We start from the raw sequence: 115,343 nt of genomic DNA, 5'->3' as shown, positions 1-115,343 counted from the left end.
CAAGGTTCGTAGGGGCCGCGGCTTGTCCCGGCCCGTCCATAAGCACCGCGGTATCATTAGACGGGAGAGGACAAGCCTCTCCCCTACAGTGAATTACAGTGCAGCTAATGCCTGATTAAAGGTATCGCTTGGACGCATAGCTTTTGATGCTAAAACGTCGTCTGGTTTGTAGTAACCACCGATATCTACTGCTTTACCCTGGACAGAGTTTAATTCCTGCACAATTTTGGCTTCGTTTTCAGTTAAAGCTTTAGCCAGTGGAGCAAATTGTGCAGCTAAAGCTGCGTCTTTGCTTTGTGCGGCCAGAGCTTCTGCCCAGTAGAATGCCAGATAGAAGTGGCTACCACGGTTATCCAACTGACCCAGTTTACGGGTTGGCGACTTGTCGTTATCCAGGAACTTGGCAGTTGCCTGATCCAAAGCATCGGCCAGCACCTGAGCTTTTGCATTGCCAGTCACCTGACTTAAATGCTCCAGAGATGCAGCCAAAGCCAGGAATTCACCTAACGAATCCCAACGTAAGTGGTTTTCTTCAACAAACTGTTCAACGTGCTTAGGAGCAGAACCACCAGCGCCCGTTTCGAATAAACCACCGCCATTCATCAGAGGTACAATAGACAGCATCTTCGCGCTGGTACCTAATTCCAGAATTGGGAATAAGTCCGTTAAGTAGTCACGTAATACGTTGCCTGTCACAGAAATGGTATCCAGACCTTCTTTGATACGCTTTAAGGTATGACGGGTGGCATCTTCCGGCGACATGATCTGAATATCTAAACCAGTGGTGTCGTGATCTTTTAAGTAACGTTCTACTTTAGCAATCAGCTGAGCATCGTGAGCACGGTTTTTGTCTAACCAGAATACCGCAGGAGTTTTGCTTAAACGGGCACGGTTGACCGCCAGTTTCACCCAATCCTGGATTGGTGCGTCTTTGGCCTGACACATACGCCAGATATCACCTTGCTCCACGTTATGCTGAATCAGCACAGTACCAGCAGCATCTACGACACGAACCTGACCCGCAGCTTTAATTTCGAAAGTCTTATCGTGTGAGCCGTATTCTTCCGCTTTTTGCGCCATTAAACCAACGTTTGGCACTGAGCCCATGGTACGAGGGTCAAAAGCACCGTGTTCACGGCAGAAATTGATGGTTTCCTGATACACACCTGCGTAGCAACGGTCAGGAATAATAGCTTTGGTGTCTTTTAACTTGCCATCCGGGCCCCACATCTGGCCAGAAGAGCGGATAGCAGCAGGCATAGAAGCATCGATAATCACATCGCTTGGAACATGCAGGTTCGTGATGCCTTTATCAGAGTTCACCATCGCCAGAGCGGGCTGTTTTGCATAGACAGCTTTGATGTCGGCTTCAATTTCAGCTTTTTTATCGGCTGGCAGCTTAGCGATTTTTGCGTACACATCACCTAAACCGTTGTTGGCATCGACACCTAATTCAGCAAAAGTTGCGGCGTGTTTTTCAAAGACTTCTTTGAAGAACACAGTGACCACATGACCAAACATAATAGGGTCAGACACTTTCATCATGGTGGCTTTTAAATGCACTGACAGCAATACATCTTTGGCTTTCGCATCAGCAATTTCTGCAGCGATAAAATCACGTAACGCTTTTTTGCTCATGGCTGAAGCATCAATGATTTCGCCGGCTTTCACAGCAGTTTTTTCTTTCAGTACAGTCACGCTGCCATCTGCTGCCACATGTTCAATACGCACCTGACCAGCGTCTTTGATCGTGACAGACTTTTCGCTGCCGTAGAAATCACCTGCGCTCATATGAGCCACATGAGATTTCGACTCCTTGCTCCAGGCCCCCATAGAATGCGGGTTTTTGCGGGCATATTGTTTAACAGAAGCAGGAGCACGACGGTCTGAGTTACCTTCACGCAGCACAGGGTTTACCGCGCTGCCTTTAACTTTGTCGTAACGGCTGCGGGCTTCTTTTTCTTCCGCTGTTTTTGGATCTTCCGAGTAATCAGGCAGTTTGTAGCCTTTGGCTTGCAGTTCTTTAATAGCAGCAACTAACTGTGGAATAGAAGCACTGATATTTGGCAGCTTGATGATGTTGGCTTCTGGCGTATTCGCCAGCTCGCCTAAACCCGTTAAAGCATCTGGCTGACGTTGTGCTTCGGTCAGAAATTCAGGGAACAAGGCAAGAATACGGCCAGCCAGAGAAATATCCTGAGTTTCAATTTCGATATCCGCAGTTTTGGCAAAAGCCTCAACTACAGGTAAAAAAGAATAAGTGGCCAGTGCCGGGGCTTCGTCCGTAATAGTGTAGATAATTTTTGAGGTGGTCATATCGTTTCCTGGATTTACAGCAAAATTGAGTCGTTAGCCAGACGCGTCTCACTTGATGCGGCCTGGGCTGTTTAAAACGTTACAGTTACTCGTGTACTCGTGGTGCCCGAGTATAACAGCGCTCATTCTAAGAGCCTAGTCAAGCACATGCGCTTTACGACAGAAGTAGTAGCTGCTCAAACTCTGTCGCGCTTTATATTACTGAAATGTCAGACGGAAAACAGAGTTCTGCGGCCCGACCACTTGAGCAACATTAGCGATTTATGGGCGTTTTGCGCCAATTACAACAAAAGATCGGTTTTTTTGTTCATATATGGCATAAATAGAGTGCCTTGTTGTTTTTCCGTCGCCTTCTTTTTATTCGAAGCCCTCATTTAAGGAGCCTTTTGTTTATGTCCCGTCCTTTATTGCATTTAACTGTCGCCGCAGTGTTGTATTTTCAGGGTCGTTATTTATTGGTGGAGGAAAAAGATAAAAGCTCCGGCCGCCTGGTGCTGAATCAGCCGGCAGGTCATGTTGAGGAAAATGAAGATGTCATCAGTGCGGTAAAACGCGAATTGCAGGAAGAAACAGGCCTGAGCTTAGAACCTGATGCCTGGCTGGGTATTTCCCAGCTCAAAGCCGCCAATGGTCATTTTTATGTGCGGGTGAATTTTGTCTTTACCCCTACCGAATTACCGCTACAGTATCAGCCACAAGATGACGATATTCGGGCCTTGCACTGGTTGAGTTTGGATGAATTACGCACTCATGCCCTGCCCGTACGCAGTCAATTAGTGCTGGATGCCATCACACAGTTTGAACAAAACCAACTATTGTCGTTGTCTCAGATCAGAAATGCCGTCGCACATTCGCTTTGATTAACATTTTTTGGCAAAGAATTTGGTGCTATAATCCGCGCCCGTTCCCATCCAGCCAGTAAAAAGTGCGGTGTAATGTCAGATAACAGCAGCAAAAAAGTCATTGTCGGTATGTCCGGTGGTGTTGATTCCTCAGTGTCCGCCTACTTGCTGATGCAGCAAGGGTATCAGGTCGAAGGCCTGTTTATGAAGAACTGGGAAGAAGATGACGACAGCGAATATTGCGCTGCTGCTGACGACTTAAGAGATGCTCAGGCGGTCTGTGACAAGCTGGGTATCAAGCTGCACAAAGTCAACTTTGCCGCTGAGTACTGGGACAATGTGTTTGAATATTTCCTCGAGGAATACAAAGCTGGCCGTACGCCGAACCCGGATATTATGTGCAACAAGGAAATTAAGTTTAAAGCTTTCCTTGAATTTGCCGCCGAAGCTTTAGGTGCCGACTTTATCGCCACAGGCCATTATGTACAGCGCCGTGAAGTAGAAGGCCATTGGCAGTTATTGCGGGGTCTGGATACCAATAAAGATCAAAGTTATTTCCTCTATACCATAGGTGAAGAACATGTGGCGCAAACCCTGTTCCCTGTGGGTCATCTGGAAAAACCTCTGGTACGGGCTATTGCTGAAGAACAAGGTTTAATTACGCACGATAAAAAAGACAGCACAGGCATTTGTTTTATCGGCGAGCGTAAATTTAAAGATTTCCTGCAAAAGTATCTGCCAGCCCAGCCTGGTGATATTTACACAGTAGACGGCGACAAAATTGGCCAGCACGATGGTCTGATGTATCACACTTTAGGCCAGCGTAAAGGTCTACGTATTGGTGGTTTAAAAGACGGTGATGATCAGCCATGGTATGTGGTGTCGAAAGACTTGATCAATAACCGTCTTATTGTCGCTCAGGGCCACGACCATCCAAGTATGTTCTCCAAAGGTTTAGTGGCAAATCAACTGCACTGGGTCGATCGCACTGGCCCACAGCAAGCGCTTCGCTGCACTGTCAAAACCCGTTATCGTCAGACCGATATTCCATGCACCCTGACCCCAATGCCGGATGGCACTGTGGTTGTGGTATTTGATCAGCCTCAAAAAGCCGTTACCCCAGGTCAGTCTGCTGTGTTTTACAGCGACGAGATTTGTTTGGGTGGTGGCATTATTAATTCGGCCATACAGTAACTTATGCAACACAGTATTCAGACTCAAACCCTTGCTCTGGCAGGTATGTGCCAGGCTCTTAAGCTATTACAGCAAGTCACCCGTACCAACGATGTAGCACTGGCTGATTTGCAGTTGTGTTTAGCCAGTATCGCTAATTTATCTCCGGCAGAACCTTTGGATATTTATGGCAAAGATGTGGCGAACCTGCGCGCTGGTTATCAGTGTCTGGTGGATCAGTTAGGTGACAATCAACGCAAAGATGTGGAACTGACCCGTTATGTGGTGTCCGTGATTGCACTGGAGCGTAAGCTGACAAAAAACCGCGATAATCTGGATAACCTGGGTAAAAGGTTATCCCGCTTAGAGCAGCAACTGCAGCATTTTGCTATTACCGATGAAAACATCATTGCTAATCTGGCCGATATTTATGTCGAATGCATCAGCTCTTTAGGCACCCGAATTCAGGTCGCTGGTCAGCCAGAACTGCTGAAACAGCAACTGGTACAGCATAAAGTTCGCGCTTTGTTATTGGCAGCTATCCGCGCCGTGGTGTTATGGCGCCAGTCCGGTGGCAGTCGTCTGCATTTTGTATTCAAACGCAAAGCACTGCTGAATGAAGCCAAATCCGTTTTACACACTATTGCCCCAACCCATTCATAGGAGCACCTAATGGAATTATCAGCATTAACCGCCATCTCCCCTGTAGATGGCCGCTATGGCTCAAAAGCCAGCGAGCTGCGTGAGTTTTTTAGTGAATATGGTTTAATCAAATTCCGGGTGACTGTGGAAGTACGTTGGTTGCAAAAATTAGCAGCCACTGCAGCTATCACTGAAGTTCCGGCTTTATCCGACAGTGCCAACGCGCTGTTAAACGGAATTGTCGACAATTTCAGCCTTGCTGATGCGCAGCGTGTCAAAGACATTGAGCGCACCACCAACCATGACGTGAAAGCGGTTGAATATTTACTCAAAGAAAAAGTAGCTGGTCATGCTGAATTAGCAGCGGTCAGTGAATTTATTCACTTTGCCTGTACCTCTGAAGATATCAATAACCTGTCGCACGGTTTGATGTTAGGTGCAGCACGTGATGAAGTGCTGTTGCCACTCTGCGATCAGTTATTAAACGAAATCAAAGCTTTAGCCCATAAATACAAAGCTATTCCTATGATGGCCCGTACTCACGGTCAGCCAGCCTCTCCGACCACTTTAGGTAAAGAGATGGCGAATGTGTACATGCGTTTAAAGCGTCAGCGTGAGCAAATCGCTAAGGTTGAACTGCTGGGTAAAATCAACGGTGCTGTAGGTAACTACAATGCGCATTTATCCGCTTACCCGAACCTGAATTGGCATCAGTTTGCAGAAGAGTTTGTCACTAGCTTAGGCTTAAGCTGGAACCCGTACACCACTCAGATTGAACCACACGATTATATCGCAGAGCTGTTTGACGCCATCGCACGTTTCAACACCATCCTGCTCGACTTCGACCGTGATGTCTGGGGTTATATAGCTTTAGGTCACTTTAAGCAGCGCACTATTGCCGGTGAAATTGGCTCGTCCACTATGCCGCATAAAGTGAACCCAATCGATTTTGAAAACTCTGAAGGTAACCTGGGTCTGGCTAACGCCATATTCCAGCATTTATCCTCCAAGTTACCTGTATCACGTTGGCAGCGTGACTTAACAGACTCTACTGTGCTGCGTAACTTAGGTGTAGGTTTTGCGTACACTGTCATTGCATACCATGCAAGCCTCAAAGGCATCAGCAAACTGGAAGTGAACGAAGCCAACCTGATGAGCGAGCTGGATCAGAACTGGGAATTACTGGCAGAGCCGGTACAGACAGTAATGCGTAAATATGGCATTGAACAGCCGTATGAAAAGCTGAAAGAACTGACCCGCGGCAAACGTATCACGCCAGCAGACTTGGCAGTCTTTATCGATAAATTAGAGCTGCCTGCAGAAGTGAAAGCAGAATTAAAAGCACTGCGTCCTGATAACTACTTAGGCGCAGCAATCGAACTTGTTGATTTGTTAAACTAAACTAATCAGCACTTCAGAACCTTCAACAGGGCGATTTTATCGCCCTGTTTTTATGGTGAAACAGAACTATGTACCAATTATTTTTAAATGAATTAACTCCTGCACAGTTTTTAGCAGAGTACTGGCAGAAAAAGCCTTTGCTTATCAAAGCGGGCTTTAGAAACTTTATCGACCCTATCAGCCCGGACGAACTGGCAGGCCTGGCCGGTGAAGAAGAAATCGAATCCCGTATTGTTAGCAATAAAAATGCGGTATGGGATATGGAGACCGGCCCTTTTGAGGATTTCAGCCATTTAGGCGAAGAAGGCTGGACATTGTTAGTCCAGGCCGTGGATCACTGGCATCCGCACTCTGCTGCTTTGATTGAGCCGTTCCGCTTTATTCCAAACTGGCGTATTGATGATTTGATGGTGAGCTTTTCTACTGCTGGTGGAGGTGTAGGCCCGCATCTGGATCAATATGATGTCTTTATTATCCAGGGCCAGGGTAAACGCCACTGGCGCGTGGGCATGCCGGACAGCAGTTTAAAACAGCACTGCCCTCACCCTCGTTTATTGCAGGTGACTCCTTTTATCGACTGCATTGATGTGATCACTGAACCTGGCGATATTTTATATATTCCACCGGGTTGCCCACACGATGGCATTTCTTTGGACCCGTCACTGAATTATTCAGTCGGTTTTCGTGCTCCAGCGCAAAAAGATTTACTGACAGGCCTGGCTGATCATCTGATCGATCAGGACATTACTGGTCGTCGTTTTACGGATCCAGAGCGTCAGGTACCGGATTCAGTCGGTGCGATAAGCGACGGTGATTTAACCCAAGTGCAAGGTTTATTGCGCCAGTTAGTCGACGATAAACACTTTGCCGCTCAGTGGTTTGGCAGTTATATCAGCCATGCCAAACATGAATTGGATGCAACAGGACCTGATCCACATTATGAAGCCGATGAAATTGGTGAGTATCTGGAAGAAGGATCAGTGCTGGCCAAATTAGGTGGCCTACGCACTTTGTATTATCAGGCCACTGCTGCTGAAGATATCCAGTTGTTTATCAATGGTGACCGCTTTTTAGTGCCGGCTATTGAGCTTGAAACGGTAAAAAAACTGACAGACCAAATCAGCCTGAGTGCAGAAGACTGCCAACATTTCGCGGCAGACCATGGCCGTTTACAGTTGATCACTTTGCTGATCAATAAAGGGTACTGGTACTTTACGGAGTAACCTGAACCTTAAGTTCAAGCATAAAAAAAACCGCCAATGGCGGTTTTTTTTATGCTTCTAAGCTTTATTGAACAACTCAAAAAAACGACTCGAAGCCTTGTAAAGATTTATATACTAAAAACCAGCTTAGCTCTGCTTAGCCCACAGCTCTTCTTTATTAAATAAATCATACAAACCATGAGCTCTGTGCACCAATAAGTTAGCGAAATCTGCTTTCGTTTTATCGATAGAACCTGAGTTCATTACCTGCTCAGCCTTTAACTGCCAGCTTAACGAAAAAGCCCGCACCGCTTCTCTTGCATCTTGTGCTGCCGACAAAGGCATGTGATCTGTAGGTAAATCACCACTTATCACCCAGTATTGTTTACGATCCTGTGCTGTAATCTTCCACACCGCCATTAATGGTGTTAAATAACGAGATTCAGACACTGCCACATTGTCTGGCAATATGCCCTTTTCGGCCAAATACTGGTTTGCTTTCTGGAACTGGATGCGAACCCACTCACTGTTCGCTTCCGCTTGTTGTTCCTCGGTTAATTGTTCTGCCATTACTGTTTTCCTTTCTCCAAGTGGCGTTACTTTATGTGACTCAATCCACACAATCAAGAGCTGGCTTCAATTGTCGACAATCACCTGGTCTTACCAGATTTTGTTTTTACAGATCGATGGCGAAAGCTGCAGTGAAGTGGTACATTCCGCGGCGCAAAAAGCCCTTAGGCCCTGCCCTCTGTGGCATGGTGAGTTATATCAACGGAGAACAAGTCGTGGCTGTATTTAACCATCCTGAATTTGATAACCATGAGCAAGTCGTATTCTGCAGTGATGAAAGCACTGGTTTAAAAGCTATTATTGCAATTCACAGCACAGCTTTAGGTCCGGCAACTGGCGGCTGCCGTATGTGGGACTATGTCGCTGATGAAGATGCCTTAGTCGACGTATTACGTTTATCCCGCGGCATGACTTACAAAAATGCTATGGCTGGTTTGCCATTAGGCGGCGGTAAGGCAGTGATTATTGGTGATGCGAAAAAAATCAAATCTGAAGCTCTGTTCCGTAAGTTCGGCAAGTTTGTGCATTCATTAAGCGGCCGTTATGTCAGCGCAGAAGATGTGAATATCACAACGGGCGACATTATGATCGTCAATAAAGAAACTCCTTACGTAGCAGGTTTAGAAGGCTTAAGTGGTAACCCTGGTCCTTTTACCGCATTAGGGACTTACCGTGGTATTAAAGCCGCCGCTAAGCACAAGTTCGGCACAGATGATTTGAATGGTTTGACCGTTGCGGTGCAAGGTTTAGGCAGCGTTGGTTTTTATCTGTGCGAATACCTGCACAAAGAAGGCGCCAAACTGATTGTTACTGATATCAATCAGGATGCGGTCAGCCGCGCCGTAGCACAGTTTAACGCGACAGCTGTAGGCTTAGATGAAATCTATGCTATTGACGCTGACATCTACGCTCCTTGCGCTTTAGGTGCCACCATTAACGACATCACTATTCCTCAGCTGAAATGCAAAATCATTGCAGGTTGTGCCAATAACCAGCTCAAAGAAAGCCGCCATGGTGAACTGTTACGCCAAAAAGGAATTCTGTACGCACCGGATTACGTGATCAATGCGGGTGGCATTATCAACGTGGCAATGGAAATGCGTGCAGTGGGCTACAACGCAGAAGAATCTACGGCTAAAGTGAACCAGATTTACCATACGCTGATCAATATCTTCGAACGTGCTGATGCACAGCAAAAACCAACCAACGAAGTGGCAGATTTAATGGCGCAGGAAATTATCCGTAACGCCCGTTAACTGTATGACCCATAGATACCCAAAGTAATTGGAGTTGCAGCGCGACGACAAGTGAGCGAGACCCCAGGAGCATAGTTGTCCTATGTGACTGGGGCGAGTAGCGCAGTCAACAAAGCTGCAGCTTCAAGAACGCGGGGTATACCACTCAGTCCAGTCTTTAGTCAGCCAATAGACTTGCAGACTGGCGGTTTCTGCCGCCAGCTTTGAGAACAAATCATAGTTCGATAAATTCACCGTCAATAAGCAATTCCAACCACAATTCACCGGCCTGAAGGTCGCACTGGAGGCGGCATACACCTGTGCATTGAGCTGATGCATCTGCGCTAACTTTTTCACTCGAAGCGCATGGTAATCGCTGCTGATAAACAGATAGTTTTTGGTTTTATCCAGCTTTTGCTCCAAAGAGGCAAACTCGTGATAGGTCGTTGGTCCGCCATCAAAACACTGGATTGCAGCATATTCGGTTTTTTGCTTTAGTAAGGTTTCATAAGGCGCACAGTGCAAAGTGGTCATATAAACCTGCACAGGCCGCTGCTGGGCATTAATCATCAGAGCCAACTGGTTAATTCGGTTACTGGCGCAATCTGGCAAGCTGTGTTCATTACCGCCACAGCCTAAAAGCACATAGTCACCGTTAAAATTAGCCGGCAATTCTGCCGTACTGATTTGCGTGTTGTACCAGTCCCGCACCTGATTGGCGACTAATGTATTGCCGCTTAGATAAAACCAAATCAGCAACAGCCATAAGCCTTTACGGCGATAATACAGACAGGCGAAAAAAAACAACCAGAGGAATATATTCTGCGGATATAAAAAGGGTTCTAAAAAATCTTTCACTGCATAATCCTTGTGACTAGTGTGAGCAGTTCATAGCAGCAAGATACCACAGAGTCGCTAAGCAGCCATTCAGCTAACACTGTTATTTTATTAAAAATTTTCTTCAACAGCAGCTATCTGTCATCTAAGCTTTCTGGCGTGCTGTGATAAGATGTCAACAAAGAAAGAGCCAACAAGGTTAATGGAGTTCGTTATGTTTAAAACGGTATCAGTGATTGGTTTAGGGTATATCGGCTTGCCAACGGCAGCCATGTTGGCATCACGCAAGCTGCGTGTGATTGGTATAGACGTGAATCAACACGCTGTAGACACCATCAATCAGGGTAAAATTCACATTGTAGAACCTGAACTGGACATGCTGGTGCATGCCGCAGTGACAGGTGGTTACTTATCAGCTCAAACCAGCCCTGCTCCAGCTGATGCGTTTATGATAGCCGTGCCTACTCCATTTTTTGATGATCTGTCACCAGATTTAACTTATGTTGAAGCTGCGGTGAAATCTATTGCGCCAGTATTGACCAAGGGAAACTTAGTGGTGCTTGAATCAACCAGCCCGGTCGGCACCACAGAAAAAATCTGTCAGTGGATACGTGAAGCCCGTCCTGATTTAACAGTACCCACCGACTCTTCACAGCCTGATATTCATGTCGCCTATTGCCCTGAGCGGGTGTTACCTGGCCGCGTAGTCTATGAGCTGATTGCCAATGACCGTATTGTGGGTGGTTTAACTCCTGCCTGTTCTGAAAAAGCCAAAACGCTGTATCAAACCTTCGTTACAGGCGAATGTTTGATTTCTGATGCCCGCACCGCTGAAATGTCGAAACTGACTGAAAACGCCTTCCGTGACGTCAATATCGCTTTTGCCAACGAGTTATCCTTAATCTGTGATGAGTTGAACATTAACGTCTGGGAACTGATTAAAATGGCGAACCGCCACCCTCGCGTAAATATTCTGACGCCAGGTGCTGGTGTAGGTGGTCACTGTATTGCGGTGGATCCTTGGTTTATTGTGCACTCAGCACCAGAGCAAGCAAAACTTATTCGTACAGCCCGCGAAGTAAACGACTTTAAACCTCAATGGGTACTGCAAAAAGTATTATCCACTGTGGCCAATCACGCTTTACATAAGCCTTCTATCGCCTGTTTTGGTTTAGCCTTTAAACCGGATATTGACGATTTGCGTGAAAGCCCGGCGCTGCACATAGTCAACGATTTAGCCGCTGCGTATCAAGGCAAAATCTATGCGGTTGAGCCAAACGTGGAAAAAACCAATAAACTCGCTTCCAACGTGGAATTGGTGTCTGTTGAACAAGGTTTAAAAGCAGACATTATTGTGATTCTGGTGAACCACAAAGGTTTTGGTGATTTGGATTTCAGCAAACACAGCCTGATCAACGTGGTTGGCCCACTGCGCTCTGCACATTAAGATAAAACTTTCTTAAATCAACACCAGGCCGGTTCATCAAAACCGGCCTTTTTATTGCTTCACAAGTTCAGAGCTACCCAATACCTGTTGCTGTACTTCTGTATAAGCACTTTCCAATCTGGACTTAGTCTCTTCATCCACCCAGTGAAACATAGCGGTCTTGTAGTGGTCCTGTTGCCACAACATGTCCAGCACCTTATTAATTTGAGCAATAACTTGCTCTCCTTGCGGGCTTTTGTTGCAGGTAATGTAGGACACTGCATAAGGAGAGGCATCTGAGATCGCCCGACTCTGAAGCTTTATACCTTGCTGATGTTGTTGATTTTGCTTCAGGTAAAACGCCATACGCTCAGGATACTCAACGACATAATCCACCCGTTTGGATAACAGCAAAGCGGCGGCATTAATTTGACTGGTAAACTCTTGTGGAATAAAGTTGGCGTGCTGCGCAGCATCCATCACTGAGGACGGATAAAAGCGATTCGGCTGATACACTCCGGTCAGTTTTTTGTCCTGCGCCAACTGACGTACATCAACGCTACCATTCGTCTGCACGGCTTGATGCTGTTTTAGATCGGAATTTTGTCTGAAATGCACTGCTAAACCCGGAAGTACGGCAACAGCTTTAGAATACCAACGCGTTTTGGCTCTTTCTTCAGTAAAAAGCGAACCAAAGCTACACACACCCTGGCTGTTTTGCAAAAATGCCTGTTCCAGTCTCTGCAGGTTAACGACTTTTATCTGGTGCGTCAGATGCGGTAAACCTGCCACCACCAGTTTTTGCAATACATCAAATGTCCCCTGCTCCTGATACACACCTGTAGTGATTTGATGAGGAGGCCAATCCGTTTTCAGCCAGGTGACCTCTGCAGCCATACTGTTTTGACAGCAGAAAAAACCTGTAAGCAAAACAGCTTTACGCACAGTACCCCCTGTATCAGCGTCACCAGAACTACTTTTAACCATAGCATAGCCTGACGACTATTTATTATTGTGTTGCTGCTTCCTGATTTGCCACAAGCAGGCAGCAACCAACATTGAAGTGATCAACAGATTACCGCTTAAAAATAACCAGGCTGTCAGCTCTACAGTTAAATCATAATTAAACCAGCAATAAGCCAAAGCAGTTAACACCACCGCCAGGCTCACTAACATGGCTTTGTAATGGTTCGCACCTAATGACGTCAGCAATACTTCAAAGTAGGTTTTCAGCAAGGTGATCCACAAAGTCGCCAGCACCAGATGCAACATCAACAGATGGCCAGGGTCCAAAGCTTCATTAAAGGAGATCTTATACAACCAGTCGCCCAGCGGCCACATCAGCAGGTAAGGCAGCGACAACACAGGCAGTGTGAACAGAAACACCTTACGGAAAAACTGCAGTTTGGCACCAAGCTCCGTCAGTCGGCTTAACCGACTTAAAAACACCTGCGAAAAAATGACCGGTAACAAGGTGATCGGCATAAACAGAATAAACAGTTTTCTGAACTGCCCCAGCGCCAGCAAGGTGCTGAACAACGCCAGAAAGATAAAAGGAATATTGGTCATGATAATGGCAAACACATCATGCAGCGCAAAATGCAACCGATGCCGGATGTCCTGCCAGCCAAAGTAGCTGAAGAAATTGCGGAAATAAGGTCCCACGCCAGCTTTTAGCTCAGGCCAAAGCACATTCAGTCCCATCACCACAGGCAACAAACTCGCAACCAGCACAGCTTCGAGCATCGCATCCAGCTCTGTAATCACACCGGCAAAAAGTAAAGCGACCACCACCAGCAAACTTAAAGCGCCAACAAACTGTGATTTTACTTCGACAAAAAACTGCTGCCGGCCTTTGAGGTAACAGAATATGGCCTGACTGACAGCCCAGACCAAGCCTATCAACAAACTCAGCAGATACAGATAATAAGGTACGCTGTCGTTGATCCAATAATCAATACCGACTACACCAAGACACAACAGCAAAAACACAATAAAGCTCAGCACCAGACTGTTGAACAACAAACTGATTTGCTGCTGTTTGGCTGAATAGTGGATCAGGTAAAAACTGACACCAAAGGCGATGGTGGGAAAAAACAGGTTCGCCAGCATATAAACATAACTGAAGACGCCAAAATCACTCGCCAGCAGTTGCCGCGCAACCACCAGATTGAGTAACCAGCGCGAACCAAAGTTCAAACCATGAGCCAGACTGTTATTGAGAAGCTTACGGGCAAAATCACTGCGTAACATGCGCAAGCTCCGTCTCTGTTGGCTTGGCCTGTGACTGGCAATGGATCAGAGCCGCCGCATTGATAAATCCCCAGACCGGCCACAACATTCCGGAGCTAATGACATGACCAGCAATACAGGACACCATCAGCAACAACAGATTTAACAGCACTAAGGTCGCCGCCAGATCGGAAGAAAACAGCCTGCATAGCCTTAAATTCTGAGCGATAAAACCTATAAAAATCCAGCTGAAAAACATCAAACCCGCTACACCATAAAAAATATACAAATCAAAAGGATCAGACTCAGCCCAGAACTTCCACAGATGCTCCGATACCCCAATTAAACCTACACCAAACAGACGATGTGCATCGCTGTAATAAAAACTGACCACCTGCCAGATTTCGGCTGCATATTTGTCGCGTGACGATAACAAGACGCCCAATAAACCTTGTTGTTGATAAATATGCTGTAATTTCTCAGCCAGGCCTAGCTGACTTAACAGCAGCGGAGCCTGCCAAATGACGAGTGCGGCAGAAGCGAACAGCAACACCATCGCCAATGCCAGACGGCTCCAGTTCAGACGAATTAACCAGGGCATCAGGGGGATCAACAGCACTAAAATAAGACTTCCTAATAACCCTGTTTTGGTTAGCATTAAACTGGCGCACCAGACAGATGTTGCAGCCACAGTCAGGAAAATCAGCTTTTGCTGTTGCCAGTAGTACTGCAATAGCCAGGCGGATAACACCAGAAGCACCACTGAAAGCTCGTTGGCTGCATTAAAAAAACCTTTGCTGCCTAAATCCACTTGGGTCAGATGCTGCTGAGGCAAATAAGAGGTATAGCCATAGCCTAAGGCGCCGAGAATAAAATTCACCAGCACAATCAGGTAGTTCAGCACAAAAATCCGATGCAGGGACTTCAGCGCAAAGTCTTTGTCCAGTTGCGCCAGACTCAGCAAATAATAAAACGCAATCAGCGGCGAAATCAGTTTCAGGATCAGGCCAAGATCTGCGGCTAAAGAACCACCAAGCTGCAGCCAGCTGTAAAAAGCACCGGGTAATAACAAGACAAAAAGTGCTGGAAAGAGTAAAAATGCTTTGCCGGTGCGCAGACTTAATGACAGCAACATCAACATCAACATCACTACTTTATACAGAGCAGACAAACCAAAACTGCGGCCAAACTGATTTAATAAAAAACCATTACAGGCATCCACCAGCAGGTAACAGCTGCAAAGCAACAGGATCAGTTTATCCAGCGCTTGTACCTGCTGGAAATAAGTCGAAAGCCGCATTAAAGCCGCCATAACATCAACAGGATAAAAGCGCAGCTAAAACCAAAAAAGGCGCCAAAAAGTAACATCAGCCATAAAGCCGGACTTTCACTTTGTTCAGGTGCTTCAGGGCTTTGTAACTGGTGCAGCGCAAAAGGTTGAGCCTGTTTTGCATAATCCAGTTCAAACTGCAGTCGGTTTTGCTGTTGTTGCACCAGCTCATGAGTCTGAAGCTGCTGCAAAGTCTGCAACTCTTGCTGTTTTTGCTGGATAAATTGCTGACGCCAGCGCTGATCCCATTGCTTGATGACTAAAGCTAATTCTTTTTCAGCGCTTTTTTCCGAGTTACTGCTCCACTTCAACGTCACCAGATTACCACGTCTTTTGTGTTCAACACTCAATTGTTCAGCATTGGCTGAACGCGCCAGAGACTGAAAAAAATCAGGATCTTTTAACCACAATAAGGCTCTGGAGACGGCATCAGCGGAGGCTCCACCTACATTGGCCGGGTTTTTATCATTCGGATCATCACGCCGGGTTAAACGTTCGGTTTGCCAGTCCGTTAAGGTCACCACAGCAATGGCCTGATAACGCACAGCTGCACTGAGCTGAAATATATACAATGCTGCCGCGCCCAATACAGCGGCAGCTAATAACAACAGCCAAAAACGTTTAAGCAATACAGCACTCAGGCTGACAAAATTGGCGTGGGCTAACAAATTCTGACTCATTTTTTCGAAAACAATCCTTTAATGCCTTTGCTCAACAGCTGCTGGCGGAACTTAATCGCCCACTGTAATTTTTGTTTCAGGTAGTAACGGATTTTAGTTGCCCATAAGCCGTAACGACAGAAAAACAACAAACGGCCAAAAGAGAGTTGCTGTTGTTCCATCACCAGACGATAAAACTGCTGGTTCTGCTTATTACGCTCATTCATCAAAAGCAGATGTTTTTCAACAAAATAACTTTGTGCTGCCAGACGTTTAGGTGAGGTGGTAATACGGCCGAGTTCGTGCCCTACATGCACCACATAAGTGGCTTCTGCCAGACGCAAGGCTTTACCATAAGCTGCCACCAGGCGGATCCACATGTCATAATCCTGAAATGCAGCAAGGCCAATATCAAAACCACCCTGAGCCAGCATACGGCTGCGTTTCACTAATACCTGATTGGATAGACAATGCACATCCAACAGTTCGTTCAAACCCACTATGGCTGCTTCCGGATACAGCTGTTTACGTATAGTGCCGTAATCCCAGAAATAGCTTGAGCAGACAAAGGCATATTGATCATCATAAGCCTGATACAAAGAACTCAGACGATTCGGTAAAAATTCATCGTCATCATCCAAACCTGTGACAAACTCACCTTTGGCTTCAGCAATCGCCAGATTACGCGCCGCACAAGCGCCCTGCCCCTTGTCCTGTCGGAACAAACGAACGCGAGGCTCATCTGCATAGATCCGGTTTAAGGTATCCCAGGTGGTATCGGTAGATGCATCATCGACCACCAAAAGCTCAAGATGAGGATAATCCTGCGCCAATACGGAGCGAATCGCACGTTGCACCATATCCACTCTGTTAAAAGTGGGCATATAGACGCTGATCAAAGGTAAATCGGACTGTTGCTGCACTATAGTTCTCTCTGTTTTTAATCGTTTTTATCAGAGCTTGTTGGTCAAATATAACCAGGCATACGTCAGTAAATTAGACTGACGACCAATACGGGATGGCTGTGATAACAACCTGTAGGCCCACTCTAAATGTAATTTACACCACAAAGCCGGAGCACGTTGTACATGGCCTGTGAATACATCATAAGTACCACCAACACCCATGTAATAAGCATCTGGCAATTGCTGCTGACATTTACCAATAAACAACTCCTGCTTTGGAGATCCCATAGCGACTGTCACAATACGGGCACCACTTTGAGCAATACGGCTGATCAGTTCATTTTCATCTTTAAAATAACCGTCCTGGGAGTCAACCACATTCACACCCATGGCCGTCAGCTTTTCCACTGTTTCCGCCATGACCTGCGGTTTAGCGCCCACTAAAAACACCGGCGTTTTCGTGATCGCAGCCTTTGCCATCAAAGCCTGCCACAACTCACAACCTGGAATACGTTCCACTTTACGGCCTAATTTACGCCGCATCACTTTCACCACACCCATGCCATCGGCATAACGGATGTCGGCTTTGTTCAAAATAGTCATCAGTTCCGGATTTTTACTGGCGGCAATCACTTTCTCCGGGTTCATCGCTATAGCAGAACCAGAAAAGACAGTACCATCATCCTGAATCACATAATTAACCAGCGCAGCCATGTTGCTGAACGCCATTACCCCAATGCCACCTACTGGTACCACTTCAGGTTGTATTGCCATACTTGTATTTACCTTTTCTCTATCATCGTTGTTCAGGCGTCAGAGCCTGATACAGTGTTTGTATTTTTGCCGCTACATCGTCTACCAGACAGTCTTTTGCATGCTGATGCCCCAAGTGCTGCAATGCCGTGTAGTCTGAGTCTGACAAACTTAATAGCTGCTGAATTTTTTTCAGTAACTGCTGCTGTAAAAGCTGTTCATCTGTCTGCTCAATCACCCAAAATGAATCGGCCCCCAACTGCTCTGCCGAGCCATCTGTTAAGGTTGCAATCACAGGGGTGTAACAGGCCATAGCTTCGGTCATCACCAAACCAAAAGATTCATTACGCGACAAGCTCAAAAAACATTTACTGCGCTGATAAAACGCCTTTAACTGCTCTGCAGTTTGACCAGCTTCAAGCTGTAAATTCGGATAGTCTTGAGTTAATTGTTCAAATTGGCTCTGATAAGGGCCAGTGCCAATGACACAGATTTTTTTGTCTTGAACTTGAGGCAACAGCGCTATCAATCTGTCCATGCCTTTGTTTTTATCCAATGCCCCTACATAAAGCAGATCGATATCTTTATCCGCTCTGCTTAATTGTGTTGCATCTGCATAGACCTGAGCTATACCAGCGGACAACACCACAGCTTTGGGAGCAAGGGTAAAGGCTTTGCTTTGAAGTCTTTCACTGGTAAAAATCCACTGGTCCACAGCACCACAACACCAACGATACAACGTATTAAAAGGCTGATAGTGATAAATATCACTGCCATGGCAGGTGACCACAATGTTGACCGAAGGCTTGCGCAGGTATTTGTAGGCCAAAGCCAGCCAAATCGTCGGATAAAAGAAGTGCACATGAATCACATCAAAGCTTTTAAAGCTCAGAATATAAGACCAGAAAAATTGTAAGAACAGCACAGGGTATTTCAGCAAGCGGTTTAACAGACTGTCGTTATGCCAGCTCATATAGAAATAAGCCAAAGCCTGACGCTTTTTCAGCGCCAGCATCTGATTTTTAACAAACTGTCCCTGAAAAGGTGCAGAGGGCTTAGGCCCCATATTGGTGATAATCAATACTGCTTTGGTCACAGCGGGTATCCTGCATCAACAGCTGAAGTTCTGGTGTGTAAAAACCCAAAACCGCAGCGGCGCTTCAATAAATAGGTAATGCCAACGTCTTGATTCACAGCGTAAAAACAAGTCAAAACCCAGCACTGCCACAACAAGTGTGACAGAAATAACAATTAGAGCATTATTTTCAAACAAAGTCGTTATTCCTTTCAATTTTATCTCTGACACGCCATAGTCAGCCCTGATTTCTTCACCTATAATCAGGCCAATTTCGTTTGAGCCAATTCGCATTATTTCAGGCCAAAAACCTGATGGAAATCACATGACAGAACATCTGCAGCTGTTTATTACCACCTTTGTACTTACCTTAACCGCCATTTTTATTCTGATCCCTTTGTCTGTCAAAGTGGGGCTGGTGGATAAACCTGCGGGCCGCAAGCAGCACACAGGTTCAGTGCCGTTAATAGGTGGTATCTCGATATTCACCGGCGTGGGTCTGACTCTGGCCTGGTTTGGCTTGCCAGATGATATTCACTACTACTACCTGCTGTGCGGTGGCACTATTGTGATTCTGGGTGTATTTGATGACTTTATGGATTTAAGCGTCAAATTACGGCTTTGTGTCCAACTGCTGATAGGCTCTGCCATGGTGTACGGCCTGCAACTGCATTTGGGTAATTTAGGTAATTTATTTTCGCTGGGCGATGTTACTTTAGGTTATATAGGCATTCCTGTGACCTTGATTGCCGTTATCGCCGCTATTAACGCTTTTAATATGATTGACGGCATAGACGGTCTGGCCGGCATGCTCAGTGGTGTGACTTTTGTCTCCGTCACCTTAATGATGGGCATGGGTGGACAACTGGAACATGCGGTCTTGCCTATGGTGCTGGTATTCGCGCTTATTCCTTATCTGTTGTTTAACCTCGACGTGGTAGGGAAAGGCAAAGGCAAAATCTTTATGGGTGATGCCGGCAGCATGCTGATTGGTTTAACCGTCATTTGGTTATTGATCATCGGCACTCAAAGCGATACCGCCAGTTTTCGCCCTGTCACCGCATTATGGGTCATTGCAGTACCACTGATGGATATGGTGGCTATTATGCTGCGCCGTATTCGTAAAGGTCAGTCGCCCTTTTTGGCAGACCGTGAACATTTACATCATATCTTCTTGCGTCTTGGTTTAAATTCCCGTCAGGCACTGGTCGTGATCAGCAGCTTCTCCTGCATGTTGGCCACAGTAGGCGTCATTGGCGAATACCTGATGGTGCCAGATTTGATTATGTTATTGTTATTCCTGATAGTGTTCAGTGTTTATTCATACACTTTGCAGCATATTTGGCGTATTACCCGTGCTATAAAACGTTACAAAGCGAAACGACGTGGTTAAGTTTTTAGTAAAAGTCGCTAAAGCTAAAGCAGTTGCTTTATTAGGTGAGCGTTTAGTCAAGCTGGCGGCTGGTGCGTTAATCACTATTATAGTGGCACGGATTCTGGGCCCTGAAGCCACAGGTTATTACTCTATTGTGATGACCTGGAGTGCATTTTTAGCCCCCTTAGCCAATTTAGGTTTAAATAATCTGGTGCAAAAGTCTGTGCAATCTGCACCTGACCTGCGCACAGGCCAGCAAATCTTATTTACCGCAACCTGGCTTCGATTAATTGCAGGCTTTGTGTTTGCGGCTCTGATGTTTATCGGTTTCAGTTGGTATTTACCGTCAGAGTTTGAACCTTATCAGCTGGGTGCTGCAGTGCTTTTTGTAGGCCAGCTGTTTAACGCTTTTATTTTATTTGAGTATCACCAGAATTATTTAGGCCATTTCCGTACCCTCGCTTACAGCAAGCTGGCGTTGGGTATTTTAGGCCTTATCGCCAAACTCGCTGTGCTTTGGTATGGCATGGGCATTGGCGCTTTGTTCTGGATAGTAGGTCTGGAGTTTGCGGCCGTAGGTGTGTTGCAGTATCAGATTTATAAAGGCCATAACAAAAGTCCGACTAATTCGACAGAACAGCATGGTCGTCTGACCCCAGCCTGGTTTAACTGGCAGCATGGTAAAGAGTTGTTGCGCCGCTCCAGCTGGTTATGGGTTTCAGGTATTTTATCTGTAGTATATCTGCGTATCGATCTGATTATGATCGAACGCCTGATTGATATTGAAGCTGCTGGTGTCTATGCCGCTGTCAGTCGTATTTCTGAATTGTGGTATGTCATACCAGCGACTTTAGCAGTGCGGTATTATCCTGAATTGCTGAAAAGCCATCAGAGTAGTTGGTCAGGTTATCTGTTGTTGCTGCGAAAATATTGTGGTTACTTTTTTGCGATGGCTTTAACTATCGCCGTAGTTATTTTCATCGTCGCACCACCTTTAGTACCACTGATTTTTGGTGACAAATTTAATGCAGGTATTTCGGTGCTGCAAATCCATATCTGGGCCGGTGTATTTATTTTTATCCGTTACCTGATTGGACAGCATTTAATTATTACCGATCAGGAGCCATTATCTTTAGCCAGCCATGGCATAGGTGCTGTGCTGAATGTGCTGCTGAACTGGTGGCTGATTCCCATTATGGGCATTGATGGTGCAGCCTGGGCAACATTAATTTCTTATGCCTACGCTTCATTTTTCTTTATATTTTTTTCCAGAAGAACCCGTCATCAGTTATGGCAATTGATGAAGGTAAAAGCCTCCGGTGTGGTGGTAGAGAAAGAGACGGTATGAAAAAACAACTCCAACAAATCAGGCAAAAGCTCGACAAGGTCTTGTTACCTTACGCAGCAAAAAGCCGTCTGGCAGCAACGCTGTATTACGCATTTTTTAACCCGCATTTTCGCCGTGAGCAACATGCCACAGCGGCGGGCCGGCATCATTATCACCTGCATGAAGAAAGCAGCAGCATAGCGACAGTTATTTTACGCCGGAATATTCACCGGCTGGAAAAAGGTTTAAGCATGGTGCCGCGCAAGTCTTTGTTTGCGCTGGATTATATTGACGAAACTCTGACTGCATTACAAAACCTGCTGGCTGATCATCAGGCCCTGGATTTAGTGCTGCTGAAATACTGCCACGATGTGATGGATAGCTATTTTTCTGTTACACAATGGCCTGAAGGTGCCAGTCAACCTGTTACTTTTGCCGCCTTAAAAGCCCAGATCACCCCACGTTTAGAACAAAGCCGTCCTTCTGCACCAGCACCTTACGCACAAAGACCCAGAGCTGACATCAGCTACGAGCAGTTTTTAATCTTGTGCCAACAGCGTTGTTCAGTCCGTACTTTTTTACCTCAGAGCGTACCTAAAGCCGTTCTGGAACAAGCGGTTGCCGCTGCAGCTCAGGCACCAAGTGCCTGTAACCGTCAACCGTTTCGTTATATAGCAGCGACAGAAGGCGAAATGCTGACGAAGCTGGCGAATTTACCTATGGGCACTGTGGGTTATGCCAATGGCATTCCTGCCCTGCTTGCTGTGGTCGGTGATTTAAGTGCTTATCCATTTGAGCGCGACCGTCACGTGATTTATATCGACGCCAGCTTATCCAATATGCAACTGATGCTGGCGTTGGAAACCATGGGCCTGGCCTCTTGTTCTATTAACTGGCCTGACATCGAAAACTACGAAGCCAAAATTGGCCGCTTACTGAAATTACAACCTTTCGAACGAGTCGTGATGCTGATTGCTGTGGGTTACCCTGATCCGCAGGCGTTGATCCCTCACTCCGAGAAGAAAACCGCTACGGAGTTATTAACTTATGTCTGAATCAAAAGCCTTATTAGTCGAAATCAAAGGGGTGCAGTTCCGCAATAAAGGCGCCTACCTGATGCTGCTGGCCTGTTTACAGGGTTTAAAAACCTTAAACAACACAGAGCTGGTGTTATCACCTGGCCCTAACCTGCCCTACCGTGAGCGTGCTTTATTAGGCGCATGGCAAAAAGTATCGTTCCGCCGCAAAGCCCTGGATTTAACGCCATGGTTTGGCAAATTACCAGGCTCATTACGTAACCTGATGAAACGTTACGGCATGGTGACAGAACGTGATGTTGACGTCATTTTAGAAGCCAGCGGTTTTGCTTATGGCGACCAGTGGCCTTTGAAGTTTCTGCAAAATACTGCCCGTGAAGTAAAACGTTTTAAAGAAGCAGGCAAGCCTTTTGTCTTTATGCCTCAAGCTTTTGGTCCTTTTAGCAGCGACGAAAGCAAAGCAGCGATGCGCGATATTATTCATAGTGCTGCACTGATTTACGTGCGCGACCCGGTGTCATTCAGCCATTTACAAAGCTGTGAAGCCAATCTGCCGGATACTGTGAAGTTAACGCCTGATTTTACCGTGGGTTTAAAAGGCCACAGCACTACAGCTTTGCCTGAAATTGAAGGCAAATTTGCGGCACTTATTCCAAACAGCAAAGTGGTGTCGAAGTTTAACCACGCCAATGCTGAAGCGGAGCGCACTAACTATGTCGAAGCTTTTGCTGCTGCGGCCAATCAGCTGGTGGAATTAGGCTACGCTGTGGTCCTGGTCAATCATGAAGGCAAAGAAGATCAGCTGTTGTGTCAGGAAATTGCTCGCTTAGCCCCTTGTGAAATTATTCAGATTGAAGACCCATTGGCCGTTAAAGCCTTTATAGGCCAAAGCTCTGTTGCCATCAGCTCGCGTTTCCACGGTGCTATTAATGCACTGAGTCAGGGTGTGCCTTGTATTGCGACCAGTTGGAGCCACAAGTACCATGCGATGATGTCTGATTTTGGTATGGCGGATTATTGCCTGGAAAAACTCTCTGCGGTCAGCCTGACGCAAAAAGTCAGTCAGTTACTGGCTGAACAGGAAGAAATCGCGCCTCGTCTGGCAGAAAACGCCGCCAAACTGAAACAGAAAAACCAAACCATGTGGCAGGGTTTATATAAAACTCTGGATAAATACTTAGGCCGTTAAGTTCATCCGAAACGAATGGGCAGACAGCAAAAAGGGCACTTAAAGTGCCCTTTTTATTATGTACAGTGCCACAACTGCCGACAGCCTTGTTGCGGCATACCTTAACAGAGCTTGTTAAGACCAGCTTACCCAACCAAAGTACCAGGTCGCGAGGATCACCAAACCAAAGGCGATACGGTACCAGGCAAAAATTTCATAGCTGTGGTTTGATACAAAACGTACAAAAGTTCTTACCGCTAACAAAGCGCTGAAGAAGGCTGTGACAAAACCTACGATAAACATTGGCGCCTGATCAAAGGCCAGTACATCACGGTGTTTAAACAAGTCGTAGAAGGTCGCAGCAAACATGGTTGGCACAGCTAAAAAGAACGAAAACTCTGCCGCTACTTTACGATCAAAACCAAAAAACAAACCTCCAATAATGGTTGAGCCTGAACGCGAAGTACCGGGGATCATCGAGATGATCTGCGCACAACCGACCTTTAGCGCATCTTTCCAGGTAATGTCGTCTACATCATGAATTTTCACCTGATGAGTACGGCGCTCCGCATACAAAATCACCAAACCACCCAGCACCAGCATAGTCGCGACAGTAATAGGGTTAAACAGATACAACTTAATGTATTTAATAAACAACAAGCCAATGATGGCGGCTGGAAGGAAAGCGACAAACAAATTCAGTACAAAATTCTGAGCCTTTTTATCGTGAGTAATGCCGGTCGCCACATTGATAAAACGCTGACGGTATTCAAATACCACGGCCAGAATTGCACCTAACTGAATGGCAATTTCAAACACTTTGCCTTCGTTATAAAACCCAATCAAATCACCAACTACAATCAAATGACCTGTACTGGATACGGGTAAAAATTCAGTTAAACCCTCAACTATACCCAGAATAAAAGCTTTAAATAACAACCAAAAATCCATGACAACTCCCTTATTGTGTTCGGCCAGCATAGCGACCCTTGCTGAAGCGCGTTATTATCGATGTCCGTGCTAAAGATGCAACTCTAATTATTATGGATATAACACTAGCATTACAGATTTACAGCCTGACAGCGCCGTGACGTTGCACCTTTTGCTCAATAGCTAAGGCCAACAAGTCCGGTTTGGCACACACAAAACTAAAAAGTTTCGCCGCTCTGGTAATTCCGGTGTAAATCAGCTCGCGGGTCAGTACCGGGCTGAAGTGATCCGGTAATACCAGCACCGCATGACGAAACTCCGACCCCTGAGATTTATGCACAGTAATGGCATAGGCGGTTTCGACTTGCTGCAACCTACTAGGCAAAACCCAACGCACAGCTTTACTGCTATCCTCTGATGCAAAAGCCACAGCCAGCATCAATTTGCCCTGGTATGGCCGCAATAAACAGATGCCCACATCGCCATTCATCAGTCCCAGCGCATAATCGTTTTGCGTCACCATCACTGGACGACCAGCATACCATTGACTGCTCTGCTGAATCAGTCCGGCTTGATGCAACATCTTCTCTACGCTTAGATTGACTTGCTCAACACCCAACGGGCCCTGACGTACAGCACATAATAGCTGAAAGGCAGAAAAATCCGCCAGCACCTGTTGCGCCCATTGATCAATCAGGTGATCTGACGCATCCAAAGCAGGGCTTTGTGCTACGGTCTGCAGATAAAAACTAAAACCAGCTGCATCTGGTATTTGCTTTTTCGCCTGTCCCGTCAACACAAATTGCTTAAGCTGCCTGAACTCTGCCGCCTCAAGATACTGCAGATCGGCATAGTCAGCATGGCAAATAGCAGTCACTTCTGCGCTCTGACCGCTATTGACCGCATTGGCTAATTTGGCGATGCCACTTTGTGGATCAAAACGGTGGCTGACTCTGAGCATCCCTATTTGTTGCTCCAGCGCTTTGCCTTGTTGGCTGATTAATGACTCTGGTATAGCAGCTGCAGATAGTTGATTTAACCAGGCTACGGTTTCAGGCAAATAATGCCCCTGCTCTGCCCATTGGCAAAGTTCGGCCATTAAAGCTCCCGCTTCCACTGAAGCCAGCTGATCTTTATCGCCTAATAAAATCAACCTCGCATGAGCTGGTAAGGCTGACAATAAAGCCGCCATCAACTCCACATCCAGCATCGATGCTTCATCCACCACTAATAAATCCAGCGCCAAAGGCTCCAGTGCATTTTGCTTAAATTGCCGGCTTTGTGCACGCGCGCCTAGCAGCTTATGCAAAGTAGATACGTCAGTAGGCACCTGGCTTTTGATCTCTGCCGATGCTGGCAGTCTGTCCAGCGTAGTACGAATGGAGCTTCGAAGCCGCACCGCTGCTTTGCCTGTAGGAGCGGCCAACTGAATAGTCAAAGGCGCTGCACCTTGTTGTTGCTGTAATTGCTGCAACACCAAAAGCAACTTAACGACAGTGGTGGTTTTGCCTGTACCAGGCCCACCTGTGATCACACTAAAACTGCTGCTGGCCGCTATAGCGCAGGACAAACGTTGCCAGTCAGGTTCAGCTTGTATTGCTGCGGTTGCAGGAAATAACGGATCCAACAACTGATTCAGCAATGCCGGATTGATAGCCTGTCGCAACTGTTGGCTACGCTGGCTGCTTTGCTGCAGATAAAACGCTATATGCTGCTGATAACTAAAATAACGGCGCATATACAAAGCGTTATTGGCATAAACAAAAGGCTGATTACCAGCGCCATTCAGCTGAATCAAATCCGGATAAAGCGCCATCAAAGCCTGCCATTCTTGTTCAGAATACTGTGGCATACGTTTAAGCGGTAAACACAAATGGCCTTGAGCGAGCGCAAAGCTGCACTGGCCAATCAATAGCGCAAGCGCAGTCGGTAGTTTTTGTTGCTCACGAAAAAAGGTCACCAGAGCTTTATCCAAAGCACGCCAGTCTTTGCCCTGCATCTGCAGTTCCAATAATTCTGAATCAGACATGGGCCAGCTCCTTAGCAACCAGTTGACCTTGCAGCAGAGCGTCAAGCTTGTTCACCAACTCCAACGGAATATCCACAGCAAGCACACCTTTGTTTGTCGCCTCACCACCACGCAGGAACCAATACAAAGCGCCGCCTAAATGTTCTTTTGGCTTATAGTCAGTCAAACGGCTTTGCAATAAGCGATGGATGGCCACTGCATATAAAGCCGCCTGCACGTCGTAGCGGTGCTCCAGCATCTGTTGTATTAAGGCAGGGCTGTCGTATTGCCCATCGGCTATATAGTTCGATTTATAATCCAGCACCCAATAACGTCCATCCTGCTCTAAAGTTAAGTCGATAAAACCTTTCAGCATGCCCTGCAACTGGGTGGTGCGAAGCGCTGACCGTGACACTTCAGGCCACAGATACTGCTGCACTAAGGCGTCAAGCTGTGCACTGCTGCAGTGCTGTACTGCAAGCCAGAATTCCAGTTCAGCCCTGTAACTCCCTTCGGTAAGACTGCTTAAGCTGACGTTATTGTTCTGCCAGAGTGGTGTTTGAATCAACTCCGTCAGCCACTGCTGTAATGGCGCTAAGGCTTCGGCTACATGGTCAGTTTCAGGATAAGGTGCTTGTTGCTCAGCCCAATACCGGATTTGCCATCTATGCTCTGGCAGTTGCTGCAATAAGCCATATTTCTGCATTAAAGGAGTGAGGCCTTGTTGCCATAAATCCGGCTGCTGTGCCAATAGATCAAAGCCCTGAACCGCCCCCCACTCCAACGCATCATGTAAAAAAGTACCGGCCTGACTGCCACGAACAAAACCCTGAGCCAGAGTCACAGCCTTTGCTTCTGCTGCTTCAATATCATCCTGCAATTGCTCTGGCGCCAGTTCCTGCTGCAGTTCCTGAAACAACTCTGCTGCTTTACTGTCATGCTGATGTTGCTCCAGCAAAGCGCTGTAACTGGCTATCCACCACAGCTCTTTGACTGAGCGGTTCATTTGGGCATAAGGCAACAACTCGACCTGCTGATCCAGTGCTGCGACTTGAGTTCGCTGCTCTGATAAGTTGTCGGCAAGGCGAATATCAGGCTTTGTCAGTAAAGGCGATAACTGTTCCTGCAAAGCCACAGGCGATACCAGCGCATCATCAGATAACAAGTAACCTATAGCACTTTGCTCTTTGACTGGCATCAGCCCAACCCAGCAATAATGTCGGGCGCGGGTTAAGGCCACATAAAGCTTGCGCATATCTTCGGCCAAACGTTCCCGCTCTGCTTGTTGGGCTTGCTGCTCGTTCGCTTGTAACACCACCGTTAGTTCACCGTCCTGATGGTAAGTCACAGGGCCTTTGTCGGCATCGACAGCGCGGGCTAAAGCGATAAAAGGCAAAAATACCAGCGGGTATTCCAGGCCTTTGGATTTGTGAATGGTGACAATTTTAATCAGGGCTTCGTCGCTTTCTAACCGCAGTTTTTGCTGCTCAGCCGCCAAATCACCTTGCCCTGCCAAATGCTCAGCCAGATAACGAATAAGCGCAGCCGGACCTTCCAGCTCCATAGAGCGTTGTTGCAAAAGCTCTGCCAAATGCAGAATATCGGTGAGGAGCCTTTCGCCTGATAGCTGCTGCTGTAAAAACTCAGCCACCGCAAAATCACGCATCAGCTGCCATAACATAACCAGCACACCTTGCTGTTGCCAGAGTTGCTGATAAGTGGCAAAACGCGCCAGTTGTTGCTCCCACAACAGTTCATCCTGCAGCAGCTGTTCAAGTTCAGAATAATTTAACGATAAGCTCCAGCTCGATAAAGCCGAGCGCACTAAAGCTTCACGTTGCGGCTCAGCGCATGCTCTAAGCCATAGCAATAAATCCAGCGCCACCGGGCTTTCAAATACAGCGCCTTTATCGGATAAATACACCGAAGCCAGCGCCCGCTCTGCCAGAGCTTTTTTAATGGCATTGGCTTCCTGCTGGTTATTCACCAGCACCGCTATATCGCTGGTTTTAAGGGCAATGAACTGCTCCTCTTTCACAAAACCTGTACTGCCTGTAGCACTGCCGGTTAAAAACACCGCGATTTGCTCAGCACAGGCCTGCGCCATTTCTGCTAAACAGGCTGCTTTACTAAAAGGCTTGCCATCGGGGGATTCTTTAATACAAAACTCCAGCGCTGTGGCCGGGTTTTGCTCCACCACAAAGCTCTCTTTCCGCCCTTCAGCCTCTACCGGATAAAAACTTAATAAATCTGGCCGGCCTAATACAAAAGCCCCTAAAGCACGCTGCTCGGCATAACCAAATAAGCTGTTGACCGCGCTGACCATGGCGTGAGTTGAACGGAAGTTTTTTGGCAGTTGAAAATGCCTGCCTGCTGTGGCTTGTTTGGCGGCTAAATAACTATAAATATCCGCACCACGAAACGCGTAAATCGCTTGTTTTGGGTCGCCTATCAGTAAAATACCGCAATCTGTTCTGTTTTGATTCAGCTGATAAATGGCATCAAATAACTGATACTGCACAGGATCGGTATCCTGGAATTCATCGATAAGCGCCAACGGGAATTTACGCCGTAAACGTTCGGCCAATAAGCCTCCCTGGTCTTTTTGCAGCGCCAGCTGCAAGCGGCTTAGTAGCTCATCAAACCCCAGTTCAGAGCGTTCTAACTGCAACTGATGGAAACGCCGCGCAAACCAAAAGGCGGCATGCAGCACTAAATCCTGCTCCGGATCCGGCAAAGCCGTCAGTTCAGCCGCAAGTTTTGCCATAGCCTCAAAAGCCGGATGATTGGGTGCAGGCTTGTCTTTAAATACTTCAGCTAAACCTTGGGGCGTTAAGCGGCTTTGGCCTGTTTGTAAATCCGGATCAACCATTTCGGCATCGCTGATCCAGGCCACTAATTTTGCTAACCAGCTATCGAGATAACGCGCCTGCAATTTGCGGCCATCCACCTCTTTTCGCTCAATAGCACCATGCAGCAAAATCCGGATTTCGCTCACCCAGTTATTCCATGGTGCTTTAAGCTCTGCCAACTTTTGCTTACGCTGTGTTTTCACTTCAGGCAATAACACAGCAGGTGTCGCAGGTTCTGTAAATAACGACAAATGGCTGATTAGCGGCAGAATTTTTTTGCGCAAAGTTTCTGGGTTTTGCAGCTGTTGCCAGACTGTGGCTATATGCTCTTGTGGCAAAGGGTAATAAAAATTACGCCAGTAATCCCGCATCACATCCAGTTGCAACTGCTCGACGTCTGTCACCAGATTTTGTTCAAACAAATAACCGCTGGAGAGCGCAAATTCGGCCAGCACTTTATTACACCAGCCGTGAATAGTAGAAATGGCCGCTTCATCCAGATACTGCACAGCCAGTTCCAGCTGATAGGCACAATGTGGCCACTGCTCTGGGGTAAATTCACTGCGCAGACTTTGTAAAAACGGATCCGCCTGATCTGTTTTTAAAGAGCCTGTTTGCTCACGAAAATAACGGGCGGCGTCGGCTAAACGCTGGCCTATACGTTCGGTCAGCTCTTGGGTTGCAGCTTCGGTAAAAGTAACTACCAAAATATCAGGCGGTAATAAGGCTTTACTGGTGCCATGGCCCAATACCAAACGTAAATACAAGGCCGCTATGGTAAAGGTTTTGCCCGTACCTGCGCTCGCTTCAATCAGCTGACTGCCGGATAACGGGAAGGACAATAAATCCAGATTGGCTATAGCAGTGCTCATGCCGACACCTCGCAGCTATTTGTATAGCTCACGGCGAGTAATGGCCCATATAAAGCGCTGGCGTTATCTGCTAGTTGGCCCTCTTGCCAAAGCGCATAAAACTGCGCAAAAGCGCGCTGCAAATAAGGGCTACGCTGTAATGCTCCTGCATTGAAGTCATCGCCCACGTACACACGCTCCAGCTTAGATAGCAACTTGTCATCCAAAGCTGCACCTTTTTCCAGCTGTTTCACTAATTCAATACCGACATTAAATTCCAGAGCCAAAGGTGCTGATAAGCCTTGTTGCATCAGCTGTAGGATCTGAGTGAGCTGCGTTTGCGCCTGTTGTTTTTCAATAGGTTGCAGCACCAATTGACCCACTCTGGAGAGCACATAAAGCGTAAGCGGCAAACCGCTGGCACAGCATAAAAGCAGCTTCAAATAAGGCGCAACTAAATGCCGCCAGTTGATGCTTCGGTCTTTGATCAGGGCAACAGGCAATAGCTCGGCATAAGCCAAAGCCGAGTTGTCGCTACTGCGCCTAAAACCTGTTAAATGCTCAACCAGCTCACCCTGCTGACAAACAAAACGCAGCGGATAAAAACCTGTGTCCGCTGTTGGAAAAGCACTTAAAAAATCCTGATACCCAGCGGCCAGTTCTTCAAGCCCTGCCACCAAGTCCTGTTGCATTAACGCAGCGCCAGAACCCACAGCCAATCGGCCTTGCAGGCGGAATAACTCCAGCTGCTGTTCCGTCTGTTGTTGCCAGTTTTGTTGTCCGTATTGGCTTTGTTCAACACTACGTTTGAGCTCCGCTACCAACTGCTGCTGCATTTGCCAGCGTTCCAGCGGATCCAAAGCAAAGACTTCATCGTTAATACTGGCCAGTTCCGGCAATTCCAGTCGTACTTTTAAGCGTTCATTAAAAAAGAACCGCACTGGCTCACGCATAAAATCGCTGGCTTGTTTTAAAGTCCAGTGTAAATCGGTAAGCTTTTCAAGTGCCTCGCCCTGCTCTGCAGCTGCGGCTTTTTGATGCAAGCTGGCCCATTCCTGCTGATAGCTGACAAGGCCAGATCCTGCTTCACGGTAACGACAGCTAAAAGGCTGCAACGGATGCTCAAAGGTGATTTGCTCTAAAAGATCAGAACCATCCTGCATAGCCCAGCCTGTAGACAAATGATCACGCAGCTGACTGACCAGCACTGAAGGCGCGCGGGCGCTGTTATCAAAGACGCTAAAACCTACCCAGCTGATATAAAACTGCTGGCGGGCCGACAATAAAGCTTCGAGCAATAAATAGCGGTCATCGTCACGGCGCGAACGGTCGCCACTGCGATAATCCAGCGCCATTAAATCAAAGTCCTGCCGCTGCTGCGCTCGTGGATAAGCGCCATCGTTCATGCCGAGCAAACAAATCACCGCAAAAGGAATAGAGCGCATCGGCAGCAAAGTGGCGAAATTAACACGACCACTAAAAAACTTCTGCTGCAAACCACCGGCCTGCATAGGTTCTAACAAAGTCTGACGGGCGATTTGTAAACTTAACTCTTCTTTAAGTTCAGCGCCTGTGGTGTTGTCGAGCCAGCTTTGCAGTTGCTGTTGTAACTGCTGCACCAGCTGCTGACTTTCCAGCTCGTCGGGCGCAAAAAAGTCCTGCAACAGCTGGGTAAAAAGCAAATGCCAATCGGCTGGGCTACGTTTTACTGCAAGTTGTTGCCATAGCTCGTTAATCTTTTGCAGTAGCACCAGCACAGGACCAAGTTCGGCTGCTTCTAATCCTGCCACATCGGCATAAGGCGCAATGCCTTGCCATGGCGCTGTGTCGCCCGCCACATAACCCAGCAGCATACGGCGGATACCAAAGAGCCAGCTGTTTTGCTCAAAACCATGCTGTAAACCCAGTTGCTGACGATGCTGCTGATCCAGCCCCCAGCGAATACCAGCCCCTTCAATCCACTGTTTAATTTTGGGTAAAGCCGCTGCTTTTAAACCAAAACGCTGCTGCAAGGCGCTGATATCCAGCATATCGAAGACAGTACTGGCGTTTAAGCGTTGTTGCTCGGGGCTTAACAGCACTTCTAAAGCCTGTAATAACGGCTGCTGCTTTTTGCTGTTTTGATCGGAAATACTGTAAGGGATATACCGCAAATCGCCCATTGGCACTTTGCCAAAAACAGCTTCAATTAAAGGCGCGTACAAATTAATGTCCGGCACCATCACCATCACATCTTTGGCGCCAAGCTCCGGGTTTTGCACAAAGAGCCTCAGCAGATGATCATGCAGAATTTCCACTTCGCGAAGTGGGCTATGGGCTTTTTGAAAGCTGATGCTGCGCGCCGCTTCAGCTGTTAAAGCTGGCCATTGGCTTTGGGTTTCAGTGATGGATCGCAGCTGCAAAATATCGTCCTGCAACTGACCTAATAAATGACTGGTGTTGGGGCTTTCAAATAAATCGACTTTTTGATGAGCAAACAGCTCTTTATGAGCGGCAGTTTCGTCAAACTGATCCAGCAAGCGAATATAATCCCGCCCCTGCTTTCCCCAGGCCGCCAGCAAAGGCTGCGCCTGGCCTGATAACTGCTCGGCACTGGCAAAAGGTAAAAAACCTGCCTTTTGTGGCTGGCGTTTTTGCGCTGCTTTAACTTTGTCTTTTTCGGCAATAATATCAGCCCAATACAACTGACAAGGGTTTAATACCGCTAACAAAATCTGGCAATAAGGCGCCAGTGCCGACAATACTTCCAGCATTTGTTGGGGTAAAGACGAGATACCAAAAATAATGACCCGGCGTGGTAAATTCTTTGGCGCTTTTTTCCAGCTTTTTACTTGCTGTAAAAAGGCCTGATGCAACGAAAAGCGGCTTTGTTGCTGCTGTTCTGCTGGCAGCTCAGCCAAAATCGCCTGCCAGAGTTTGGCTTGCCACAGCTGATCATCCTGCATAGCTTTAGCGTCACCATCCATTTGCGCTAAGCGATACAACCCCTTGGCCCAATCAGCCAGCCAATCGGCGCGATACACCTGATACTGGTCAAATAAATCTGCCAGTTTCAGCGCTAGCTGTGAGCGTTTTTGCTGGTCTTTATCGTCACTGATAAAACGGCGCAGCAGCTCAAATTCATCTTGCGCTACTAAAGAAGGCAATAAACGGAAAATACGCCAGCGCAAACTGTCTTTGCTAAACACAGATAAATCAGGAAGTTGCTGCTCCGGCAGCGCCAGCTGATACATGCTCCAGATAAAACGGCCAGGCAACTGCACCTGCATAGCAGCAGCTATCCCCAAACCACGGGCAAAAGGATCGGCTTCATCAGGGGACGCGGCAAAAGCCAGTTTCAGCCACTGCGCTATACCGTTGCTTTGCACCAGCACCTGCTCCAGCTCTAATGGAGAGAGCGGATAACGCTGACAAAACTGCACCAAAAGCGCCCGCAGCTGCTCCAGCTGATTGGAATGGATCACTAAAAAACCAGGCTCAAGTGCCAATGCGACAGTACTCCGTTAGTCTTTATTAGTTTGCTGTTTAAGCTATAAAACTGATTTTGCCACAGTGAGTTGCATACGCCTATTGGGTTTTGTTGGAAATCTAAGGTTGTCGCAGGCGGGTTTGTAAAAACAGCTCATATAACCCAGGATAATGAGGTTATGTGACTAAAAACAACTAAGGTAAATACCGAAAACAACTACCCCTTAAATTTGAGTTTATTGAGCCGTTGAGCCATAAAGAGCCAAATAGCTTTTCGCCTACTTAATTTTTACCTCCAAACCAAATGACAATAAGGCTCCCACTAATGTTGTGATCACCACCGATACCAATGATCCAATCAACACATACTCAGTCATGCTTCGGTCGTTTGTTTTGTTCAATTCACCAAATCTAAATATTGACTTGGCTGCCAATACAAAGCCCACTGCTTCATAACTGCCAACAAGGGTAAAAGTCAGTATTAACAAGCGCTCTAAATAACCAATCAACTCACCACCAGCGACAATACCACTGACTTGAGTAGTATCGTCTCCACCGCTACCTGATATTGGATACTTTTTTAAGATGCTGGCAATCACAATTGATGTTGGTTTGAGAATGAGAAGGTAACCAAAAAGCAGCATCACTGCATCCGGGAAGTTCTCATGTTTTAGCACTGCTTCAATCGTTACATTGTCTGTTATATGAAAAGCAATGACCGCTAATATCGACAGATGCAAAGTCTGGTCAATAACAAAATAGGAAAATTTCTCACCACGTGGTGTCGTTACTTTCCACAGATCGATAATAAAATGACTTACTGCAACTATAACAACCAAGCAAGCAGCTGAGCGCCAGTCAACAGCTAGGATCACTGCGGGAATTAATGAAACAACACCATGTAGTAGAGAGTGAAGGTATAACTCAGGTGAGCGATAAGTGTTCGTTTTTTTGGCTTCTACCCATAGCTTTGGTTGCAAGTAAAAGTCGCAGATGATATGCATCAACATGAAGGGGATTAGAACACTAAAAAAATCAGACATACTTGAGCCCCGCCACCTGGTTGATAAATCGCCAATTCAGTTCACTGATCAGCGGCCAACCTGAAGCTTTAAGTGACTTACTGGCAGTAGCGTTAGCAACATCAAGCCTTTCTGCTAACTCATTAATCGACAAACCTTCATTTGATTGGAGCATCGGAAGCATGACCTCACATTGGCGCGAGGTTAATTCAGTGAGTTGTCTGTCAAGATATTTAAAGAGCAAATCAAAGTGTTCAGTTAGCTCAAAGCGGTCAGAGTTAAAAACCAACTTGTCGCTCTTCAAGGCTTTTAATCCACGGCCAGAAAGAACAAATGCTTTGCCCATTGATTCAGAGACCGACTCACGCAGATCTGCATTAGAAGCAATAGCAAAGCTAATGCGACTATCAAATTCTTTGCCAAGCGCTTTAATACCAGTTCGATAAATGATGGTGTATCTCAGAGCGCATTCAATATCATGTACCACGGACTGAAACTCATCACCACGCTCAATACTGTGCGCATTTGATGAATTCCCTACGCTGATCCATTTTTGAATATCTTTGATTCGTTTAAGTAGTTTTTCAAACTGCTCAGAGGTTAACTTAGTTGAGTTAACAATGTCCCCGCTGATCACTGCGATAGGTTTATGGCTAAGCTCCACATTAAGACTCCTTTTTACATCCAGATACAAATTTAGCCATTTTTAGCTAAAAAATCAAATTTAGCTATTTTTGGCTAATTAAAGGAATTAAATAAAATAGAGGGTTAGCCTTTTTTGGCTAAAAATAGAGAATTAGCTGTTTATGGCTAAACCTACCCCTTTAGCGTTAGCCGCTTTGCAGCGAGTGCAACCTACAACGAGCACAACCACTCAGACCCCATTACTCCCTTGGCTTTCTAAACTTCAGCACCATTTGGTTTACTTCGCCAATAGCCAGATGCTTAGCTTTTTCTTCTTCAGTTCCGGCCATAGTGGGTGGTAATGACCAAATGCCTGATGGGTGATCGGCGGTGTCTTTTGGATTCAGCAGCATATCGTCGCGATCTTCGAAGCTGAATCCGACTTCTTTGGCCAGTTTTAACCATAACTGCTCCGGTACATAACCGGTTTTTTTCCAGTCTGTATTGAGCATATTGTCTGGCAAGCGCGGCGCTACTACTCCTAAAACACCACCTGGTTTTAACGCTTTGTAAAAGTTGTCTAACGCATGTTTTAACGAGGTTTCGCCATCAAATAGATAGAGCTGATTGCGGATAGACAGCACCAGATCCACACTGCCTGCTGGCGCTATGGCTATATCCGCCAAAGGTGCAAAGTCGGTCACTGTGACATTTTTATAGATGGGGTGCGATGCAAGTTTTGCTTTGTATTCTGCACGGCCTTTTTGCATATAGTCAGCGCTTAGAAAAGTGAACTTATCGGAATAATGGGCGGCGTAGAGTTTGCCTTTTTCGGCCAGTAGCGGCGCTAAAATTTCGGTATACCAACCAGAACCAGGCCAGACTTCCACTACTGTGCTTTGTGGCGTCACTTCAAAAAATGCCAGCGTTTGTTCTGGTTTGCGTGCAGCGTCACGTTTTTTATTTTCTGCAGTGCGGGCTTCATGTTGCAAAGCCTGACTGATACTGATGCCAGCGTCAGTAGTGGCGGCAAAACTGCTTTGGCTTAACAGCAGAAACATACTCAAACCTAGTACTTTAGTCAGCATTACCAATTCCTTCTATAACAGAGAGTTGTTCAAAAACCTGGATAAAAGGTAACTGTATTTGTTTGTTTTTAAAAGTAATTGAATAAGGATCCGGATAAAACCCTGTCCCTATATAACTGATTTGTCAGGCAAGCTTACGCCGCTGCGTATATAGTTCAGTTATACCTTCGCTGCGTTATTAAGGGCTTTATGAAGCTTTTTCTTGCCGCCATAGTCTGTTTACTGCTGAGTTTCCGCTCTGAAAGCTGCACCTTGCGTATGGGCATTGAAACCAGCTTTGCGCCTTACATTATTCAGCAGGATAAAAGTTGGAGCGGTCTGAATGTGGAGTTGCTAACCCGTCTGGCAAAGGAAGTGGGTTGTAGTCTGGAGTTTATCCATAGCCCCTGGCTGAGGTCGTTAAAGTTGATCGAACAAGGCGAGTTGGATGTATTAAGCCACTTAAGTTACAACGCCGAGCGCAGTCAACAATTTGTTTTTATTGGTCCACATCAGCAGGAAGTTATTTATCTGGTGGGTAAAACAGAGGCTTTCCCGGCTTTAACCAATCTGACACAACTCAAGCGCAGCGGCACATCGGGCATTATCGCTTTACTCAATGGCGCTTATTATGGCGATGAGCTGGACAGTATTTTAAACGATGCAAAAAACCGCACCCGCTTTGTATTTATTCGTGGCAATGAAGATAAGCAGGCGCTGCTACTGAATGGTCGTGTGCATGGTGTGCTGGAAGATATAGTGGCTTATCACTACTGGAAAAAGCAGGCTGGCTTGTCGACAGTCGGTTTAGAACCTTTGTTTGAGGTCTATCAAAGCCCTGTGTATTTTGGTTTTAACCGCCACACGCTAAGCCCAGAGCGTTTAGAGCAACTGGCCAAAGCCTGGCAGCACTTATACGACAACGGCGAACTCGGTCGCATAGTTAAGCGTTATCAACTGGCCGAGTATCAGTTTAGTTTGCCTGCGCCTGCTTCCAGATTACCGCAGTAACACCTACTGATGTACCTGCAGAATAGGCTGTAAAGCTCAAAAAAATCCCCAAACATGGTCGGGGATCTTTTAAAGCTATTTAATCGAGTGGCCAAAACTTAAGGCAACACCTTTTTAAACGGCTTCACCACTGAATTAGCGTACACACCTGCTGCTATGTAGGGATCAGCAGCAGCCCAGGCTTTGGCCTGTTCTAAAGACTCAAACTGCGCCACTACTAAAGAGCCGGTAAAACCTGCTTCGGCCGGGTCTTCCAGATCCACTGCCGGCAATGGGCCTGCAATCAATAAACGGTCCTGAGCTTTTAACTCCTGCAAACGGGCTAAATGCTGTTCACGCACTTGCTTACGTAATGGCAGGCTATTTGGCACATCTTCTGAACAAATCATGTAATACATCAGCGACCTCAACTTAAAGGGTTTATTTCGCGGCACCTTAGCAGAAGCGCAAATGTAATCCAAGCCAGCTGCGCCAGAATCAAAGGCTTAAACCGCGTGTTGAAACTGAGTTTTACGCTCGTTGTAAAAGTCGACCATTTGCTGCATTACGGTTTCTTCGTAAGGCTGCAGGCTGCTTAAAATCATACGTTTTTCGCCACGGCCTATCACTTCGCCATTTTCGACCAGCTCAAAACCCAGACGGGCTAAACCACGTTTGCCTTCGACTGTTAAACCGTTGTGGGCTAAACGTAATTCAGGTGAGGTGGCAGAAAAGCGGTCGAATTCCAGCGTCATACTTTCGTAAATCACCAGTGGACGCTGAGGGTTAATCATTACCTGATGCTGCTTCATTAAAGGCTGCAGAATATGTGGGAAGTTTTGACCAGAGAAACGTACATAGTCTTTCACTAACGACTCGATATAAGCCAAATCGTGGAACTTTTCGCCTTGCTGGCGCAAAATTAAGTAATTTTTTTGCTGCTGATCACACAAGCGCCATTCATCGCCTTGTTGCTCTGAGTGCAGCAGCACGTCTGAACTGACCATACCGGCGAAGGTGCAATGTAACTTCTGCGCTAAACCGTGTTTGCTGACCATATGAGCAAACAACAAATCACCTGGCACACAGAATCTTTTACTGTCGGCGTCGTGGATAGGGTTAAAATCTGTGGCCACTTCCTTGGCAAAACGGCAGGCCTGCTGACGGCTAAAACTGACTTCGTGGTTATGCTCACTAATAAACTGCTGTAAAAACATGGATCCCCGTCCTGACGACTATCGAAGTGGTGCAGTGTACCTCAGCAGGCGTGTTGAATTGGTCTAGCCAGTGGTTTAGTTGATTAATCCATGACTAATTCACTAATCCACTCAAGCCTGGCCCACGTCGGCGTGAGATAAACAAAAAGTTGCCCTGTGGTTTTTTCGCCTGTGTTTTGGCATCACTGGCTAAAGCCGCTACATCATGATGGCAAATACATAACCTTGGGTCGGGTGACACTACCCCAACCGCCAGACTGAGTAAAGGATAAAACACCTGCTCGCCACTGCGGTTCTGACTGCGAATACCACCGGCCTGCACATGGGCGCTTTCATAATAAAACAGCACCCGCTCGGCAAACTCATTCAGCACCTGCTGACACAACTCCTGCCAGTTTTCGCTGGTGAAGATCACGACAAAATCATCGCCACCTACATGCCCCACAAAATGACCACCAGCGCCCGCTATGCTGGTTAATAGCTCAGCCACCAGTTGGATGACTAAATCGCCTTTGCTGTAGCCATAAGTATCGTTGTAGGGCTTAAAGTCGTTTAAATCAAAATAGGCGATATGAAAGCTTTTTCGTCGTTGTAATAAACCATCAATTTCGCGGTAAATCGGCACGTTGCCGGGCAACAAAGTCAGGGGGTTGGCGTAACGCGCATTTTGTAATTTGCTTTCGGTAATACGTTTTAGCAATGCCCGTACTGAACCTAAGCCCAGGTACTTTTGATCGCGGGTGACAATAAAATACCAGCTGCCTTCGTCGTCCTGATCCGTCACCTGCTGACTTAATTGATCCAAAGTGCTGTTCTCATCCACTATCACAGCATCTTTATCCATCAGCGCTTTTACGCTTTTCTTTTCATACAAAGCCCGGCCATAAGGACTGGAGAACAGCTCGAACAACACCAACTTTTGCACTATGCCAACAGGCTGGTCATCTTCAACTATGGCGAGACTGGACCACTGCGGGTTTTTACTAAATAAATCAAACAACTGCGCAACAGTAGTGACACTGGCTACAGCAGGCACTGACAATAATAAGGCTCCTACCTGCTCGGTTGAATTCGGTGGCGTGCTGCCCTGATTTGGATTCAACTGATAACTGCCTGTGACTACAGAGCTCATCACCGCATTAGGACGACCTAATAAATAGCCCTGGCCATAATCTGCACCTAGTTCCTGACACAGCAGCAACTCTTCACGGGTTTCAATACCTTCAGCCACTACAGCCGAGCCCGTGCTTTTCGCTAAGGCAATAATGCTGCGGACAAATTCTTTTTTGGTTGGGTCGGCATGCACCTGACTGATAAAATAACGATCAATTTTAATCAGATCGGGTTTGAGTTCAGACCAGAGCTTTAAACCGGAAAAACCACTGCCCAAATCATCGATGGCAATACGAAAACCCAGTTCACGGTAATGATGCACTGCGTTAATTAATACTGTGGAGTCATCCACCTGATACTGCTCTGATAGCTCAATCACCACCCTGCTTGGGTTTAACTGGTATTTATCTAACAAAGCCAAAGTTAAACCGGACGGGTGATCGTTCGACAACAACAGCAGCGGATTGACGTTGAGATATAAATCGCCTTGCACACCAGCGGCGGCAAAAGCTGCAATACTCAGCTCACGGCACAACATTTCCAGTTCAGGCAATAGCTGACACTGATGCGCCACTTTAAATAACACGAGCGGAGAATGCAGCGGGCTGTCGGATGGGCCACGGATCAGCGCTTCATAACCTTGTATATAGCCGGTGTTAAAATCCAGTACAGGCTGAAACAGCGGCTGCAACTTGCGCTGCTGTAAAATACTGACCAGTTCTTGCCTGTAACTTTCATCTGTCCACATGGTACTGCGCTCATACAACTTTAATATGTGAAGTGTAAGAAGGCTGTGTGACAACCATATGACTATGGCCTTTCTCTGCGACAGGATGAGCTTTTGATCTACTCCTTTCACTATCTTGGCTTGATTCTGGCTCGATTTTCGCAAGTGAAAGGGTTGCGTTTGCCTTGAACGTCAGAAATCTGACAGATGGCGGCACAAAGCTGACTCATTCGCTTGACCCTGCCCTGTGGCTTGGGTCTAATAACGCGCTTTTTCAGAACCGGATTTTGTATTTATGACTACGTCACAACTTTTAAGCTCGGAGTTTACCGGTATTGATGATTTAACTTTGGCCGAAGTCGATGCCAAATTAAAAGAACATCAACAGTTATTACAGGTTTTGTTGCAGTCACCAGGCAGCGTGTTGTCCTATTTACCGCAAAACGATGCGGTAGCGGTAGCGGTGCAAAACGAAGTTCTTGCTCAGCCAGACGCTGAACAACTGTTTCAGCAGGCTTTGACATATTCTGCACAGCAGGAGCTGCATCAGGCCGCGACTTATTATTGTCGTGCCGCTTACACTGGCCATCTGCAGGCTCAGGTTCAATTAGGCCATTGCTACTTAAAAGGCGCTGGTGTGCCGAAGTCGGCAGTGTTCGCCTACAGCTGGTTTATTCTGGCGGCTTTACAGCAAGACAGTACAGCCCAACAGGCTTGTACAGTACTGTGTAAACACCTAACGCTCATTGACCAGCAGCAAGCCCAGCAATTAGCTGCTGAACGCTTTGAAAAAATAACGTTACAAAACAATAAGTAACAAATCACCTTTGAAGAAAGAGTAAAAAACAGCCAAAAACTTTGAAAAAAGAGCTTGCTTTTTAAACAACAGAAAACTACTGTATATCCATACACTGTACATGCAAACAGTATTGGAGCATCACCATGTTGAATTTAAACAAAGCAGTTCACGCCTACCTTTCAGTTGGCCAAAACCAGTTACAGCATAAAACCGGTCAAACCGCGTTTTATCAAAAATTGCAGGTCACTGCCGGCCAGCTGGCTTTGCCTGAATTGCTGTTTATTATTCAGCAGCACCAGCAACAATCAGGTTGGGTGCTGTTACTGGCTCCAAACCAATTGCCGGATAAATCGACCTTCAGTGGTTTTGATTTAGACATGTCCAAAGTACTGGTGATCCAGCAAAAACAAATCAGCAATATTCATACAGTACTAAGCGATGCGTTAAGCAGCAGTACCTGTAGTGCTGTTGTCGTCTGGCAGGATCAGTTCAGCGAAAGCTCATTACAACATTATCAGCAACTGGCTGAGCAGCATCAAACCTGCTTTTATCAGTTAAGCAGCGACGCAGTAAAAGTCCAGACCACCAACCCACGTATTGCGGTAAGTCACTAATTCGGCCTAAAGCCAGCTAAAGATACAACTGGCTTGGCCCTGACTGCCATTTTGCTTACACTAGGGCCTGATTAAGGTTTTTGTTGATGGTTGTATGGAAGCTTTGTAATAAAGTTTTCATTGAAGCATTAAAAGCAGAGTGAGTATTCAATTGGCAGGCGTATTGTCATCTTTATGTTATTGCGGTTCAGGTAAAAATTTTACCACCTGTTGTGAGCCGCTGATCTGCGGTCAGGCTTTTGCACAAAACCCCCAACAACTGATGCGGTCGCGCTACAGCGCCTATTGCCATCATGATAAAAATTCGCAGTGTTACCACTACATTCTGCAGACCTATCATTCCAAAGCCCGGGCTGAGCACAACCTGGCGGATATAGCCGACTTTGCCAAAGCGGTGCGTTTTATTGGCCTGAAGATTATTGAGGATGCGAAGTTAACCGCTACTCAGGTGCATTTTATGGCCTCTTATCTGGTCGGCGATAAACTGGAAGTACTGGATGAAGTGTCAGATTTTGAGCTGGAGCAAGGCAACTGGATGTACTGCAGTGGTGTATTAACAGAACATCCTACGACTCGAATATCCCGCAATGACACCTGCCCTTGTGGCAGCGGCCTTAAATTTAAAAAATGTCAGCACCAAAGGTAACCAGATTTTATCAGGCGTGCAGCTGATTTAAAATCTCATACAAAGCGGTAGGATCAGATACCATCATCTCTGGTTTTTGCTGAACCAGATGACGTCTTGCATGCAAACTTAAACCTGATTTCACCTCATCCGGCAGCTTCTGCTTATTATCTTCCATCACCAAAGGCGCACCTTGCAGGCACTGCATTAAATGCAAAGCAACAGCACCACCTTGCTGAAAAGCTGTGGCCTGCTGTTTTAAATGCACTTCATCTTCTGGCAAATATGAAAAAGGCCGCGCTTGCTGTATACCCAACTGTTGATACAAATCAGGCTGAAATCTGGCGCTTTGGGTGTCTGGTGTATAAAACTGAGCAAACTCTTCAACTGCAGGCGACAAAAATGCCAGCCACAATGAAAAATCACTGAATCTGTGTTGCTGTATCGCCTCATTTAACCGTATACCGGTTTGCCACTCATTAATCAGCATAAAATCTGCACAAAAACATCATATTGTTTGCTTTATCGGCAGTCAGACAAAAAAGTTGAGTAATTTCCTTTACATCAAAATGTTTTTTGATAAGATGCGCACCACACTTGTGGAGGGGTTCCCGAGTGGCCAAAGGGATCAGACTGTAAATCTGCCGGCACTGCCTTCGAAGGTTCGAATCCTTCCCCCTCCACCATTCTCTTCCTGCGTTATAGTTCCAGAATAAGTCGCTAAATTTTCCTTGCTAAAATCCAACATATTATCAACACTTGCGATAATTGAATCGATAGGTTTGCTGAATGTCGTACAAAACTCTCGAAAATCTTCGAGTCCTTATTGTTGATGACCAACGTCCCTTCCAGTTATTGCTCAAAGGCATACTGTATTCGATGGGTGCAACCAATATTGCCTTTGTTTTGACTGGCGAACAGGCATTATGGAAGTGCATGCACGGCTCGTATGATGTGTTGTTTGTAGATTACAACTTGGGTTCAGGTAAAAACGGCCGTCAGTTATTAGAAGATTTACGTGAGAAAAAACTACTGCACCCTGGTGCTGTTTACATGATAGTGACAGGTGAAAATCAGGTGCCTATGGTGGTCGGAGCTATTGAAGCTGAACCTGACGATTACATCATCAAACCTTTTTCGCAAAGTGTGTTACGCACCCGTCTGGTTAAAATTCAAAACCGAAAGAAACAGCTGGCCCCCATTTATCAGGCCATGTTTGACGATCAACCTGAACTGGTGATCGAAGCCTGCAAACAAGAACGTGAACAAGTCGGTCGTTATCATTCGTTGTGTGGTCGTATCCAGGCTGAAACTCATTTAAAACTAAAACAATACGATGAAGCTGAAGCTTTGTTGTCAGAGACCCTGTCATTTAGCCGTACCAACTGGGCCTTGTTACTTCAGGCCCGTCTTTGCTTTGAGCAAGAGCGTTTTGACGAAAGTATGGAACTCTGTAACGAGGCCATAGATACCAACAGATACTTTGCCGAAGCTTATGATCTGAAAGCCCGCAATTTAATAGCCCAGGGCTTGATGGCTGAAGCTATGGAAGTCATTTCGCAAGCTATTGTGATTTCTCCGTTTTCCGTAAGCCGGCAGAATCTGGTAATGGATATAGCCAGAGATATGGATGATTTGGCAAGTCTGGTGCAAGCCAGTAAACAAATATACGAAATCACCCGCCGTGCAGCGCGTCAGGAAGTGGTGCATCTGCTGAACTATATCCGAACCGTGATAGACGCAGCATCACGCTCTGAAGAGCTGAACCAGCGTAACAAATACCAGCAAGAAGCCTTAATGGCTATTCACAGAGCCAAACGTGAAGATACCGTTATTCGTGATTTTGACTTCGATTTATTTGAAACTTTATGTCAGGCCCGTCTGGAGTCGTTAAGTGGTCAGCAATATCTGGCGAAAAAGACCTTTGCCACTGTGTCTGATCGCGTGACCGCACAAATGAACCCGGAAATCGATCCAGAAAAACCGGATGAAGTTCCGCCTATTCCTCATTGTGCGGCAGACGCTGTACTGCTACTCAACCAAATTGGTGAGTTTGAACAAGCATCAGCATTGACACAAAAACTACAATGCTTGTCTGGCGCCATAGATCCTATACTGGAAAAACTATTCAGCGAACAGCAACACCGTTCGTTAAGCCGCCAGGCCAGCTTTAATGAAGTTAACAAACAAGGTATTCAGTTCTATAAAGAAAGCAATTACGAGCAGGCTCTGATCCGCTTTGAGCAAGCCCTGGAAATTGCGCCAATGAATACAGGCAGCGCGCTGAACTATATCCAAACCGCAATACAGATGATGGCCGATCCAAAACGGAAGAAGCCGTTGGAGCTGGCGGAAAAATGCCGCAAAACTTTCAGGATAGTCGACAATATGCCACTGCCTGAGCACCACAAAGTGCGACATCAGGAGTTATTGCAGCAGTTTAATAAACTCAAAGAAGAAAAACGCTACAGCCGCTAAATACACTTTTGCGGCTTTATACAAGTAGGGTTTAGTAATCCAGTTGTTGGCTTAAATCATTCAACAAAGCGCTGGCGCCCAAACGCATATAGCGTGCTGTGGCTACCTCACCTGTCAGCTCTTCAAACAGACTGACCAGTTTTAATGCAAATTCCACTGAACGCACACCACCTGAAGCTTTAAAACCCACTGGACGCTCAGATGCGGCTATCACTGCCAATATAATGCGGGCAGCTTCTTCTGTGATCCCAACTTTCACTTTGCCTGTGGATGATTTCACAAAATCTGCGCCCGACTCCACCACCAACTCAGCGGCTTTACTGATCTGCTGACAAGTGACTAACTCTCCGGATTCAATAATAATTTTTAAACAAACCCCTTCTGTAGCCTGACGCACTGCAGCTAAAAACTCACGCACTTGCTCGGTATGACCCAACAATAGGGTCTGATAAGGCAATACACAGTCAATTTCATCAGCTCCAGCAGCAAGCGCAGCTTTAATTTGTTCCAGTACCTCTGCAAGAGGTAAAGCACCGGATGGGAAATTCACCACAGTTGCGAGTTTCACCGCCAACTTTCGTTGCTGTAAAAAATCTTTCACCTGAACCAGATACTCTGGGTATACACAAACAGCAGCGGGCAACACGGCTGCATTTGCTACATCCTGTTCCAGCCATTGTTGCATAGCCGCAGCTGTATCCTGATCCGTTAAACGGGTTAAATCGACCAGCTTCATCAGCTGTTGTATACGCAGAGGGTTTGTCATGTTGTTGTCCTGAAAAGAGAATATCGGCTCTGACTGGCCAATTTACTGTTGATCCGGTTCAGGTTGAACCTGAAGTTGTGACGAATTAGAACAGAAAACACTGTGGACTGGGAAGCCTGTGCTGGTGTTTGAACAAGACAAAATGCAAAGCAAAGTGCACAGATCAAAAAAAAAGAAAATAAAATGGAATTTTTTCAGAGGCAGGCAGTCTGACTAAGTGAATCATCCATTCTATTCTCCCAAGATGTAAACTTTGCCGGCTTTATAGCCGGCTTTCTTTTTTTACCCTTTGGATAAGATTACACAGGTTGCAACCTACAACTGCATCCAGTGTTGGTTTTGCTTCAACCAGAGCCGGGCTTTGGCCGCATCACTGTTAAATTTACTAACTAAAGTCCAAAAGCTTTTGCTGTGATTCATATAGACCAGATGCGCCAGTTCGTGCACCACCACATACTGAGCCACCCACTGTGGCGCCATCAGTAAACGCCAGTTAAAACTCAGCACACCGGATGAATCGCAACTACCCCACTTGGCTTTAAAATTACAAACCCGCACTTCACGGCTTTGAAGCGACATTCGCTGCTGCTCTTGCTGCACTTGTTGCTCAAACCACAGCTGTGCCTGCTGCAGATAAAACTCACTGACCAGCTTTTCTATCCATTTCTGCTGGCTTTGTGCTTTGTTACGGCTCGACAACTGCAGCCATAAACAATCGCCATCCAGGCTAAATTGATTAACCGAATCCTGCACTATTTTCAGCTGTAATTTATCGTCAAAAAACGGAATTTGACGTTGTTCCAGCCAGCCAGCTTCCGTATGTTGTTGCTGCTGACTCAGATGTTTGTGTATCCAGTCTTTTTTTTGCTGAATAAGCTGCTGAATAAATTGCAGATCGCAGCCTGTGGGTGCACAAACCCATAGCTGTCCAGACTGAATTTTCAGTTGAATACTGCGCCTTTTGGCGGAAAACTTTAACTGATAGGCGGGTAACTCAGAACTCACAACATCCAACTCATCAATACAAAGTCATAGCTTAAAGTTTGTCGGCGGACTGAGCAAGCAGCTGTTCACGCCAAGGCCGACAAAATGCTAGTATGCAGCTCAGACGCTTTTACTCTTATTTGGACCAGAGAATCACCATGAAAATTATCTCTTTTAATATAAATGGCTTACGCGCCAGACCCCATCAAATCGAAGCTTTGCTGGCTAAACATTCTCCTGATTTTGTCGGTTTGCAGGAAATTAAAGTTCATGATGATGAATTCCCGCTCGAAGAGATGCAAAAATTTGGTTACCATTTGTACTACTTTGGTCAAAAAGGCCATTACGGTGTAGCCATTCTGAGTAAAAAGCCTGCATTGTCGATGTTATACGGTTTTCCAACGGACGCGCCTGACGCGCAGCGCCGTATGCTGATTGGCACTTTTGCGCTCGAAAACGGTAAAACTCTGACCTTGTTAAACGGTTATTTCCCACAAGGTGAAAACCGTAACCACGAAACCAAATTCCCGGCCAAACAAAAGTTTTATGCTGACCTGCAACAGTATTTAATCAGCCACCACAGCCCGGACGATTATGTGGCTGTGATTGGTGACATCAATATCTCCCCTGAAGACTTAGATATTGGCATAGGTGAAGCCAACGCCAAACGCTGGTTAAAAGAAGGCAAATGTTCATTTTTACCTGAAGAGCGTGAAATGTTAGCCACCTTAAAAGGTTGGGGCTTAATTGATACCTTCCGTGCTTTACACCCACAAGCCACAGAAAAATACAGCTGGTTTGATTACCGCTCTAAAGGTTTTGATGACAACAGAGGCCTGCGCATTGATGTAGTAATGGCGACACCACCACTGGCCGCCTTGTGCACAGAAAGTGACGTAGATTATGAACTACGTGCATCAGAGCGCCCTTCTGATCATGCACCAGTCTGGTCAAGCTTTGATCTGAGCTAAGCTATGTTAGCTGCATTTTGCTTGTTGCTAATTGCGGCTTTAGTCTTCAATCGTGACTTTTGGCGCGATTTGCAGCAAAAAGCTGTGCCCTGGCCTGTGGCCGGGGCCAGCGTCTGCGTGCTGGCCTTGTTGTGGCAAACCGATGCAACAGTGCTGGACGCTCTATCCATCCATTTTCTGGCATTGACCAGCTTAGTACTGCTGTTTGGTTTAAGGCTAAGTTGCCTGCTTTTTGTGCTGGTGATGGCGCTGCAGTGGCTGATGACCACCCTGCCTCTTGATCAATTGCTGTGGAATTTAGTTTTTGGCTGGTTGGTACTGGCGCTCAACTACGCCGTTTACTTATTGTGTTTTCATTATCTGCAGCGGCAATTATTCATCTATCTCTTTGTCGGAGCCTTTTTAAACAGCGCTCTGGGGTTGGTGGTCTTTATGCTGTTGCAAGCCTGGCTTCAGGCTGATCAATACAGCTCACATCAGTTGTACGAGGGCTATCTGATTTTTATTCCGCTGGCCGCTTTACCTGAAGCCTTACTCAATGGCATGGCCATGACATTATTGGTTATTTACAAACCAGAGTGGGTGTACACTTTTTATCAGCGGATTTACTTGTCCGAAAAATAAAGCAGACGACTGGCTCAGAGCCAGTCGCGAAGGAAGGTCTTATCGAGTTGCCCAAAGGCTTGTTTTAGCAGCAATGCTAAATCTGCGTAACGCAACTTGTGTTGCGGGTTTTGGGTTTGTAGCCCCTGCGCCTGCATTTTCTGTTTAATTTCGCCATACCAGCTACTCAGCCCAGGCGGTAATTCAGTCTGAGCTCTTTTTCCCAGCCAGTACCAGCCCTGAAACGGCATAGACAAAATAAACACCATCATGGTGAAAATCAAAGGCAATTGGCTTGAACCCAATTGATTAAACTGCACCAGTGCTCCTACTACAGCCACTACAGGTAAAGTTTTTTGTGCAAACACAGTCATACGGATAACTTTGTTTTCCGGAAAAACTGAATTTAATTGAGGTTCCACAGGCCAGTCACGGCTGTACTGCAGTCCCGCTTTGAGTGTCGAAAACATAGCTGACATTGCAGGAACTCCTATTGATGATCGGTGTTATGTACCACAAAGTCGTTGGTGCGGAGTCTACCCCCTGCATTTACTATCGTCCAGCTTTGACAGAAACTAAAGGTAAAATCATCCATGTCAGAAAATATTCTGTAACGCCTGTAAAAAACACCTAAATCAGTAACATATTTAAAACACGAAGGGCCCAAAAGTTTTACGCAAAAAGTTTCAGATTGAAGACGAAAACTGTCAGTTTCCTGCCTTTGCATAACTATTTGCGAAAGGGCAAACTAAACAAATTTTGTGCCATTAGTATTTAACAAACAAATTCAATAAGTTAAGCCAGTTAAACATAACAACACACAAAGTTATCCACAGAATCTGTGGACAACCCTAACAAAGAAAGCATAAGGCTTTCATCGTTTTGTCATTAAAACTGACCCCGACTTATCAGCTTTTCATGACATTTTTATATTCAAACCAGAAAAATATACTATTTCGTTCGACTGCCCTGCTCTGCATAAGTTCTATAGCCTGAACAAATAGCTGTAAACATCCTGAAACAACACAGTGTAGGAAATCTTCGCCAAATTCTGTTTTTTTCGTTACTATCCGACAACGCCCCTTTAAATGTTTTTGCTCATGTTCAGCCCTTTTAGTCTGTTGCACTGGCACACCAGCCTCGATCCACAATTAAAATTGAGGATCAGAAGTCCGGTTGACGCATTTAGTCATCAACGTATGGCCAGCAGTGATGCACTTATGGTTTGTGGTTTACAGGGCGACGGGCTCTGGCTTGAATTACGGGGAACAACCTTATACAGCCCTTTCAGCGGTTTGTTTAGCCGGAAAAATCAGACAGGTCAGCATATTCAGTTTGCTCATCCGAGTGGACTAAAGCTGGCGCTGGACTTTCCGCTATATTGCCAGGATAAACATGGGCTGGGGTTTCACTGGCTGGTGAGTGAGCAAGCCAATGTGCAGGCAGGACAAGCCTTGCTGCATTATGATAAAGCGCAGCTGAGTCAGCCGGGTCAGAATTTTGGCTTGTTTTTACGTATAGTCCCTCACCCTAAAATTCATAGTATTCATTGCCGTACAGGTTATCATCAGGCGCTACAGGATGACTTGTTGGCTATTCAATTGGTTAGCGCTTAGGATCCAGCTTTATGACCCGCATTTATGGCATTAAAAATTGTGACACGATAAAAAAAGCCCGCAAATACCTGGAACAACAGCAACTGCCCCATCAGTATATTGATTACCGTCAGGACGGCATCACTGCAGAACTCTTAGCAGAATTTATGCAGCAACTTAGCTGGCAAGAATTGCTCAATACCAAAGGCACCACCTACAGAGCTTTGCCGGATGCAGACAAACAAGACATGAATGCAGACAAAGCAGTACAGTTGATGCTGGCGCAACCTGCGATGATCAAAAGACCCGTGCTTGAGCACAATGGTAAGTTTTATCTTGGTTTTTCAGAACAACAGTATCAGACATTATTTGGACTTTCCGCATGAGCACAGCCGTACTTGACCTGACCAAAGATTTAATCAGCCGCCAGTCGGTGACGCCTGAAGACGCCGGTTGTCAGCAACTGATGGCAAAACGTCTCGAGGCTTTGGGTTTTACTATCGAGTCGATGTTTTTTGAAGACACCTTAAATTTATGGGCTCGCAGAGGTCAGGGTAAACCCTTGTTTTGTTTCGCAGGTCATACCGATGTGGTGCCAACAGGCCCGCTGGATCAATGGACCAGCCCACCTTTTGAGCCAGAAATTCGTGATGGCATGCTCTACGGCCGCGGTACTGCGGATATGAAAGGCAGTCTGGCGGCTATGGTGGTGGCAACAGAGCGCTTTTTAGCGACCAATCCAACACTTACAGGCGACATTGCCTTTTTAATTACCAGCGATGAGGAAGGCCCTTTTATTAATGGCACCAAACGAGTCATTGAAGTACTGGAAAGCCGTCAGGAAAAAATCAAATGGTGTTTAGTGGGTGAACCATCCAGCACTAAAAGTCTCGGTGATGTGATTAAAAATGGCCGTCGTGGTTCTTTAACAGGTTATCTGACCGTCAAAGGGGTTCAGGGTCATGTGGCTTACCCACATCTGGTGGATAATCCTATTCACAAAGCAGCTCCTGCGTTAGCCGAATTAGCCCAAACGGTCTGGGATCAGGGCAATGCGTTTTTCCCTGCCACCAGTTTTCAGATTTCGAATATTCATGCAGGTACTGGCGCCACCAATGTGGTGCCAGGTGATGTGCAGCTAACCTTTAACTTCCGTTACAGCACTGAAGTCACAGCTGAACAATTGCAACAACGGGTACTGGCGATTTTAGAAAAACATGGACTGAACTACAGCATCGACTGGATCCTCAATGGTCTGCCGTTTCTAACCGACAGTGGTGAACTGGTGGCAGCTGCTGTGCATGCAGTGCAACAAGTCAAAGGTTATGCGCCATCACTGGAGACGACTGGTGGTACATCAGATGGTCGTTTTATTGCACCTACAGGTGCTCAGGTGCTGGAATTAGGACCTTGTAATGGCACCATTCATAAAATTAACGAATGTGTGGCAGTGGCCGATTTAGAGCCTCTAGCTGATATGTATCAACATATATTGCAGCAACTGGTCGCAAAATGAGTGTCGCCAAGCTTCTGACAGGTTTTGATGAAACTGCTCTGGTTGAACTGGAGCAGCGGCATCGTTTATTGCCGGACGTCAAAGCTGCTTATCAGCAGATGCAACAGGCCGCTGCTGCCGATGGTATCGAATTGGCCCTTGTCTCGTCGTATCGTTCTTTTGCTCAGCAGGCACGGATTTGGACAGCGAAGTACACAGGCCAGCGTCCTGTCTATAACAAGGCGCAACAGCAAGTTGATATAAGTCAGTTAGATGGCTTTGCTAAAATTGAAGCGATATTACTCTATTCTGCTTTGCCAGGTGCCAGCCGCCATCATTGGGGCACGGATCTGGATGTCTTTGACAAAGCCCCTGTAGCAGCAGATTATCAGGTGCAGTTACTGGATGCAGAGTATCAACTAGGCGGGCCTTTTTACGCTTTGGATCAATGGCTGCATCAGCATGCATCAGGCTTTGGCTTTTTCCGGCCTTATCAACGCGATCAGGGTGGCGTGGCAAAAGAAGCCTGGCATTTAAGTTACCGTCCTTTGGCAGAAGACTATTTAAACGCCTTTGACGAGACTATGCTGGCTGATGCCATCACTCAAAGTGAATTACCGGATAAACCCCTGCTGCTTGAACATATACCACTGATTTATCAGCGTTATGTTTGCAACATTTGTAAGGACTAAAAAATGACAGTTACCCTCTGGTGGACGCTTCTTATTATTGCTGGTCTTGTACTGGCTAATCTGTGGCTGATGCGCCGTAACAAAAAGCGTCTGCAGGAAAAGCCTAAAAGAGAAGTAGGACAGAAAAAAACCGCTGAAGGTGGTGTTACCGGAACTATAGTGGCGGGTAGCGGCACGGATGGCAGCCGGATTAAACAAGTGGATACCGACCACCACCACAGTTCATCAGACGGCGGATCTGATGGCGGTGGCAGTAGCGGTGATTAAGGTTTAGTGATTCGCTGTGCTCCGCAGCGTTTTAGCCTTTGTTATCAAAGCTGGAAAAACCTTTTAAGAAACGTTGCAGCTGATCTTTTAAGTTCGGCGGCACGCCCTGAATAATCAGCAAATCTTTGTCCATATCGTAGCGGATGCGTTCGCCTAAATGCTTTTGTTCAAAGCTGATACTGACACCACCACCAGCGCCTGAGAACTTCACCAGCGTTTTTAACTCTTTGACATCCACAGGGAACTGCTCTGGCACTTCGATATTTTGCTCTGCACAGTAATCGGTAAAAGCACGGGCATCGCTGCTGTCGATGGTGGCCGACAATTCCTGCAAATGCACATCCAAACCTTGTTTAGTTTGCTCTTCACAGTATTCATAGACTTGTTTACGCACTGCCGACTTTTCGCTGGCATCGTAATCAGAGGCCGACAAATACTCTTCGACAGAAGCCAGCACCACTTTGCTTTGCTCTTTGGCGACCATGCCTTCAGCACAGCCTAAGAAGTCGAGGAAAAAGTCGGCGACTTTACGCCCTGCCCGGCCACGGATAAAGGAAATGTATTTGTTTTGCTCCGGGCTGGTTTGGTATTCGGTTAAATCGATACGGGCTGCCAGTTGCATCCGAGCTATGTCCAGGTGCTGATCGGTGGAAAGTAATAACTCCGGCGTCACACTGAAGTGATCTTTGCTGCCTAATAAAGTCACCAGTACATACTCCGTAGCCAGATAACGATAGTGGCACAACATAAAATAGCCGGTTTCCTGAATTTGATGCTGCACCAGCTGCACCACAAGCTGGCTAGTGGCTTGTTCTGCCAGTTGTAAAAAGCTGCGCTCCTGCGCTTGCCACTGCGCTAAAGGCAGCGCCATTCTGTCCTGTAAATCATCAGAAAAGGTGGCATAACCTTTGGCAGGTTTGCCGTTGTAGGCCAGGTGCAATTGTTCAATTAAATGCGCTACAGATTGGGAAACCGGCACCAACTCCTGACGAAATTGCGCCTGCAACTGCTCACTTTCAGTACTTTCGATAAAATTTATTGCCAGATGCAACACATCAACGGACATATATTTTCCTGTTCTCAGCTAATTCTGCTAGTATTCCCCGCTGTTCCATTTTATTTCGAGCAGAGACCTTCATGCCTATTGTATCAAAGTATTCGACCGACCAAATTGAAAAGATCGTTAACACTCTGCTGGAGCAATTACGCTCTGAAGATGCGACTACAGAATTGAGCCTGATGTGTTTAGGTAATACTATCAGTCATATCATTAACACCAGTGTTCCAGCAGCTCAGCGTATGGATGTGGTGACTCATTTTGGTCAGGCGCTCAAAGACGCCGTCAACAGCAAGAAACAATAACTCTATGGTGCTGGAACAAAACCTGTCATTGGTCAATAAAGTAAACCGCCTGCTGAACTGGGGTCATTGGTTTACTTTTTTTAATATACTGCTGGCACTGGTGATCACCGCAGCTTACTGGTGGGCTGAACCTCTGCCACAAAGCATCACTGGCTGGTTTTATTTGCTGACCAACTGGCTGGGCCACACCGCCTTTTTATGTTTCTTGTTTTTTATTCTGACTATATTCCCTGTCACTCTGATTTTTCCGTACCAGCGCCATGTACGCGGTATAGCGGCCACTTTAGCAACTATTGGCCTGGTTGCACTGATCTTTGATGCCTATGTCTATCAGGCGCTTGGCTACCATGTCGGCAGCGCATCGAGCGAACAGACCATTGATTTATTGCGCCAACAAGTCGTCACTAACCTGCGTAATTTTATTCTGATCACCACTGTGGTTTCAGCCTTGCTGCTGGCGATAGAGCTGACCCTGAGTAATTTTTGTTGGAAAAAAGTGCCACGTTTGCAAGCCTCTGGCGTAGGCCAACCGGCACTTTATCTGTTTTTGGGCTGCTTTGTTGCCAGCCACACTTTGCATATCTGGGCTGATGCACAGCTGGATTTGGATGTGATGAAACAAGACAATGTGCTGCCTTTTACTTATCCGGCCACTGCCAATACCTTTTTGGCTAAATACAATGTGCTGGATTTATCCCGTTTAAAAGAAACCAAAGCAGAGCAGTTGCAACGCCCAACCAACTGGCGTGAGCCTGAAGCTTTGCAATGTGTCAGTCAGCAGTCCGAATCAGTCACTGTATTGATCCTGCCAGCCTTGTCTGCAGCTGATATTGCGCTTTTGGAGCAGAAAAAGTTTAAAGCCCATCAGCAACACTTTGCCCCCATAGACACTCAAAGTGCGTTGCTGAACTTACTTTATGGCAGTATGCAGCTAAATAAAGACATGGTAACCGCTTTGCAACAGGCTCCGGCCTGGATGGAACAGCTACCTGCCGGACAACTGAGTATCAGTGCCAGCGATGCGGAATTTCAAAAGCTACTGCCCTGGTTATCCTTATCGGAAAATGCAGCCGTGCCAGTGAAAGTGAAATTCAGTCGTGATTTAAGCGCAGAGTTAGCTGTAAGCAGCACGGACAATCTGCTGGTGTTAACGCAACAAGCAGCACAATCCCAGTTTGATCTGGCACCTGCGCCGCTTTACAGCAGCTGGCCAGCGTTAAATCGCGCGCTATCTAATACAGTGACCCAACATCTGGATTTGATCCCTACTCTGCTTGCTCAGATTGGCTGTCACAGCAACTGGCCAGGGGATAACTGGTTTAAGCCTTCCACTTATCCGAAACTGAATTTATTGCCTCACCAGATGGTGAGCTTTAAAAAAGATAAAATGATTCTGGTGCGTGACGATGGCAGTTATGGCGTCTGGTCAGCTGGTACCTTAGTGCCACTGAATGAAAAGCTGGATATCCCACAACTGACCGATGCATTAAAACGGGTGCAGCAACAGTAGCTACTCAACTAATCTTTAAAAAACCACCGCGAGGTGGTTTTTTTCACTGTTTTTATTGCAAACTTTTTGGTGCCTTGATTAATCGGTCACGCTTACCCTGCAATTCCAGCTCAGCCAGATGAAACAAGTTGGTAAAAACCAAAGCTGGCGCTTCCCGCTGAAAAGTCTCCACAAAGGCAATGCTCGCTTCGGCAATCAGCTGATTGACCTTTTGATCATACAAAGAATAGCCATCATAACTGTAGGGTTCGTTCAATTCAGCCAACTGGTGCTGCTTTTGCTTACGCATAAACCAGTTGATTAAAAACTCGTACTCTTTGACATCCAAAAGTTCACGACAATCTAACCCCATCAGGGTTTCTCCTGTTTTTGCACCCAACGCTGTAGTTGCGGCCTTATCTTCAAAAAGAAGCTATACAGCCTATCAGCGCACCAGGTGACGGGCTGTACCTTGAGTAAGAGTCCAAGCATACGCCAATAGGCAAACTGCGACCAGAGCATAGCAAAAGCGGCAGCGCCTTTGTAATAGACCTGACCGTTTACCCGCACGTGCATACGAGCCAGCGCGCTGCATCTGTCAAGCTCCGGTGGCAGCTGTGCATGTACATCCGTTAAATCCAGCCAGATAATAGGCACCCTACTTTTCAGTGCACGAAAGTAATTAATTTCGCGCTGGCACAAAGGGCAACCGCCATCATAAAAAACTTCCAGTGAATTCATTGTATGCTCCTGTTAGCTCACACAATACGTTTGCATATCACTTCAGGATCGGCTGAACATAAAAAACGATAGCGGCGATTGGATTAATTCGTTTTCGGTGAATAACACAGCAGGCTAAGCTCATTCCACATTAAGGCATCTGGAGCCACATCATGTTAAAAACTATGACTTTTGCCGTACTACATTTTAGCGTTGCTTTTAGCGTCACCTATTTATTAACCGGAGATCTGCTGGTGGGTGGTTTAGTGGCGACCATAGAGCCTGCCATCAATACGGTCGCTTACTTTTTCCATGAGAAAGCGTGGAACCGTATAGCACTGCGGCAAAAGCAGCATCATCAACTCCAAGCCTGAATCACTCCATCTCAGGCTATTCACACAAGCTGCATTATTCCGACGAACAAGGTACACTAGCGCCCTTTTGATTTGTTCCGCGGATTTGTTATGGCCTTAAAGGCAACCATTTTTAAAGCAAGCCTTGCTGTGGCCGACATGTCGCGCCATCATTATCAGGACTATAACCTGACGTTAGCCCAGCACCCTTCTGAAACCACAGAGCGTATGATGTTACGTCTGCTGGCTTTTGCTTTGTGTGCCCATGAAGATTTAACCTTCGGTAAAGGTATTTCCGACGACGATGAAGGGGCTTTGTACCGTCAAAATCTGACAGGTGACTTTCAGTTGTGGATTGAGCTGGGTTTACCGGAAGAGAAACGTTTACGTCGCGCCAGTCATAAAACAGAGCAGCTGTTGTTAATCGCTTATGGTGGTACTGCAGTGGATAAATGGTACATCTCTGAGCAAAAAGCGCTGAGTCAGTTGAAAAACCTGACCATAGTGGCTGTATCTCCAGCTGACACAGCAGAGCTGGCAAAATTATGCGACCGCACTATGCAGTTACAATGCACCATTAATGAAGGCCAGATCTGGTTTGGTAATGCAGCCCAGAGCGTACAGGTCCAACTACAGTTTATTCAACAGTCAAACCCAGCTTTGCTGGCATCGGAGTAATCACATGACCCAACTCGCCTTAGGCAAACTAAACAAACTGGCGGTAAAAAAACAGGTCGAATTTGGCGTGTACTTAGATGGCTTAAGCTGGGGTGATATTTTATTACCTAAACGTTATGTACCTGCCGGAACTGAAATTGGTACTGTGCTTGAAGTATTGCTGTATCTGGACTCTGAAGATCAGCTGATTGCCACCACAGAAAAACCTTATGTGATGGTTGGTCAGGTGGCGCAGCTCAAAGCCGTGGCTATCACTAAAGTAGGTGCCTTTTTAAACTGGGGTCTGAAAAAAGACCTGCTGGTGCCTTTTAGCGAACAACAAATTCCAATGCAGCTGGATAAATATTATCTGGTGTACTGTTATGTCGATAAAAGTAACCGCATTGTCGCATCAGCCAAACTGGACAGATACATAGGCAAAGACACACCGAATTACCAACCAGGTGATGAAGTGCAGTTTTATGTCGCCTCACAAACCGACCTCGGCTACAAAGTGGTAGTGGATCATCAGCACTGGGGTTTATTGTATAAAAATCAGGTCTTTAAACCTCTGCGCATCGGCTACAAAGGCACAGCTTATGTACAGAAAATGCGTGATGATTTCCGTATCGATTTAATGCTGGATAAACCTGGTTATGAAAAAGCCCAGGCTTTTACTGATGTGATTTTAGAGCGCTTAAAACACAAAGGTGGCAGCTTGCCGATATCGGATAAAAGCACACCGGAGCAAATTTACGGTGAGTTTGGTGTCAGCAAAAAAATGTTCAAACAAGCCATTGGCGCTTTATACAAAGCGGGCAAAATAGTCATCGAAGCAGAAGCAATTCGCCTGGTTTGATGTGGCCCGTTTGTAATCGGATTTTAACCGGATACGGGCGGGGATAAACCCAATAGAGATTTGTTTGGAATTCGAGACGGGCGGGTACAAGACCCGCCCCTACATAGGCGTATTATTTAACGTAACCACTTGACTGCATCGGCTGCTGGAAGAGCCTTAGCAAACCAATAGCCTTGTCCGGCGTCACAGCCCAATTCTTTCAACAATTGTCGTTGTAAACTGGTTTCCACTCCTTCTGCCACGACCTTTAAATTCAGCGTTTTTGCCAGAGCTATCACCGTATTGACCACAGGATTGTCCTGAATACGGGGTTTCATATTGGCGATAAAAGAGCGGTCAATTTTCAGCACATCCAGTTTAAACTCGTTCAGGTAGCTTAAACTGGAATAACCTGTACCAAAGTCATCCAGCAGCACCTTCACTCCATGCTGGCGCAGCTGTTTTAAGCACAAACGCGCTTGCTCAATATTTTCAATCAACGCACGCTCGGTGATCTCAATCGCCAGGTAACGAGCCGGTACATCCGCTTCTGCCAGTTTCTGGATCACAGCGGCAGCAAAGTCAGGTTCAGAAAATGCCAGACCTGACACATTGACACTGACATAAAACGGCATAGCGTAATTTTGCCGCCACAGCCGGATCTGCTCAATACTCTGTCGCAAGACATAATGATCGATAAGTCCTATCAGACCATTTTTCTCAGCATAAGGAATAAACTCATCTGGTGTGATAGCGCCACGGCTTTGATGAGTCCAGCGGATAAGCGCTTCAAAACCTATAGTATCGTCCGTATCCAAACTGATAATAGGCTGATAATGCAGCATAAAATGCTGTTTTGCCAAAGCGGCTTTGATTTCCAGACCTAATCTGAACTCCTGACTTTCCTCCACTTTCATATCAGAGGAATAAATTCGGTAGACTCCACGCCCATCTTGTTTGGCCTGATACATAGCGATATCAGCACGGCGAATCAGCTCATCAGCCGACTGCAATTGATCCTCAGAACTGGCCAGCGCTATACCAATACTGCAGGACGTCAGCAGCATATGATCACCGACCAGCAAGGGCTGCTGCAGCGCCTGAATAATACGCTGTGCTACATCCGTTACATCGGCAAGGCTGGCAACATCTTCCAGCACCACGGCAAATTCGTCGCCGCCTAAACGGGCTAGCGTATCGGTCTGGCGCATACAGAGTTTCAGCACCCGCCCTACCTGAATAAGAAAGGCGTCGCCGACCTGATGGCCTAGCGTATCATTCACGGTTTTAAAGCGGTCTAAATCTAAATACATCACGGCCAGATGATTAGCAGGAAAACGTTGCATACGTTTAAAGGCCTGGCCAATTCGGTCCATCAATAAACTGCGGTTTGGCAAAGCGGTCAGAGCATCATGCAATGCCTGATGCTGTAAACGTTTTTCGGAAAACACCCGTTCCAGCGCATTGGATATATGCTGGGAGACAAAGATCATCAGCTCAAGGTCACGTTCACTGTACTGAATATTGGCGACATAACTTTGCACCACTACCACACCACGGACAGTATCACTGGACTGGAAAGGCACACCGAGCCAGGATTCAGGCTCAGAGCCATAAGTACGCACTTGATGCTCGCGGTCAAAATCGGCCATTTGCTGACGACAAATAAGCAGCGGCTGTTTAGAGCGAAACACATGGCCTGTCAGGCTATGTTCCAATACGTCAGAGCCGTAGACCTGATTGGGGTCTATTTCGTCTTCAGTGTCAGCGAAATAAGGGAACTGCAAGGTTTGAGTTTCATCATCAAACAGCGCAATAAAGAAATTCGGTGCATAAATCAGCGAGTTAACAATTTGATGCAGTCGCTTGTAGAAGCTGGAAAAATCGTTGGCAAAATAAGAGAAAGAGGCTATTTCGTACAGAGCTTTTTGTAGTCGCTCGGCATATTCAAGTTTACTGACCGATGATTCCAGAGTGTCCAGCATCTGCGACTTTCGAAGTTTGCTGGCCAGAATAGAGGCGACCACTTCCAGAATTTGCTGATGTTCAACACTGAAGTAATTAATTTGCGAATGCTCACAGTCAAGCACTCCCAGCAGCTCATCGCCATCCAGAATAGGCACAACCAGTTCAGATAAACTCGGCACTAAATCGGCCAGATAATGGGGATCATCTCTGGTATCAGAGACCAATACAGATTGTTTGATGCTGGCCGCATAACCGACCAGACCATCCCCAACTTTCAGTTCAGAAATGCCTAAATGCGAGGGTAAATCACGGGTGCCGGTAGCTGCTTTACGCACCAGCGTCTCGCCGTCAGCTGCCAGTATAAAGATGGCACAATCGACAAAACCTAAGCCTGCCACGACATGTTTCGCAGCATAATTAAGAATGTCATCCGCGCCCGTCAACTCATGCAGATCAATGGCAAACTGATTAATTAAGCTTAGTCTGGCATTTTCTTGCTGTAACTGCTGGAGTTGAGCGTGAAGGACACTGATATCAGTTTGGGGCTGGGAAGTGGTCACGGTCGTCATACAGACTCTACTACATTAATCCGTAGAAAGTTATAAACGACCGTGCTTTATTAAGCAACGAAAAGTTAAATTTTGTTCCTGTTCATAGGTTTGGTGAACACTAAATGTACTGCGCTGGTCGCTCTTTCCAAAAAGCCACCTTCGCAGTAACACAGGTAAAAATGCCAAAGTCGGATAAACTGATCGTCATAACCCAGCTGGTGCAATTTATCCCGTGACGCCATAAAGTTATGACACCAATCCTGCAAAGTGCGGGCATAATCCAGGCCTATATCCTGCACCTGACGCAGCACTAAATCCGTGTAATCAGCTACCGCATTGCTCATGCGCTGAATGGACGGCAAGCAACCACCAGGAAAGATGTAACGCTTTATAAAGTCGACTTCTTTGACGTAGTGACTGTAACGTTGGTCGGCAATAGTAATAGCCTGCAATACCATCAGACCATCTTCTTTCAGTAAACTTGAGCATTTCGCAAAGTATTGATCCAAGAACTCATCACCGACGGCTTCTATCATCTCTATAGAGACAAGCTTGTCATAAGTACCTGTTAAATCACGGTAATCCTGAAATAACAATGTGATTTGTGACTCCAGCCCCGCTTCGCGGATTTTTTCTGCCGCATAGTCGTGTTGTTCACGCGAAATAGTGGTTGTAGTCACCTTACAGCCGTAATTACGGGCGGCAAATATCGCCATGCTGCCCCAGCCTGTACCAATTTCTATCAGATGATCTGTTGGCTTTAACTGCAGCTTATCGCAAATAGATTTAAGTTTATTCAACTGCGCCTGTTCCAGTGTGCAGCTGTCCGTTTCATACACTGCGCTGGAGTACATCATGCTTGGGTCTAAAAACAGCTGATACATGGCATTACCTAAATCGTAATGCGCAGAAATGTTTTTGCGTGATTGCTCTTTGGTATTGCGATTACGCCAGTCCAGCAGTTTTAGCGCAGGTTTACTTAAACGCGCCCATGCCGATTCCAGTTTATCCAGCAGCGATGAGTTACGGGCCAGCAACTGCACCAGCACTGTTAAATTATCGCAGCGCCACTGACCGAGAATATAAGACTCACCAGCCCCTACTGAGCCCGCGAACATCATTTTTTGATAAAAATCCGGATCCAGTACAGTCAGCGTACATTGCAACTCGCCCTTGGCATCGCCCAGCAGCGTTTTTTCCTGACCTTCAACTAATAAAATGGCGCCATAATGCAACTGACTTAAATGGTTCAGCACCAGTTTACGACAGGTTTTATCAAACCAGCGTAAATTTTGAAAAGGACATTGTTCGGTGATCAAAACCGTCATCTTGGTGTTTCCTTTGACTTAGGGTGGCCATACACAGGCACTGCTTTAACCAGCAGTTTGATTGCATGCCAATAAATTCGTGTCATCACTTGTACGTTTTGCCATGGACGGCGGATCAGTAAACTCTTTAGCTCCTGCAGGCTAAATGGCTGTAAGGCTAAACGGAACCAGGCACTAAATACCTTCTGCTCTGCTTTAAAATTAGTAATAGCTAATTCCAGTTGAGCTGAATTTGCCACAACAGTCCAGTGGTATTGCATATCCATTGGATTAAAAGGTGACACATGAAACGCTTTGTCATGCTGGTAATGCGATTTTTCCGCGCTATCCACTGGCACCAAATAATAATGCCGCTCATTCCATGGTGTATTGCTGACTTCAGCCAATAAAGCGACAGGCTCCTTTGCCTCGTTAAAGCAGTAATACAAAGTCAAAGGACTAAAATAATAACCCCAGTTCGCCAGCGGGCTCATCATGCAGACTTTCGCCACAGGTTCGTTAAAACCTAAGTCCCGCACTTTCTGTGTTACTGCTCGGGTTAAATCTTCTGCGCCAGGCAAATAATCAGCACGACGATAACTGCAGGCCGCAAAACGCGCTTTTGACCATAACCAGCCTTTGGCCGGAATATGGTCAAGCTCGTCCAGGTCAAGCCAGAAGTAATGCACCTGATAGTCAAAACCATGCACTTTGGGCAAGTAGCGTTTATGCCCTACTTCACCTGTTAATAACGCATGACCTGATGGGATCAAAATTCCACTCCCATGGCTCTGGCTATATCCACAGCACTTCGTACGCCATCTTCATGAAAACCGTTATACCAGTAAGCACCACAGAACCAGCTGTTATTAACGCCATTAATTTCACTGCGGCGCAGCTGGGCAGCAATAGTGCAGTGGTTAAACACCGGATGGTCATACTGAAAACGTTTTAAAATCTTGTTCTGATCAATGGCGTGACTGTGATTCAGCGTCACCACAAAAGTCACCGGAGCTTCGATGCCCTGCAGAATATTCATGTTGTAACTCAAAGTCGCATGACTGGATGCAGCATTGGTCAGATGATAGTTCCAGGCCGCCCATGCCGCTTTACGTTTAGGTAAAATGCGCTGGTCGGTATGTAATATCACTTCGTTTTGCTGATAAGCAATGCCGCCCAGAATTTGTCGCTCTGCTTCGCTAGGGTCTTTTAACAAGGCCAACGCCTGATCGCTATGGCACGCAAAGACCACCTGATCAAAGGACTCAATGCGGCCATCGGTAAATTCCAGCCTAACGCCCTCAGCATTTCGTGTTACAGATTTCACGGGACTATTGAGTTTTACCTGGGCAGGATTGAGCGTATTGAATAAAGCGCGCACGTATTCTCGTGAGCCGCCTTTAATCACCGACCACTGCGGCCGGTCCGCTACATTCAGCAAGCCATGATTTTTGAAAAACTGCAGGAAAAAACGCAGAGGAAAAGAAGGCATATCGGCAAGGCCAGAGGACCAAATGGCGGCGCCCATAGGTAATAAGTAGTCATTGCGAAGCTCGGGGCCTAAGTTATGTTTGGCCAGAAACTCATCGATCAGTAAATCCAGATCCGGATGGTTTTGCTCCAGCAACTCCTTACCCAGTTTATTAAATTTGACAATATCCAGCAGCATACGCCAGAACGAAGGGCGAAACAGGTTGCGGCGCTGGGCAAATAAAGTCGCCAGAGTGTGGCCATTGTATTCCAGCCCTGTATCGGCTTTTTTCACCGAAAAACTCATTTGGGTATGCTGTGACTCCACCTTCAGTTCGTCTAAAAACTTATTAAACAGCGGATAAGTCCAGTTATTAAATACAATAAAGCCTGTATCTATAGCGTACTCTTTGCCTTCCACAGTCACATCTACAGTTGCTGTGTGGCCACCAAGGTAAGAACCGGCTTCAAATAAAGTGACTTCATGCTGGCGCTGCAACAAATACCAGCTGATCATGCCGGAAATACCGCCACCTACTACTGCAATTTTCATTTCTACCCTTCCTACTTAAAGCCGCAGCTTCGTTGACTGCGCTCACTCGCCCCGGTCACATAGTGGGTCTATGCTCCCGGGGCCTCGATTACTTGTCGCCTCCCTGCAACATTAAGTTGTTTGGGTAGCAGTGTTATTAGCCATTTTTTGTTTAATTTTTTTAGTGACCCAGCCCAGCAGTGGAATATGCTGCAGCACCATTTCATTTAAATCGTAATAATCTCTGTGGTAGGCAATTTTGCCTTCGCTGTTCCAGTGCACGACGGAGCAACCATGCACAGAAATCGCCTTGCCATTACCTATAGCTTCATGAGTAAAAGTCATGACCCAGCTCAGACAGCCCTGATCCTGATTGGCTATTTTTGAGGTAGCGACAAAGTGACAACTACTCAAGCGTGCATAGGCATGCGAGAAATACTGCTGCAACTGATCCAGCCCCAGCATATGGTGCACAGGGTCAATAAACTCTACATTGTCGGCATAGAGTTCAGGCAATGAACCTAAGTTGTTCTGGCTTAAGTTATTATAAAAATCTAAAAAACGTTCCAGCCGTTCTGTCGCGTTATTTTCATTCATGATCCAGTACATCCTGCGGTTTTTTAACAGTGTGGAACAACTCTAAGGTTTTCAGCCGCGCTTTACTGTGATCCACAACAGGTTTGACATAGTCACTCCACATCGGCAAAGGATGGGGCCAGTGGATCTGTTTTTTCGGCACATCAGCAAGTTCTGGCAGCATACGTTTTATAAATACGCCATCCGGGTCAAAACGTTCACTTTGAGTGACAGGATTGAAGATACGGAAATAAGGTGCAGCATCTGTGCCTGTTGAAGCTGCCCATTGCCAGCCGCCGTTGTTAGCGGCGAAATCGCCATCAATCAGCTTCGACATAAAATACTGCTCACCCCAGCGCCAGTCGATATGTAAATCCTTGACCAGGAAACTCGCTACTATCATCCGTAGTCTGTTGTGCATCCAACCGGTTTGATTCAGTTGGCGCATCGCAGCATCTACTATCGGATAACCGGTTTGTCCATCACACCAAGCTTGAAACAGTTGCTGATTATTAGGCCAGACAATAGCGTCCGTATCTTTTTGGAAGGCTTTGTGTTTAATCAGCTCTGGAAAAGCCATCAGAATATGATGATAAAAATCCCGCCATACCAGTTCAGATAACCAGACCGCAGCCCCGGACTTTTCTCTGTCCCAGTCATTCGCTGCTTCCAATTGCAGACGACTAATGCACTGCTGTGCTGAAACAACGCCTATCGCCAGATAAGCTGATAAAGACGAGGTGCCATCCAACGCCGGAAAGTCACGTTCTGTTTGATAAAAGCTAACTTTATCCCGGCAGAACTGGCGCATCTGTTCGAGAATATGCAGTTCATCCACAGCATAAGCCTCTGAACTGCCATCTCCTTGCTTCATCAAAGGCCATTGTGGCAACTGTAGTTTTGTTTCTGCTAAAGCTTTCGGTTTAGGGAAACAGCGTATCCCCGCTTCACGTAAACGCGCCAGCCAGGTTTTCTTAAAAGGCGTAAAAATCTGATAAATGCCACCGGTTTTGCTGAGTATTGACCCCGGAGGCATCACGGCTTTGCGGTCAAACCAAAAGCAGGCTTTACCCGCATTAGCGAAAGTGGCACTGACATTGCTATCCCGAACACGCTCACGTAACTCGTATTCAGTGTGGCCGTACAAGGCTTCTGCTCCAGCATCTATTAGTTGCTGCATCAGTTCTGGGATCGCAGAATAATGACTGCCCTCAATCGCCAGCAAAGGGATATTCAAAACTGCAAGTTCAGTCTGCAACTGCTGCACACGACGGCGAATAAAATCTTGTTTTATCGGCGCCATAAAATGCTGCTGCCAACTATCTGGTGTCGCAATAAAAAGCGCAACTACAGGCAAACCTGACTGGCAGGCTTCAAATAAAGCCTGGTTGTCATAGAGGCGTAAATCATTACGCAGCCATACAATGGAGAATGCTGTGTTACTCATCAGGCGCGTAACCCCAACTCATCTGGGAACGGCTGCAGGTACTGCTGCGCAGCTACATACTGATGGGGATGCTGAGCCAAATGGTGACGCAATAAGGTTAAAGGTGCCAACAAAGGCAAATGGCCCTGACGGTATTTATGAATAAGGGCCAACAGTTCCTGCTTTGCGCTACTACTAAGCATCTTCTTAAAAAAGCCCTGCAAGTGCATCAACACATTGGCTTGCTGCTTACGGGTAGCTTGCTGCTTTAAGGCCTGCATTAAATCCAGTAAATAACGTTGCGCCAATTCATCCGGAGCAAACAATTTCGCCTGAGCCACTAAGCGGCCTAATTCACGGTACGCCGTTGGACTATGCGCCATCACCAAAAATTTATAGCGGCTATGAAAAGCCACTAACTTGCCCACAGTAAAACCTGATTGCAGCATTTGCTGATAGTCATGACAGGCGAAAATCCGCGTAACAAAGTTCTCTCTCAGGTTTGAGTCCAACAAACGACCATCTTCCTCTACAGGTAACCAGGGATAGCTATGCATCAATTGTTGTGTAAAAACCCCAACTCCGACTTTACCCAGCTGGTGACCATTTTGATCATTTAACCGTACCCGTTCCATGCCACAACTGGGGGACTTGGCGCAAACAATATAGCCAGACAGCTGTTTCAGCTCCGGCAATAGTTTTTCGGTAAATTGCAGCATAGTGTCTGTGTGATCAATGCTGCTGTCTTTGCTGTTGACCAATCGTACCTGCTGAGCAGCATTGAGCTGCAAACGAATAGCAGGACGAGGCACACCTAAGCCTATCGCCTGTTCAGGGCAGACGGGGACATAAGATACAAAAGGAGCAAGAGTGCTGTTACAAAATTCAGATGCTTTATGGCCGGCATCAAAACGCACTTTTTGCCCAAGCACACAAGCGCTGACACCGATTTGGATACTCATAATAAGGACTCACAGAAAAAATCACGGAGATGACTAGAATTGTTTACAGATCAGCAGGTTCATTGGATCACTGCAAGAGAAAATTTTTGATCATCAGATACAGCTACTTTTGCACAAAACAATCGCCGGGAGCGATTGTTAACATTGGGGCGCAGCGACGATGGCCTACAGGCATTTTGCAGGACAGCAAAATGTAAAACAATCGCCGGGAGCGATTGTTAACATTGGAGCGCAGCGACGATGGCCTGAACAGGCATTTTGCAGGACAGCAAAATGTAAAACAATCGCCGGGAGCGATTGTTAACATTGGAGCGCAGCGACGATGGCCTGAACAGGCATTTTGCAGGACAGCAAAATGTAAAAAGCTGCGCCTTACGGCGCAGCTTTTTTATCAGGATAAACTTGTTTTATTAGTAAGAGTAACTCATAGTCACACCACTAAAAGTCGTATATGCCTTCACGCCCACATGCCAGGTTCCGGCTTGTGGATTGTTGATGGTGCACTGCTCAGCATTGCCATTTAAGTATGGACGGCAATTGTATTGGCTTTCGGTCGGCTGACTGTTGAAACGCACATACAAGTCCGCATCACCAGTGCCGCCTGAGATGGTAAAGGTTAAGGTGCTGACACCTGATGGGATCACGTAAGAGCCTCGTAACCAGGTACCAGTACTGGCACTCAGGTTAGGGAAGGTTTCGCCCCCTGTTGGCGGAGGATTACCGCCACCACCGCCGCTACAGCCATTCGCGGTCAGATAATCCACAGCAGCTTTGGCCTGAACTATACCAAAACCAAAAGAGTTATCCCGCCCTGCAGTGCCCCTGTCCTGCGCTGTTGCTTGTAACGCACTGCGGATTTGTGGCGCCGTACATTGTGGATGATTGCTCCAGACTAAAGCGGCCACACCAGCGACATGAGGTGACGCCATAGAGGTACCGCTAATACTGTTGTAACCACCATTGTTCCAAGTGGAATTCACTGCAACACCTGGACCTGCTAATTCCACCTGAGCATTACGCTGAGAGAAACTAGCCAGATTGCGGTTAGAATCCACAGCAGCTACTGAAACTACTGCATTGTAAGAGGCAGGATAGGACAAACTGGTATTACCGGCATTACCTGCAGCTGCAATCAACAGCATACCGCTGTTGTAAAAATTGGTCATCGCCGTTTGTTCAGTCTGGCTGGAACTGCTGCCGCCTAAACTCATATTGACTACTTTGGCGCCTGCATCCTGACAAGACTGAATACCATCAATCAAATCAGAAGCAAAAGTCCAGTTGCCAGAGTCGTTAAATATTTTGACGATATGAACACCAGCCTGGCCTGAAGGTAACACTCCCACCACACCATCATTGTTATTCAGCGCCACCATAGTGCCCGCTACATGGGTACCGTGACCGTTACCATCAGTGGACCAACTGCCATGACCAGAGAAAGCAAAACCTGTCACGCCTGAACTCGGTAAATCGACATGATTTAAACGATAACCCGTGTCAATAACACAAACCGGAGTGTTAGCCGCATTGTTATCACTGACCAAATTGGCCTGAACCATAGGAATACCGTAAGGAGTGCTTTGTGCCATCGGCGTGATCACGTCAAACAAATAACGCTTTTGATCCACTTCGATGTACTGCACTTCAGGGTCCGAAACCATAGCTTTTAACTGACGTGGATTCAGCTCCAGCACGCTGGACTTGACCGAGCTTAAATGTTTGACAACTTTCCCTTTGTATTTGCGCGCTAAGGTTTCTGCTCTTTGTTCAGAAAATGCAGAAACAGCCTGAGCGCCACTTTGTAAAGTGCTGGTGGTGCCATCTTTATATTTGACGATATAACGGGTGGTACTGTCATCACTTGGATCAATTGCAGCTACATCTGCAGCAGTAACAAACTCTGGTCCTGTATCCACAGCAGCGGCGACAGCCACCGACGTCAAGGATAAAGCAAAACAACCAGCAGTTCCCAGTAACAGTACTTTGTTTCTATTTTTCATATGTGTACCTTGTAAGAGTTTTGAAGTCCATGATGTGAAGTTGCATCCTGCGGCTCCAAACTTAGCAAGGCATACCAATTAGTCTTTATATTAATGTTATATTTTTATTATATATATTTTACAATTCATTGATTTAATTAAAACTTGTGAATTTATGTAACTTATTCTGTGCAGGTCAAAAAGAAAACTCAGCCACAGTAGCCTTGGCTCAAAAAAATAAAAAAGGAGTGTCCTGACGGAACACTCCTTTCTATACACAGAACAACAAGAAATTATTTCTTGGCGGTGCCTACTTCCACTCTGCTTTTCAACTTTTGACCTGGCCTGAAAGTCACCACACAACGGGCAGAGATAGGTATATCTTCACCTGTTTTTGGGTTACGGCCTGGTCTTTGGTTTTTTACCCGCAGGTCGAAGTTACCAAAACCTGACAGTTTTACCTGGTCGCCTGCTTCCAAAGCAATGCGGATCTCTTCAAAAAAAGATTCGACAATTAATTTTGCATCGCGCTTGCTGATGCCAAACTTGGTAAATAAACGTTCTGCTAAATCGGCTTTGGTAAGCGCCATTCTTAATCCCTCAACGTTGCGTTGAACTCTTTGCTCAGCACCTCGACCACAGAAGAGATAACCTGTTGGATATCTTTATCTTCAAGCGTCCGCGCCTTGTCCTGCAAGGTTAAAGCTATCGCTAATGACTTATAGCCTTCAGCAACACCCTGCCCTGTGTAGACGTCAAACAATTTTAGGTCAACTAATTGATTTCCGCCAACTTTTCTAATAGTAGCAAGGATATCTGAAAAACGCACATCAGATTTCACAACAATAGCTAAATCGCGACGGTTTGCAGGGTATTTTGAAGTTTCCTGAGCTAAAACAATGTGTTTATCACCAAATGCTTCCAGCTCTACTTCAAATAAAAAGGCTTTGCCTTTAATACCCAATTTACGTTCCGCTTCCGGATGCAAGGCGCCAAGCACACCTACAGCTTTGCCATCCCGGTTTAACTGGGCAGTTTGACCCGGATGTAAGGCGCTGTGTTGACCTGTAGCGAAAGTAAAACACTCTGTAGCTGAAGTGCAGCTTAACAGCGCTTCCACATCGCCTTTAACATCATAAAAATCAACGGCCCGCTCTGCGATAGTCCAGTGCTCATTGCCATAACTGCCAACAATAACACCACCTAACACCGGCACCTGACGTACACCACCTTCAGCGTCTGCATCAGGGATAAATTTCAGGCCATATTCGAATAAACGAATGCGGCTTTGCTGACGATTCTGATTGTATTGCACAGCCTGCAATAAACCTGGCCACAGGTTTAACCGCATCGCCGACATATCCACAGAAATTGGGTTTGGCAACACCAGAGCAGCCTGACCCGGGAACAAGGTTTCCTGCACTTTAGGATCAACAAAACTATAAGTAATAGCTTCCTGATAACCACGGGCCACCAACAAATCACGTAAGCTGTGAACGGAAATACGGCTTTCCTGATGTTTGCTCATCGCAAGCGCAGCTTGTGGTGCTACATTAGGAATATTGTTGTAACCATAGACCCGGGCTACTTCTTCGATTAAATCCTCAGGAATAGAGATATCAAAACGGTAGCTTGGTACTGTCACCTGCCACTCGTCAGCTGATGTCTGAACCTGCATACCTAAACGCTGGAAAATTTCAGTGACTGTCTCTGTCGCAATAGAAATGCCTAAAATACGATCCAGCTTAGTGCGGGTTAACGCAATTTGAGCTGCTTTAGGTAAATGAGTCACTGAGACAGCTTCAACCACAGGGCCAGCTTCACCACCGACAATAGCGAGCAGCAATGCTGTTGCTCTTTCCATCGCTGTGCGTTGCAACTCTGGGTCAACACCACGCTCATAGCGGTGTGATGCATCGGTATGTAAGCCGTATTGACGGGCAATACCAGCCATTTCAACCGGAGAGAAAAATGCACTCTCAAGGAAAATGTGGTTGCTGTCTTTCGTCACACCACTGTGCAAACCACCAAAGATACCGGCCATTGCTAAGGCTTTTTGGCTGTCAGCTATCACCAGCGTATTGGCTTTTAAGGTCACTTCGTTGCTATCCAGCAGAGTAAGCTTTTCACCCTCTTTGGCCATACGCACATCGATATCACCTTCGATTTTTGCTAAATCAAAAGCGTGCATAGGATGACCCAGCTCCAGCAATACGAAGTTGGTCACGTCCACCACAGCATCAATAGAACGGATACCAGAACGGCGTAATTTTTCCACCATCCATAAAGGCGTCACAGCGGCTGTGTTGATGTTGCGAATCATACGACCTAAATAACGTGGACAAGCTTGTGGCGCAGATAACTGAATACCTTTGACGTCACTGATGCTTGCAGCAACAGCGGCAATGTCAGGTTGTTTTACGTCTAAGTTATTCAGTACACCTACTTCACGGGCTAAACCTTTTAAGCCTAAACAATCCGCACGGTTTGGCGTTAAATCCACTTCAATGGCATTGTCGTCTAACGTCAGGTACTGGCGAATGTTCTGACCCAGCGGCGCATCAGCAGGCAGTTCAATAATGCCTTCTGAACTTTCGGCCATGCCAAGCTCAGATAAAGAACACAACATACCGTTGGATGGCTGACCACGTAACTTAGCGGCTTTAATTTTAAAATCGCCAGGCAATACAGCGCCTACTGTTGCAACCACAACTTTTAAGCCCTGACGGCAGTTGGCTGCACCACAAACGATATCTAATAGTTCACCAGTGCCAATATCCACTTTGGTGACTTGTAATTTGTCGGCTTCCGGATGACGACCACATTCAACCACATGGCCCACTACAACACCGCTAAACTCACCGGCAACCGGCTCGACACCGTCGACTTCCAGACCGGCCATCGAAATTTGTTCTGCTAACTCATTGGTCGATAACTGCGGGTTGACCCACTCACGTAACCAGGATTCACTGAATTTCATTATCTGCTCCCGCTTATCTGAATTGCTTTAGAAAACGCAGATCGTTTTCAAAGAATGAACGAAGGTCTGTTACGCCATAACGCAACATGGTCAGACGCTCAACGCCCATACCAAAAGCAAAACCGCTGTAGATTTCAGGGTCGATGCCAACAGAACGTAATACATTAGGATGCACCATACCGCAGCCTAATACTTCCAGCCATTTGCCGTTTTTGCCCATCACGTCCACTTCAGCGGATGGCTCAGTAAAAGGGAAAAAGGACGGACGGAAACGAATTTGCAGGTCTTCTTCAAAATAGTTATTCAGGAAGTCGTGCAAAATACCTTTGAGTTCAGTAAAGCTGACGTTTTTGTCCACCATCAAACCTTCGACCTGATGGAACATCGGCGTATGGGTTTGATCGTAGTCATTACGATACACACGGCCCGGGGAAATGATCCGCAGCGGTGGCTGTTCTGTTTCCATAGTACGAATTTGCACACCAGAAGTCTGAGTACGCAGCATCAACTTAGGATTAAAATAAAAGGTGTCGTGATCGGCACGGGCCGGGTGATGCGTTGGAATATTCAATGCATCAAAGTTATGGAAATCATCTTCGATTTCCGGGCCATGTTTGACTTCAAAACCCAATTCACCAAAAAAGCTTTCAATACGGCGAATGGTGCGGGTGACAGGGTGCAGACCACCGGCTTCTAAAGCACGGCCAGGCAAAGTCACATCAATCTGCTCTTTTGACAGTTTTTGAGCCAGCTCAGCTTGTTGCATCTGATCACGTTTAGTGTTTAACGCGTCCTGCACTTGCTGTTTTAAGTCATTGATCTGTTGACCTGCAGTTTTGCGGGTTTCCGGATCCATAGCACCTAAAGATTTCAGCAACTCTGTGATGCTGCCTTTTTTACCCATAAAGGCCACGCGCACGTCTTCCAGTGCGTTGATATCGTTCGCTACAGCGACTGCCTGTAAGGCTTCTTCTAAAATGGCGGTTAAGTTCATCGCTATCCTCAGACCAGCGTTAGTCCCCTTGCTACCTGAAGCGGCATCTTTGTCGGCTGCAGCATCACTAACTTCGGGGGGATAAGTCGTATAAAAAGGTGGCAATAATACACCAGATTTGCGCTTAGAGCTTGCGTAAAATAAGGCTTTTTTTAGTTCAAAGGACGAAAAATCAGTGAGATAAGCTCAGCATGTCTTTGACAAAAGGAATGGTCAACTTACGCTGATGCACTATAGAGGCTTTATCCAGTAAATCGAGAATTTGCACCAGTTCACGGATATCACGTTGCTGACGATTGAGTAAAAACCGCGCCACTTCATCCGGCAGCTCCATGCCGCGTAAACGGGCTTTTTGTTGCAGCAGTTTTTGTTTGTCTTCATCGCCTAATAAACGCAACTGAAAACTGGTACAAGCCTGCAGACGCGACACTAAATCCGGTAAGGTAATTCCCAGTTCGGTGGGTGCCTGATCCGCAACAATAATCAGTGCTTTGCCCTGCTCTGTCATGCGGTTGTATAAATCAAACACCGCCACTTGCCAGCTGATATCCCCGGCTATCGCCTGAATATTATCCAGACACACCAGATCCAGTTCTTCCAGTTGATCTAAAATCCTGGGGCTCCAGGCTTTAAAATCTTCCAGACTCAACAGCTGACTGGTTAAGCCCAACTCCTGTGCCTGCACACAAGCGGCATATAACAAATGGGATTTACCACTGCCACTGGCACCAAACAAATACAAAGGCAGGCGGTGTTCAGAAGGAGTCGTCAGAAAATGCTTGATATACCCCACCACAGGGCTGGTTTCAGCCCCATAGAAGGTATCAAGAGTTTCATCTTCTGGCAGTGTCACTGCCAGCGTGTATTGCACCGGAGTCATTAGTTCGGGATATACCTGTAACGCAGCACGGAAGGCATAACATCTGGTGCTGCAGCAGCTGGCTCTGTCGCCATTTCGGCAGCCATTTCAGCAAAAAGCTCATCCGTCTCCGCAGCGCCGTCAGCGCTTTCCATAGGTTCGACTGGAACAGCTTGCTCAGTTTGTGTTTGAAGCGATTGCAAACGACGCTCTAACGACAAGGAGTTAATAAAAGCACTGCGGTCTGCCGCCAGTTGTACTTTAAATTTCAGTAAATCCGCTTTGCGCTCCTGCACTGTCACTTGTTTCACCGACAACATGGCGCTGAGCATTTGTTGTACTTTGACTTGATCAACAAAATTAGTTAAGCCTTCGATATCCAGCTCAAGCTCGATCTGGCCCTGTTGGCTACCGAGTTGAACGGCAAATTTACTGGCCAGTTGCGCCGTTAAACTGCTTAAAAATGCAGAAGCCAACTCTTGTTGTGAGCTTGCTAATAACTCATTGCTGACAAGCTGGTCTTGCTCATAACCCTGCCAGGTTAATCGGTATTGACCAGCTGTAGGCTGGTCAAAGAGTAAAATTAAGGTCTGATCGGCATTAAATGGCAAACTGGCTTGTTCAATCAGCAACCAGTTCCCGGCCCATACCTCGTCCTGGGACAAAGTTGGCACATAAGTGTCGCTGGCTGTTGGCAGCTCAAGAGGCAAGCCAATAGCCTTCGCTTGTTGTTGCAACTGAGTCAATACAGGATGTGCTGCACCCTGCATAAAGACCCGACTGTCAGGAGTTTGTTCAACAGGCCACACTACTATCGCAGGTCGTCTGGCGCCCCAAATCGCGATCTGATGCTGGCTTAACAACTGTTGCACTTTTTGCTCATCCAGTCCTACTTTCAACGCTGGTCCTTGTTCTGAACTGACAGCAGCAAAGGTTTTGATGTAGTTGCCGGCATTTTTCAGTTCAGCTTTGATAGCGCCCTGTTCAATGACTGCAGGGTTGACTGTCACTTTGACCAATACCTGAGCCAGCGCCTGTTGTTGCCAGGCACTTTGGCTTTGACCCGCAGGCACAACAGCCTGATACAAGTCAGTCAGTTGTTTTGCTTGTGCGTTGCTGAGGCACAACATAAAACACAGAGCCGTAATAAGTAATCGCATATTTTGCCCTTAACCTGCTAAAAACCTTAACCCGCCAACACAGGGAAAATCCCCTTTAAGCCAAGACTGATAAACTCAATAGAGATAGCCGCCAGAATAAGTCCCATCACACGAGTGATAATATTCATGCCGGTTTGTCCTAATCTGTTGGCTATTTTACCTGATAAGCGCATCAGGATCGCCAGAAGAATGCCAACAAGTAAAATTTCTGCCGAAATAATTAAATAATGTTGCCAACCTTCAGCTCTGTTGGCATATAAAATAATCGAACTAATGGCTCCGGGGCCTGCCAGCATCGGCATAGCAAGAGGCACCACCGCAATAGAAGATTTTTGCGCTGCCTCTAACCGCTCCGCTTCGGTACTTTTTGCACCGCTGGTTTGAGCGTTTAACATCGAAATCGCCATCAGCAGAATTAAAATACCACCACCAACCCGGAATGAATTTACCGAAATACCAAAAAAGCCAAGGATAAATTCGCCAAAAAACAGGGTCACCAATAAAATTACGGTAGCCGCTTTGGCCGCTGTAGTCGCAACCTGTTTTTTATCCTGCTCGCTGTGATCTGCAGTCAAGGATAAATACATAGGCAATGCACCCAGGGGATTGAGGATAGCGATGATGCCGATAAAAATTTTCAAATAATCCTGCACATCCAGCATCAGCGATCCTCTTCGTTACTGCATTGCCATTAAAGTGAGCCTAATCATAGCGTTATTTTATCTTTCCTGCATCGGCTAAGACAATTCAGTGGCTTCAAACCCATGCAATAAAGCAGACAGCTGAATGTCATCACATAAAAAAACCACCCGCAGGTGGTTTTTTAACTAGCTCGAGCAGCTGTTCGGAAAACCAAGCGAAAGCTCAATAAGCTCCCGCTTGTCCTGTCATACTGATTTACAGTTCTATACTGTCTCTTTTAATAATTTGCACCAAGGTCTGATGCAGTGCACTGATCTGTTCTGCAGATAAGATTTTCCCAGCACTGTCACGCCAGCTCAGATTGGTACCTACTTCTGATTTTGTCAGTACTAACTGATAATCGCCAGGAGTCAAAGGCACCTGAATAGTTTCCTCACCGCCCCATAACGAATCCCAGAATCCAGCTTCAGGTTCCTGATACGTCAGGAAAAAGGTATATTTTGTTCGGTCTAAGTCATTTACGACAAAACCATTTTGTTCGAACAACAACTCTAACTGTGGCCAGGCTGCGTCGATAGGCTGTCCGGTGATCATGGCCGCATTACCCTCTGCATCAAAACCAGTTGTCAGAGTGATCTGCCGTGATTGTGCTTTCTTCTGCTTGATCTGAGCCAACTCTACAGTCGCGACTTTATCGACCAGACGGTTCAGGAAGTACACTTCCTCGCGTCTTTGCGCTATGGCGGATAATTTTGTATCCTTGTCTATATAACGATGCTCCAGCAACTGCACTCGAAGACCTACAGTACGACCGTGGGTTTTAGGTTCAAAAACGACCAGAAAACGGCTCTGTTCTTTCTCTACCATATCTTTCCACAGCCAGAAACCTTCCTCTTCAAAACGGCTCACCCAACCCGTTTCAAATACCAGGCCTTGCTGATCTTTTTGGGTGATTTCGATTTGTTTTTCTTTGCCGAAATCCAGCACGTTAGTTTTCAGGTAAGGCAATAACTCCCCTGTAAACTCAGAACGCTCAAACCAAATCCGTGCTTCTGTTTCTTCTTCTTCCACCCTGCTATTGGTAGCCAGCGCCAATACCTGCATAGGGGATTTCAGTTCAACTTCAGTCACTGGCGCATTTGGAGCTGGTGGAATATCAAACTGTGCTGGTTTTTTTGCAGCCACTAATCCGGCAGGTACCTTCAACTCAGCCAAAGGCTTAGTCTCCACCGGGCTTTGCTCAACAACGTCTTCAGGGAACAAAGAGCAACCAGAAATAAACAATGAGGCAATTAAGCTTGCCGGGATCCAATACTGCACTATAAAACTCCTACACATTAATCTGGGCTTGTTTCAGCGCTTGTTCGATTACGCTTTGATGAATTGGTTCCAACCGGGTCAAAGGTAATCTTGCCATATCATCAGCAATTAACCCCATCTTCAGCAGTGCCCATTTACTCGGAATAGGATTGGCTTCGATAAACAGCTGATGATGTAAACCTTGTAACTTCTGATCAAGCTGTTGTGCCAATTCTGTATTTTTTTCTAATGCTGCTTTTGACATTTGTGACATCAAAGCAGGCGCAACGTTAGTAGTCACCGAGATGACGCCGTGGCCACCTTTTAACATAAATTCGCAGCAAGTGGCATCGTCGCCGCTGAATAATAAAAAATCTGCCGGACATAAAGCCTGCAATTGAGCCAAACGCGCCATTGAACCTGTCGCTTCTTTAATACCAACGATATTCGATATTTTTGCCAGTTCAGCCACAGTTTCAGGCAACAAATCCACACCGGTGCGCCCTGGCACGTTATATAAAATAACGGGTTTATCTGTCGCCGCAGCAACAGCCTGATAGTGAGCTATCATGCCTTTTTGCATAGGTTTATTGTAATAAGGAGTCACAGTTAAAAAACCTGCAATAGGCAAGGCGGATAAGGTTTTGGTTTTTTCTACCGCGTCTGCAGTTGAATTTGAACCATTGCCTGCGATCACCGGAATACGGCCATCAACCTGAGCCAGAACCGCTTCGAGGACCTGACGTTGTTCGGCAAAACTTAAAGTCACGGACTCGCCTGTAGTCCCCATAATCACCAAAGCGTCGGTCTGGTTGCTTAAATGAAAATCCACCAATCGCTTCAGGCTGCCATAATCCACAGCACCATCAGTATCCATAGGGGTGATTAAAGCAACAATACTTCCGCTAAACATGCTCAAGGCTCCAAAATTTTCAGGCTGCCTATGGTAATGACGCACGACAACAAACACAAGCAAGGGACTGTCACACAGGTGAAATTTACGCGAAATATGCTAAACTTCGCAGCCGTTTTTCATTCAGAGACATCAACTTAGCATGCCACAACAATTGGTCGTCACTGCAATAGGTGCAGACAGAACAGGGCTCGTTAGCCGTCTTGCACGCCTGGTTACGGATTGTAACTGCAACATAGTCGATAGCCGCATGGCTATTTTTGGCAATGAGTTCACTTTTATTATGTTGTTATCCGGTGATGCTGTGGCCATAAGCCGGATTGAACATTTGTTGCCTGGATTGGGTTATGAACTTGATCTGCTTACCATGACCAAACGTACATCAGCCAATCATACTGCAGAGGTCAGCGCACATTACGTGTTGGAATACACCGGAAAAGATAAAGTAGGCACCTTGGGTGCCATTGCTACTTTGCTGGCGAATCATCAGATTTATATCGGGGCTTTGCGCACAGAAACCCTGACTGATACCCACACTCAACAGCTGTTAAACCACTGCACTATGACGGTCCAACTGCCACAAGGTGCGCAGCTTGAGCTGATTAAGCAGGAGGTTTCAGCTTTGCTTGATCAGCTTCAGCTGACCGGGCGTTTTGAAGCACAGTTATAAATAAAAGGAAAAACAATGAACAGATTAACAGCAGGACAACAAGCACCGGATTTTAGTTTGCCAGATCAGACAGGCCAGGTTGTGCAGTTGAGTGAGTTACTGAAAAAAAGCCGTGTACTGGTGTATTTTTACCCTAAAGCCATGACACCAGGCTGCACAGTACAAGCCTGTGGCTTACGCGACAGCAAAGCACAATTGGCTGATTTTAATGTACAGGTTGTGGGCATCAGTATTGACGCCCCTGCCCGTCTGGCGAAGTTTGAGCAAAAAGAACAGTTAAACTTTACCTTGTTAGGTGATGAAGATCACAAAGCCGCAGAAGCCTTTGGTGTTTGGGGTGAAAAGAAATTTATGGGCAAAATTTACGACGGTATCCATCGAATCAGTTTTCTGATTGAGCAAAATGGTACAGTCAGTAAAGTCTTTGATGACTTCAAAACCAGCAATCACCATGATGTGGTGTTGGCTTACCTGAAAAGCGCCAATTAATCTCCATTAATCCCAACAAAGTGGATACCAGCCGCATTTTCACTACTTTTTTATGGTATCTATTATGCTCAGTTTTTTTATTGCGCTCAAAAAAGGATCTGTTGTATGCATAAACTATCCCTGCTCACCCTGATTGTTGGCCTTGGTCTGGTGGCTCAGCCTCTGGTGGCTGAATCGTTAAAAACCGAAAAAGCCACGCTGGACATGCAAACGCTTTCTTCCGGATTAAATCATCCGTGGGCCATGCAGTTTTTACCAGACGGCTCTTTGCTGGTGACAGAGCGCGCTGGCTCTTTGCGTTATATCAGCAAAACCGGTGAAAAAAGCGAAGCCATTCAGGGTGTTCCCGCAGTGCATGCACAAGGTCAGGGTGGTTTATTAGGTCTGGTACTGGATCCGGACTTTGCCAAAAATAAAACCATTTACTTCAGCTTCAGTGAGCCCCGCGACGGTGGCATCAATGCCACAGCAGTGGCAAGCGCTATCTTAGATGGTCAGGCATTAAAACAGGTGAAAGTGATTTTCCGTCAGGCCGAAGCTATTGATAGCAACTACCATTATGGTGGCCGTCTGGTGTTTAACCCTGCTGGTGAATTGTTTATTACGTTGGGTGATCGGGGGTCACGTCGCGATGATGCCCAGAAGTTATCAGGTCACTTTGGTAAAGTGGTGAAAGTGAATAAAGATGGTACTGCTGCAGCAGGTAATCCTTTTGCTGCACAAACAGATGCAAAAGCCGACGTTTGGTCTTATGGTCATCGTAACTTGCAAGGCGCTGCTATTCATCCTCAAACCGGTGCTTTGTGGACTCATGAGCATGGCCCTCAGGGCGGCGATGAAATCAATATAGCCACTGCGGGTAAAAACTATGGCTGGCCAGTCATTACTTATGGTGAAGAATACGGTGGCGGTGTGATAGGTAACAAAACTAAAGCAGGTTTAGAGCAGCCTCTGCATTATTGGGTGCCTTCTATTGCTCCAAGTGGCATGAGTTTTTATACCGGCACTCAAATCAATGGCTGGCAAAACAATCTGTTAGTGGGCTCTTTAAAATTTGGGCAGTTAGTACGTTTGGAGTTGACTGGCGATAAAGTCAGCCACGAAGAGCGTATCCGCATTGGTGCCCGTATCCGTGATGTGCAGGCCGGCCCTGATGGCTCAGTCTATCTGCTGACTGACGAAGATGACGGTAAGTTATTACGTTTATCACCACAATAAAGAGTATCTTCTTCAGATGAATTATTTACCTTTTAAACTGAGCGCTTTAGCGCTCAGTTTTTTTTCTGCGGCTGTTATCGCAGAAGAAAACGCCAGTCCAGATGAAATCCCGGACGAAATCATAGTGATCACAGCTCAGGGTCAACAATCCCCCTGGTTAGGTAGCGCTGCCAGCAGCTTTCGCAAAAGTTTTGATCAACAGCCCTTGCAGATAGATGCCGCCAGTTTATTGCAGCACATTCCGGGTATTCAGGCCGACAGCAGAGCCAACTACGCCCAGGACAGTCGCTTAAGCGCACGTGGTTTTGGCAGTCGCAGCAGTTTTGGCATTCGTGGCATTCGCTTGTTACAGGATGGTATTCCGCTGTCCAGTCCGGATGGTCAGGGCCAATTCAGTTCGGTGTTATTGGATCAACTGGCCTCTGTTGAAGTGCTGACAGGCCCACTTGCTGTATTGTATGGCAACGCAGCGGGCGGCGTAGTGGCGCTGCAAAGCCGTTGGCCAACAGAAAATTCAGCCTCAGTGCAACTCAGTCACAGTCAGTTTGCCCGCCAGCAACTGCTCTCGGCAGCTATGGTCAAAGGCAATCATGCGACCTCAATTAGCCTGAAAAACGCAGAATTACAAAGCCAGCGCTCTCATAGTGATGCAAAAAAACAACAAGCGCAGTGGTTGTGGCAAAGTGCTTTTGAGAACGATCTGAAGCTGCAACTGCGCTACGACTGGTCTTATGATCCACTGCTGCAAGACCCATTGGGTTTAACAGCACAGGAGTGGCAGGCTGCTCCACGTCAGACCGCAGCCAATGCTTTCACTTTTGATACCCGTAAATTTACCAAACAACAACAATGGAGCATGAACCTGTCACAGCAACTTGCGGATCAAAGCTGGCGTCTGGCGGCCTGGTTTGGTCAACGTGATGTAGGGCAGTATTTAGGCTTTGATGGGATAGCCCCTACCTCCGCTGGTGGTGTGGTTGATTTAAACCGGCCTTATCAGGGCCTGGACGCATCCTACAGCTGGCAATTCGAGCAGCTTCGCCTGAGCTTAGGTGGTGCGCTTGAACAAAGTACCGATGAGCGCCGCGGTTATGTCAACAATCAGGGCGTTCAGGGGGATTTACGCCGCGATGAAGAAGGCGAAGTACAGTCTGCTGATTTATATAGCCGTTTTGTCTGGGATTTAGACCCTGCCTGGCAATTAAGTGGTGGTGTCCGTCACTCTGAACTGGATTTTGATGTCACTGATTTTTACATCACCGCACAAAACCCGGACGACAGCGGCTCCACCTCTTTTGCGAAAACCTCAGCCGCATTAGCGCTCAACTTTGCCCAATCTGACCAATTATCATGGTATATCAGTGCAGGTCGTGGTTTTGAGACCCCAACCTTTACCGAGATGGCCTACCAAAGCAACGGCGATGGCCTGAATCTGGGATTAAAAGAGAGTACCAACCAGCAATGGGAGCTGGGTAATAAATGGCAGCTAAATAACTGGCGCTCCAGCCTGGCTGTGTTTTTGATCGAAAGTGAAAATGAGTTAGTGGTGGATCAATCCCTTGGCGGTCGCACCAGTTATCGTAATGCCAGTCAAACAAAGCGCACAGGTGCTGAGCTGTCAGCCTTATGGTTTGCCTCTGCATCCTGGCAACATCAATGGACACTCACTCAGCTCAATGCCCGTTTTACAGAGGGCGATCTTGATGGCAAGTTACTCCCTGGTGTGGCCAAACAACAGGCTCAATGGCAAATCAGCTGGATGCCTTTGCAAAGCTCAGAATGGATGCTTCAGTTGGACACTCTGTATCGCAGCAAAATAGCGACCAGCGATCAAAACCAACTATATGCACCTTCAGCTACTGTCTATCACCTGAAGCTGGTTGCAGAGTCAACGCGGTCCGATACGCAACTGCGTTACTGGCTGGGTGTGGATAACCTGACCGATAAAAACTATGTGGGAGCTGTGGTGGTGAATCAGGCCAACGGTAGAGCTTTTGAACCTGCACTGCCGCGTTCAGTTTCTGTAGGACTTAGCCTGAGTTTTTAACTCTTTAACAGGGTGTATTGCTCCGGCAATACACCCTGTCTTCTGCTAAAAAGTAGATCAGGTTGAACTTCATCCGTTTTATTTTGCCAAAGACACTGAAATTAATCAGTGGCTTAACAACAATTAACTGAACCACTGTACACTCTGTTTTATTCTTGCTTGGAAAACTCAACAGTACAACCTGAAGATGTTGTATCTGATTGCTACTGTTGCAGATTTATCAAAAAAAGCTGGGGTAAGCGGACCAAGTGAATTAAAATTGCCCGTGTTTAAAGCCGGTATGACTGAGTTCAAAAAATAAATGAAGCAATTTGCAGTAAAAACACAACTCATTAAACTGAGCCTGTTCAGTATATGTCTGGCTCTGAGCTCTGCCTCAGTTCTGGCCAATAATGCGTTACCTGATATAGGTGGCAATGCCTTTTCAACCTTAACGCCGGATAAAGAGAAGCAACTGGGCGACGTGATGATGCGTCAAACTAAAGGCCAGTTGCCTATGGTGTACGACCCTCTGATGGATGAATACCTGAATTCTATGGGCAACCAGATGGTGGCTAAAGCTCAGGATGTTAAATTTCCATTCCGCTTTTATTGGGTCAATGATAAAAACATCAACGCTTTCGCGACCTTGGGTGGCAACATTGTCTCCCACACCGGCACTTTGGCGGTGTCAGACAGCGAAAGTGAATTTGCCTCTGTCATAGCGCACGAAATCTCTCACGTGACCCAACGTCACATTGCCCGTTCTGTCGAAGCCCGCTCTGAAAACGGCCCTTTAACTCTGGCTGGGATCCTGGGTTCTATATTACTGGCAACAGTGAATCCGGAAGCGGGTATGGCTGGTATTATGGCCTCGCAGGGACTGGCACAACAAAGTGCGATTAACTTTACCCGCAGTAACGAACAGGAAGCCGACCGCATTGGTATTCAGCTGATGGCAGATGCGGGTTATAACCCTTATGCTGTGCCAGAGTTTTTTAACAAGCTGGCGGAAAAAAGCCGTTTTGCCAATACCCAGCTGGCCTTTTTGTACACTCACCCTTTGTCACAATCCCGGGTTGCAGATTCACGTTTAAGAGCAGAACAATTTCCTAAACGTTTTGTCGCGGACAGCCAGGATTACACCCTGATCAAAGCCCGGGTGATGGCGCGTTATCATTACCAGACCAAAGACGCTCAGAGTTACTTTTTACGTAAACTATCTGAACCTGGCGGCAATACCAAAGCCAATCAGTATGGTTTGGCGTTGACCTATTTTGATGACAAACAAATCGACAAAGCTGAGCAAATTATCAGTAAGCTGCGCCAGCAAGAACCAGATAACTTATTTTATATAGACGCTTACACAGATATTCTGCTGGCCCAAGGCAAAGCTGAGCAAGCCATGACCATGCTGGAGCAGCAGTACTTACTAAAACCCAATAATCAGGTGATCACGCTGAACTATGCCAATGCGGCTATTCAGGGTAAAGCGCATCGATTAGCTGTGCATTTACTGAGAAACTTACTTTATTTCAAAAATGATATTTTCCTGGCTTATGAAATGCTGGCTGATACTTATAAAGCGATGGAAGACTACGCCCGCTATTACGAAGCCAGAGCTGATTTATATTATCAAATGGCTATCTACCCTAAAGCCATTGATGATTTAAACGAGGCGTTAAATCATCTGGGGAAAAATAACACCTTAGAAAACAGACGGATTGAGGCCAAGAAAAAACAATGGCAAACCGAGTTAAACCGTCTGAAACGTTTGTAACATCAAGGCACTGTTAATTTATGATTACGCTTTATCACAACAACCGTTGCTCTAAAAGCCGGGAAGCTTTGGCCCTCTTGGAGCAAAGCGGCAAGGCTTTTACTGTACGTTATTACCTGGATCAGCCTTTGTCTGTAGCTGAATTGACAGCTTTACTCAAAGCGCTACAACTGCCTGCCCGTGATTTATTACGCAGTAAAGAAGATGAATACAAGGCCTTAGATTTAGCTAATCCTGTGTTGTCTGAACAGCAGTTGATTGAAGCTATGCTGCTTCATCCGAAACTGATGGAACGGCCTGTGCTTCAGGTGGGAAACAAAGCTGTGATAGCTCGTCCTGCCGATAAAATGCTGGCATTGCTTGCATGAGTGTTCAGTTATTAATTTTGTATTATTCCCGTCATGGCTCTGTTGCCGCTTTAGCTGAAAAAATTGCTATAGGTGCCCAGCAGGCCGGTGCTGAAGTGATGCTACGTACAGTGCCAGCTTTGGATGGATCTGCCGTCGGTATACATCCGCATGTAACGGAACAAGACTTGCTCGAAGCTGATGGTTTTGCCTTTGGTAGTCCGGTGCGTTTTGGCAATATGGCAGCACCACTGAAAGCCTTTTGGGATAACACCAGTAGCCTCTGGCTTAAAGGCGCGTTAATGGACAAACCTGCTGGTGTTTTCACCTCTTCCGGCAGTATGCATGGCGGTAACGAAGCCAATTTACTCAGTATGATGTTGCCTTTATTGCACCACGGTATGCTGGTGATTGGCTTGCCCTATCTGGAACCCGAACTGCATCATACCCAAACTGGCGGCACACCTTATGGCCCAAGTCATGTCAGTGGCTTATCAGGTGCAAGCAATTTGAGTAAAGATGAACATCAATTGGCTATTCAATTTGGTAAACGTTTAGCTTTAGCAGCTATCGCCTTAAAAACTTCCGGATTCAGTACCTTATGAACGATAGATCTATAGCTATGGCTCCTTCTACCCGCCTTTATCTGTGGCTTGGCCGTATTGGTTTTGCTGGTCTTTTTATGCTGATCCCTGTCTGGGTTTTATGGTTAGCACCACCAGAACTGGGCAGCGCTAAGGTTCTGCTTGCCTTGCTGTGGACGCCTTTGTGGTTCCCGCTCTGGGGCATGATCACAGGCAAAGCTTATACCTTTGCCTGGGCTAACTTTATAGTCATGCTGTATATGATCCACAGCCTGACGCATTTATGGGTCAGTTCAGGTACAGAGTTTTTGCTGGCCCTGCTCGAACTGCTGTTTTCTGTCCTGATGTTTGTTGGCTGTACTTACTATGCCCGCAACAGAGGCAAGGAACTGGGTTTAAAAATACCTAAACTGAAAGATGATCCAATAAGAACAGCCAAAGACTAATCTAAAGCCCCGCTGGTTGCGTACATAACCGCAGAGTAGTTAACGACATGCGGTTATGAATCCAACAATAGCTTTATTCCCACTGAACACCCTGCTACTGCCTCAAGGCAGAATGCGTTTGCGTTTATTTGAACCACGTTATTTAAGGCTGATGAAAGAAGCCAGCAGCGGTGTACGCCCTTTTGCAATGGCAAGTCTCAACCCGCTGGTTAGTCAGCAGCATGCAGACCGGATTTGCCCCGAAGTGACGCTGGTTTCTATTGTAGATTTTGAGCAATTGCCTGATGGTTTGTTGGGTATTACGGTCGAAGGATTAGGACGTCATCAAATCACGAAAAGATGGCAGGAACAGGACCAGCTGCATGTGGCAGAACTGTCACCTTTGCCATTCTGGACGGCTAAAAACACCAATGCAGAACAACACCAACTCTGGCACAAACTACAGCTGGTGTTTAAGCAATATCCGGAGTTGGCAAGTCTTTACCCTGAACCTGAACATCAGAATTTATGCTGGTTAGTGTCACGCTGGATGGAACTGCTGCCACTGACGCCCCACTTGAAACGCCAGTGGTTAAAGCAGGATTTAGATGAAACAGCCAGAGATTTAGAGCTCTGGCTGGAGGACAGTCTGGAAGAAATCAGCTGAGTGATTAATTAATGCCAAGATATTTGTGTACCTGCACACTTAAACGCCAGTTGTATTGTTTACAAAATTCAATAGCCAACTGAGTGGCTTTGGCTTTCTGACTGATCGGCTGCAAGTACACTAGTGTGTTGGTTAAATCCAGGCCTTGTAGCAGCTCCAGCAGCTCGTCGATATGCTTCTCCATGGCCACAGGGTGCTTAATTTCATTCGCACGCTCCAGTGCAGTGCGCAGCACTTCGTAGCCCCCTTTCATATTTACTTTAGGGGAGACAGTTACCCAGGTGCTGTCAGGTGCCAGAATGTCAAAAGTACCGCTGGTTTCAATTTGCGTAGAAAAACCACGTTGATGCAACAACTCACACAAAGGTCGTAAATCATACATACAAGGCTCGCCGCCCGTGATCACCACATGTTTAGCGCGGTAGCCTTTGTCGGTAAAGAGCTGCACTACTTCGGCGGATGATAAGCTGCACCAGTGATCCGAATCGGCTTTTTTCTCTAAAATGGCAGCGGGGCTTAATTGCAGCTCCGGGTCTATTTCCCAGGTCTGTTTGGTATCACACCAGGAGCAGCCTACAGGACATCCTTGTAAACGCAGAAAAATAGCAGGAGTGCCGGTGTAACTGCCTTCACCCTGAATGGTCTCGAAAATCTCGTTTACTTTATACACTTTATGGGGTTTTCCTTTAGCTACAGGCTCAGATACAGTACAATGCGCGCCCGAAATTTTGCCTATTATAGCGAGAGAGCCTGACAGATGCCGCAAAAAGTTGTTGTGATCTATTCCGGCGGTATGGATTCATTTACCGTGTTGCATAAAGCCATTGCCGATGGTCATGAAGTCTATGCCCTGTCTTTTAACTATGGTCAGCGCCATGTCAAAGAATTGGTCTGCGCCAAGAGCGTCTGTGAAGAATTAGGCGTGCCGCATAAAGTGGTGGATATTTCTGCGATTAATCAGTTACTGGCAGGGTCCAGCCTGATGGCGCCGGACAGCACCCATGAAGATATTCAAATCCCTGAGGGTCATTACGCTGCTGATACGATGAAATCGACCGTGGTACCAAACCGCAATATGATCTTGTTATCACTAGCAGTAGGTTATGCCGTATCCCTCAATGCTCGCGCTGTGTATTACGGCGCTCACTCTGGTGATCATTTTATTTATCCGGATTGCCGTCCTGATTTTGTGCATAAAATGAATGAAGTTTGTCAGGTGGCTAACTACGAGCCAGTCGATATCGTCAGCCCTTATTTAAGCCAAACCAAAATTGAGATTTTGCGCGATGGTTTAGCCATGGGGCTGGATTACAGCAAAACCTGGACCTGCTACAACGGCCGTGAAAAAGCCTGTGGTAAATGTGGCTCTTGTCAGGAACGACTGGAAGCTTTTGAGCTAAATAACGCGACAGACCCGTTAATTTACGAAGGCTGATGCAGGCTTATTTGCTCTAACAACTGTCGCAGCGGGTTAGTCTCTTGCTGCCCCTGTCGACAGGCTGCATACATAGTTCTGAATAAACCTTGTTCTCCTACAGGAATAACCGCCAGCAGGCCCTGCGCTCTATAAGGCTCCATCAACCAACGTGGTAACAAAGCAACGCCCTGCCCCGCAGCAATCAACTGCAAAATCTGGCTGCTTTGCGCCACAGCTCTGAATTTGGCATCCAAGCCTTGTGGTGCCAACACATAACGGTATAAATCCTGCCGATCCAAAGGCAATGGATAACCTAACAAAACCTCCTGCTTCAGTTGTTGTGCCTGGATAAATGGCTGCTGCACCAATGGATGATCCATGCTTACTCCCAGGCATAACTCCATCTCAAATAATGCCTCGAAAAAACAGCCTGCCAGCTCACGCTTATCTGTGGTCAGCACCAAATCCAGTTCATCACTTAACAAAGCATCCAAAGCGTTGTGTTCAATCTCTGCAGAAAACTCGACCGGGCAGTCATTTTGCAGTAACCCAAAAGCTTTGACGGCAGGCATTAACCAGTGAAAACAGGCATGGCATTCCACGGCCAGTCGAATTCGGCTTAAGGTTTTACCTTTAAGCTGTGCCTCAGCCTGCGCTACTAAAGGCAGAACTTGTGCTGCTAATTCCAATAACAGTTGACCTTGAGCGCTAAAAGAAACCGGCTGGCTTTTACGCAGATAAAGTGCAGCGCCCAGATAAGACTCGGCTTCTTTGAGTTGATGAGATAAAGCCGACTGAGTCAGACACAACTGATCAGCGGCGGCCACCAAAGTGCCGGTCTGTTGCAACGCCTGTAAGGTACGCAGCAGTTTTAAATCAATCATGTTTAACTCCCCTCAAGTCGAACTTGCTGCATCTTCAGTTTTTCATTCTGATCATACATTTATGTGTTTGTCTCCATTTAGCATAACCAGCAAATTAAGACATGTAAACATCCAGACATCTAAATGAAAAAATAACATGGCTTTTGTACATGCCCCAATAAGTTGCATTAACGCTTACTGGTGAAGTACAGGATGTAAAACAGACGGATGTTGGTTATTCAGAGTTATGGTCATAGGATGGAAGTCTGTCAGGAACTGCGGCAAGAGTTTGCCCTTCATCTGCAGATAAACACAAAGGGCCACTAAGGCCCTCTGTGTTGTTTGGAACAGCTACTTAATCGGCAACTCAAACTTGGCAAACATTCGGTCTATATCGTCCTGATTACGTAACATATTGGCTTTTTCTACCACTTCACGGGTTAAGTGCGGAGCAAAACGTTCAATAAAATCGTACATATAAGTACGCAAGAACGTGCCTTTTCTAAAGCCAATTTTGGTGGTGGATGCGGCAAATAGATGGCTGGCATCAATGGAGACTAAATCTTTATCCGCTTCTTTATCCATTGCCATAGACGCAATTACACCTACACCTAAACCTAGACGCACATAGGTTTTAATCACGTCAGCGTCTGTGGCTGTAAAAACAATTTTAGGCTCTAAGCCTTTTTCACCAAAAGCACGATCCAATTCCGAACGGCCAGTAAAACCAAATACATAAGTGACAATAGGATGTTCGGCCACATCTTCTACCGCAATTTTTCGGCTTAAGCTTGCCAGGGGATGATCGTGGCGCACAATCACGCTGCGATTCCAGTGATAACAAGGCAACATCACTAAATCATTAAATAAGTGCATAGCTTCGGTCGCTATAGCAAAATCAGCGTCACCTCTTGATGCAGCTTCAGCAATTTGCGAGGGCGTGCCCTGATGCATATGCAAAGATACTTTAGGGAATTTTTTCATAAAGCCGCTGATCACGGGAGGCAACGCATAGCGGGCCTGAGTATGGGTAGTGGCTATATTCAGTTTGCCTTGATCCGGCAAGGTATGTTCTTTGGCAACGGCTTTGATGCTCTCAACTTTTGCTAGTATTTGCTGAGCTATTTCAATAACATCTCTGCCAGCAGGTGTAACATGAGTCAGATGCTTACCGGAACGGCCGAACACCTGAATACCCAGTTCATCCTCCAGCATCCGTACCTGCTTACTAATGCCAGGTTGTGATGTGTATAAGCTCTCTGCTGTTGCAGAGACATTCAGGTTGTGATTGAGAACTTCAACAATATAACGCAGCTGTTGTAATTTCATGTGTCAGTGATCCGTTCTTGGCATATGATATAAACACTATACATATTCATTTGGATATTCCAACTTATTTTGATTTAGTTGGAATATATAACCAATAGTAACTAAAAAAACTGCTGTTTTTGTGTCAATAGCAGTACAACGGGATCATCGGGGACAGTATGTCAGGTTCAGATTCATCCATCGACTTTGCAACAGTGCTGGCATCTGCAGCACATGATATGAAGAACTCTTTGTGCTTATTGATCCAGTCTATTGATAACCTGCAACAAGAGCAGCAACAGCTGGATAGCAATGGCCGTGAAGAGTTATCCCGTATCCACTATGAAGCCAACAGGCTCAATATCAATTTATTGCAACTACTGTCGTTGTACCGTATCGAAAAAAACCAGCTGCCTTTGCAAATAGATCAGTATTATATCTCTGATTTATTTGAGGAAATCCTGCTGAAAAATGAAATGTACAGTGCACAAAAAGATATACAGGTTCAAATACAAGCAGGCAGCGAGTTGCTTTGGTATTTTGACAGCGACCTGATTAGTAATTTGCTGAATGATATGTTTGTTAATGCGCTGCGTTACACCAAAAGTAAATTATTATTGCGTGCAGAACTGACCGAACATGGTCTTGCCATCGAATTGCATGATGACGGCCCGGGTTATCCTGAATTTATGCTGGAAAATGCCGATACCCTGATGAAAGATTTAAACTTGGCGGCAGGCCGCACAGGTTTAGGCCTGTTTTTTGCAGGGTTAATCGCCAAAGCACATAAAAATCATGGTAAAACTGGTTTTATTCGCTTAAGTAACGGCGGTTTGTATGGCGGAGCTATGTTTAGCCTGTTTTTGCCCTGAGCTGACCTTAATATAGAAATGTTTCGAGGCCCGTCTTAAAATCAGGCCTTAGCTGAAATCCCCTCTTAGAATCTGGGGGCAACGGAGTTTGGATGCTTTTTACCATTATCATAGTGCTGGTCGTTGCATTGGTGATTATCGCCGTGATTGTCAACGCCGTGCAGCAACACAAAGAGCGACTGGCATCGCTGAAACGCGCTGAGTTTTCAAAACTCAGAACGCTGTTAGAAGATACAGAAGACATTCTGCTTAATGCCGCCAATGTGCCTATCACTAAAGGCATAGTGCAAATGCTGCTCAAACGAATCATTGTCACGCTCAAAGCTATGCTGGAGCTGGAACCTAATTCAAAAGACCTGAAGAAACGCATTGGAGAGACTGAAGCCCGCTTAAATGATACAGCTTCCGGCGACATGACAGTCGAAGGTTTAACCATGCCAGATAACGACAAACAAATTATCGGCATGATCCAGGGTATTAAAAAGCTGCGCACTATTTTGCGCGCCGAACATGCCCGAGGCAATATTGATACCCAAACCGTAGTGCAGGAAGACAGACGACTAGAAATGCTGCAACTGCGTATTAATGTGGAAAGTCAGGTGAAACGCGGTAATCAGGCTCGGGCCGGCAATATGTTAGGTTCCGCTCGCCAGTGTTATGAAAAAGCTTTGACTACGTTATCTAACTGCGCCCATGTAGATGACTATGTTACGAATCGTAAAAGTGAAGTCATGACTATACTCGAAGACATAGCAACTGAATTAAAAGAAGGTAATCTGCGCGACAGACAGAAAAAAGCAGAGCTGGAAAACAACGATTTGGATGTGCTATTTGCCCCTAAACGTAAGTGGTAACAATCCCCTTCGTACTTAAAGCTGCAGCTTTGTTGACTGCGTGCTCTCGCCCCAGACATATAGAGAAAATATGTACTTGGCATTGTGTGCGCATTTTCGCCTCAATCCAATGGCACATAGGACACCTATGCTGCTGGGGTCTCACTCACTTGTCGCCTCCCTGCAACTCCAATTACTTTGGGTATAGCGAATGTGGTAATAAAAAAGGCGCCTAAGCGCCTTTTTTATTACTCTGAAATTACTTCTCTTTTTCTTTGGTCACGACCCAGCGGCCATTTTCGTACCAGGCCGACCAGCCAGTGGCTTTGCCTTCTTTTTCCGTCATCACATACTGCTGCTTGGTCTTACGACTCCAGCGGATGATAGTCGGATTGCCTGAAGCATCGGCTGCAGGAGCTTCTGCCAGATAATGAAACTTCGGCATGATACGGTCTTTAAAACGAGCCAGCTCAGATACCAGTGGCGCACGTGTCTCCCTGGATTTAGGGAAAGTAGCAGCAGCAAGGAATAAACCTGCAGCACCATCACGTAATACGAAGTAGGTATCTGACTTTTCACATTTTAATTCTGGTAAATGCACCGGATCTTCTTTTGGCGGCGCAGCTTCACCACTTTTCAACAACTTGCGGGTGTTTTTACAAGTGTCATTGGTGCAACCGAAGTATTTACCAAAACGACCTGATTTCAGCTGCATATCCGAACCACACTTCTCACATTCGATCAGTGGGCCGTCATAGCCTTTAAGTTTAAATACACCAGCTTCAACCAGATAGCCGTCACAGCCCGGATTGTTACCACAGACATACAGCTTACGCTGCTCATCTATCAGGTAATGATCCATAGCAGTGCCGCATTTAGCACAGCGTTTTTTATGGCGCAGTATTTCGGTTTCTAATTCGTCTTCATCCGCTACTTCCACTGCATCATCACCAGGAGTCAGATTCATAGTGGTTGTGCAGCGCTCTTTTGGCGGCAGGTTGTAGCCTGAACAACCTAAAAACACACCGGTCGATGCAGTACGGATACCCATTTGACGACCGCAAGTCGGACAGGCGATATCGGTCAGCACAAATTGATTGGTGCGCATGCCGCCTTGTTCCGGGTCTGATTCCGCAGTTTTTAACTGCTGCGAGAAATCGCCATAAAACTGATCCAGCACTTTACGCCATTGCAGCTCACCATGAGCAATATCATCAAGGCGCACTTCCATATTGGCGGTAAAGTCGTAACTCATTAAATCGCCGAAGTTTTCAACCAGGCGGTCAGTCACAATTTCGCCCATTTTTTCAGCGTAGAAACGGCGGTTGTCCACTTTGACATAACCACGTTCCTGAATAGTCGAAATAATAGCTGCGTAAGTGGAAGGACGGCCTATACCGCGTTTTTCCAGCTCTTTGACTAAACTTGCTTCGCTAAAACGAGCCGGTGGTTTAGTAAAGTGCTGAGCCGGAGCTAACTGTTCCAGCTTTAAGGTTTCGCCAGGTTTGACATCCGGCAGTTCCAGCTCTTCTTCGTCTTTACGTTTTTGCGCAGGTTGCACTTTGGTCCAGCCGTCAAAACGTAATACACGACCTTTGGCTTTTAATTCAAAGTCCGCTGCAGTTACGGTGATCACTGTGACATCATATTGTGCTGAAGGCATCTGACAGGCCACAAACTGGCGCCAAATCAGCTCGTACAATTTACGGGCATCGGCTTCCATATCCTGCAGGCTGCTGGCCAAAACAAATACATCAGATGGACGAATAGCTTCGTGCGCTTCCTGAGCATTGGCTTTGCTACCATAACTTAAAGGCTGATCCGGCAGATATTTGCTACCGAAGTTCTGTTCAATGTAATCGCGACACGCCGTCAACGCATCAACACTTAAGTTGGTTGAGTCGGTACGCATATAGGTAATATGGCCGGCTTCGTACAAACGTTGTGCCAGCATCATGGTTTTCTTGACGCCATAACCTAAACGGGTGCTGGCAGCTTGTTGTAAGGTTGAGGTGATAAAAGGTGCCTGAGCTTTACTGCTCGACGGCTTATCTTCACGTTCAGTGACCTGATAGCTGGCTTTTTGCAGCACAGCCACAGCGGCATCAGTCTGGGCCTTATTTTCGGGCCTGAAGGCTTTTCCGGCCTGTTTAGCCACATCCAGTTGCAGGTTTACACCCGCTTTGGTCAGGGTGTCTGCGGCAACAGTCCAGTATTCTTCTGGTACAAAAGCTTTAATTTCGCGTTCACGCTCTACCACTAAACGTACAGCCACAGACTGTACACGACCAGCAGATAAGCCACGGGCGACTTTTTTCCACAATAACGGCGACACCATAAAGCCAACAACCCGGTCTAAAAAGCGACGGGCTTGCTGCGCATTTACACGGTGCTGATTGACTTCACCCGGTTCAACAAAGGCATTTTTAATGGCATTTTGGGTAATTTCATTAAAGACCACCCGTTTAAACTTCTGATGTTCGCCACCAATAATTTCCTGAAGGTGCCAGGCTATCGCCTCCCCTTCACGGTCTAAGTCCGTTGCCAGATAAACAGTGTCTGCCTTTTCTGCCAGAGCTTTTAGCTCTTTGACGACTTTTTCTTTGCCTGGCAAAATCTCATAACGGGCCTGCCAGTTGTTGTTTGGGTCTATCCCCATACGTTCAACCAGAGCCTGATACTCTTTTTGCTCTTTGCTGAGCTTAGTTTTGTCTTCTTTGGCTTTATCCTTGTTGCTGCTCGTTGGCAGATCGCGGATATGGCCGACGCTGGATTTGACGATAAAGTCATTTCCAAGGTACTTATTGATGGTTTTAGCTTTCGCTGGTGATTCGACTATGACTAGTGATTTCGCCATTTTATGATTGAGATCCCTGACCTTTTAGCGTGCCGGCGGGCACTTCTTTTTTAACGTATATCCGTAAACTCAAGTTGTGACAAGAGAATAAGTTCATTATTATGCCAGAAGGTCACAATTTAGTGACTTTTCGCTGAATAAATCAGCGGGTCCTGCATAAAGTAACAAAAGTCGCAGCATAGCGACAAGCGAACGAGACCCAGGAGCATAATTGTCTTATGTGACAGGAGCGAGTAGCGCAGTCAACAATACTGTGGCTTTAAGTACGCAGGGAGATGAAGCAAACAAAAAAACGGCCGCAATAATAATAAAAGCAGAGCCCCTTCCAAAAAATGAAGGAATAAAGCAAAAATGAAGTTCTTTGAAGCAAACTTTGACGGCCTGGTCGGGCCGACGCACAACTATGCCGGATTATCCATCGGCAACGTTGCCTCGCTAAATAACGCCAAAAACACCTCCAATCCGAAACAAGCCGCTAAACAGGGTTTGCAAAAGATGAAGTCTTTGTCTGAGTTGGGTTTAGTACAAGGCGTACTGGCTCCACAGGAAAGGCCTGATGTCTACACGTTAAGACGTTTAGGCTTTACCGGCACGGACAGCGAAGTAATCAGTAAAGCTGCAAAACAAGCACCAGCAGTACTGAAAGCCGTCTGTTCAGCCTCCAGCATGTGGACCGCCAATGCCGCCACTATTTCGCCCAGCGCAGATACAGCGGACGGTAAAATTCATTTTACACCAGCGAACTTAACCAATAAGTTTCACCGTTCACTGGAACCTGTCACCACAGGTCGTATTCTCAAAGCCATGTTCAGTGATGACAAACATTTTGCTCATCATCAGCATTTGCCGGACAACGATCACTTTGGTGACGAAGGTGCAGCCAACCATACGCGTTTGTGCAGTGATTACGGCACGTCAGGTGTTGAGCTTTTTGTCTACGGTCGTTACGCTTTTGATTCGTCAAAGCCTGCGCCTAAACGTTTCCCTGCCCGGCATACGCTGGAAGCTTGTGAAGCGGTCGCACGCCTGCACGGCTTATCAGACAACGGCGCTGTGATGATACAACAAAATCCGGATGTGATTGATCAGGGTGTATTTCACAATGACGTCATAGCCGTGGGCAACCAAAACGTATTGTTTTTTCACGAGCAGGCTTTTGTCGACACCCAAAGCAAGCTCGATGAAATTCGCCGCAAGTTTGGTACGGCAGCAGATTTACACTTTATCGAAGTGAAAACCTCTGAAGTGTCAGTGTCTGAAGCGGTAAAAACTTATCTGTTTAACACTCAGCTGGTGACCTTGCCTAATGGTGATATGGCCATTATTGCGCCAACAGAGTGCCGTGATAGCGACACTGTATCCGCGTATCTGGAACAGCTGACAGGCCGTGGTACTCCGGTGCGCCAGGTGCATTATTTTGATGTGAAACAAAGTATGCAAAATGGCGGTGGCCCAGCTTGTTTACGCTTACGTGTAGCGATGAGTGACGCTGAACATCAGGCGGTTAATCCTGCTGTATTGATGAACGACAGCTTGTTTGTCCGGTTAAATCAATGGGTAGACACGCATTATCGTGACGAGATCAGTGAGGCCGATTTAGCAGACCCGCAGTTGCTTATTGAAAGCCGTCAGGCCTTGGATGAACTGACAAAAATCCTGAAACTGGGTTCTGTGTATCAGTTCCAGCGCGATTAATTACATCCCCCACAAGTAAAAAGGCGGAATTTACTCCGCCTTTTTTATGTCTATGTATCCGTATTGTTTACAGCGTGTCGAAACAAGAAGTACCTTCACCATAAGGGTTTCTGGCAGGCCCTGAATTTTCGTCAGCGACATAAGGTCCTGATACTATGGTTCGGAACTGACGGCTTGACAGGTTTTCTGTACCATCAGCGAAACCTGACACTGATAACAAAACTGTTGTCCAGGGCGCTATATCACGCGGATAGGTTAAATCAAAGGTTGCTATACCATTGGCATCGGCCTGCACTGTGCGTGGCACTGAGGCGACGTTGCCAGGAGTTAACTGACCATTATTATTCAGATCTTCACCCGGATCCAAAATACCGTTGTTATTGACATCCTCACTAGCGCAACCATCTATCTCATCCGCAGGAACAGGATCAATAGAAGTCACAACAGGATCCCAATATTCAAAATCAATTAAGTCTGGTATAGCTACCCATTGGCCTTTTCGGTAGCTGACTGGTAATACAGAAACGTTTAACTCCTGTCCTGCAACAGGGTTACCGGATGAATCCGTCACCAAAACAGAAAACTCTTTACTAAATAGTGAATTCGTCGGTTCACTGATGTTATTTCCTGTACCAAAGCGGAAAAACAAAGTGCGGGCTCCGACAGCTACCGCTGCATCACTACTGACTACAGGCGTGGTATTAAGCACTGTCGCCGATACCTTTAAGTTAGCGCCCGTGCCTCCTCCTGTCGTATTATCTGCAGTGAATACGGTGCTGGCGAGCCCCTGCGAATCGGTAATAGCTGTAGCCGGATTAATTTGCCCACCAGGCGCACCATCCAAAGTAAAAGCGATAGAACGATTTTTCACCGGATTATTGTTGATATCCCTCACCACTGCCCGTACCACGCTTTGTTCACCTGGCCCCAACTGAGACGGAAAAGCCTGCACTGCAACCGTATCAGGCACTGTTGCAATAAATTCGACCTGAGTTTGAGTGGTCAGCAGATCGGTAGCGCCAGGGCGTATTTCGGTCGCTGCAATATTGGCAAAGCCGGCAAAATTTGACGTCACAAGAACAGAAGCTTGTCCTTGCGCGTCAGTAGTGTGATCCACTGAAACCTGGGTCAGATTGCCTGTCAACAGTCCCAGGTTTCCTCTGGTGGTGGTAAAATTCAGCGCTTTGGCAGCGTTAGGCACATTATTAGCCAGCCACTCTGCTGTGAGTTGCTGTTCTGTTCCGAGCGGCACTTCAATCACGTCAGTGTTTAAAAAGCGGAATTGATCAGACTGTATACTGACAGCAGCAATAGCTGTAGCTCCAAGGCCTGTGACACGAAGTTCATCTGTGCCGCCTTGCGTCGCTCTGTAGGAGAAGGATACCCGCCCACTATTCCCAGCTGTGACCAAAGAAGTACTGGTAATAGGGTTACCTAAAGACGAGGTCACAGCCAGGGTTTGCCCTTGGATACCTTTGCCATCAAAGTCGGTCAGATCGGCTGTGATGGTCACTTCATCAGATAACACCATAGAACGTGGCGCGCTGATTAAAATCGAGGTCCCCACCACATTAACATCGACGGTCGCAGTTTTATCACCGACTGATGCTGTCACTGTGATCGTGCGTAATGATGAGTCCACACTACTTGATAAGGTCGCTTTAGCAACGCCATCGCCTTCAGTCACAGCACTGACGATTTGTAACTCACCAGAACTGGCACTGAACTGCACTGTGACTCCAGGTTGTAATATATTGCTGGTATCTAAAACTACTGCAGACAAAGCCACTTGCGCTGTTCCCCCTGAACCTAACTGCAAATTATCAGCAATTAATCGCAGTGATCCAACCGGCTTTTCAGGTTCAATATCATCTGCATCACCCGCAGAAGCAAAACTTATGGTCGTAGTCTGCCCTCCGGTTAAAGTCGCAGCTATAGTACCGGCACCACTTTTGGTGCCAACCACAACACCTATAGTCGCGACTCCACTGCTATTGGTTTGAGCTGTGCCTGCTTCGTTATTAAAACTGGCCAATAGTGCGTCATTAAAACTAAAGGTCACTAATTGGCCTGACATCGAACGACCGGTTGAAGAGGTTAAGGTTGCGGTTAATGTTAAAGGCTGAGCTTTGCTCACGTCCGACGCCACACCACCAGATGCATTGGTTAACGCCAGACTGATACTGATGACTTCGGTGGTCCCGCCGCCGTCATCATCACTGATAGTGCCACCACCACCGCCACATGCAGCCAACAAAGCTAAAACAACGATGACAAAGTAACAGCGGACTCTAAGCATCTGGATTCTCCATTGGATGCGCTAACTTATTGTAATTATTCTAGCTTAGTCGAAACTTCTGCAACGGGCTAAGTCACAACGCAAAATAATTCAGTCAGTTGCGGTTTTTCTTTTGGTTCACAAACTGGTAGGCTAAGCGGCATTTTCCGGACTGATAACAAAATAAAAATGACTTCAAAAAAGAAATTAGGCCTTACACCACGTATTCTGATCGGCATGGCACTGGGTATCCTGGTCGGTGCTTTATTTAAATTCCTGTTAGCAGGTGAAGCAGAACGGACTTTAAGTTTGTTTGGCGCAGAACTGGGCTTACGGGCATTTTTTGTTGACGGTATTTTTCATGTCGGCGGCCAAATTTTTGTTGCCAGCTTAAAAATGCTGGTTGTGCCTCTTGTCTTTGTCTCGCTCGTCTGCGGTACCAGCTCGTTAAGTGATCCGAATACACTGGGGCGTTTGGGTGCCAAAGCCATGGGCTTATTCACCTTAACCACAGCTATAGCCATTGCTCTGGCCATTTTCTTTGCAATACTGGTTTCACCTGGTGCTGGCGTTAACATGGTTGCTGACTCGACCTTTCAAACCGGAACAGCGCCTTCAATAGCCGAAGTTTTTATTAACATGTTCCCAAGTAATCCGGTCGATGCCATGGCCAGAGGGGAAATGCTGCAAATTATCGTATTCTCTGTGTTATTTGGTCTGGCGGTTGCCATGAGTGGTGAAGCTGGAGTGCGGGTACGGGATTTCTTTAATGATTTAAACGAAGTGGTGATGAAGCTGGTTGGCTTTATGATGGCTTTAGCCCCTTATGGTGTGTTCTTCCTGATGGCGAAGTTATTTACCACCCTGGATATGAAAGATATGGGCAGCCTGGTCTGGTATTTTGCCACTGTGCTGTTTGTGTTAGTTTTCCACGGTTTTGTGGTCTACGGTACCTTATTAAAAGTTTTTGGCCGTTTAAGCCCTTTGATGTTTTTCCGCAAAATGAAAGATGCAGCTTTGTTTGCTTTCAGCACCTCAAGCAGCAATGCAACACTGGCGGTGAATATGGAAACGACCACCAAAAAACTCGGTGTCAGCAACAATATCGCCTCATTCACTATCCCTTTAGGCGCTACCATCAATATGGATGGAACCGCTATTATGCAGGGTGTAGCAACCGTATTTATTGCTCAGGTATTCCAGATTGATTTAACCACAATGGATTATCTGATGGTGATTCTGACTGCGACTTTAGCTTCGATAGGCACGGCTGGTGTGCCAGGTGTAGGTTTAATTATGCTGGCAATGGTATTGCAGCAGGTAGGTTTACCTGTGGAAGGCATAGCACTGATTATTGGTGTCGACCGTCTGTTAGATATGACCCGCACTGCGGTGAATATAAGCGGAGATGCTATGGTGTCTTGTCTGGTGGCCAAAAGCGAAAACCAGTTTGATGAAGCCTGTTTTAACAACCCGGATGCGGGTAGAAACAGCTAAAACCAGTCTGATAAAACAACGCCGCTCTATGCGGCGTTTTTTATCACTTTAGATTACCAGCGGATCCAAAACGCTTTTTCAACAAGGCTGCTAACGTTAAACTGCCGCTGCGCAAAAGGTCGTCCTGTCAGATTACGCATCGCGACTAACTCAATGGACACTGCAAAATCAAACAACTGCCTGACCTCCGGCTCAGTCACAGAAAAGGGTGGGCCCGACATTTCTTCTTGTGGGTACTCAAGGCTCAGCAGTAACAAAGAAACGGGTGCTGGACATAAGTTTTTTAATTGCTTCACATAGTCAATTCGCATCTGCAAAGGTAGGGCTATTAGTGCTGCTCTGTCATAAATCAACCCAATTTCACCCAATTGCTCTGGCTTTAAAGCAAAATAGTCGCCTTGCCAGATACCCACAGCGGGATGATTAAACCTCTGAAAATCACCTTGTGCTGAGACTGAAAATGCGTGATCTTGTTCCTGATAAAACTGCTGACATGCCAGTTCAGAAAGCTCAGCACCTATGACTTTACCTTGCTCTGCTAACCACCACAGATCCAGACTTTTACCGCATAAAGGCGCAAAAATCGTTTTAGATGGCTCCCAGTTCAGCTGAGAGAACACCACAGGTAACAGCGGATGGATTTCATCTTGATGAAAGCCAATGCGTTGTTGTTGCCAGCAATTATGCCAAAACTCAGACTGCATAACTTAACGCCAAAAACTCAGGTTAGATAACTTGTTCAGACTTGTAGCTAAGGCTGTACTTGCAGCTAAACCGACTTTTTCTGCCAGTTTACGTTTGATCTGATACTTCACCTGCACTACTTTTTTGCTGTGAAATTGCTGAACCAGATAGTCATCACTGGTTTGCAGTTGGTCTATTAAATTTAACTCCAGCGCCTGATAACCAAACCAATGCTCGCCTGTCGCGACCTGTTCCATCTGAAGGACTGGTCTGTGTTTAAACACAAAGTCTTTAAATAAAACATGAGTTTGCTCCAGTTCATGTTGAAACTTTTCACGACCTTTGTCCGTATTTTCGGCAAAGACAGTGACTGTGCGTTTAAATTCACCTGCAGTGAACTGCTCTACATCTATATGGTTTTTCTTCAACAGCTTATGAAAGTTAGGCAACTGGGCTACCACACCAATAGAACCAACAATAGCAAAAGGTGCAGCTAAAATGCGGTCCGCAATACAAGCCATCATATAACCACCACTGGCAGCTACTTTGTCGACAGCGACTGTCAGACGAATATTTTGCTGCTTGATTCTGTCGAGCTGAGAGGCGGCCAGACCATAACCATGCACTACCCCACCAGGGCTTTCCAGCCGGATCAATACTTCATCTGTGCCCGTCGCAACAGCTAACACAGCTGTGACTTCTTCACGTAAGGCTTCCACTTCGTGCGCATCCATACTGCCATTAAAATCCAGCACAAAAAGCCGCTCTTTTGGCTCATCCTGTTGCTTTTGATTTTTCGACCAGGCTTTATAGGCTTTTTTATCCAGCAGTTGTTGCTGCAGATCGGCAGTCAATTCGCGGTAATCTTCCGACAGATCGCTAAACTCCAGCTCACCTTTTTTAGCCTTTTGTTTGGCCGAAACTATCAGCACAATAATCACAGCGACGGCTATCACCACAGTGGCGGTTTTCGCCAGAAACAAACCGTATTGATATAAAAATTCCACTTCTATTCCTTTTAAAGACAAACTAACGGCATTGTAGCCTGATGATAATAAAAAAAAAGCCCGGCAACTGAGCCGGGCTTTTTATAGACATTGAAACTTAGTTGGCTGGAGCCATTACAGCGCCGTTAGTGACAACAACACCAGCACCACGCCCCATAAAGAAGCTCACACTTTGGCCCTGCATTTCTGCAGTGGCTGCGGCACTTGCTGTTGGGCTCAGAATTGAGCTGTGGCCACCGGCGATAAAACGACTTAATGCAGTACCAGCCACAGGATAAGTACCAGCAACGTTATTTACTGCTGATGCACCCAATAAGGTGGCTAGCGGCTCAGTACCTGCCAGAGGCATAGCAGCAGAACTATTTGGGATCACCTGATCTGGTAATTGTTCAGCCTGATCACCCACTACTTCAATAATGTATGTTGGGGTTTCAGAGGCAACCAGCATAGAGGCATAGTTATTTGGATCACCCGCATCTGTCACAGTTTGTGCCGCAAAGGCAAAAGAAGCGAAAGAAGCGTTTAATGCTGCCAGAGCTGTTGGGTTAGTAGCACTCAGAGCCTGCACAAAAGAGTTAAAGCAAGCAGCATAAGGAGCCGTCTGGCCAGCACCACAACTATTAGTGGTCGCAAACTCTGTGTAAGCAGCCGCAGTAGTACCACCAGCACCTAACAATACGCTGGCTTTAATAGTTGGGCCAAACGAAGCGGATTCCAACAGGAAGTTAGCTACAGCACCACCAGGCATAGCTAAAGTGGCAGACTGAATTTTATATAAGGCGTCCAGTTGGGCATTTCCGGTAGTGCTGTTGGCTAAAGCCACCATAGAAGTACCAGAAATCGCTCCTAAAGAGTGGCCTAAGAACTGCACGTCCTGAGTATTTAATAAACCAGGCTGGTTATTAAAATTCATACCTAAACGTAAACCCAGCATATCCGCGATACTTTGACGTAAATTGTCGCGGGTCACTAACAGGTTCGACAGGTTCATATACACAGTTGCATTGCCGTTGCTGGCGTTTAACGCTCCAAAACCACGGCTACCGTGTAATGGATGGTCAATCGCAATAGTGGCAAAACCGCGAGCGGATAAGGCGCCTGTGATAGCTAACATATCTTCTTTCTTAGAGGTAATACCATGTTGCAGTATCACCACAGGCCAGCCTGCTGCAGGTTTAACTAAACCTAAAGCTGCACCACGCACTTCGTCAGGCACAGTCACCTGCACTGCTAAGGTCTGAGTGCTGTTTACTTTAGGTATCACATTAAACTTAGTAAGATGGCGTTGTTTATCTAAGCCAAAGTCACGTAAAGCACCACTTGACGCAGCTTTACAAAACGCATCATTGCCAGCCTGAGCCGGGTCAGTAATACCTGCTTCCAACGCTGTTTTTTGTGCATCTGTTAATGAAGCAATAATAGCGCCTGAATCACAACGTGCTGTCCAGCGAGTGCTTAAAGGCGCTGTTGGATTTTCTGTCGTTCCAGCACCTAAATAATACGGCAGGTTAATAGTACCAGTGTAAAGTTTCGCCAGTTTAAAAATAAAACGTGGGTCAGCCAAGCTGTCTGCCACTGTTTGTCCTGGGAACAATACATCTGATACCACAGCACCAGTATCTGAAATAGCAACAGAAGGAGGTGTGTTGTTGTTCAAAGCACTTGGCGCCATTAACTGTTTAATGGTTGCAAATACCGGAGCAGTAGACTGAGTGGTAATAGCTGCAGTGTAAATAATGTCAGCTTTATTGATAGACTCTGCAGACACTGCATTTTCAAAGCTGTTGATCACGCCTTGTAACGCCAGTTGAGCCGCTGTACCTAATGGCTTAGTGGTAATGTCTTGCTTCACTAACTCGTAAGTAGAGGAAGGAGCCACAGAACGGCCTTCGCTATCTTTTAATGCGCTGGTGAACACCAAAATATAAGTGGTGGCTGGTTTTAATGGTTTTAATGGAATAACAGCAATGCTGTTACCACTGGCACGGGTCACGTAGTCCACGCCAAAAGTAAGGCTACCTACTGCTTTACAGGCTGCACCACGAGGCACTGCGCGGCAGTCTGCGTCAGGTGAAGCAGGGTCGCCCATCAGAGTTTCCACTAAATGCACGGCACCTGCTTGCTGCACACTGGCTGCGTCTAAAGTCACACCAGAGGTAAAGTTCAGCGCGATAGTAAATGGGTTTTGAGTTGACCAGCCATCTAATGCACCTAAGGCCGTTGATGGGTCTGCATAATTTGGCGCATCAAGATGAGCACCAGCAGCATTTTTTTCACCCGGCATAAACAAAGTACCATCAGTGGTACCTTGTAATAATAAATCGTTTGGTGGTGATAACACACCGTTGGCAGGGTCATACACTACACGTGATAAAGGGATCTGAACCTCACCACCTGTTTGAGTATCGTCTTTAATTTCGTCCAGTGATTCACCACCGCAACCGGCTAAACCTAATGCACTGGCAATAGCAAAGCTAAGCAAAAGCTTGTTCATATCTTCTCCCCGTGTCCTGTATTTTTCTTATTCTGCCCCGATAGTTACCTAAAGAGGTCATTCGTTTTTGTGATGTTAGCTTTTAACAGCTACGACCAGTTAAACTTAACCCAATCAGAAAAAATTCGCTAGCTCAAAATCAAGCTTGTTGAAGAAAGGTGCAAATTTAGTACAGAGCAGGTATGCTGCCGCCGTTTTTAAACGGCTGGGACCCCTATTTATGTTCAATTATCAAGCAAGCCCACAGGCACTGGCAGACAAAGTTATTCTGGTCACAGGAGCAGGTGACGGTATAGGTAAAGCAGCAGCACTTTGTTACGCTAAACATGGCGCTACTGTGATCTTATTAGGCAAAACCACTAATAAGCTAACTGCGGTGTACGATGAAATAGTCGCAGCAGGCTGGCCTGAACCCGCTATAGTTCCGCTGGATTTAAAAGGGGCTACAGCCAAACACTATCATGATATGGCTGCCACTATTAAAGCTGAATTCGGCAAACTGGACGGCGTATTACACAATGCAGGTATGCTTGGGGTATTAAGTCCGTTTGAACATCTGGATTTACCCACCTGGCAGGATATCCTTCAGGTGAATGTTACTGCTGCGATGTTGATGAGTCAGGCTCTGGCTGCGGTGTTAAAACTGGCACCACAAGGCTCCATCGTCTTCACTTCATCTGGTGTGGGCCGCAAAGGTAAAGCGTATTGGGGCGGTTATGCAGTGTCTAAGTTTGCCACTGAAGGTTTAATGCAAGTGATGGCCGCTGAATACGAGGGCTCAACGTTACGTGTCAACGCCATTAACCCGGGAGCCACCCGCACTAAGATGCGCAGCAAAGCTTATCCTGGCGAAGATCAGCTGAGTTTGCCGACAGCAGAGCAAATCATGCCTGTGTATCTGTATTTAATGAGTGATGACAGCAAAGCTGTGAATGGCCAGTCGTTGGATGCGCAGCAGAAGTAGTACGTAGCGATGAATCGCAGCAACAACGCTCCCGGCAGTTGCGGCATACCGTCCCTCCATAAAAAAACCGGCTCAGGCCGGTTTTTTTTAAAAAGAGTCATTTAAAGCAAATTACTTCTTCGACAGAATTTCTTCGCCGTTTGCCTGAGCATAAGCGTTCCATACGTCTACTTTGCTATTGAAGTTTTCAACAGCCTGAGTACCGGCTTCAGCCAACAAAGCTTCGATATCTTTGCTGTATTTGCCATCAACTTTATGGAATGGCACTACTTTGATACCACGGTCCACTAAAGCCTTTTTCATCGTATGAGTTTTCAGTAAATGTAATTTACCTGCATCTACATAGAAAAACTGACTTTCTTTATTGATGGTTTTAAATTTTGGTTTAACCGGGCGCTTGCCTTTTGATTCGCTGTCATCATCATGACTGACAACCACATCCGCGTTTAATTGATAACCCAGTTGTTCAAGAGTAAAACCCTGAGCTTTAGCCAATGCTCTTATTTGAGATAATACTTCGGTTTCTTTCTGACGTTCAGCTAATACTGAATTCAACGTCTCAATCACTTCATGTAATTTAACAGTCGTGATTTCTTTCGCGGCTTTTTTCAGTTCTTTTTTATCGAGTAACAATGACATGAAAATCTCCCATGGATAAATACTATGATTGATAGTACAGAATCATTCTTATAAATCAAAGCGCAAATACAATCTTATTTAGTTAATCAGATTGAAAGCACTTTGACTGAGTCAAAATCAGGTCTCATATAACTGTTCAAGTCGACTTAATGAAAAAAATGATAGGTTCGCTCAAATAAAACCTTATCTTTACGCAGATTAGTCCTTTAACAGATACAGATCTTTCAAATAGTTACGGAATTCATCTGACAACTTCTTATCCTGCAGCGCATACTCCACCACGGCTTTCAGGTAACCTATTTTACTGCCGCAGTCATGAGACTTACCTTGCAAATGATAGGCTTCAATTTTTTCAATTAATAATAAATGATGTAAGGCGTCTGTCAGCTGAATTTCGCCACCAGCTCCCGGAGCCGTATGGCGTAATAAATCCCAGACTTTAGCCGACAACACATAGCGCCCCGTAATAGCCAGATTAGAAGGTGCATCTTCAATCTCAGGCTTTTCTACCATAGTACGGATTAAAGCAGACTGCCCCTGCACTAAGGTTTCGCCTGATATATCCACAATACCGTACTTATTTACTTCAAGCGCCGGCACAGGTTCCACCATGATCTGACTTGCGCCTGTTGTTTCAAAGCGCTGAATCATGGCTTTTAAATTATGAATACGGGCATCAGCGTGATATTTATCAATCAATACATCAGGCAAAATCACCGCAAAAGGTTCATTGCCTACCACAGGAGCAGCACAGAGCACCGCATGACCTAAACCCAAAGCCACTGGCTGGCGAACAGAGATCACAGTAACATTTTTTGGGTTAATAGAACGCACATCATCCAGCAAAGAGCGCTTCACACGCTTTTCCAGCTGGTTTTCCAGCTCAAAACTGGTATCAAAATGGTTTTCTATTGAGTTTTTACTGGAGTGAGTCACCAATACTATTTCAGTAATACCGGCAGCGGCAGCTTCTTCTACTACATACTGGATTAACGGTTTGTCGACCACCGGCAGCATTTCTTTTGGAATAGCTTTGGTTGCAGGCAACATTCTCGTGCCCAAACCTGCAACAGGGATCACTGCTTTTTTTAATTTCACCATACAATATGGTTCCTTCAGATGAGGCTTAACTTATTGTTCTATCATACCCTGAGCGCCAGTAGGCAGCCAGACAGATTTACTCCGGCTGAATCCATTTAATAGCTCCTCTGGATATTAATTGCTGGTCGGTGTTCCCCCAAGGCTAAGATCTGTTATCGTAGCGCCAGTTTTCTATAGGGTGATTCAATGCGTTCCTTAAAACACTTATTTGCCAATAACAGGGCATGGGCTGAGCGGGTTGAGCAGGAAGCTCCAGGTTTTTTTAAGCAACTCTCAGAACAACAGGCACCTGAATACTTATGGATTGGCTGCTCCGACAGCCGGGTTCCAGCCAATGAAATCGTCGGTTTATTGCCGGGTGAGCTTTTTGTGCATCGCAATGTAGCCAATCTGGTTTTGCACTCCGACATCAATTGTTTGTCTGTATTGCAATACGCCATCGATATCTTAAAAATCAAACATATTATTGTCTGTGGTCATTATGGCTGTGGTGGTGTAGCAGCTGCGATGAACAAACAGCGCATTGGTTTTGTCGATAACTGGCTTCGTAATATCAAAGATGTGTATGCACTGCACAGAGATGAGCTGGACAGCTTTGAAGACGATGGCCAAAGAGTTAACCGCTTGTGTGAGCTGAACGTGATGGAACAGGTGCGTAATGTCTGCCACACCAGTTTTGTGCAGGACGCCTGGGAGCGTGGCCAGCAGCTTACCGTCCATGGTTGGGTGTACAGCTTACGTAACGGCCATATTAAAGATTTAAGAGTCAGTCACTCCAGTGCCACGCAGATAGACAATATCTACGCGCTGGAGCCAACTGAAGAATTTATTATTGAAAAATAATAACCTTTAGCGAAATTTCACTTCGGTTTTGGGCACACGTTTATATAGAGCGCTGTGCCCTTTCACCCATTGACCCTTTTGTAAATACTCTGAACTGACCTCAAGCGTACCACTTTGATCCAGCACTGAATGTGAGCGCACCTGTGTAATGCCTTGCGCATTATTTTCTACATTTTCCAGTGCTTCAATAGCCTTAGTTGCCTTGTCATAATTCATAGTGCCATGAGTATAAAAACCTGCAGTGGTGAAATAGTAATAGGCAATTTTCTGTTGTTTTTCATCCCAGAAAATCATGGTCTCGCCACCATATTCGCCATCGTTGATAGAGTGCACTGTTTTAATAGCCTGGCCATTTAATGCCCTGCTCCAGATGGAGCGATCAATCATCTTTTTCACTTTACCAGGTTCTGTTAAATCACCTTCCCAATGACTCTCTAAAAAAGGCCGAAAGATTTCCAATTCAGGATGCAATGCAGGCTCTGTCGCAACAGAAGTAAAACTAACAGAAGCAAAACTAAAGAGTGCAATAATCAAGCAGAGTGCTTTCATTCATGTTTCTCCTGATAAAAATCCAGCATATTTTGTTCAACTTCCTGAGAAAAGGCTTTGGTTTTAACTGCATAGGCCTGCAAAAATCGGTCTTCCTCTGTCTGTGGCACCCAGGCTGGCACAGCGGCCGTATTGCCTTCAGCATCAAGCGCAACAAAACTGATAATACAGTGGTTGGTTTCCAGCATTTCATCGCCTTTGGTATCGCCTGAGTGCACCTGCACCAATACATGCATGCTGGTGTTACCTGTGTAGACAATACGGGCAATCAATTCCACCTGGTGCCCTACCAATATAGGCCGACGAAACCGGATAGTGCCCACTGAGACAGTGACACAATACAAGCCACTCCAACCCGCGGCGCAGGCGTAAGCCACCTGATCAATCCATTTCATCACCATGCCACCATGCACTTTGCCGCCAAAGTTGACATGGGTAGGTTCGGCCAGAAAACGAAATTCAACAGCCCTTTTGCCAGACATAAAGTTTTTACCTTTAGTGTTTTTAAACAGCATAGTCCGTTTTCTGAAAAAATCGAACCAAGCCACTGATCTGAATGATTTTTTACAGGATCACTGTTTTATTGCCATGCACAAAAACCCGGTCTTCCAGCACCAGTTGCAAGGCTTTACTCAGCACATTTTTTTCAACATCCCGGCCGGCTTTGACCATATCCATAGCGCTGTAGGTATGATCAACAGGGGTTACCAGCTGTTTAATAATAGGGCCTTCATCCAGATCGTCTGTGACAAAATGTGCTGTGGCGCCAATAATTTTCACGCCTCTTTTATGCGCTTGATGATAAGGGTTTGCCCCAATAAAGGCCGGTAAAAAACTATGGTGGATATTGATGATTCGCTCTTTGTAGTGCGCAACAAAAGCCGGACTTAACACCCGCATAAACTTTGCCAGCACTAAATAATCCGCCTGATAAGGGTCTATCACCTGTTGCAGTGCGGCTTCATGTTGCTCGCGGCTTAAGTCGATATGACTGACAAAATGGTAGGGAATATCAAACTTTTCGGCCAAACTTTGCAAATCCGGATGATTGCCCACGACCGCAGCAATATCCAGTTTTAATGAGCCGTCATAGACCTTCATTAAGATATCACCCAGGCAATGTGCTTCTTTGGTCACCAGTATCACTACTTTTTTCCGCCCGGCAGCGACCAACTGCCGACTGCTGCCTTGTGGCAAGGCTCTGTCTAAATCCAGCATCAGAGTTTTGTCGTTAAAAATGCCTTCCAGCTGAGTGCGCATAAAAAACTGCCCTGAATCCGGATCCACATATTCGGTATTACGGATAATATTTAGCTGGTGTTTGTAGCAAATATTGGTAATTTGAGCGATCAACCCTTTTGAATCCGGGCATTCAATTAATAAAACTTTCTTTTCCATATCAACTCTCATCAAGCCATAGCAAAAACACAGCAAAGTTGCTGTATAAAGGTAAACAAAATGGATTCAGGTGGTTTGGTTGTTTTTAAATGGCGGTTTAATACCGCTCTTTGGTACTTGCTGTCAGAAGGTCAATCAACAGCAAGCAATCAGCTGCTATTAATCCCAAGTTTTCACTCCGTTGTAAAGTTTTTTCAATCGGAGCACTTGATGGCTTTGCTTGTCCTTTAAGGATGCTAACGCCATAATAGACTTCATTTTTTCGTTTTCTGCTGGCTTTTATCTTCTGAGGAACTGATGCCCTCTTATCAAATGCAGGTGCTGGGCACCATTCGCTCACCCTATAAACAAAAGTTTGCTATTCCCCGCCAGCCGGGTCTGATTGCCGAAGCAAGAGCTGAACTGGTATTGGAACCCGGTTATGACGATGATGCTATTGTCCGTGGCATTGAAGCTTTCAGTCATTTATGGCTAGTGTTTGTATTTCATGAAACAGCGGACAAAGGCTGGTCACCGCTGGTACGGCCGCCTCGTTTGGGTGGCAATGAAAAAAAAGGGGTTTTTGCTACCCGTGCTACCTTTCGACCAAACCCAATTGGCCTTTCTGTCGTAAAACTTGAAGGTGTAGTGCGTAAACAAGGTCGTTTGATTATTCAGTTGTCTGGCGTCGATCTGCTCGATGGCACGCCCATACTGGATATTAAACCTTATTTGCCTTATGCAGATGCTCTGCCGGATGCAGCAGGTGGTTTTGCCGACGCCGCACCTGAAACCGATATGACGGTCAGTTTTGAGCCTGCAGTGCTGGAATTTTGTCAGCGGCAGAAAGATCAGCCTGAATTAGCAGTTTTGATAGAAAAGGTGTTAAAACAAGACCCGCGCCCTCCGTATAAAAAGCAAAAAGCGGAGCAACAGAGCTATGGCATGACGCTGTATCACTTTAATATCAAATGGACAGTGAATGGAGTACACAATCATGTTACAGAAATCAGGCAGGTTACAAAGCAACAGCAAGTTACTGAAATACAGCCTTTTTCTGACACTTAACGCGCCTTTATGGCTTCAGGCTGCAGATTTACCGGCCTTACCTGAAGCGGTCAGCAATAATCTGGTCATGAGTACCAGTGTGGCCGGTCGCACTTATGTCACCAGCTTTATGGGACTCTCTTCGGGAAAAACTCATGCCGATGTGCATAACAGAGTCTGGCAATGGACTGTGGGTGAACCCACCTGGCTCAAAGCTCCTGCAGTGCCCAGTCGTCAGCGTTTAAGTGGTCGGCTAGCCAGTTCAGGTGTCACCTTACAAAATCATTTTTTTGTGTTTGGCGGCTATACAGTAGCAGCCAATGGCACTGAAGTATCAAGCGCCGAGGGCTATCGCTACAGCCCTGTCACTAAAGCTTACAATAAGCTGCCGGATATGCCTGTGGCGGTCGATGACAGTGTCGCTTTAGCTTACAACAACAGATACATTTATCTGACCAGTGGTTGGTCACAAGATGGCAACGTCAATCTGGTGCAGTTATTTGATAATTTCACGCAGAAATGGAGTCAGGCTACACCTTTTCCCGGCACTCCGACTTTTGGTTTAGCAGGCGCTTTATCAGGCCAGCATATGTTGCTTTGTGATGGTGTAAAAGTCAGTTATCAAACCCTGCCCCGCCAATACGAAACCCAGGCTCAATGCTGGTTAGGTGAAATCAGTAAAACAGATGCCAATAGGATCAACTGGCAGCAAATACAGCATCCAACAGGCAAAGCCCGTTATCGCATGGCAGCTGCTGCTGTCAAACAAGATGGCAAAGATCTGATTGTATTTATTGGTGGCAGCGAAACGGCCTATAACTACAACGGTATCGGCTATAACGGTGCGCCGGCAGAACCTTCGGCGCAAGTCTGGGCTTATTCAATTACGGATAAAAACTGGCTAAAAGCTGAAAACACCACTGCAGTGATGGATTTACGCACACTAGTGAGCATGAACAACGAGCTTTACAGCTTAGGTGGCATGGTTGCGGGACAAAATCTGACGACAGAATGGATAAAACATCAGATTAAACTTCTGCCACAGTGACAGGCTTGGTAGAATACGGCCAATTTCCAAAGCAATTAAACTTATAAAACACGGAACTATTTATGCGGACAAGTCAGTATTTACTCTCCACTATGAAAGAAACCCCGGCTGATGCCGAGATTATCAGCCATCAATTGATGTTACGTGCCGGTATGGTGCGTCGTCTGGCGTCAGGTTTATACACCTGGTTGCCCAGTGGCCTGAGGGTTTTACGCAAAGTAGAGAACATTGTCCGCGAAGAGATGAACAAAGCAGGTGCCATCGAGATATTAATGCCTGTGGTGCAACATGCTGAATTGTGGCAGGAATCAGGTCGTTGGGAAAAGATGGACGCTGAGTTGCTGCGTTTTAAAGACCGTCACCAGCGTGATTTTGTCTTAGGCCCAACCCACGAAGAAGTAGTGACAGATTTAGTCCGCAAAGAAATCAGCAGCTACAAACAGCTGCCTATTAATTTATATCAAATCCAAACCAAGTTCCGTGACGAACGTCGTCCACGTTTTGGTGTGATGCGTGCGCGCGAATTTTTAATGAAAGACGCCTACTCTTTCCACTTAAGTCAGGAAAGTTTGCAGCAAACCTATGACGCTATGTATCAGGCCTACTGCAATATCTTTACCCGCTTAGGTTTAGATTTCCGTCCTGTATTGGCGGACACAGGTGCCATTGGTGGCAGCATGTCGCACGAATTCCATGTACTGGCCGCCTCAGGTGAAGATGCGATCGTATTTTCTGATGGCAGCGACTACGCCGCCAATATCGAAAAGGCCGAAGCTCTGCCGCCTCAAGGTCAGCGTCCTGCTGCGACCCAAGCTAAAACTGAAGTTGCAACGCCTGATGCCAAAAGCATTGAAGAAGTGTCGGCCTTTTTAAAGCTGGATGCCTCTGCCATAGCTAAAACCTTACTGGTGCAGTTGAACCCGGAATTGAGCTTTGATGAACTAACAGCCTTGTTATTATCAGGTGCAGACGCTCAAAGCATAGAAAACGCTTACCGTTCTAAAGTGGTAGCGCTAGTGCTGCGCGGCGATCACGAGTTAAACGAAATCAAAGCAGAGAAACACCCATTAGTGGCTTCTCCACTGCAATTTGCATCAGAAGAAGACGTACTGGCAGTCACTGGCGCTAAGCCTGGTTCTGTGGGCCCTGTAGGTTTAACTATCCCTGTGATTGTTGACCATGCTGCAGCTCATTTAGCTGACTTTGTTACCGGCGCGAATAAAGACGGTTTTCACTTCACTGGCGTGAACTTTGACCGCGATATCACTGCTTATCAGGTCGCTGATTTACGTAACGTGGTAGAAGGCGATCCAAGCCCATGTGGTCAAGGTCATTTAGTCATACGTCGTGGTATTGAAGTAGGTCATATTTTCCAGTTAGGTGACCGTTATTCATCAGCCATGAAAGCTGGCGTGTTAAATGAAGAAGGCAAACACCAAATTATGACCATGGGTTGTTATGGTGTGGGTGTATCTCGTATTGTCGCCGCTGCTATTGAGCAAAACCATGACGAATATGGCATTAAATGGCCAGCGGCTATAGCACCGTTTCAGGTGGCTATAGTGCCGATGAATATGCACAAGTCGGTGCGCGTTCAGGATGCAGCAGAACAGCTGTATAAAGAACTGACTGCAGCTGGTTTTGAAGTGCTGTTTGACGACCGTAAAGAGCGTCCTGGTGTGATGTTTGCCGATATGGAACTGGTCGGCGTGCCTTATCACATCATCGTAGGTGAACGTAATCTGGATGAGCAGAAAGTTGAGCTGAAAAACCGTCTGACTGGTGAGAAGCTGATGCTGGCGTTATCTGATGTAGTAGCTCAGATCAAGTCTTTCTGAGTAGGTTGGTAGCATATACCCAAAGTAATTGGAGTTGCAGCGAGGCGACAAGAGCGTGAGACGCCAGGAGCATAGTTGTCCTATGTGACTGGGGCGAACGAACGCAGTCAACAAAGCTGTAGCTTCAAGAACGATGGGGATAAAAGGCCCTGCTCTGACGGGGCCTATTTTTTTAAGGAGTTTTCGATGTATTTTGGTAGCCATTCCATTCCGGAACTTGCAGGTCTGAAGTTTGCAGAGCGGATGCAAGTGATCCGCAGTGCCACTGAGCAGGTTCCTATCCCCCAAAAACTTTTGCTGAACTTGCTTAAATTGGCCATTTTAATTCCGCTGTTTTTAGTCATAGCCCAATGGGATTCATGGCAAAGTACTGTCACTATTCTGGTACTGCTGGCCGCCTATCCATTGCTGACCCGGCCTCTGACTTTTGCCTTGTGTCGTCCTCACTTACAGCAAGCCCGCGCTAAGCTGAAGCTTTAACTCAGCGATCAGGAAAACACCTTTATGCTGAAGTTTTTGTGTGACATAGCCAATAAAGAGCTGCGCAGCTGCCCTTTAGAGCACAGGTTTAGCAAAAAACAGCAAGCAATAGCCGATCGTGAGCAGGAATTACTGCAGATAGCCCTTCAATTGGTTGAAGCCGAAGGCTACGCCAATTTGACCATGGATAAACTGACCGCCGCCAGCCCTTATTCCAAAGGCACTATTTACAATCATTTTTCCAGCAAAGAAGATGTGATCACGGCACTCTGTAACGCTGCTTTACGTCAGGAAATCAGTTTATTTAAAAAAGCTGAATTGTTTAATGGCAGCAGCAGGGAAAAAGCGCTGGCTTTGCATCAGGCTTATTTATTATCTGCAAAAATGCAGCCTATTTTATTTAACTGTGTACTGACTGCAAAATCGCCATGGGTACAGGAAAAAAGCTCAATTGTACGTTTAACTACACAGCAGGAACTGGAGAAAGAAATATCAGGGATGGTCGATCTGTTATTGCAACAAGCGATAGAGGCGAATGAACTACAACCCAAAGCCGGCGCTACAGTGGATTTAATGGCCTTTGCCAACTGGGCTATTTCTTTTGGTGGTATAGCGCTTCTAAGCAGTGCCAGCGAGACCTACAGCATAGAGCGCCTGCAAGGAGCTCATCCGTTTTTGTTCAATTTAAACTGCATGCTCGATGGCATGAACTGGTTGCCACTGAGCGCAGACTGGGATTACTGCCAAAGCTGGCTGCGCATTGAAAAAGAAATCTTTAGTACAGAGCAGCAACAACTCGCAACAAGCTTGCCACAAGGATTAAAGTAGACTTTTATTCCTTTTCGGCTATTTTTCTGGCTTGATGCAACTTTTTTCAGCTATTTAACACAAATCAATGCAGTAAAGCTGATGATCCATGTCATGCTTTACCAGTATAATAATCAATATGTTATTTCCCCTAAACGGATGCAAATTTATGGCCTTACGCATGAAGCCTGTTTTAGTGTCGTGCCTGTTACTCTTGACGGCAACTGGCTGTGCCAGCAAAAAAGCAGCAGACGAACAACAAGCACAAACGAATTATCAGGACCCACGGGATCCTATTGAGTCCGTCAACCGGGATATCTGGGATTTTAACTACGATATACTGGATGCGTATATACTGCGCCCAGCCACTGTAGGTTATATGACAGTAGTGCCAAAACCTGCCCGTACCGGTATATCCAATGTGATTAGCAACCTGGATGAACCTACTAACTTTGTAAACGGTATTTTGCAGGCCAAACCGAAAAGTGCGGCGATAAGTCTGGGTCGTTTTGTACTAAACAGCACTGTAGGTTTATTTGGTTTGTTTGATGTTGCAACCCGTCTGGATTTAAAAGATCAGGATGAAGACTTTAATCAGACATTAGCCACCTGGGGTGTGGGTGATGGCCCTTATCTGATGCTGCCAGCATTAGGCCCATCCACAGTAAGAGACACCACTGGTACTGTGGTGGATAATCTGTATTTCCCATCGACCTGGCTAAACACACCTTTAACCATCACCAAAGCCGTCTTAGGTGCTTTAGGTGGTCGCGAGCAGATGATGTCGATGGAACAGTTGCTGAACGAATCAGTAGACCCATACGCTTTTATCAAAGAAGCCTATTATCAGCGTAAAGAATTCCAGATTTACGACGGCAATCCACCGAAAAAAGCCGAAGAAGACGAAGCTTATCTGGATGAATACCTGCCTTAATCAGCAGACGATACTCATTCAGAGATCAAAGGCCAGCACTGCTGGCCTTTTTTATTTGATATTTATTTAATAACAACTCTCTCCAGCACCGCGCTGGTTTGTTCTAAACCCGCTGCAGTGATTCCTAATAGTGTCAGCACTGCCTCATTCAGATAATTCATGTTATGCCAACGCAATTTGATCTGACAAATGCCATATCAACACAGCGCCTTTACAGTGTTGAGTTTTGATTCCAATCACTTAGCTAACAAAAACTGCTAAATCCACCTTCTCAAAGTAAATGAAAAGTTACTTTAAATAGAAAGGCTTGGACGCCTTCCCGGTAAAGGGTATAGTGAAAAAACCGCCAAACTGGTCGTATGAATCGACCAGAGTTTCCTAGACACAAAATAGCATTACAATGCG

The 115,343-nt window shown here is 46.2% G+C and carries 106 protein-coding genes and 1 tRNA gene; 51 read left to right on the top strand and 56 right to left on the bottom strand.

All coding sequences use genetic code 11. The features are described 5' to 3' along the window. Positions 1-93: 93 nt before the first annotated feature. Positions 94-2,316 (bottom strand): NADP-dependent isocitrate dehydrogenase, encoded by a 2,223-nt coding sequence (locus tag LSG34_RS00535; RefSeq protein ID WP_233006876.1) that lies wholly within the window; start codon positions 2,314-2,316, stop codon positions 94-96. Positions 2,317-2,708: 392 nt separating this feature from the next. Between LSG34_RS00535 and LSG34_RS00530 the strand changes: the two genes are divergently transcribed. The 5 genes from LSG34_RS00530 to LSG34_RS00510 all read left to right on the top strand — a co-directional run bounded on the left by LSG34_RS00530 (position 2,709) and on the right by LSG34_RS00510 (position 7,597). Further along, complete coding sequence (locus LSG34_RS00530; RefSeq protein WP_233006875.1) at positions 2,709-3,176, top strand: NUDIX domain-containing protein; 468 nt, start codon at positions 2,709-2,711, stop codon at positions 3,174-3,176. 75 nt (positions 3,177-3,251) lie between these two features. Further along, positions 3,252-4,352: a tRNA 2-thiouridine(34) synthase MnmA gene (mnmA, locus tag LSG34_RS00525; RefSeq protein WP_233006874.1), complete on the top strand. Its 1,101-nt coding sequence runs from the start codon at positions 3,252-3,254 to the stop codon at positions 4,350-4,352. A gap of 3 nt (positions 4,353-4,355) precedes the next feature. After that, positions 4,356-4,994: a high frequency lysogenization protein HflD gene (gene hflD / locus LSG34_RS00520; protein ID WP_233006872.1), complete on the top strand. Its 639-nt coding sequence runs from the start codon at positions 4,356-4,358 to the stop codon at positions 4,992-4,994. A 9-nt stretch (positions 4,995-5,003) separates the two neighbouring features. Next, on the top strand, positions 5,004-6,374 hold the full coding sequence (gene purB / locus LSG34_RS00515) for an adenylosuccinate lyase (protein WP_233006870.1): 1,371 nt from the start codon (positions 5,004-5,006) through the stop codon (positions 6,372-6,374). A 68-nt stretch (positions 6,375-6,442) separates the two neighbouring features. Beyond that, positions 6,443-7,597: a ribosomal protein uL16 3-hydroxylase gene (locus tag LSG34_RS00510; RefSeq protein ID WP_233006868.1), complete on the top strand. Its 1,155-nt coding sequence runs from the start codon at positions 6,443-6,445 to the stop codon at positions 7,595-7,597. Positions 7,598-7,723: 126 nt separating this feature from the next. On the opposite strand, the gene LSG34_RS00505 is transcribed toward LSG34_RS00510, so the two are convergent. Further along, entirely contained in the window at positions 7,724-8,146 is a 423-nt protein-coding gene (locus LSG34_RS00505) for a DUF4826 family protein (RefSeq protein ID WP_233006866.1), read from the bottom strand. A 131-nt stretch (positions 8,147-8,277) separates the two neighbouring features. Between LSG34_RS00505 and LSG34_RS00500 the strand changes: the two genes are divergently transcribed. Further along, positions 8,278-9,402 (top strand): Leu/Phe/Val dehydrogenase, encoded by a 1,125-nt coding sequence (locus LSG34_RS00500; protein WP_332909068.1) that lies wholly within the window; start codon positions 8,278-8,280, stop codon positions 9,400-9,402. Positions 9,403-9,525: 123 nt separating this feature from the next. Here the strand turns inward: LSG34_RS00500 and LSG34_RS00495 are convergent, their stop codons facing one another. Beyond that, on the bottom strand, positions 9,526-10,239 hold the full coding sequence (locus tag LSG34_RS00495) for a hypothetical protein (protein WP_233006865.1): 714 nt from the start codon (positions 10,237-10,239) through the stop codon (positions 9,526-9,528). Between the two features lie 193 nt (positions 10,240-10,432). Here LSG34_RS00495 and wecC point away from each other — a divergent pair, with 193 nt between their 5' ends. Next, a complete protein-coding gene (gene wecC, locus LSG34_RS00490) occupies positions 10,433-11,665 on the top strand; it encodes a UDP-N-acetyl-D-mannosamine dehydrogenase (RefSeq protein ID WP_233006863.1) in 1,233 nt (410 codons plus the stop codon). 51 nt (positions 11,666-11,716) lie between these two features. On the opposite strand, the gene LSG34_RS00485 is transcribed toward wecC, so the two are convergent. Genes LSG34_RS00485 through LSG34_RS00455 form a run of 7 tightly spaced genes read right to left on the bottom strand, consistent with a single transcriptional unit; the run spans position 11,717 to position 18,619 of the window. After that, a complete protein-coding gene (locus LSG34_RS00485) occupies positions 11,717-12,631 on the bottom strand; it encodes a hypothetical protein (RefSeq protein ID WP_233006862.1) in 915 nt (304 codons plus the stop codon). Between the two features lie 15 nt (positions 12,632-12,646). Then, positions 12,647-13,897: a lipopolysaccharide biosynthesis protein gene (locus tag LSG34_RS00480; protein WP_233006861.1), complete on the bottom strand. Its 1,251-nt coding sequence runs from the start codon at positions 13,895-13,897 to the stop codon at positions 12,647-12,649. Then, the gene (locus tag LSG34_RS00475) at positions 13,884-15,176 is read right to left on the bottom strand and encodes an O-antigen ligase family protein (protein ID WP_233006860.1); all 1,293 of its coding nucleotides are present in this window, start codon (positions 15,174-15,176) and stop codon (positions 13,884-13,886) included. The genes LSG34_RS00480 and LSG34_RS00475 overlap by 14 nt, the downstream gene beginning before the upstream one ends. Beyond that, complete coding sequence (locus LSG34_RS00470; protein WP_233006858.1) at positions 15,176-15,886, bottom strand: hypothetical protein; 711 nt, start codon at positions 15,884-15,886, stop codon at positions 15,176-15,178. The genes LSG34_RS00475 and LSG34_RS00470 overlap by 1 nt, the downstream gene beginning before the upstream one ends. Continuing rightward, complete coding sequence (locus tag LSG34_RS00465; RefSeq protein ID WP_233006857.1) at positions 15,883-16,788, bottom strand: glycosyltransferase; 906 nt, start codon at positions 16,786-16,788, stop codon at positions 15,883-15,885. Before LSG34_RS00465 ends, LSG34_RS00470 begins: the two co-directional genes overlap by 4 nt. 30 nt (positions 16,789-16,818) lie before the next feature. Then, the gene (locus tag LSG34_RS00460) at positions 16,819-17,544 is read right to left on the bottom strand and encodes a WecB/TagA/CpsF family glycosyltransferase (RefSeq protein ID WP_233006856.1); all 726 of its coding nucleotides are present in this window, start codon (positions 17,542-17,544) and stop codon (positions 16,819-16,821) included. 22 nt (positions 17,545-17,566) lie between these two features. After that, positions 17,567-18,619 (bottom strand): glycosyltransferase family 4 protein, encoded by a 1,053-nt coding sequence (locus tag LSG34_RS00455; protein WP_233006855.1) that lies wholly within the window; start codon positions 18,617-18,619, stop codon positions 17,567-17,569. Between the two features lie 304 nt (positions 18,620-18,923). Here LSG34_RS00455 and wecA point away from each other — a divergent pair, with 304 nt between their 5' ends. The 4 genes from wecA to LSG34_RS00435 are packed head-to-tail and all read left to right on the top strand — an operon-like array spanning position 18,924 to position 23,526. After that, positions 18,924-19,991, top strand: a complete 1,068-nt coding sequence (gene wecA, locus LSG34_RS00450) for a UDP-N-acetylglucosamine--undecaprenyl-phosphate N-acetylglucosaminephosphotransferase (RefSeq protein ID WP_233006851.1) — start codon at positions 18,924-18,926, stop codon at positions 19,989-19,991. Beyond that, the gene (locus LSG34_RS00445) at positions 19,984-21,321 is read left to right on the top strand and encodes a flippase (protein WP_233006850.1); all 1,338 of its coding nucleotides are present in this window, start codon (positions 19,984-19,986) and stop codon (positions 21,319-21,321) included. The genes wecA and LSG34_RS00445 overlap by 8 nt, the downstream gene beginning before the upstream one ends. Then, positions 21,318-22,355 (top strand): nitroreductase family protein, encoded by a 1,038-nt coding sequence (locus tag LSG34_RS00440; protein WP_233006849.1) that lies wholly within the window; start codon positions 21,318-21,320, stop codon positions 22,353-22,355. The genes LSG34_RS00445 and LSG34_RS00440 overlap by 4 nt, the downstream gene beginning before the upstream one ends. Beyond that, positions 22,348-23,526 carry a polysaccharide pyruvyl transferase family protein gene (locus LSG34_RS00435; protein WP_233006848.1) on the top strand — a complete coding sequence of 393 codons (1,179 nt, stop codon included), beginning with the start codon at positions 22,348-22,350 and terminating at the stop codon, positions 23,524-23,526. The genes LSG34_RS00440 and LSG34_RS00435 overlap by 8 nt, the downstream gene beginning before the upstream one ends. Before the next feature lie 114 nt (positions 23,527-23,640). On the opposite strand, the gene LSG34_RS00430 is transcribed toward LSG34_RS00435, so the two are convergent. The 7 genes from LSG34_RS00430 to LSG34_RS00400 all read right to left on the bottom strand — a co-directional run bounded on the left by LSG34_RS00430 (position 23,641) and on the right by LSG34_RS00400 (position 36,348). Beyond that, a complete protein-coding gene (locus LSG34_RS00430; RefSeq protein ID WP_233006846.1) occupies positions 23,641-24,456 on the bottom strand; it encodes an undecaprenyl-diphosphate phosphatase in 816 nt (271 codons plus the stop codon). Positions 24,457-24,574: 118 nt separating this feature from the next. After that, complete coding sequence (recD, locus tag LSG34_RS00425) at positions 24,575-26,464, bottom strand: exodeoxyribonuclease V subunit alpha (RefSeq protein WP_233006845.1); 1,890 nt, start codon at positions 26,462-26,464, stop codon at positions 24,575-24,577. Then, positions 26,457-30,167 (bottom strand): exodeoxyribonuclease V subunit beta, encoded by a 3,711-nt coding sequence (recB, locus tag LSG34_RS00420; RefSeq protein WP_233006843.1) that lies wholly within the window; start codon positions 30,165-30,167, stop codon positions 26,457-26,459. The genes recD and recB overlap by 8 nt, the downstream gene beginning before the upstream one ends. After that, positions 30,164-33,634, bottom strand: coding sequence for an exodeoxyribonuclease V subunit gamma (recC, locus tag LSG34_RS00415; RefSeq protein WP_233006842.1), 3,471 nt, complete (start codon positions 33,632-33,634; stop codon positions 30,164-30,166). Before recC ends, recB begins: the two co-directional genes overlap by 4 nt. 258 nt (positions 33,635-33,892) lie before the next feature. Next, entirely contained in the window at positions 33,893-34,657 is a 765-nt protein-coding gene (locus tag LSG34_RS00410) for a DUF3307 domain-containing protein (protein WP_233006841.1), read from the bottom strand. Further along, positions 34,650-35,300, bottom strand: coding sequence for a hypothetical protein (locus tag LSG34_RS00405; protein ID WP_233006839.1), 651 nt, complete (start codon positions 35,298-35,300; stop codon positions 34,650-34,652). Before LSG34_RS00405 ends, LSG34_RS00410 begins: the two co-directional genes overlap by 8 nt. 220 nt (positions 35,301-35,520) lie before the next feature. Continuing rightward, positions 35,521-36,348: a class I SAM-dependent methyltransferase gene (locus LSG34_RS00400; protein WP_233006838.1), complete on the bottom strand. Its 828-nt coding sequence runs from the start codon at positions 36,346-36,348 to the stop codon at positions 35,521-35,523. A gap of 189 nt (positions 36,349-36,537) precedes the next feature. On the opposite strand from LSG34_RS00400, the gene LSG34_RS00395 reads away from it, so the two are divergent. Further along, positions 36,538-37,338, top strand: a complete 801-nt coding sequence (locus tag LSG34_RS00395) for a substrate-binding periplasmic protein (protein WP_233006837.1) — start codon at positions 36,538-36,540, stop codon at positions 37,336-37,338. Positions 37,339-37,436: 98 nt separating this feature from the next. On the opposite strand, the gene LSG34_RS00390 is transcribed toward LSG34_RS00395, so the two are convergent. The 3 genes from LSG34_RS00390 to LSG34_RS00380 all read right to left on the bottom strand — a co-directional run bounded on the left by LSG34_RS00390 (position 37,437) and on the right by LSG34_RS00380 (position 40,395). Then, positions 37,437-37,736 (bottom strand): YciI family protein, encoded by a 300-nt coding sequence (locus tag LSG34_RS00390; RefSeq protein WP_233006836.1) that lies wholly within the window; start codon positions 37,734-37,736, stop codon positions 37,437-37,439. A gap of 87 nt (positions 37,737-37,823) precedes the next feature. Continuing rightward, entirely contained in the window at positions 37,824-38,534 is a 711-nt protein-coding gene (locus LSG34_RS00385) for a DUF3581 family protein (RefSeq protein WP_233006834.1), read from the bottom strand. Positions 38,535-38,628: 94 nt separating this feature from the next. Further along, positions 38,629-40,395 carry an EAL domain-containing protein gene (locus tag LSG34_RS00380; protein WP_233006833.1) on the bottom strand — a complete coding sequence of 589 codons (1,767 nt, stop codon included), beginning with the start codon at positions 40,393-40,395 and terminating at the stop codon, positions 38,629-38,631. A 274-nt stretch (positions 40,396-40,669) separates the two neighbouring features. Between LSG34_RS00380 and LSG34_RS00375 the strand changes: the two genes are divergently transcribed. The 3 genes from LSG34_RS00375 (at position 40,670) to LSG34_RS00365 (ending at position 42,433) form a co-directional block, all read left to right on the top strand. Further along, on the top strand, positions 40,670-41,191 hold the full coding sequence (locus LSG34_RS00375) for a tetratricopeptide repeat protein (RefSeq protein ID WP_233006831.1): 522 nt from the start codon (positions 40,670-40,672) through the stop codon (positions 41,189-41,191). 125 nt (positions 41,192-41,316) lie between these two features. Next, positions 41,317-41,787 carry a cell division inhibitor SulA gene (locus LSG34_RS00370; RefSeq protein ID WP_233006830.1) on the top strand — a complete coding sequence of 157 codons (471 nt, stop codon included), beginning with the start codon at positions 41,317-41,319 and terminating at the stop codon, positions 41,785-41,787. Positions 41,788-41,926: 139 nt separating this feature from the next. Next, complete coding sequence (locus tag LSG34_RS00365) at positions 41,927-42,433, top strand: YchJ family protein (protein WP_233006829.1); 507 nt, start codon at positions 41,927-41,929, stop codon at positions 42,431-42,433. 10 nt (positions 42,434-42,443) lie between these two features. Here LSG34_RS00365 and LSG34_RS00360 read toward each other — a convergent pair whose 3' ends face one another. Then, positions 42,444-42,902, bottom strand: a complete 459-nt coding sequence (locus LSG34_RS00360; RefSeq protein WP_233006828.1) for a VC2046/SO_2500 family protein — start codon at positions 42,900-42,902, stop codon at positions 42,444-42,446. A gap of 111 nt (positions 42,903-43,013) precedes the next feature. On the opposite strand from LSG34_RS00360, the gene LSG34_RS00355 reads away from it, so the two are divergent. Both LSG34_RS00355 and LSG34_RS00350 read left to right on the top strand, forming a co-directional pair. Further along, positions 43,014-43,098: transfer RNA gene (locus tag LSG34_RS00355), tRNA-Tyr, on the top strand. 103 nt (positions 43,099-43,201) lie between these two features. Continuing rightward, positions 43,202-44,890 (top strand): response regulator, encoded by a 1,689-nt coding sequence (locus tag LSG34_RS00350; protein WP_233006826.1) that lies wholly within the window; start codon positions 43,202-43,204, stop codon positions 44,888-44,890. A 31-nt stretch (positions 44,891-44,921) separates the two neighbouring features. Here the strand turns inward: LSG34_RS00350 and deoC are convergent, their stop codons facing one another. Beyond that, positions 44,922-45,656, bottom strand: coding sequence for a deoxyribose-phosphate aldolase (gene deoC, locus LSG34_RS00345; RefSeq protein ID WP_233006825.1), 735 nt, complete (start codon positions 45,654-45,656; stop codon positions 44,922-44,924). 315 nt (positions 45,657-45,971) lie between these two features. After that, the gene (locus tag LSG34_RS00340; protein WP_233006824.1) at positions 45,972-46,661 is read right to left on the bottom strand and encodes a M48 family metallopeptidase; all 690 of its coding nucleotides are present in this window, start codon (positions 46,659-46,661) and stop codon (positions 45,972-45,974) included. 137 nt (positions 46,662-46,798) lie between these two features. Between LSG34_RS00340 and xthA the strand changes: the two genes are divergently transcribed. Continuing rightward, complete coding sequence (gene xthA / locus LSG34_RS00335; protein WP_233006823.1) at positions 46,799-47,611, top strand: exodeoxyribonuclease III; 813 nt, start codon at positions 46,799-46,801, stop codon at positions 47,609-47,611. 3 nt (positions 47,612-47,614) lie between these two features. Further along, complete coding sequence (locus tag LSG34_RS00330; RefSeq protein ID WP_233006822.1) at positions 47,615-48,235, top strand: energy-coupling factor ABC transporter permease; 621 nt, start codon at positions 47,615-47,617, stop codon at positions 48,233-48,235. A 14-nt stretch (positions 48,236-48,249) separates the two neighbouring features. On the opposite strand, the gene yfbV is transcribed toward LSG34_RS00330, so the two are convergent. Next, complete coding sequence (gene yfbV / locus LSG34_RS00325) at positions 48,250-48,693, bottom strand: terminus macrodomain insulation protein YfbV (protein ID WP_233006821.1); 444 nt, start codon at positions 48,691-48,693, stop codon at positions 48,250-48,252. A 621-nt stretch (positions 48,694-49,314) separates the two neighbouring features. Here yfbV and LSG34_RS00320 point away from each other — a divergent pair. From LSG34_RS00320 to LSG34_RS00300, 5 genes are read left to right on the top strand one after another with little or no spacing between them, the layout of a single operon-like run. Further along, entirely contained in the window at positions 49,315-49,830 is a 516-nt protein-coding gene (locus LSG34_RS00320) for a PTS glucose transporter subunit IIA (RefSeq protein WP_233006820.1), read from the top strand. 11 nt (positions 49,831-49,841) lie between these two features. Further along, positions 49,842-50,195 (top strand): ArsC family reductase, encoded by a 354-nt coding sequence (locus LSG34_RS00315; protein WP_233006818.1) that lies wholly within the window; start codon positions 49,842-49,844, stop codon positions 50,193-50,195. Beyond that, positions 50,192-51,325 carry a succinyl-diaminopimelate desuccinylase gene (dapE, locus tag LSG34_RS00310; protein WP_233006817.1) on the top strand — a complete coding sequence of 378 codons (1,134 nt, stop codon included), beginning with the start codon at positions 50,192-50,194 and terminating at the stop codon, positions 51,323-51,325. The genes LSG34_RS00315 and dapE overlap by 4 nt, the downstream gene beginning before the upstream one ends. Next, positions 51,322-51,996 carry a M15 family metallopeptidase gene (locus LSG34_RS00305; protein WP_233006816.1) on the top strand — a complete coding sequence of 225 codons (675 nt, stop codon included), beginning with the start codon at positions 51,322-51,324 and terminating at the stop codon, positions 51,994-51,996. Before dapE ends, LSG34_RS00305 begins: the two co-directional genes overlap by 4 nt. 3 nt (positions 51,997-51,999) lie before the next feature. Beyond that, on the top strand, positions 52,000-52,263 hold the full coding sequence (locus LSG34_RS00300) for a hypothetical protein (protein WP_233006815.1): 264 nt from the start codon (positions 52,000-52,002) through the stop codon (positions 52,261-52,263). A gap of 31 nt (positions 52,264-52,294) precedes the next feature. Here LSG34_RS00300 and yejK read toward each other — a convergent pair whose 3' ends face one another. Beyond that, the gene (gene yejK / locus LSG34_RS00295; RefSeq protein ID WP_127021906.1) at positions 52,295-53,329 is read right to left on the bottom strand and encodes a nucleoid-associated protein YejK; all 1,035 of its coding nucleotides are present in this window, start codon (positions 53,327-53,329) and stop codon (positions 52,295-52,297) included. 71 nt (positions 53,330-53,400) lie between these two features. On the opposite strand from yejK, the gene LSG34_RS00290 reads away from it, so the two are divergent. Then, positions 53,401-53,625, top strand: coding sequence for a YejL family protein (locus LSG34_RS00290; protein WP_127021904.1), 225 nt, complete (start codon positions 53,401-53,403; stop codon positions 53,623-53,625). 4 nt (positions 53,626-53,629) lie between these two features. Then, on the top strand, positions 53,630-55,135 hold the full coding sequence (locus LSG34_RS00285; protein WP_233006814.1) for a DUF3413 domain-containing protein: 1,506 nt from the start codon (positions 53,630-53,632) through the stop codon (positions 55,133-55,135). A gap of 52 nt (positions 55,136-55,187) precedes the next feature. Here LSG34_RS00285 and LSG34_RS00280 read toward each other — a convergent pair whose 3' ends face one another. Continuing rightward, positions 55,188-55,487, bottom strand: a complete 300-nt coding sequence (locus LSG34_RS00280; RefSeq protein ID WP_233006813.1) for a hypothetical protein — start codon at positions 55,485-55,487, stop codon at positions 55,188-55,190. Further along, the gene (locus tag LSG34_RS00275; protein ID WP_233006812.1) at positions 55,487-55,855 is read right to left on the bottom strand and encodes a thiol-disulfide oxidoreductase DCC family protein; all 369 of its coding nucleotides are present in this window, start codon (positions 55,853-55,855) and stop codon (positions 55,487-55,489) included. The genes LSG34_RS00280 and LSG34_RS00275 overlap by 1 nt, the downstream gene beginning before the upstream one ends. A 152-nt stretch (positions 55,856-56,007) precedes the next feature. On the opposite strand from LSG34_RS00275, the gene LSG34_RS00270 reads away from it, so the two are divergent. The 3 genes from LSG34_RS00270 to LSG34_RS00260 all read left to right on the top strand — a co-directional run bounded on the left by LSG34_RS00270 (position 56,008) and on the right by LSG34_RS00260 (position 57,703). Next, on the top strand, positions 56,008-56,208 hold the full coding sequence (locus LSG34_RS00270) for a DUF2061 domain-containing protein (RefSeq protein ID WP_127684533.1): 201 nt from the start codon (positions 56,008-56,010) through the stop codon (positions 56,206-56,208). Positions 56,209-56,298: 90 nt separating this feature from the next. Further along, positions 56,299-56,865 carry a YaeQ family protein gene (locus tag LSG34_RS00265; protein WP_233006811.1) on the top strand — a complete coding sequence of 189 codons (567 nt, stop codon included), beginning with the start codon at positions 56,299-56,301 and terminating at the stop codon, positions 56,863-56,865. Positions 56,866-56,869: 4 nt separating this feature from the next. Continuing rightward, on the top strand, positions 56,870-57,703 hold the full coding sequence (locus tag LSG34_RS00260; RefSeq protein WP_233006810.1) for a CvfB family protein: 834 nt from the start codon (positions 56,870-56,872) through the stop codon (positions 57,701-57,703). 116 nt (positions 57,704-57,819) lie between these two features. On the opposite strand, the gene LSG34_RS00255 is transcribed toward LSG34_RS00260, so the two are convergent. From LSG34_RS00255 to dapA, 16 genes are all read right to left on the bottom strand, one after another. Continuing rightward, positions 57,820-60,219, bottom strand: coding sequence for an EAL domain-containing protein (locus LSG34_RS00255; RefSeq protein ID WP_233006809.1), 2,400 nt, complete (start codon positions 60,217-60,219; stop codon positions 57,820-57,822). A 65-nt stretch (positions 60,220-60,284) separates the two neighbouring features. Then, entirely contained in the window at positions 60,285-61,529 is a 1,245-nt protein-coding gene (locus tag LSG34_RS00250; RefSeq protein ID WP_233006808.1) for an SAM-dependent methyltransferase, read from the bottom strand. Beyond that, positions 61,526-62,281 (bottom strand): DUF1365 domain-containing protein, encoded by a 756-nt coding sequence (locus LSG34_RS00245; protein ID WP_233006807.1) that lies wholly within the window; start codon positions 62,279-62,281, stop codon positions 61,526-61,528. The genes LSG34_RS00250 and LSG34_RS00245 overlap by 4 nt, the downstream gene beginning before the upstream one ends. Beyond that, positions 62,278-63,531 carry an NAD(P)/FAD-dependent oxidoreductase gene (locus tag LSG34_RS00240; RefSeq protein WP_233006806.1) on the bottom strand — a complete coding sequence of 418 codons (1,254 nt, stop codon included), beginning with the start codon at positions 63,529-63,531 and terminating at the stop codon, positions 62,278-62,280. The genes LSG34_RS00245 and LSG34_RS00240 overlap by 4 nt, the downstream gene beginning before the upstream one ends. Before the next feature lie 111 nt (positions 63,532-63,642). Next, the gene (locus LSG34_RS00235; protein ID WP_233006805.1) at positions 63,643-64,107 is read right to left on the bottom strand and encodes a nuclear transport factor 2 family protein; all 465 of its coding nucleotides are present in this window, start codon (positions 64,105-64,107) and stop codon (positions 63,643-63,645) included. Beyond that, positions 64,100-65,533 carry a deoxyribodipyrimidine photo-lyase gene (gene phrB, locus LSG34_RS00230; RefSeq protein WP_233006804.1) on the bottom strand — a complete coding sequence of 478 codons (1,434 nt, stop codon included), beginning with the start codon at positions 65,531-65,533 and terminating at the stop codon, positions 64,100-64,102. Before phrB ends, LSG34_RS00235 begins: the two co-directional genes overlap by 8 nt. Further along, positions 65,533-66,474: a YbgA family protein gene (locus LSG34_RS00225; RefSeq protein WP_233006803.1), complete on the bottom strand. Its 942-nt coding sequence runs from the start codon at positions 66,472-66,474 to the stop codon at positions 65,533-65,535. The genes phrB and LSG34_RS00225 overlap by 1 nt, the downstream gene beginning before the upstream one ends. A gap of 410 nt (positions 66,475-66,884) precedes the next feature. Next, the gene (locus tag LSG34_RS00220; protein WP_233006802.1) at positions 66,885-68,474 is read right to left on the bottom strand and encodes a S8 family serine peptidase; all 1,590 of its coding nucleotides are present in this window, start codon (positions 68,472-68,474) and stop codon (positions 66,885-66,887) included. A gap of 272 nt (positions 68,475-68,746) precedes the next feature. Further along, positions 68,747-69,043, bottom strand: coding sequence for an integration host factor subunit alpha (gene ihfA, locus LSG34_RS00215; RefSeq protein ID WP_008898181.1), 297 nt, complete (start codon positions 69,041-69,043; stop codon positions 68,747-68,749). Positions 69,044-69,045: 2 nt separating this feature from the next. After that, positions 69,046-71,433, bottom strand: coding sequence for a phenylalanine--tRNA ligase subunit beta (pheT, locus tag LSG34_RS00210; RefSeq protein ID WP_233006801.1), 2,388 nt, complete (start codon positions 71,431-71,433; stop codon positions 69,046-69,048). A gap of 13 nt (positions 71,434-71,446) precedes the next feature. After that, on the bottom strand, positions 71,447-72,427 hold the full coding sequence (gene pheS, locus LSG34_RS00205; RefSeq protein ID WP_127026486.1) for a phenylalanine--tRNA ligase subunit alpha: 981 nt from the start codon (positions 72,425-72,427) through the stop codon (positions 71,447-71,449). Positions 72,428-72,599: 172 nt separating this feature from the next. Continuing rightward, entirely contained in the window at positions 72,600-73,307 is a 708-nt protein-coding gene (gene hda, locus LSG34_RS00200; protein WP_127021876.1) for a DnaA regulatory inactivator Hda, read from the bottom strand. After that, on the bottom strand, positions 73,307-74,446 hold the full coding sequence (locus LSG34_RS00195) for a DUF2066 domain-containing protein (RefSeq protein ID WP_233006800.1): 1,140 nt from the start codon (positions 74,444-74,446) through the stop codon (positions 73,307-73,309). The genes hda and LSG34_RS00195 overlap by 1 nt, the downstream gene beginning before the upstream one ends. 26 nt (positions 74,447-74,472) lie before the next feature. After that, on the bottom strand, positions 74,473-75,108 hold the full coding sequence (locus LSG34_RS00190; protein WP_233006799.1) for a YchE family NAAT transporter: 636 nt from the start codon (positions 75,106-75,108) through the stop codon (positions 74,473-74,475). Between the two features lie 235 nt (positions 75,109-75,343). Beyond that, entirely contained in the window at positions 75,344-76,408 is a 1,065-nt protein-coding gene (bamC, locus tag LSG34_RS00185) for an outer membrane protein assembly factor BamC (RefSeq protein WP_233006798.1), read from the bottom strand. A 10-nt stretch (positions 76,409-76,418) separates the two neighbouring features. Further along, complete coding sequence (gene dapA / locus LSG34_RS00180) at positions 76,419-77,300, bottom strand: 4-hydroxy-tetrahydrodipicolinate synthase (protein WP_233006797.1); 882 nt, start codon at positions 77,298-77,300, stop codon at positions 76,419-76,421. 142 nt (positions 77,301-77,442) lie between these two features. Here dapA and LSG34_RS00175 point away from each other — a divergent pair, with 142 nt between their 5' ends. The 9 genes from LSG34_RS00175 to LSG34_RS00135 all read left to right on the top strand — a co-directional run bounded on the left by LSG34_RS00175 (position 77,443) and on the right by LSG34_RS00135 (position 85,506). After that, positions 77,443-77,970: a glycine cleavage system protein R gene (locus LSG34_RS00175; RefSeq protein ID WP_233006796.1), complete on the top strand. Its 528-nt coding sequence runs from the start codon at positions 77,443-77,445 to the stop codon at positions 77,968-77,970. Between the two features lie 15 nt (positions 77,971-77,985). Beyond that, complete coding sequence (gene bcp / locus LSG34_RS00170; protein ID WP_233006795.1) at positions 77,986-78,459, top strand: thioredoxin-dependent thiol peroxidase; 474 nt, start codon at positions 77,986-77,988, stop codon at positions 78,457-78,459. Positions 78,460-78,564: 105 nt separating this feature from the next. After that, positions 78,565-79,677 (top strand): PQQ-dependent sugar dehydrogenase, encoded by a 1,113-nt coding sequence (locus tag LSG34_RS00165; RefSeq protein ID WP_233006794.1) that lies wholly within the window; start codon positions 78,565-78,567, stop codon positions 79,675-79,677. Between the two features lie 16 nt (positions 79,678-79,693). Continuing rightward, complete coding sequence (locus tag LSG34_RS00160; RefSeq protein ID WP_233006793.1) at positions 79,694-81,724, top strand: TonB-dependent receptor family protein; 2,031 nt, start codon at positions 79,694-79,696, stop codon at positions 81,722-81,724. A 301-nt stretch (positions 81,725-82,025) separates the two neighbouring features. After that, positions 82,026-83,483, top strand: coding sequence for a beta-barrel assembly-enhancing protease (gene bepA, locus LSG34_RS00155; protein WP_233006792.1), 1,458 nt, complete (start codon positions 82,026-82,028; stop codon positions 83,481-83,483). 20 nt (positions 83,484-83,503) lie between these two features. Beyond that, positions 83,504-83,851, top strand: a complete 348-nt coding sequence (gene arsC, locus LSG34_RS00150) for an arsenate reductase (glutaredoxin) (RefSeq protein ID WP_233006791.1) — start codon at positions 83,504-83,506, stop codon at positions 83,849-83,851. Beyond that, the gene (gene wrbA / locus LSG34_RS00145; RefSeq protein WP_233006790.1) at positions 83,848-84,435 is read left to right on the top strand and encodes an NAD(P)H:quinone oxidoreductase; all 588 of its coding nucleotides are present in this window, start codon (positions 83,848-83,850) and stop codon (positions 84,433-84,435) included. Before arsC ends, wrbA begins: the two co-directional genes overlap by 4 nt. Next, positions 84,432-84,860, top strand: coding sequence for a DUF2069 domain-containing protein (locus LSG34_RS00140; protein WP_233006789.1), 429 nt, complete (start codon positions 84,432-84,434; stop codon positions 84,858-84,860). Before wrbA ends, LSG34_RS00140 begins: the two co-directional genes overlap by 4 nt. A 55-nt stretch (positions 84,861-84,915) precedes the next feature. Next, a complete protein-coding gene (locus tag LSG34_RS00135; protein ID WP_233006788.1) occupies positions 84,916-85,506 on the top strand; it encodes an LON peptidase substrate-binding domain-containing protein in 591 nt (196 codons plus the stop codon). A gap of 4 nt (positions 85,507-85,510) precedes the next feature. Here LSG34_RS00135 and queE read toward each other — a convergent pair whose 3' ends face one another. Then, on the bottom strand, positions 85,511-86,176 hold the full coding sequence (gene queE / locus LSG34_RS00130; RefSeq protein WP_233006787.1) for a 7-carboxy-7-deazaguanine synthase QueE: 666 nt from the start codon (positions 86,174-86,176) through the stop codon (positions 85,511-85,513). A gap of 87 nt (positions 86,177-86,263) precedes the next feature. On the opposite strand from queE, the gene queC reads away from it, so the two are divergent. Beyond that, positions 86,264-86,941, top strand: coding sequence for a 7-cyano-7-deazaguanine synthase QueC (gene queC / locus LSG34_RS00125; protein ID WP_233006786.1), 678 nt, complete (start codon positions 86,264-86,266; stop codon positions 86,939-86,941). On the opposite strand, the gene LSG34_RS00120 is transcribed toward queC, so the two are convergent. Continuing rightward, a complete protein-coding gene (locus LSG34_RS00120) occupies positions 86,929-87,807 on the bottom strand; it encodes a LysR substrate-binding domain-containing protein (protein ID WP_233006785.1) in 879 nt (292 codons plus the stop codon). The genes queC and LSG34_RS00120 overlap by 13 nt on opposite strands. 330 nt (positions 87,808-88,137) lie before the next feature. Beyond that, complete coding sequence (gene cysB, locus LSG34_RS00115) at positions 88,138-89,115, bottom strand: HTH-type transcriptional regulator CysB (RefSeq protein WP_233006784.1); 978 nt, start codon at positions 89,113-89,115, stop codon at positions 88,138-88,140. Positions 89,116-89,273: 158 nt separating this feature from the next. Between cysB and LSG34_RS00110 the strand changes: the two genes are divergently transcribed. After that, the gene (locus LSG34_RS00110; protein ID WP_233006783.1) at positions 89,274-89,966 is read left to right on the top strand and encodes a sensor histidine kinase; all 693 of its coding nucleotides are present in this window, start codon (positions 89,274-89,276) and stop codon (positions 89,964-89,966) included. 92 nt (positions 89,967-90,058) lie between these two features. After that, positions 90,059-90,820 carry a hypothetical protein gene (locus tag LSG34_RS00105; RefSeq protein ID WP_233006782.1) on the top strand — a complete coding sequence of 254 codons (762 nt, stop codon included), beginning with the start codon at positions 90,059-90,061 and terminating at the stop codon, positions 90,818-90,820. Positions 90,821-91,058: 238 nt separating this feature from the next. Here the strand turns inward: LSG34_RS00105 and topA are convergent, their stop codons facing one another. Further along, positions 91,059-93,656 carry a type I DNA topoisomerase gene (gene topA / locus LSG34_RS00100; RefSeq protein ID WP_233006781.1) on the bottom strand — a complete coding sequence of 866 codons (2,598 nt, stop codon included), beginning with the start codon at positions 93,654-93,656 and terminating at the stop codon, positions 91,059-91,061. A 351-nt stretch (positions 93,657-94,007) separates the two neighbouring features. On the opposite strand from topA, the gene astB reads away from it, so the two are divergent. Beyond that, positions 94,008-95,351: an N-succinylarginine dihydrolase gene (gene astB, locus LSG34_RS00095; protein WP_233006780.1), complete on the top strand. Its 1,344-nt coding sequence runs from the start codon at positions 94,008-94,010 to the stop codon at positions 95,349-95,351. A gap of 67 nt (positions 95,352-95,418) precedes the next feature. Here the strand turns inward: astB and LSG34_RS00090 are convergent, their stop codons facing one another. Further along, on the bottom strand, positions 95,419-97,650 hold the full coding sequence (locus LSG34_RS00090; protein WP_233006779.1) for an Ig-like domain-containing protein: 2,232 nt from the start codon (positions 97,648-97,650) through the stop codon (positions 95,419-95,421). 168 nt (positions 97,651-97,818) lie between these two features. Between LSG34_RS00090 and LSG34_RS00085 the strand changes: the two genes are divergently transcribed. Continuing rightward, positions 97,819-99,126 carry a dicarboxylate/amino acid:cation symporter gene (locus tag LSG34_RS00085; protein ID WP_233006778.1) on the top strand — a complete coding sequence of 436 codons (1,308 nt, stop codon included), beginning with the start codon at positions 97,819-97,821 and terminating at the stop codon, positions 99,124-99,126. A 53-nt stretch (positions 99,127-99,179) separates the two neighbouring features. On the opposite strand, the gene LSG34_RS00080 is transcribed toward LSG34_RS00085, so the two are convergent. The 3 genes from LSG34_RS00080 to LSG34_RS00070 form a co-directional block, all read right to left on the bottom strand. Next, positions 99,180-99,830, bottom strand: coding sequence for a thiopurine S-methyltransferase (locus LSG34_RS00080; protein ID WP_233006777.1), 651 nt, complete (start codon positions 99,828-99,830; stop codon positions 99,180-99,182). A gap of 3 nt (positions 99,831-99,833) precedes the next feature. Next, on the bottom strand, positions 99,834-100,823 hold the full coding sequence (gene sohB / locus LSG34_RS00075) for a protease SohB (RefSeq protein ID WP_233007433.1): 990 nt from the start codon (positions 100,821-100,823) through the stop codon (positions 99,834-99,836). 91 nt (positions 100,824-100,914) lie between these two features. Then, entirely contained in the window at positions 100,915-103,311 is a 2,397-nt protein-coding gene (locus LSG34_RS00070; protein WP_233006776.1) for a VolA/Pla-1 family phospholipase, read from the bottom strand. Positions 103,312-103,531: 220 nt separating this feature from the next. Here LSG34_RS00070 and LSG34_RS00065 point away from each other — a divergent pair, with 220 nt between their 5' ends. Beyond that, the gene (locus LSG34_RS00065; protein WP_233006775.1) at positions 103,532-104,275 is read left to right on the top strand and encodes a YciK family oxidoreductase; all 744 of its coding nucleotides are present in this window, start codon (positions 103,532-103,534) and stop codon (positions 104,273-104,275) included. Between the two features lie 111 nt (positions 104,276-104,386). On the opposite strand, the gene LSG34_RS00060 is transcribed toward LSG34_RS00065, so the two are convergent. Both LSG34_RS00060 and galU read right to left on the bottom strand, forming a co-directional pair. Next, positions 104,387-104,914, bottom strand: coding sequence for an H-NS family histone-like protein (locus LSG34_RS00060; RefSeq protein WP_233006774.1), 528 nt, complete (start codon positions 104,912-104,914; stop codon positions 104,387-104,389). 198 nt (positions 104,915-105,112) lie between these two features. Continuing rightward, positions 105,113-106,015, bottom strand: coding sequence for a UTP--glucose-1-phosphate uridylyltransferase GalU (galU, locus tag LSG34_RS00055; protein ID WP_233006773.1), 903 nt, complete (start codon positions 106,013-106,015; stop codon positions 105,113-105,115). Positions 106,016-106,201: 186 nt separating this feature from the next. Between galU and can the strand changes: the two genes are divergently transcribed. Continuing rightward, positions 106,202-106,858, top strand: coding sequence for a carbonate dehydratase (can, locus tag LSG34_RS00050; RefSeq protein WP_233006772.1), 657 nt, complete (start codon positions 106,202-106,204; stop codon positions 106,856-106,858). 6 nt (positions 106,859-106,864) lie between these two features. Here the strand turns inward: can and LSG34_RS00045 are convergent, their stop codons facing one another. From LSG34_RS00045 to purU, 3 genes are all read right to left on the bottom strand, one after another. Beyond that, entirely contained in the window at positions 106,865-107,407 is a 543-nt protein-coding gene (locus tag LSG34_RS00045) for a hypothetical protein (RefSeq protein WP_233006771.1), read from the bottom strand. Continuing rightward, positions 107,404-107,889: an acyl-CoA thioesterase gene (locus LSG34_RS00040; RefSeq protein ID WP_233006770.1), complete on the bottom strand. Its 486-nt coding sequence runs from the start codon at positions 107,887-107,889 to the stop codon at positions 107,404-107,406. Before LSG34_RS00040 ends, LSG34_RS00045 begins: the two co-directional genes overlap by 4 nt. A gap of 82 nt (positions 107,890-107,971) precedes the next feature. Beyond that, positions 107,972-108,805, bottom strand: a complete 834-nt coding sequence (gene purU, locus LSG34_RS00035; RefSeq protein WP_233006769.1) for a formyltetrahydrofolate deformylase — start codon at positions 108,803-108,805, stop codon at positions 107,972-107,974. 297 nt (positions 108,806-109,102) lie between these two features. Here purU and tsaA point away from each other — a divergent pair, with 297 nt between their 5' ends. The 6 genes from tsaA (at position 109,103) to LSG34_RS00005 (ending at position 114,938) form a co-directional block, all read left to right on the top strand. Next, complete coding sequence (gene tsaA / locus LSG34_RS00030) at positions 109,103-109,852, top strand: tRNA (N6-threonylcarbamoyladenosine(37)-N6)-methyltransferase TrmO (protein WP_233006768.1); 750 nt, start codon at positions 109,103-109,105, stop codon at positions 109,850-109,852. Beyond that, a complete protein-coding gene (locus LSG34_RS00025) occupies positions 109,782-110,879 on the top strand; it encodes a Kelch repeat-containing protein (protein WP_233006767.1) in 1,098 nt (365 codons plus the stop codon). Before tsaA ends, LSG34_RS00025 begins: the two co-directional genes overlap by 71 nt. Before the next feature lie 62 nt (positions 110,880-110,941). Continuing rightward, the gene (locus tag LSG34_RS00020) at positions 110,942-112,717 is read left to right on the top strand and encodes a proline--tRNA ligase (RefSeq protein WP_233006766.1); all 1,776 of its coding nucleotides are present in this window, start codon (positions 110,942-110,944) and stop codon (positions 112,715-112,717) included. A 186-nt stretch (positions 112,718-112,903) separates the two neighbouring features. Beyond that, on the top strand, positions 112,904-113,197 hold the full coding sequence (locus LSG34_RS00015) for a DUF6170 family protein (protein WP_233006765.1): 294 nt from the start codon (positions 112,904-112,906) through the stop codon (positions 113,195-113,197). Between the two features lie 24 nt (positions 113,198-113,221). Next, positions 113,222-114,025, top strand: coding sequence for a TetR/AcrR family transcriptional regulator (locus tag LSG34_RS00010; RefSeq protein WP_233006764.1), 804 nt, complete (start codon positions 113,222-113,224; stop codon positions 114,023-114,025). A 148-nt stretch (positions 114,026-114,173) separates the two neighbouring features. After that, the gene (locus LSG34_RS00005; protein WP_233006763.1) at positions 114,174-114,938 is read left to right on the top strand and encodes an MlaA family lipoprotein; all 765 of its coding nucleotides are present in this window, start codon (positions 114,174-114,176) and stop codon (positions 114,936-114,938) included. The last annotated feature ends 405 nt before the right edge of the window (positions 114,939-115,343 follow it).

Source organism: Rheinheimera faecalis (genome assembly GCF_021290965.1).
In the GTDB taxonomy this organism is placed as follows: Bacteria; Pseudomonadota; Gammaproteobacteria; order Enterobacterales; family Alteromonadaceae; genus Pararheinheimera; species Pararheinheimera faecalis.
This window is presented reverse-complemented; position numbering and strand designations above follow the sequence as displayed.

Coding starts and splice junctions, on each gene's coding strand:
- LSG34_RS00535 (WP_233006876.1), bottom strand. CDS start 2,316: ATGACCACCTCAAAAATTATCTACACTATTACGGACGAAGCCCCGGCA.
- LSG34_RS00530 (WP_233006875.1), top strand. CDS start 2,709: ATGTCCCGTCCTTTATTGCATTTAACTGTCGCCGCAGTGTTGTATTTT.
- mnmA (WP_233006874.1), top strand. CDS start 3,252: ATGTCAGATAACAGCAGCAAAAAAGTCATTGTCGGTATGTCCGGTGGT.
- hflD (WP_233006872.1), top strand. CDS start 4,356: ATGCAACACAGTATTCAGACTCAAACCCTTGCTCTGGCAGGTATGTGC.
- purB (WP_233006870.1), top strand. CDS start 5,004: ATGGAATTATCAGCATTAACCGCCATCTCCCCTGTAGATGGCCGCTAT.
- LSG34_RS00510 (WP_233006868.1), top strand. CDS start 6,443: ATGTACCAATTATTTTTAAATGAATTAACTCCTGCACAGTTTTTAGCA.
- LSG34_RS00505 (WP_233006866.1), bottom strand. CDS start 8,146: ATGGCAGAACAATTAACCGAGGAACAACAAGCGGAAGCGAACAGTGAG.
- wecC (WP_233006863.1), top strand. CDS start 10,433: ATGTTTAAAACGGTATCAGTGATTGGTTTAGGGTATATCGGCTTGCCA.
- LSG34_RS00485 (WP_233006862.1), bottom strand. CDS start 12,631: ATGGTTAAAAGTAGTTCTGGTGACGCTGATACAGGGGGTACTGTGCGT.
- LSG34_RS00480 (WP_233006861.1), bottom strand. CDS start 13,897: ATGTTACGCAGTGATTTTGCCCGTAAGCTTCTCAATAACAGTCTGGCT.
- LSG34_RS00475 (WP_233006860.1), bottom strand. CDS start 15,176: ATGCGGCTTTCGACTTATTTCCAGCAGGTACAAGCGCTGGATAAACTG.
- LSG34_RS00470 (WP_233006858.1), bottom strand. CDS start 15,886: ATGAGTCAGAATTTGTTAGCCCACGCCAATTTTGTCAGCCTGAGTGCT.
- LSG34_RS00460 (WP_233006856.1), bottom strand. CDS start 17,544: ATGGCAATACAACCTGAAGTGGTACCAGTAGGTGGCATTGGGGTAATG.
- wecA (WP_233006851.1), top strand. CDS start 18,924: ATGACAGAACATCTGCAGCTGTTTATTACCACCTTTGTACTTACCTTA.
- LSG34_RS00440 (WP_233006849.1), top strand. CDS start 21,318: ATGAAAAAACAACTCCAACAAATCAGGCAAAAGCTCGACAAGGTCTTG.
- LSG34_RS00435 (WP_233006848.1), top strand. CDS start 22,348: ATGTCTGAATCAAAAGCCTTATTAGTCGAAATCAAAGGGGTGCAGTTC.
- LSG34_RS00430 (WP_233006846.1), bottom strand. CDS start 24,456: ATGGATTTTTGGTTGTTATTTAAAGCTTTTATTCTGGGTATAGTTGAG.
- recD (WP_233006845.1), bottom strand. CDS start 26,464: ATGTCTGATTCAGAATTATTGGAACTGCAGATGCAGGGCAAAGACTGG.
- recB (WP_233006843.1), bottom strand. CDS start 30,167: ATGAGCACTGCTATAGCCAATCTGGATTTATTGTCCTTCCCGTTATCC.
- LSG34_RS00410 (WP_233006841.1), bottom strand. CDS start 34,657: ATGTCTGATTTTTTTAGTGTTCTAATCCCCTTCATGTTGATGCATATC.
- LSG34_RS00400 (WP_233006838.1), bottom strand. CDS start 36,348: ATGCTGACTAAAGTACTAGGTTTGAGTATGTTTCTGCTGTTAAGCCAA.
- LSG34_RS00395 (WP_233006837.1), top strand. CDS start 36,538: ATGAAGCTTTTTCTTGCCGCCATAGTCTGTTTACTGCTGAGTTTCCGC.
- LSG34_RS00390 (WP_233006836.1), bottom strand. CDS start 37,736: ATGTATTACATGATTTGTTCAGAAGATGTGCCAAATAGCCTGCCATTA.
- LSG34_RS00385 (WP_233006834.1), bottom strand. CDS start 38,534: ATGTTTTTACAGCAGTTTATTAGTGAGCATAACCACGAAGTCAGTTTT.
- LSG34_RS00380 (WP_233006833.1), bottom strand. CDS start 40,395: ATGTGGACAGATGAAAGTTACAGGCAAGAACTGGTCAGTATTTTACAG.
- LSG34_RS00375 (WP_233006831.1), top strand. CDS start 40,670: ATGACTACGTCACAACTTTTAAGCTCGGAGTTTACCGGTATTGATGAT.
- LSG34_RS00370 (WP_233006830.1), top strand. CDS start 41,317: ATGTTGAATTTAAACAAAGCAGTTCACGCCTACCTTTCAGTTGGCCAA.
- LSG34_RS00360 (WP_233006828.1), bottom strand. CDS start 42,902: ATGCTGATTAATGAGTGGCAAACCGGTATACGGTTAAATGAGGCGATA.
- LSG34_RS00350 (WP_233006826.1), top strand. CDS start 43,202: ATGTCGTACAAAACTCTCGAAAATCTTCGAGTCCTTATTGTTGATGAC.
- deoC (WP_233006825.1), bottom strand. CDS start 45,656: ATGACAAACCCTCTGCGTATACAACAGCTGATGAAGCTGGTCGATTTA.
- xthA (WP_233006823.1), top strand. CDS start 46,799: ATGAAAATTATCTCTTTTAATATAAATGGCTTACGCGCCAGACCCCAT.
- LSG34_RS00330 (WP_233006822.1), top strand. CDS start 47,615: ATGTTAGCTGCATTTTGCTTGTTGCTAATTGCGGCTTTAGTCTTCAAT.
- yfbV (WP_233006821.1), bottom strand. CDS start 48,693: ATGTCAGCTATGTTTTCGACACTCAAAGCGGGACTGCAGTACAGCCGT.
- LSG34_RS00320 (WP_233006820.1), top strand. CDS start 49,315: ATGTTCAGCCCTTTTAGTCTGTTGCACTGGCACACCAGCCTCGATCCA.
- LSG34_RS00315 (WP_233006818.1), top strand. CDS start 49,842: ATGACCCGCATTTATGGCATTAAAAATTGTGACACGATAAAAAAAGCC.
- dapE (WP_233006817.1), top strand. CDS start 50,192: ATGAGCACAGCCGTACTTGACCTGACCAAAGATTTAATCAGCCGCCAG.
- LSG34_RS00305 (WP_233006816.1), top strand. CDS start 51,322: ATGAGTGTCGCCAAGCTTCTGACAGGTTTTGATGAAACTGCTCTGGTT.
- LSG34_RS00300 (WP_233006815.1), top strand. CDS start 52,000: ATGACAGTTACCCTCTGGTGGACGCTTCTTATTATTGCTGGTCTTGTA.
- yejK (WP_127021906.1), bottom strand. CDS start 53,329: ATGTCCGTTGATGTGTTGCATCTGGCAATAAATTTTATCGAAAGTACT.
- LSG34_RS00290 (WP_127021904.1), top strand. CDS start 53,401: ATGCCTATTGTATCAAAGTATTCGACCGACCAAATTGAAAAGATCGTT.
- LSG34_RS00285 (WP_233006814.1), top strand. CDS start 53,630: ATGGTGCTGGAACAAAACCTGTCATTGGTCAATAAAGTAAACCGCCTG.
- LSG34_RS00280 (WP_233006813.1), bottom strand. CDS start 55,487: ATGGGGTTAGATTGTCGTGAACTTTTGGATGTCAAAGAGTACGAGTTT.
- LSG34_RS00275 (WP_233006812.1), bottom strand. CDS start 55,855: ATGAATTCACTGGAAGTTTTTTATGATGGCGGTTGCCCTTTGTGCCAG.
- LSG34_RS00270 (WP_127684533.1), top strand. CDS start 56,008: ATGTTAAAAACTATGACTTTTGCCGTACTACATTTTAGCGTTGCTTTT.
- LSG34_RS00265 (WP_233006811.1), top strand. CDS start 56,299: ATGGCCTTAAAGGCAACCATTTTTAAAGCAAGCCTTGCTGTGGCCGAC.
- LSG34_RS00260 (WP_233006810.1), top strand. CDS start 56,870: ATGACCCAACTCGCCTTAGGCAAACTAAACAAACTGGCGGTAAAAAAA.
- LSG34_RS00255 (WP_233006809.1), bottom strand. CDS start 60,219: ATGACGACCGTGACCACTTCCCAGCCCCAAACTGATATCAGTGTCCTT.
- LSG34_RS00250 (WP_233006808.1), bottom strand. CDS start 61,529: ATGACGGTTTTGATCACCGAACAATGTCCTTTTCAAAATTTACGCTGG.
- LSG34_RS00240 (WP_233006806.1), bottom strand. CDS start 63,531: ATGAAAATTGCAGTAGTAGGTGGCGGTATTTCCGGCATGATCAGCTGG.
- LSG34_RS00235 (WP_233006805.1), bottom strand. CDS start 64,107: ATGAATGAAAATAACGCGACAGAACGGCTGGAACGTTTTTTAGATTTT.
- phrB (WP_233006804.1), bottom strand. CDS start 65,533: ATGAGTAACACAGCATTCTCCATTGTATGGCTGCGTAATGATTTACGC.
- LSG34_RS00225 (WP_233006803.1), bottom strand. CDS start 66,474: ATGAGTATCCAAATCGGTGTCAGCGCTTGTGTGCTTGGGCAAAAAGTG.
- LSG34_RS00220 (WP_233006802.1), bottom strand. CDS start 68,474: ATGAAAAATAGAAACAAAGTACTGTTACTGGGAACTGCTGGTTGTTTT.
- ihfA (WP_008898181.1), bottom strand. CDS start 69,043: ATGGCGCTTACCAAAGCCGATTTAGCAGAACGTTTATTTACCAAGTTT.
- pheT (WP_233006801.1), bottom strand. CDS start 71,433: ATGAAATTCAGTGAATCCTGGTTACGTGAGTGGGTCAACCCGCAGTTA.
- pheS (WP_127026486.1), bottom strand. CDS start 72,427: ATGAACTTAACCGCCATTTTAGAAGAAGCCTTACAGGCAGTCGCTGTA.
- hda (WP_127021876.1), bottom strand. CDS start 73,307: ATGACTCCGGTGCAATACACGCTGGCAGTGACACTGCCAGAAGATGAA.
- LSG34_RS00195 (WP_233006800.1), bottom strand. CDS start 74,446: ATGCGATTACTTATTACGGCTCTGTGTTTTATGTTGTGCCTCAGCAAC.
- LSG34_RS00190 (WP_233006799.1), bottom strand. CDS start 75,108: ATGCTGGATGTGCAGGATTATTTGAAAATTTTTATCGGCATCATCGCT.
- dapA (WP_233006797.1), bottom strand. CDS start 77,300: ATGTTTAGCGGAAGTATTGTTGCTTTAATCACCCCTATGGATACTGAT.
- LSG34_RS00175 (WP_233006796.1), top strand. CDS start 77,443: ATGCCACAACAATTGGTCGTCACTGCAATAGGTGCAGACAGAACAGGG.
- bcp (WP_233006795.1), top strand. CDS start 77,986: ATGAACAGATTAACAGCAGGACAACAAGCACCGGATTTTAGTTTGCCA.
- LSG34_RS00165 (WP_233006794.1), top strand. CDS start 78,565: ATGCATAAACTATCCCTGCTCACCCTGATTGTTGGCCTTGGTCTGGTG.
- LSG34_RS00160 (WP_233006793.1), top strand. CDS start 79,694: ATGAATTATTTACCTTTTAAACTGAGCGCTTTAGCGCTCAGTTTTTTT.
- bepA (WP_233006792.1), top strand. CDS start 82,026: ATGAAGCAATTTGCAGTAAAAACACAACTCATTAAACTGAGCCTGTTC.
- arsC (WP_233006791.1), top strand. CDS start 83,504: ATGATTACGCTTTATCACAACAACCGTTGCTCTAAAAGCCGGGAAGCT.
- wrbA (WP_233006790.1), top strand. CDS start 83,848: ATGAGTGTTCAGTTATTAATTTTGTATTATTCCCGTCATGGCTCTGTT.
- LSG34_RS00140 (WP_233006789.1), top strand. CDS start 84,432: ATGAACGATAGATCTATAGCTATGGCTCCTTCTACCCGCCTTTATCTG.
- LSG34_RS00135 (WP_233006788.1), top strand. CDS start 84,916: ATGAATCCAACAATAGCTTTATTCCCACTGAACACCCTGCTACTGCCT.
- queC (WP_233006786.1), top strand. CDS start 86,264: ATGCCGCAAAAAGTTGTTGTGATCTATTCCGGCGGTATGGATTCATTT.
- LSG34_RS00120 (WP_233006785.1), bottom strand. CDS start 87,807: ATGATTGATTTAAAACTGCTGCGTACCTTACAGGCGTTGCAACAGACC.
- cysB (WP_233006784.1), bottom strand. CDS start 89,115: ATGAAATTACAACAGCTGCGTTATATTGTTGAAGTTCTCAATCACAAC.
- LSG34_RS00110 (WP_233006783.1), top strand. CDS start 89,274: ATGTCAGGTTCAGATTCATCCATCGACTTTGCAACAGTGCTGGCATCT.
- LSG34_RS00105 (WP_233006782.1), top strand. CDS start 90,059: ATGCTTTTTACCATTATCATAGTGCTGGTCGTTGCATTGGTGATTATC.
- topA (WP_233006781.1), bottom strand. CDS start 93,656: ATGGCGAAATCACTAGTCATAGTCGAATCACCAGCGAAAGCTAAAACC.
- astB (WP_233006780.1), top strand. CDS start 94,008: ATGAAGTTCTTTGAAGCAAACTTTGACGGCCTGGTCGGGCCGACGCAC.
- LSG34_RS00090 (WP_233006779.1), bottom strand. CDS start 97,650: ATGCTTAGAGTCCGCTGTTACTTTGTCATCGTTGTTTTAGCTTTGTTG.
- LSG34_RS00085 (WP_233006778.1), top strand. CDS start 97,819: ATGACTTCAAAAAAGAAATTAGGCCTTACACCACGTATTCTGATCGGC.
- LSG34_RS00080 (WP_233006777.1), bottom strand. CDS start 99,830: ATGCAGTCTGAGTTTTGGCATAATTGCTGGCAACAACAACGCATTGGC.
- LSG34_RS00070 (WP_233006776.1), bottom strand. CDS start 103,311: ATGAACAAGCTTTTGCTTAGCTTTGCTATTGCCAGTGCATTAGGTTTA.
- LSG34_RS00065 (WP_233006775.1), top strand. CDS start 103,532: ATGTTCAATTATCAAGCAAGCCCACAGGCACTGGCAGACAAAGTTATT.
- LSG34_RS00060 (WP_233006774.1), bottom strand. CDS start 104,914: ATGTCATTGTTACTCGATAAAAAAGAACTGAAAAAAGCCGCGAAAGAA.
- galU (WP_233006773.1), bottom strand. CDS start 106,015: ATGGTGAAATTAAAAAAAGCAGTGATCCCTGTTGCAGGTTTGGGCACG.
- can (WP_233006772.1), top strand. CDS start 106,202: ATGCGTTCCTTAAAACACTTATTTGCCAATAACAGGGCATGGGCTGAG.
- LSG34_RS00045 (WP_233006771.1), bottom strand. CDS start 107,407: ATGAAAGCACTCTGCTTGATTATTGCACTCTTTAGTTTTGCTTCTGTT.
- LSG34_RS00040 (WP_233006770.1), bottom strand. CDS start 107,889: ATGTCTGGCAAAAGGGCTGTTGAATTTCGTTTTCTGGCCGAACCTACC.
- purU (WP_233006769.1), bottom strand. CDS start 108,805: ATGGAAAAGAAAGTTTTATTAATTGAATGCCCGGATTCAAAAGGGTTG.
- tsaA (WP_233006768.1), top strand. CDS start 109,103: ATGCCCTCTTATCAAATGCAGGTGCTGGGCACCATTCGCTCACCCTAT.
- LSG34_RS00025 (WP_233006767.1), top strand. CDS start 109,782: ATGTTACAGAAATCAGGCAGGTTACAAAGCAACAGCAAGTTACTGAAA.
- LSG34_RS00020 (WP_233006766.1), top strand. CDS start 110,942: ATGCGGACAAGTCAGTATTTACTCTCCACTATGAAAGAAACCCCGGCT.
- LSG34_RS00015 (WP_233006765.1), top strand. CDS start 112,904: ATGTATTTTGGTAGCCATTCCATTCCGGAACTTGCAGGTCTGAAGTTT.
- LSG34_RS00010 (WP_233006764.1), top strand. CDS start 113,222: ATGCTGAAGTTTTTGTGTGACATAGCCAATAAAGAGCTGCGCAGCTGC.
- LSG34_RS00005 (WP_233006763.1), top strand. CDS start 114,174: ATGGCCTTACGCATGAAGCCTGTTTTAGTGTCGTGCCTGTTACTCTTG.